Raw genomic sequence first — 115,343 nt, 5'->3', positions numbered from 1 at the left:
CCACGTCCAGCCCGTAGGTATCCTTCAGCAACTGGGCAATTTCGGCCAGGGTGGCGCCTTCGAAAATCAGCTTGTCCGTGCGCCAGGACGAATGCGCCTGTGCGTTCACCCGCTTCTTGTAAAAGGCTTTCGTTTCGGTATCGGCCATGAACATTTCACCCGGCTGCATCTCCAGGTGATTGTTTGAATTATTTGCCACCCGCATCTGAATACGGCCTTCATTCAGCACCACTTTGGTCTTTGTTTTTCGGGTATACACATTGAATCGTGTTCCCAGCACCTCAACGTTCATCTGAGTTGGTAAGTGGACCTGGAAACGCTGGTGATTTCGGGTGTGTACGACTTCGAAAAACGCTTCGCCTTCCACCCAGACTTCGCGGGGCTGATCGGCCTTCCAGTGCTCAAAATACCGCAGAGTCGTATTGCCGTTCATCGTTACAACCGACTGATCGGGCAGCACCACCCGGCGGGTCTGACCAAAATCGGTATGCAGGGAAATGGGCTGGGGAGTCGCAAATTGCCGGTAGAAGAACAGGGAGCCCGTAGCCAGCACAATCAGTCCGACCGCAGCCGCAGCCATCCAGCGCCAGGACGAACGTAACGGGCGAACAGGTGTCTCGGATGCGGTTTGTTTACGAGTCTGAATCCGGCTGAAAAGCCGCTGGGCCTGCTGCCGTTCGGGAGTGTCCAGGTGCAGCTCAGCAACATCGGCCAGATCGGTTTCCAGCAAGTGCTGCAACTGACGCTGACCGTCGGGGGTGGCCAGATACAGCAGAACCTGCCGGGCCTCATCCGGGGTGCATTCATTTCGTAAATACTTCTGTAGAAGTTGTGCGTCCATGCAGGCGGCTTAGGAAAAATACCATTGTTTCCTAAATAGATACACACTTGCCAACCCGTAGTATTACTGGACCCGGAAAAAATATTACGAAATCAAAAAGAAGAGAATAATAGGAAGAATGCCTTCCAGGTCTGCGTGTTTGCTCAGGTAGTCTTTCAGAAACTTCGTAGCCTGCGAAAACTGCACTTTAACGGTATTGATCGAAACCGACAACTGGCTGGCCACTTCTTCGTTGTTCATTCCATTAAAAACCCGCAACCGGAAAACTTTCGCGCGCTGCGGAGTCAGTTCCCGTATGCCCTGCTCCAGAATGGCCCCGTATTCCTGCAACTGGAAGGCGTCGCTGGTCGTGTCTTCGCCCAGACGCTCCTCCACCTCACTGGAGAGGTATTCCCAGATCGTCTGGTGCTGATCGCGAATCACGTTCAACACGTGATTCTTCATCGCAATGGACAGGAAATTCTTAATGGCGTACGATTCGTTGAGCGTTTCGCGGTGATCCCAGAGTTTGAGATAGATTTCCTGAACGGCATCTTCGGCCAGGTCCGGATTTTTCAGAAACTTGATGCCGATGGCATAGAGGTGTTTGTAGTAACGGTAAAAAACGTCCTCAAAAGCCCGCTCATCGCCCGCTTTTAACCGCAGGGCGATTTCCTTTTCAGCGTTCTGGCCCAACTGAATGGGTAATTTTCGAATCCGCATGAACTGGTGTTTGCAGGTTTTAAAATTAACAGAGATCAGTTACTTACAAGTAGCTAATGTATGCATTAAAATCGTACAATTCCAATAAAAAATTCTCCTAAAACCAACTAAGACCAGAAAAATTAGAATAGGTTATTTTTTGGTTAAATCAGGCACCACTTCTCAATCTTTGCCACCTGCAACAATAAGGTTGCCGTCAATAAGTAGTTGTACTAAACTTTAGCTCTTTGGTATAAAACCTGACATTAAACTGTCATTTGTCCCTAAACCGTCATGAGATTCTTTTCGGTACTTCTAACCCTACTTATCCTTTGCTCTGGCAGCGTTTTCCTCCATTCCCGCTACGGCTCAGCGGGTGAACCGCCTGGAGCAGAGAAGAAATTGCAAATCAGACAGGATGTTAAAACCGGAGCCCTATCGGTTTTCCGCGTCGGCGGCAAAACACCGATTCTGGTCCAAAACGCTAAACCGGATTTTCGCCCCTACATTCACCCTATCGCGGCTCCCGACGGCAAAGGCGTTCTAACCGAATACAGCCCCGGCCACCACAAACACCAGACGGGATTATACTGGGGATTTACGCGCGTTAACGGCCGGGATTATTTTCACCATCCGCAGGGCGATTACTGGCGTCGGGTATCGGCCAAAGTGATTCGAGCCACCGGAACGGAAGTAAAATGGCAGACGGTTTATGATCTGCTGGACGAAAAAGGCGCTACGGTTTTGACCGAAACCCAAAATTGGTCGATGCGTGAAAAAAACGGCAAGTTTCTGCTGGACCTGGAGTGGAAAGGCAAAGCCAACACCGACGTGACGATTGGTAAATACGACTACGGCGGTTTGTTTCTCCGGATGCCCTGGCGGGAAGGCATTAAGGGGGAAGTAATCAACGCGGCCCGGCAGCGCAACGAAAAAGCCGAAGGCCAGCGCGCCATGTGGGTGGATGTGGGTATGCAGGTAGAAGGCCGGAACGATCTGGCGCATATCGCCATTTTTGACCATCCCGAAAACAAAGGCTACCCGCAAACCTGGCGCGTCGATAACCAGCTCGGTATCGGCCCGGCCCGCGCCCGAACCGGCGACTGGAAAATTGAAAAAGGGGATACCGAAATCATTCGTCACCAGCTGGTGGTTTACACCGGCGATCTGAACGATGTGGAACTGACCAAAACCTGGAGCGAATTCAGCGGACAGAACTCGACTTCTTACCTCTGGGGGCTGGCCCAGAAAGAAGGACTGGAAGCCAAGTTTCTGACCCCGCAGGCGGCTATCGAGAGCATGACGCTGAAAGACGGGTATCAGGCCAACGTCTGGGCGTCGGAGCCAATGATTACGCAGCCGATGGCGTTTTGCTGGGATGATCGCGGGCGGCTCTGGGTGGCCGAAAACCGGGATTATGAATCGCGCGGCTACGGTTTTTCCAAAGCCGGCAACAGCCGGATTCTGATTCTGGAAGACACCAACCACGACGGCGTGGCCGACAGTCAGAAGGTGTTTCTGGACAGCATTCCGTTCCCGGCTGCGATGGCCGTTGGCTTCGACGGGTTGTTTCTGGGCGCTCCACCGAACCTGCTCTTTGTTCCGGATCGCAACGGCGACGACTGGGCGGATGTCAAAGACATAGAAGTCCGGCTGACGGGCTGGGGCATCCGTGACCGGCACGAAACCCTGAACAGTCTGCACTGGGGGCCTGACGGCTGGCTGTACGGTTTGCAGGGCTTTGCAACGCCCTCGAAAGTGCGGAAACCAGCCGGAAAAGGCAAACTTTACAAACACAACGACCCCTTTCCCGAAGATATTCTGGAAGGCGAGGGCACAGACATCAACGGGGGCGTCTGGCGGTATCACCCCATCAAAGACCGGTTTGAGGTGGTGGCCCACGGTTTCAGCAACCCCTGGGGCATTGACTACAACGCGAAGGGCCAGCTTGTAATGACGGCCTGCGTCATTCCGCACCTCTGGCACGTGATTCCGGGCGGTATTTACCACCGGCAGGGTGGTCAGCACTTCAATCCGTACGTTTACGACGATATTAAAACCATTACCGATCACAGCCACCGCTCGGCCCACGGCGGGGCACGGGTGTACCAGTCCGATGCCTTTCCCCAATCGGAACAGGGACGGCTTTTTATGGCGAATATTCACGAACACGCCGTGCTATCGGATATTCTGGAGCCAAAAGGTTCTGGCTACGTCGGGCACCACGGCGATGATTTTTTACAGGCCAACAACGCCCAGTGGGTTGGTTTCAGCATGGAAATCGGACCGGATGGCGGTCTTTACGTGCTCGACTGGCACGATGCCGACATCTGCGGCAAGGAAGTGCTGAACGGCGAAACAGGGCGGATTTTCCGGGTTATGCCGAAAACCTCGCTGGCCGAAAACTGGACCGGACGGTATTCGGACCTCAACAAAATGACCGATGCGCAACTGGTTAATCTGCAAACGTCAAAAAGCGACTGGCACGCCCGACGCGCCCGAATTATTCTGCAAAACCGGGCAGTCAAAGGCAAACTGGACGGACAGACCCACGCGCAACTTCGGCAATTGTTTGAAACAAATACCAATCCGGATTACCGGCTGCGGTCCATGTGGGCGCTGCACGTAACCGGCGGTTTTGATGGCAACGCCCTCGTGAAATCCCTGGACGACAAAGATCCGTACGTCCGCGCCTGGGCCGTTCAGTTGTTGTGCGAAGACCGTTCGGCTTCTTCGGCTGTGCAGGAAAAGTTTGTCAAAATGGCCCGCGAAGATCAGTCGCCGGTCGTGCGGCTGTATCTGGCATCGGCCCTGCAACGGGTGGACACCGAAACCGCCTGGAAACTGGCCGGAGAACTGATGCAGCACGGCGAGGACAAGGGCGATCATAACCTGCCGAAAATGATCTGGTACGGTTTTGAACCGCTTGTCAAGCAGAATCCCGAACGGGCATTAACACTAGCCGCCCGGTGCGAAATTCCGATGGTCGCCCGCTTCGCTGCCCGCCGAACCGTTGACGCCGACCAGATACCGGCCCTCATTACGGCCATCGGCCAATCGGCCAAAACACCCACCAGTCTGCTGGAAGGGATGCGCGATGGGTTGGACGGTCGCTCGGATCTGGCGACTCCGGCCAATTGGAAAGCGGTTTATACCAAACTGAAAGCCAACCCGAAAACCGCCCAGCTTGCGCAGCAGATTGCTCAACAATTTGGGGATACCGAAACCGCCCAACAGGCATTGGCAACGCTGAAAAATCCGAAAGCGCCCCTCGATCAGCGACAGAAAGCCCTGAAAGCCATTGCCAGTCGGCAACGGCCTGAACTGGTAAACGCCTTTCCGACCCTGCTGAACGACCCCAACTTACGCTCTGAAGCCATCCGGGCCATTGCCGGGTATGACAATGAATCCCTAGGCCAGTTGCTACTGACCCGCTACCCGAATTTCAGTCCGGCAGACAAATTGCAGGTGGTCCAAACGATGTCGTCGCGCCCGAAATACGGCTGGCAGTTGACACAGGCCCTGAAAACGGACAAGATTCCCAAACGCGATGTGCCCACCTATGCCGCCCGGCAACTGCTGCGGGTAGTTGGCAGCGGTTTTGTCGAAGTCTGGGGACCGATTGAACAGAACGGTATCGACGAAAAAGAATACGCCCGTTACCAGAAGATGCTTTCCAACCGGACCCTGTTATCGGCCAATACGACGAAGGGGCGGCTGGTTTTTCAACGTACCTGCGGCCCCTGCCACAAAATGTACGGTGAAGGCGGCAACATCGGGCCGGATATTACGGGTTCCAACCGGGCCAACCTGGATTACCTGCTGAGTAATATTCTGAACCCCAGCGGAGAAATTCAGGATGATTACAAAATGGTGGTCATTACAACCCGCAACGGGCGGACGTATACCGGTAATGTCGTCGGGGAAAACGAGCGTCAGGTGACGTTGCGCGTAGTCGGGCAGGACCCTGTGGTGCTGAACAAATCGGAGATTCAGTCACGCGAGGTGACGCCCAATTCCATGATGCCCACCGGCCTGCTCGATGGGTTGACGGAAAGCGAAATTGTTGATCTGGTGGCTTTCCTGCGCACCACCGAGCCGGTGAAACAGGCCAAAAAATAAGCCCGTTGGCACGGTTTCAGCGATTAGACGAAACCGTGCCAACGTTTCCGCTCCACTGCCGCCAGTCGGGCAGTTCGTCGCGGGTAATCACGTCTTTATCGGTGTAGACGGCTTTCAGGCTTTCGATGGGCTGTTTTTTGATGTAGTCTGCGCCCGTCCAGACCGAAAACCACGACCACCAGGCACCAAAATCCCGGATTTTAGCCGCGTCCGGCAGGTTTCCGGTTTCTGTCAAAGCCACCATCTTTTTGCCGTTGAACAACGTCTGCGCATTGCTCCAGTTACCGCTCAAACTGGCCGTCGGGTCGGTGTAGATGTCAAGCCCGACGATGTCCACGTATGGATCGCCGGGATACCAGTCGGGCTTCATGGAATCCGTACCGCCATACACCCAGATCAGGTTGTGCAACTGGTGGTGATTGGTCAGCCGGTTGTACAATAACCGCCAAAGCTCTTTGAACGGTCCGGCTCCTTTGGCCCCCCACCAGAACCAGCCGCCGGACGCTTCGTGCAGCGGTCGCCAGAGCACCGGCACATCAGCCGTCTGAAACTTTTTCAGTTCTCTGGCAATCACGTCTATGTCGCGGAGCAGCAGCTGATACCGTTCGCCCTGTTTATTGGCCAGTACGGCGGCCAGGTCGAAGGTGGTAGCCCGGGTGTAAAAACCGCTCCACCAGAGCTTATCGGGTTCTTCATCAATCAAATCCGTCGGCGCGTTCCAGTGCCAGAGCAGGCTGACGATGCCGCGCCCCTCCCCTTTCTTCGCCCAGGCAATGCAGGCTTCACTGGAGCGTAGGGGGATACCGCCACGTTGCACCCGGCTGGTTGAGTACTCCATCAGATCGAACGAGCCAATGGCGGGTTCTTTGCCGGTTTTTTCCAGAATGTATTCGACATCATCCTGCTGCCCCGAAAGCACTTTCGTTCCGTATTGATCGACCAGATACGAAAACAGCGCCCGGGTTGAAGCCGTGGCACGGGCATCCGAGAGCGTTTTAGCGGGTTTGGCGGGCAGCACAACGGTTGCGGGATTAAGTTGCAGGTAGTCAATGTGGAAATAACCCCATCCCCGGAAAATCGTAACGGTATTCTGCCCGTCACGCAGGCGGAACGTTCCCAGTTTGGCCGGGCTGAATCCGGAACCGGTCTGTTTGAGCGCACCACTCCCTTTTTCATCATTTATCTGAAAATCAACCCCTTTGTCACCCGTGGGCGAAGCGTAATGAACCGACAGTTCGTATAAACCGGCGGTGGCCTGGAACGTCAGCGTCAGTTTGTCGGTGGATTCGTCAAAACCCGTTACGTAGCCGGTCCCGGAAAATCCCGCAAGGCTGGTGGCCACGTCCACACCGGAAAATGCACCGGTTTCGGCTTCAATCTGAATGATGTTCGGGTCGGCTGGAGTTGGAACGGTTTTCGGTTTGGGTGCAGAGACGCAGCCTACCAAACCAATCAAAAGAACTGAAAGCAGCCGGTTCCGTACCTGGAATACGTCCAACCAGTTGTTCCGTAAAATAAGTACCATGAGAATGTATGGATACCAAAAGAGGCAAGTATTACCCTGCCTCCTTTGATCTTTATTCGTAGAATAACGTGGTTATTTAACCAGCACGATGTCGTCGAAATAGAACGTTTCGTCCTGTTTGTCCGGTCCCTGAATCCGGAAACCGACCTGACTTAACTTCTTGCCTGGCAACCAGAAATCAATGTCGGAAATCTTGAGCTTGAAGTAGTTCCAGACACCCGCTTTCACGTCGATTTTGTTTTTATCGTCGAAGTTACCAAAACCGGCTTTGCTGGCGTCGGTGGTCAGATACAGCGTGTAGTCCGCCGAAGCGCCCTTGATCCAGCCCGATACGTAGGTGTAATCTGCCGAATATGAAATGGCCGAGGTTGACCAGTTAGCAAAGGCGATCAGGTGCCAGTTGCCTTTCTGATAGGTTTTGCCCACCGAAGCCGTACCAGACTTGAATTCTTTCGTCGAAACGGCACCGGCATCGCCCCAGGAACCGTCCTGGAAACCCGTACCGTAAGCATCCGTGAAGATCTGATAGGATTTGTCGATGTTCACCAGTTCCTGCGTGGTGCGCAGCAAGCCCGTACCGTTGATAATGTCCAGCGTGGCACGGTTAGCCGTCGTTGCGGGCATTTTCACGACCAGTTTGCGTTTCTCCTTCGAAACCACCGTCGCCATGTCCGACGTGCCGGTCAGCTTCACCGAAACCACATCGTCCAGGTTGTTACCGGTAATGGTAATTTCGGAATCTTTTCGGAAGTTATAGTTGGAAACATTGGAAACCGTCGGATACGCCAGCACCCGGAACGGCACCGCCACCGCCCTTCCTGCGCTGTTCGTGAACGTGACGTTCTGCACGCCCCCAACCACATCGTCCGGCACCCGGAAAATCAGCGCCTGGTCGGTATTTAAAGTCGGCTGAAAACCGGCGGGCACGTTATCTTTCTCGAAAACGATGGTGCGCATATCGCCCAGGCCCGAACCCGTCAGGGTAATCACCGTTCCGGCGGCTGCCGAGTCCGGTGCAATGGTAGCGGCCACGGGGTTACCCGCTTCGTACTGTGGCCGGCCATCGGAATCTTCTTCGCAGGAAGTCATGACCAGACCGGTCAGCAGAACCGTGAATGACAAGCCCGCCAGTTGACGCAATGTATTGTATTTCATTGGATTACTTGATTTTTTCTTAAAAAGACCAGAGAAAGTAGACAAGAGATACAAGAATAGTTCCTGATGGTCTCCTGTCTCTTATCTCGCTTCTATCGTCTTAGTTATAATACGGAACCGGATCTTTGCCCAATTCAGGGTCCTGTACAATCTCACCCGCCGGAATCGGCAGATACATCTTGTCTTCGGTGAAGTTGGTGATGTACGTAGGATTGCCGACCGAACCCCGGTTTTGTTTCTGGATCATGGCTTTCGCTTTGGCAAAACCCTGACGCTGAATATCGTACCAGTAGTCACCTTCGAAAGCAAATTCCACCCGGCGTTCGTGCAGGATCTGATCCAGCGTCAGCGACGTCCGGGGAGCCAGACCGGCCCGCGCCCGAACGGCGTTCACGGCCTGAAGCGCCTTCGGATCGGTGGTTGAAGCCGCACCGCCCAGCGTAGCTTCGGCGTAAATCAGCAGAATATCGGCATAGCGCAGCAGGACCACGTTGTTGCCCGAGTTCTGGCCCAGCACCGCATCACCCCCGAAGCTCTTACCGGGACCGGCAAAGTACTTGGCGATGTTGGAGCGCGTCGGGCTCAGGCTACCACCGTCTTCGGTGGGTTGCAGCGTATCGTATTTAAAGCCGTTGGCCATGAACGCATTGTACTTGGGAGCGTTCACACGTTGCGGTTTCCACTCCGGTTTGGTCCAGCCGTGTTCCATCACCGACCACTTCCGGCGCAGATCGCCAAATTCGTATTCGTTCAGCAAATCCAGCGACGGAACGTACATTTCCCAGGCATCGGCTTCGGCAGTCCGCAGGGCGCTGGCTCCGCGATCCGGATTTTTGATGTTACCGGTTCCCCAGGGGTCCTGCGCCAGTTGGTGCTGAATCGAGAAAAGCGACTCCGGATTGTTGTTCATGCTCATTTTGGTGAACATACCGTTGTAATCTGCCACCAGACTGTACTTACCGGAATTGATCACTTCTTCCGCTTTCGCTTTGGCGTTCGCGTAGTCTTTGTTGTACAGGTACAATTTCGCCATCATACCTTTTGCCGAGTATTTCGTCAGCCGACCGGCAACATCCGACTCCGGCAGACCGGCTTCGGCCATTTGCAGTTCTTCCAGAGCAAACCGCATCACGTCTTTTTGCAGGTAGCGCGGAATGTTGAAGTTGCCCGACAAAGCCGTCTCACCCGGATCGGTAATAATCGGCGCGGCTCCCCAGGTACGGGCGATGTAGAAATAGACCGTTCCCCGGATAAAGTGGCATTCGGCAATGGCCGGATCCAGATAAGCGGCTCCACCACCATTGGCTTTCTTCTCCTCGAACGTTTTGATCATCACGTTGGCGTACCCGATGATCTTGTAAAACGCGCCCCAGGTTGCTCCAATCCGCTCGGAAGCCGACGAAACCGTAAAGTTCAGGTAATCGACATCGGTATAGGTAAACATGTTACCGGACATCACATCCCCGATGGCGTCCTGCGCCCGGCTTTCGTAGTTCCGCCAAGGCAAACCGCTGTATAGCGTACTGGTCGCGGCCCGGACTTCCTCCGCGTTGTTGTAATAGTTACCGGTTGTGGTGCCCGACAGCGAAGGCCGCTCAATGAAGTCTTCTTTGCAGGAAGACAGCATCATCGCCGAAATCGCCAGGGCATATATGGGTTTTAATTTCATGACTTTTGCTATTGAGTGATTTAGCGAATTAGTGATTGAGTGACAAGCGTATGAGAGATAAAACGGTGTATCACTCAATCGCTCAATCACTAATTCGCTCAATAATTTTAGAATTGAACATTAGCACCAATCGTAAACGTCCGCGGGTTCGGATAGTGGCCCATATCGACGTTCATGAGTTTAATACTGTTGTTGAACGAGCCAATTTCCGGGTCATAGCCTGAGTACTTCGTGAAGGTTTTCAGGTTCTGGATGGAGCCGTAAACCCGCAGGTTCGTCATTTTCACCTTGCTCAGAATGTTTCTCGGAATCCGGTAGCCCAGCGTGATGTTCTGAATCCGCCAGTACGAAGCGTCTTCTACGTAGCGATCCGACATGGCGGTGTTGTTCTTGTTGGTCGTTGTAAACCGGGGCAGCGCACCACCCGTATTGGTTTCGGTGTAGCGGTCGGTTACGGTCCGCATCTGGTTCGACCAGGCGTTGTTCAGACCTTCCAGTTGCCAGCGGAGGAAGTTATAGGCTTTTGCGCCCTGGCTTCCCTGCAAAAAGATCGAGAAATCGAAATCTTTATAATTCAGCGAGTTGGTCAGACCCCAGGTAAATTTCGGAAGCGGGCTACCGATAAACGTCAGGTCGTTGGCGTCCACTTTTCCGTCACCGTTGATATCCTTGTAGCGAATATCACCCAGCCAGGTTTCAGTTTCATTTACTTTATAGCCAAACTGCGGCAGACTCTGATCCAGTTCAGCCTGCGTCCGGAACAAACCGTCGGTGACCAGTCCCCAGAACGAACCCACCGGATTACCAGGTGTCGTGTGCGTAATCAGGTAGTTGTTGTAGTACACTTTCCCGTCGAGCGCCGAAGCTGCGCTGGCCGCCCGGTCGTAGGTGTTTTTGAAGTGCGTGAACACCAGGTTGGTTTTCCAGGTGAGATCACCTTTCTTGATGTTGGTCGTCGTGATACCAATATCCACCCCGGTATTGGTCATCTGACCGGCGTTGCCCAGCGGAGCTTTCAGGTCATCCCACTGATCGCCCACCCCGATCAGGTTCGGGCCGGTCAGGAAGATAATCATGTCGGACGTTACTTTCTTGTAGACGTCGATGGTTGCATCAATCCGTCCGTTCAGGAAGCCTAGGTCAACCCCGGCGTTGGCGGTTCGCACCGACTCCCATTTCAGGTTCGGGTTCGGAATACCGTTGATCATGTTGGACGAACCAAAGCCCACTGGACCGGAGAAGAACTGAACCGCACCCACATAAGCCGGGTTTGGCGCACCGCCCGGGAAGTTCTGGTTACCCACCGTTCCGTAACCAACCCGTAGTTTGGCAAAGTTCAGGACGTTGGCGACACTTCCTTTCATGAATTTCTCGTTGGAAATCGTCCAGCCCGCCGATACTCCCGGGAAATACCCCCAGCGGTTGTTCGGACCGAAGTTCGACGAACCATCGGCGCGGAAACTGGCCGAAACCGAATAGCGATCATCGTAGGTATAGTTGGCACGGGCAAACCAGGATTCCATTGCCCAATGGCCTTTTCCACCACTCAGGCCCCAGGTTGTCTGGTCGGAGCTACCGGTATTCAGGTCAAAAATGTTGGCCTGCAAATCCACTTTCGTACCCGAAATCGACTGATAATACGAAGTTTGCGCCTGGTGTCCTACCGTTGCCTGAATACCATGCTTACCCATGTATTTGTTATAGCTCAGGTAGTTGGTCAATGACCAGTAGTAGCTGTCTGAGCGCGAATCGATCAATTTGCTCCGGAACGACGTACCGCCCACATTACCGGATTTCTGGAATGCGGTGTTGTTATCCTGCCCGAGCGAATATGACAATTCATTGCGCAGCGACAGGTCTTTCATCAGTTGCAGTTCGGCATACAGGCTACCGAAGACGTTGTTCGAAGTTTTAGTATTGCCCCGGTACTGGCTGTTTCCGACCAGGTTGGAGTTGCTGTATTGCACCCCACCAACCGTCTGACCACCACCCCAGGAACCGTCCAGGTTTTTCACCGGAACCAGCGGACTCGTTACCGCCCCCCACCAGATGGTACCTTCGGCGGCATCGGCCAGCGATACGTTCTGAATACTGCGGGACACGTTGGCGCTCACCCCCACTTTGGCCCAGCTTTTCAACTGGTTGTCCAGGCTGAAGCGCGACGAATACCGTTTGAAGTTCGAGCCAAGCAGAATCCCCTTGTTATCGAAGTAGTTCAGCGACAGGTAATACGTCGTTTTATCTTTACCGCCCGAGAAGCTTAACTGGTGGTTGTTGATGGTTCCGCGCTGGAACATGGCGTCCTGCCAGTCGGTTCCACGGCCCAGCAGATCGGGGTTCTTGAACTCGTCGGCGACCGGGTTACCAATGATGGGCAGCACCTCGTTCTGATACCGGGCAAAATCCCGCAAATCCATCAGATCAAGCTTTCTGGCTACTTCCGAAACCCCGGTATACATTTCGTAATTGATCTTCCCTTCGCCCTGCTTTCCTTTTTTGGTGGTGACCAGAATCACCCCGTTGGCAGCCTGCGAACCGTAAATGGCCTGCGCCGAAGCATCTTTCAATACGTCGATGCTCTCAATATCGTTCGGGTTCAGCATGGCCATAACACTGTTACCGGTTTGGCCGTCGCCCCCACCCAGACCGGCATAACCCGTGCTGTTGGAGGTGTTACCACCGACGAAGGGAACCCCGTCAATCACGAACAGCGGGTCGTTGCTGTTGATGGACGTTACCCCGCGAACTTTCACGGAAACCCCGCCACCCGGCTGACCACCGTTGCTTGTTACCGTTACCCCGGCAGCTTTACCCTGTAGTAACTGGTCAACCCCGGCCGCCGGAATATCCTTCAATTCAGCCGCTTTAACCGTTGTGATCGAAGACGTTACGTCCGAACGCTTGGCCGTACCGTACCCAATAACGACCACCTCATCGAGTGACTGGTCATTAGAAACCAGCGTGATGGTCAGGTTTGTCTGGTTGCCCACCTGAACTTCCTGCGTTTTCATCCCGATAAACGAGATCACCAGCACATTATTTCCGTCAGGCATATTGATCGAAAACCGACCTTCGGCATCCGTTGTGGTGCCTTGCGTGGTGCCTTTAACAGACACCGTTGCACCCGGAAGCGTATTGCCTTTGTCGTCGGAAACCACCCCTTTCACCAGGGCGTTCACATCGGACTTTCCGACGTTCGCATTTTTCAGTGAAGCCATCACCACCGGGTTTTTTGCCGGAACCGTGACGGTATTGGCTCGGGTCTGCGCGTGGACAGCCGTCCAGTAGCCCAGCACCAAAACCCCCGAAAGCACATGTTTTATCATAGTTATTGAAAAAAAGGGACAAAAATTGGGCAGCTCTCTAGAAAACGAAGCCCGAGAGAGCCAGGTAAAAAATCAAGTTTTTATGAATATGTAAAATCTATAAGGAGTTGAGAGGCCCCATGTTGAAGCAACCGTTCAGGCAGACAAAGAGCTCAGTTCGGCATGACCTACAAGCGTTGATTAAGGGTTTAGAATATAATTTGTCAGACAGGAACGCGGGGCGGATTTTTAACCAGCTTCTGCATGGGGAGCGAAATCATGACCGACGTTCCTTTATCCGGTTCGCTCTGCCACATCACCTGCCCGCCCAGATACGCAATCCGCGATTTGATGTTGGCAATACCGTTGCCTTTCGACGAATCGGTTTCAAAATCACCGCCTTTTCCGTCGTCGTCCACGCTGATCAGAACGGTTTCATCATTTGTCATCATCTGCACCGTAATCGTTTCGGCTTCAGCGTGTTTAAGGGCATTATTCAACAACTCCTGAATCACCCGATAGATCATTACGGAAGCTTCGTCGCCCAGGTCCGGAACTTCGCCGTAGTGTTCGAGCGTCAGAGCGGTTTCGTTCACCAGATTCAGCTTCTGCACCAGATCTTCGAGCGCCGGGATCAAACCGAAAGTCGATAACGCGTACGGCCGTAAGTCACTCGAAATCAATCGGGTTTCGGTACAGGCTTCGTCCAGAAACTGGTTCAATGGCTCCTTCACCGACAGCGGTAACTGTTCCTGGTGCGCTTCCACAAACAGCTTGATTCGGGACAACTGAATGCCCAGGCCGTCGTGCAGATCCCGGGCAATCCGGCTCCGCTCACTTTCCTGCCCCTCAATCATGGCCTGCAACGATTTCAGTTCCAGGTCCCGAATCTGCTGTTGTGCAATTACCGTTTGTTGATGATTAATTAATTTCTGCTGCCGCCGTCCAAAGATCAGGGCAAAAACGCCTAATACACTGATTACCAAACCGCCCGCCAGCATCAGGTTCAGCATATGCTGATGACGGCTTTGCTCTTCCACCAGTTGTTTTTCAACCGCCAGCGTTTTCACCTGGCTGTCGAGTTCCTGTAAACGGATGCTCTTGGTCTGCTCCGAATAGTAGAACTGGTTTGTAAAATCCAGCGTCTTCAGGGCACTTTCATACGCCTTTTTGTAGTCTCCCTTATGCGAGTAACTATCGGCGGTATGCCGCGACAACTCCCGCATCATGGCCACATTTTTCTCGGCCTCCGCCAGTTGATAGCTTTTCCGGTAAGCCGCAATGGCCGCGTCCGAATGATCTCTAAATTGCTCGACCAAACCTAAATAGAAGTAATTCAGCGCGATCAGCCAGTTGATATCCAGTCGTTGCGCCATGCCCAGGCTCCGGCTCACAAAATACTGTGCTGAGTCCGGCTGTTTATTCCGCAAATACATATTAGCCAGCAGGTTCTGAGCGTAAGCCTGGGAATAATCCTGCTTATAGAGAACGCTCATCTGCTCGGTTTGGCGCAATTCGGTGATCAGGCTTTTCGGAATCGGATCTTTCTTCTGGGCCAGGTTCGCAAAGGCCAGCCGACACTCAATTATTTTGGGTCCGTTGTGGGTCCGTTTAAAGTACTGAAGCGCTTTGTTCAGGTATTTTTTGGCGTACGGCTGCATGAATACGTCCTGCGTATAATAGTCGCCAATTTTAATATGGATGTTGAAATACCCCAGCGAATCGCCCCGAAGGTGGTAGTACTTCATACCGTTAAAGTAGGCATCCAGCGTATACTTATTGTAACCATACTGCTGTTGATAAAGCCCCCCCAGATGCTCATACGCCTGGGCCAACTTTATATAGTCCTTGTCCTCTACCAACTGTCTGATCTGGGTTTTTACGCTGTCGATCGGTACGGATCCGGGACTGGCCTGCACCTTCGGCCATACGCTGCTCACGACCAGAAGCAGTATCAGGCTCAGGCATTCTTTTCGCAACAGCTTATACCGTAAAAACGACCTCATCAACGCTAGTAATCCCAAAAAATGAACCTTGTACGTAAAGTCTATAAAACCTATTGGAATGCGATTTTATTGTATCCCAAAACAACCAATTTATTAATCAATGCACTGCATTTCCATAGCCGTTTTGATCAGCAACGCCGTGTTGGGAACACTGAATTTCATGAGCAGGCTACTGCGGTGAAACTCAATGGCTTTGACGCTGACAAATAACTGAGCGGCCATCTGTTGCGTGGTCAGCCCCTGCGCAATGAGCGTCAGCACTTCCGACTCTCGGGGTGTCAGATTAGGCTTCACACCCGCACTCCCGCCCGGCTTCCGGCTTTTCGGTTCATCGTGCAGCAAGATATTCGTGACGGTTTCGTTGAAATACGGTTTTCCGTCATGAACCGTCCGGATGGCCTGCAACAACTCAACTTTGGTGGTATTTTTCAGTAAGTACCCCCGCGCACCTTTCTTCACAACCCGTTTAATCAGGCTGGCGTCGTCGTGCATCGTCAACGCAATAACTCTGGTGTTGGGGTATGTTCGGGTGATGTGTTCGCAAAGCGTTAGTCCGTCTTCAATCCGCGGAAACGAAATATCCAGTAAAACCACATCAATTGGCGTACCACTTAATTGTCCGACCACCGACGACACATCAAAACAGCGCTCCGTTACTTCAATTTCCGAAGAACCCGAAATAAGCGCTGCGATTCCTTCAACAAACACATTGTGGTCATCCGCAATTAATACTCGTATCATCAATTCGTTTCCTTATATCAGCAAGAGACGCTAAGGGAAAGCTATTTTAACCTGGCTGTCGAGTCGGCAGACAGTTCTCAAACCAACTCTCATTATCACTACAACACCAGAACGGTCTGTAAAATTTACCGATTCAGCTATCAATTTTACCCTCAACTAAATAGAATATTGTTTAGCAAAAATAGGACAAAGTAGGTAGCCCTTGAAATAGGGGAAACCCCGATTTTTGTAAATCTAGGGAAAACCCTAAGCCTGTAACGTCCCATTATTGGTAAATCGAATCTCGAAATCACCCTATATTTTCCCGTATCCTATGTGAACTGTATTCGTTACGACTTCCGGCTTATGGGTCGCTTCCTGCATCGGGCAGACCATTTATTCCGGCCATTTTTTACGGAATAATTGCGTTTATCCCCTTTTGCCTTCCCAAACGCTTCGTTGGGGATGCCAGCATCCAGGATAAAACGTCACAAACGGGCCGCCAGTCCCGCGTCCCATACGGAGAAAATGCCTCCAACCGTATCGTTACTCACCCAGATGCGTTATCTTTATAAACCCTAAATCGGATCATTCGTCCATTAGGCCCAAACCGTTGCCTTAACAATTTTAACTAATGATTTTGCGTAAACGCTTTCGAACACCACTGCTCTTTTCGGGCGTTATGACCCTTGCGGTTGTTTCCTGCATGAAAATGGGACCAACTGGTACATCCCGAACCGCAGCCAGCGCCCCGCTGGTTGTGAAGGAAGACCCCACCCAGGCCCGCACCCGGGCCAAGGAAATTCGGGACAATACCGTGGTCAAACTGGCCGACGGTCTGAAACTCGATTTATGGGCGTCGGATTCGCTGGCTCCCGATCCCGTTGCCATGTCCATCGACGATCAGGGCCGGGTGTATCTGACCCGCACCAACCGGCAGAAAAACTCTGAGTTTGACATTCGCGGCCACCGCAACTGGATGACGCCCTCCATCGGCCTGAAAACCGTGGAAGACCGGCGGGCGTTTCTGCGCAGCACGTTTGCCCCCGAAAAAAGTAAAGAAAATGAATGGCTGAAAGACCTCAACGGCGACGGTAGCCACGACTGGAAAGATTTAACCGTCGAGAAAGACGAAGTCTGGCGGCTGGAAGACACCTCCGGCGACGGTATTGCCGACCAGGCCACCCGCATCCTGAACGATTTCTTTGAAGAAGTTTCCGACGTGGCCGGTGGCCTGCTGATCCGGGCGGAAGATGCGTTTGTGGCCATTGCACCGGATATGTGGCGGCTCAAAGACACCAATGGTGACGGTATTCTGGACCAGAAAACGTCCATTAGCCACGGTTACGGTGTCCACATCGGCTTTGGCGGCCACGGTATGTCGAACCCGATTGAAGGACCTGACGGCAAGATTTACTGGAACATCGGCGACATTGGGGCCAACATTACCACGAAAGAGGGCGTCAACCACAATCGGTCCAACGAAGGCATTATTGCCCGCTCCAACCCCGACGGTTCCGATTTTGAAATCTTTGCGGGCGGACTGCGCAACACCCACGAGTTTGTCTTTGACGAATACGGCAACCTGATCAGCTCGGACAACGACGGCGACCACCCCGGCGAAAGCGAGCGGCTGGTACACGTTGTGGAAGGCTCCGACGCGGGCTGGCGCGCCAACTGGCAGTACGGTAAATACACCGATCCGAAGAACAACAGCTACAAGGTCTGGATGGACGAAAAGCTGTTCAAACCCCGCTGGGAAGGTCAGGCGGCTTACATCATTCCGCCAATTATGAACTTCCACAACGGCCCGACCGGCATGGTTTACAACCCCGGCACGGCTTTGGGCAAAGAGTGGAAAAACAAATTTTTCCTCGTTGAATTTGTCGGAAACCCGGCCCGTTCGCCCATCTGGTCATTTGGCCTGAAACCCAAAGGCGCTTCGTTTGTGCTGGATGGCGAGAAAAATATCCTGTCCGGTATTCTGCCCACCGGCATCCGGTTCGGTCCCGACGGTGCGCTGTACATTGCCGACTGGATCAACGGCTGGGACACCAAAAACTACGGCCGCGTCTGGAAACTCGACGTAACCGACGATAAAAACGACCTGAAAGAACTCCGTGCCGACACCAAGCGGCTGATGGCGCTGAATTACGGTTCGCAAACGGAAGATCAATTGTTCGCCTTGCTGTCGAACCCCGATATGCGTATCCGGCAAAAAGCACAGTTTGAGCTGGTGAAACGCGGAGCCAAAGGAGCCGCCGTTTTGCAGAAGGCCATTGCTCAAACCGGCAACCAACTGGCCCGGATTCACGGTATCTGGGGGATGGGGCAACTCGAACGGCAGGACAAATCCTACACGGCTTCGCTGCTGCCTCTGCTGAAAGATGCGGATTCGGAAATCATTGCCCAAACCGCTAAAGTGCTTGGCGATGCGGCTGCCCCGGAAGCCGGTCCGCTCCTGATTCCGTTGCTGACCAGCGAGAACCCGCGCGTGAAGTTCTTCGGCGCTCAGGCCCTCGGTCGCATCAAATACCAGGCTGCGGTCGAACCGTTGCTGAACCTGATCAAGGCCAACAACGACGAAGATGTCTACCTGCGTCATGCCGCCGTGCTGGCACTGTCGCGCATCGGGCAGGTGGAGCCGATGGTGGCGCTGGCCAATAACCCGAACAAATCGCTGCGGCTGGCGGCCGTACTGGTGCTGCGCCGACTCGCCAGCGACCGGATCAGCGTATTTTTGCAGGACAAAGACGAGTACATTGTTGCGGAAGCCGCCCGGGCCATCAACGACGATCTGTCGATCGAGAAAGTCCTGCCCGCCCTGGCTGCTACGCTGAAAGAAACCCGCTTTACGTCCGAACCACTGCTGCGACGGGCCATCAATGCCTGTCTGCGGGTGGGTGGCGACGAGCAATTGAACACGCTGGTTGCGTTTGCCCAGCGTAAAGATGTGACCAAGGAACTCCGCGCCGAAGCCCTGGCGACCCTCGGCACCTGGGCCAATCCGTCGGTGCTCGACCGGGTTGATGGCTGGTACCGGGGAGCGGTTGAACGCAATCCGGCGGTTGTGAAAGCGAAACTTCAGCCCCAGATTACTACCTTTTTGCAGGATTCGGACCCCGCCGTGTTGGTTGCAACGGCGCAGATGATGAGTAATCTGGGCTTTACGGATCAGGCCGAAAGTCTGGCCAAAATCATGGCAGAAAATTCTTCCGCCGATGTGCGGGCGGCCATGCTGACGGCTTTGCATCAATTGAAATACAAGGATATCGAAGCCGTAATCAAAAAAGGCATGAACGATTCGGATGCCGACGTTCGCACCACCGCCCTGGGTCTGGTGAGCGGCCTGAATCTGTCGGCGGAAACACTGGCGGAGGTATCAAAAGCGGTTTTTGATAAAGGAAGTGTCAAAGAACAACAGCAATTGCTGCGGGTTTTGGGTGGGATGCCCGTCGCGAAAACCGAGCCGATTCTGGCCGGACTGATTGACAAACTGGCCAGCAAGCAATTGTCGTCCAGCCTGACGCTGGAGTTGGGCGAAGCCGTTGATGCTACTAAATCCACTGCCCTGATTGCCAAACTGGCTCCGCTTCGCTCGACCGGAACCGGTATGGCCGAGTACCAGGACGCCCTTTTTGGCGGTAATGCGCAACTGGGTCGCCAGATTTTCAACACCAACTCCACGGCCCAGTGCGTCCGCTGCCATGCCATCAATGGACAGGGCGGTGCGGTTGGTCCGTCGCTGACCCGTATCGGTAACACCCTGACCCGGGAACAGATTCTTCAGGCACTCATCGAACCCAGCGCCCGGCTGGCCCCCGGTTTCGGGATGGTTTCGCTGACGCTGAAAGACGGGCAAACCGTCAGCGGAATCCTGGCCGAAGAAACGCAGCACGAGCTGATCCTGAAAACTTCCGAAGCCGAACCCCTGAAAGTACCGCTGTCGCGCATTGACAAACGCGAAAACCTACCGTCCAGCATGCCGCCGATGGGCTATATCCTGTCCAAACGCGAAATCCGGGATGTGGTAGAATTTCTGGCGAACCTGAAGTAATAAAAGGCGCTTAATAATCCCTATTTATCCATCGAATAGCCAGCCAATAATTCATTGGCTGGCTATTTTATTTGAGCCCCTCCTTCATGTTACCCGTTCCGTCGGATATTTAACAAAATATATAACTAATCCAATAACGATCTGTATATTTAGGACATAAGCCTAGTTTCAGGCTGTTCCATAATCCGTACTAACAGGTTGGGGGATAGCCTTGGTCAACCAAAAAACTTAACGTTATGCTCCAAAACTTTACGCTAACCCGGCAGTGGTATGTCTTTTTCCTGACCTGTTTTCTCCTTCAGGTTACCGCCACCTTTGCCCAACAGGTTCCGGTTTCCACGGGACGTTATCAGATCGACAATCACCTGAAATTAATTGTCTGTAATCAGCTTCCGGCTTTTCCCGCCGGGCAATCTTACCCGGTTCTGCGCCTTGACAAAGACTATACTTTTACGGAGCCGGTCAGCGCTTTTGAGATTGGGAAAGCCTATAAGGTCAGAAACAGCAGTGCCATTTTCACGCTGTATTTTACGGGTTTCCCGCTTATTGAAATCAAAACGCAGGGCAACCAGACCATCAGCAATGCCGACGACCGTACGAAAGGCGTCTTTAGCCTTGCCAACGGAAGCGAACCGCTTTTCACCTCCAACATGGGCATTCGGATTCGGGGAAATATTTCGCGCCGGTTTCCCAAAAAATCCTACAACATGGAGCTTTGGCAGGACCCAAACGGAGAGGAAGAACGCGAAGTTTCGCTGCTGAATATGCGGGAAGACAGCAAATGGTACCTGCTGGCCATGTATAACGAGCCCCTGCGACTCAACAACGCCACTTCGCACGCTATCTGGCTGGACATGCACAAGGTCTATTATGCCGCTCAGGAACCGAAGGCGAATTCGGCCATCCGGACCAAGTACTGCGATGTGTTTATCAACGGGGCCTACGCCGGGGTGTATCTGTTTACGGAGCCGATGGACCGCAAGCAGCTTCAACTCAAAAAGACGGAGGACGACGGTACGATTCGCGGTGAACTTTATAAGGCGGGTGGCTGGACCGGGGCCACGACCTTTACCGGTCTGCCTGATCCTCCAACCAATCCGGATGCCGAAGAATGGGCCAGCTGGGAGATGGATTATCCGGACCCTTACTGGAACAACCTGTACGATCTGCTGAAATTTCTGGTGAATTCGCCCGCCAATGAATTCAAGAACACAGTTTCCCAGAAATTACGCATGGACAATGTGATCGACTACTATATCTTCCTCAATCTGACCTACGCAACCGACAACACGGGAAATAACCAGTTTCTGGCGCGATACAAGCCCAATGAGCCTTACTTTTTCATTCCGTGGGACTTTGACGGCACATTCGGCTATACAACGAACTTCGACCGGGGGGAAGATACCCGGAGCATTATTGGCAACGGTCTTTTTAACCGCTTGTTTGCCCTCGATCCAGACGGTTTTAAAAGCAAAATGCGTAACCGCTGGTTTGCCCTGCGACGCAATCAGTTGTCCGTCAAAAACCTGAAAAACCAATTCGCAGCCAATTATAACCTGCTAACGACGGAAGGAGCCTACGGGCGCGAAAACCTGAAATGGAGCGGTACCGTCAACACCGGCGACTTTTCCATCGTCAATGCGTGGCTGGAAAACCGGTTGCGTTTTCTGGACGAATACTTTGCTCTTTTCCCGGAAAGCAACCCCCAGACCGAACTGGCTTACTTTCGCGGGGAAGCTACCGGTGGGGGAAAAAGCCTGAACTGGTCTACCCGCCGGGAAACGAATCTCAAACGGTTTGAGCTGGAATTCAGCCCGGATGGAACCACTTTCAGTTCGGTAACAACGGTTACCCCGACCGGCGACAATCAAAATGGGCAGGTTTACAATTTTGTTCACAACAACACCGCTGCGCTGGCCTTCTATCGTCTGAAACTCGTGACAAACGACGATCAGTTTACGTATACGTCGTACCTCCAGATGGGTGCCAATAACTGCGGGTCTGCACCGGCAGTGCCCCAGATCAGCGCCAGCCTGACAGACATTACGGAAGGGCAAACCGTCATTTTATCAGCCAGTGGATGCGCACAGACCGTGGTGTGGAGCAACGGCCAAACCGGTTTTTCGGTGCCGGTGAATCCCGAAGTCACGACGGTGTATACCGCCAGATGCCGCCAGAATGCCGGTTGTGAAAGTGCTCCGTCAGCGCCGGTGCAGGTCAACGTGTATCCGGAGGGTTCACTACCGGGTAGTTTTGAGGGTTACCTCGGCGGCCTTGACTGCACCTTGCTGCGCGGCTGGGCCTGGGATCGCAACAGACCCAACTCGCCCGTTCATGTCGAGATTCTGGATGGTCAGAAAGTCATTGCTACGGTCATTGCCGACGATTACCGTCAGGATTTGAAGGATGCGGGCAAAGGCAACGGCGCACACGGTTTTAATTTTTCGATTCCGGAGACGCTCAAAGACAATCTCGAACATTCCTTCGGTACCCGCATACGCGGAAGCAGTTATATCCTGAGAGACTCCCCCAGAAAGCTCAAATGCGCGGGTCCCATCGTAGCACCACCGGTCAACCAGCCGCCAGTTGCCCCCACGGTTTCGTCGCTCTCGGCTACGGTTAATACGGCTTTTTCGGCTACGCTTCCCGCCTTTACCGATCCGGAGAATCAACCGCTTACGTATGGCCTAACGGGTTTGCCCGCCGGTTTAACCTTTTCGGCCAGCACCCGCACCATCAGTGGCACACCCAGTGCAAAAGCCAATCTGAGCCTGCTGTATACCGCTACGGACGGGGCGAACGCAACCAGTGTGCCGGTTTCCCTGGTGATCAATGACACCTCTACCCCGGTCAATCAGCCGCCGGTAGCGCCCCCGGTTTCTGCCCTGTCGGCAACGGCCAACACGGCTTTTTCAGTTACCTTACCCGCTTTCACCGATCCGGAGAATCAGCCGTTGACCTACATCCTGTCGGGTTTACCCGCCGGTCTGAATTTTACGGCTTCCACCCGCCAGATTACCGGAACACCGTCAACAGCGGGTAACTACACCCTGACGTACGCGGCCAGCGACGGACTTAACAGCCGCTCGGTTGGTATTGCGCTGATGGTCGGTTCGTCAAACACGCCGGTAACGGGCGATTTTGAGGGTTTTCTGGATAAAGTGGAGTGTGGTTCGATTCGCGGATGGGTGTGGGACCGCCGGAAGCCCAACGAGCCGCTGACCGTTGAGTTCTTTGCCAATGGTGTGTCCATCGGAACAGCCAGAGCGGATATTTTTCGGCCGGACATTCTGGCTGCCGGTAAGGGCAACGGCTACCACGTCTATTATTTTCCAACTCCGGCGCAGGTAAAAACCGGCCAGACGTTCCAGATCAGCGCCAAAGTACAGGGTAGCACGTATACGTTAAAACAGGCCCCCAAACCGCTGACGTGCGATCCCAATGCCCGCTTAAGCGATTTATCGGGAACGGCTGGTAACGAAGACGAAGTGCTGATAACGCCCAATCCGAGCAGCGGAACGTTCGAGGTGCAGTTTTACACGGCTGCGCAAACCGTCAGTGAGGTATCCGTAGCCGATGAAGCCGGGCGGTTGTGGTACCAGAAAAAACGGGAAGGAATTGGGTATCAGCAGCAAAGGATCAGCCTGACCGGCGCCAGCGGTACGTATGTAGTGCGTGTTCGGCAGGGCAAACAAATTCGCACGAAGAAGATTCTGATTGTCAAATAAGGGACGATACCGATTCCGTTAAAAAAGAAGGGCCAATCACGGATTGGCCCTTCTTTTTTATTTGTTTTCCAGCATAACAGCCGGTTGAGCCGATGGAACCGCAACCCGGTCCGAGGCCGACGAAAACAGGTTATATTTCAGAATGCAGTAAATCGCGCGAAAACCATCCTTCCAGCCAATTTTTTTGCCTTCTTTATAGGTCCGGCCGTAGTAGGAAATACCGACTTCGTAGATGCGGATATCCGGAATGCGAGCGATTTTTGCCGTCACTTCGGGTTCAAATCCAAACCGTTTTTCCACCAGTCTGACGCCTTTGATAATATCGCTCCGGAACGCTTTGTAGCAGGTTTCCATGTCCGTCAGGTTCAGATCGGAAAGCATATTCGACAGCAGGGTCAGGAACGTGTTTCCGATGGTATGCCAGAAATACAGGACCCGGTGGGGCTGCCCCCCCATAAACCGGGAGCCGTAAACGACATCGGCCCGCCCCATCAGCATGGGTGCCAGAATATGCTGGTATTCAGCCGGGTCATACTCCAGATCCGCATCCTGAATGATGATATAATCGCCAGTAGCCCGCTGAATACCGGTGTGCAAAGCCGCACCTTTACCCTGATTTACTTCGTGTCTGGCATAATTCACGAGGATATCTGGCCGGTCCAGCCTAAAACGGTTAATGACATCTTCCGTGCGATCCGATGAGCAGTCATTCACCACGACCAGCTCGCGCGTCATCTGATCGGGCAGGTCAACATTGGCCACGCGATCGAGCAATACACGAATTGTTTTTTCTTCGTTGTAAGCCGGAATAATTATAGATAATTTCATGCTATTAGCAGACAAAAAGTAAATAGTATAGCCCCCACTCCAAGTAATTTAATCTCTCTTTCTACCAACTATTTATTAAGCGACATCTGCTTTTGTACCTGTAAAGAACTCCGAAATCCCTCTTCAATTCTGGTTCCCCGTAATTCTAAATCCGGGTAAAAAAACGGAGCGCAAAGCTTCCCTTCTTCCTCGTAACAATTTTGCTCCAACGGGCTCCCAACCGGATTTAACACCTCCAGACCACTTCGGGTGTGGCGCAGGGTAAAAAGCGATTCGTAAGCTCCTTTATCCCGGTAACTCAGTGGCTTCGGAATCAATGCGTACTGTTGAATGGGAAAGTGTTTGATTACCAGATAATAGACAACAAAAAACCCAATCAGGATGACGGATGCACTGCCCGCCAGCCGGTTGCACCATAGCGACAACATCCGCTCGCCCGCTGGCTCGGGCAGGATTGGCAACCAGGGAATAAGCGCTGTTAACCAGATAAATGCGTACCCAAACCGGAAGTCGGGTGCTGATAAGAACCAAAACAAAAAGCCTGCCAATGTTACCAGATAGGGCATTAACAAAACATTAAAGGCTACCCGGCGCTTGGGAGCAAGAAGGTGGCTCAGCATCACCAACGGCGATAGAACCGCCACAACCCAAATGGGCCGGTTGAAGAAATTACCCTGACGCTCCCACCACATCGGAACCCATTTCGCAAAGGACATTTTCAGGTAATTCACATTCATATACGCTTCGTGAATCCGGAATTTGGCCCAGAATTCGACATAATCCCGCTCGTGGTGCGTCCGTTCGATGGGAATTTTCCAGTCGAACGAAAACAGGTCGAGCCCCGGGAACGGATAAATCAGATACCCCGACAGGATAATATTCCGCAGCACCCAGGGAACGGCGAATGCCAGACCGATACTAAGCACCAGCGCCACGCGGGAAACCGTGAGGTAGGGTCTCACGGCCCAACCGATGGGAATCAGGGCCAGAACGATCGGAATGGTGGCCAGCTTAATGGTCACACAAAGCGCAATCAGCAGAACCATCACCACCAGTTGAAACCCAAAACCCGGTTTCTGATCCAGCCACATCAGCATCATCGTCATGGGCAAAAGCGTAGCGGGCAGGTCCGGCGTCGGCGAAAACACGTGGCGCGTCAGGTAATAAAGCACCAGCAGAAGCAGAAGCAACGACAGAACCGGATACTGGGTTTGTTTCCAGGACATTAGCCGCCAGCAGACGAGCAGAAAGATGGCTCCGTTGAGCGGATACAGCGTTTGTCCAACCAGATCGGTTAGCCCCCAGGCCGCCGACACGACAAAAAAACTGGAGTTGAACGCCAGCCGCCCGTGCAGGTTTCCCAACCCGGGAATAACCGGAAACCGCTCGTTCCAACGAATGGAAGGCAAGTGGTAAATGCCGCTATCGAAGTGGTCCGGACTCAGCGTGGAATACAGAACAATGGCCAGAAACAGAAGCCAGAAAACCGGAATCTGTTTTTGTTTCTCCCAGAATTGCCGAACGTAGGCTGTCATTCCGGATCGGTATAAACCGGCAATTACCAAAGCCCCCCCGAGCCATATGGCCGATAAATAAAAGTTGGTAGGCACAAAAAAGGAGGCAATTTGCAGCACCCCGACCAGCAGACTAAGACCGGCCAGAATTAATTCACTCCCGCGAACCGGACCCGTTTCGTCAATTAATTGGCAGGCAGTTAATACTTTATAAAGAAACAATCCATAGGCAAGACAGCTAACTAAAATGGCTCCCCATAAAAGAACTAGTATCATCGAAATGAAGCTTATTAACGCTACTCACGTGTAAATTTTAGCCCGCCATTACTCACTTCGGCTGATCGAGTAAGTAAAACTGACGCGATTCCCAGGCCTGTAAAGAGTAGTTAATTACAAGACGCAGTTATAAAATGATTGCTTATTGTTTAAACCAAATGGCCAAGAGACGTAAGCAATAAATTTGCCAGATGTATTAACTATAAATCAAGTTTACTTAGTATTTACCCGATAGACCGCTTCTGGTAACATATTTCAGGCCTAACTGGCCCCATAATAATAGGTTAACTCTGCGTAATGGAAAGTTGGTCTTGAAAAGAAAGCTAATGAAACCCAGCTTAAATCAATTTGTCAGGTGTATCGCTACAAAGGCAAATGCCCTCTCTACGCAGGTAGCAACAACCATAACACCATAATCAATTGACTTTTAGTATATACAGCAAAGCCTATGTTCAGCCGTTGAGTAACCGAACATAGGCTTTGGATAATTAAAACCGTAATTTTTCTGGAAACGTGGGTTATTTAGTACGTTTTGCGGTATCCGATTTTTTGTTTTTCGAACCAGCTCTCGACTCCTTTTTAAGATGCGGCACAAGTTGGGCCGCCAGCCGCCGGTATCCTTCGGCGTTGGGATGCAGACCGTCGGTAAAAAGTGACTCGTCGATTTTCCCGTCAGGCTTCAGAAAAACCGTGCCCGGCTGGGCAAATTTGATGTTGGTTTCCCCCGCCACCTGAGCCAGTTCTTCGTTGAGCGTCATCAGCCGCTGCTCTTCGTTCCGACGGGGCAGAATACCGATCAGCAGGATTTCGGCACCCGGTTGCCGCACCTGAACAGCCTGAATCAGATGCTTCAACCCGGCGGCAATTTCCGCGTTGGAATTCCACTGAAGGTTGTTGGTCCCAATCATCAGCACCACCTGGGCCGCCTGATAGCCGTCCAGTTCGCCGTGGTAAACCCGCCATAACGCATTTTCGATACGGTCCCAACCGTAACCGAGGTTTTGGACGCCCAGCGGTTCCAGCATCGTGTTCCAGGAGTCGGCACCTTGGGCGCGCGGGGCTTTGGGTTCGCCACCCCAGTAATGCGTAATCGAATTGCCGATGTAAACAATGCGGGGCGGATGGCTCTTCAGACGGGCCAGAATCTCGCGGTGACGGGTTTCCCAGTCATAAATCCGGGAGTCGCGGGATTGGGGCAGGGGTTTCATGGTTGAAAATTCACCGGACGGTTCGTTCAGAATGGTGCGCAGGGCGCGCTCGTAGGCATCGGCGTATTGCTGCATACCCAGATCGGAGGGGTGCGTACCGTCCACCATCGCGTCTGTATCGAGGTTGATCTGCGATTTTGGCAGCAGATACAACTGCCCGATGCCCTCCCCTTTCAGTTGCACAAACGCCTGCCGCATGATTTCGTTGACTTCGCTGTACGCTTTTTTCCGAACCGGGTTGATATCGCCATCCGTGTAACCCGCGTGTTCGACCAGCAGAATCGGCGTGGCCGGTCGTTTCTGCCGCAGCGTCCGGACCGATTCCAGAATACGGTTTTTCACTTCCTCTGCGGAGCGTTCGGGCGTCGTAATCAGATTAGGCAGACAATCCAGCACGTAGACTTTAGCGTCAATTTGCGGCAGTAGCTCGACGATTTCCTTTTCCAGCCGCCCGTTGCCGGAGAATGCCAGATTGATGAGCGGGCGATCCAGTTTACGACCTAAAATCGCCGTCCATGCCATACCGGGCCGCGACGCACAAGCTCCCTGCGCAATGGAAGTACCATAAACCACGATGGGTTTATCGGCCCGTACAGGCAGTGGAGTAACTGTGACACCCTTTGGCACCCCGATTTCGAGCCATTTCACCGAATTATAGAGCGGCAGATGCAAACGGTATTCGCGCCCTTTCTGATGGTACGGGTCGTCCGCTTGCAGGTTGGCAAACTGGTATTGAATCGTGTCGCCGAAGGTATACTTACCGTTGCACCACAGCCAGTTGCCGTCGCTATTTCCGGCGTAGAGATCGACCCCGCTAACCCCCGTCGCGGGCATATGCGGCATGGCCTGGTTCCCTTGCACGGCGTACCGAACCGTAATCCGTTCGGTGCTGGCCCGAAACCGGATCAGTAACCCGGCGGCATTGCGCGACAGATTCCAGACCACCTTCCGGACGTTGTTCTCGGCTTCAGCCGGTAAGCGGTCATAGGGACTTTGAATGGTTTTTCCGGTCCACGCCTGACCTTCAATCACCGAAGGTTCGGCATTGGCGGGATTCCACCACGTAAATTCGTCGGCAGTCTGGGCCGCAGCAAAGCCGCCAACCAGGCAGGTCAGCAGGCAAAGAAGAAAGATTTTTTTCATGAAAATCAGGTTCAGGAACAAGGGGCTGTCTACGCAGCCGGAAAACGCCTAAAAATACGCAGGATATGCGTAAAACCGTCAAATGCGTTTAGAATGAAAAATAGAACCCGGCTTTTGAGTCCAAAATCATTCAGAGCACAAACAAAATTTCACCCCGGCTTTACCGTTAAACTCCATATCTCAACCATTTTTTAGATTCACTTTTAAGCTATGTACATTATCCTTGGAGCTACGGGCCACGTAGGTTCGGCAGTAGCGAATGCGTTGCTGGAAAAAGGAGAACCGGTTACCATTATTACCCGGGATGCCCGGAAAGCGGATACCTGGAAGCAGAAAGGAGCGCACGGAGCCATAACCGATGTGCAGGATGTAGCACGTTTGCAAGCGGTTTTCCGCCAGGGCAAGCGGCTGTTCCTGCTCAATCCGCCGGCTCCGCCGTCTACGGATACAGCCGCCGAAGAACGCAAAAACATGCAGGCCATTCTAGCCGCGCTGGACGAATCCGGTCTGGAGAAGATTGTGGTTCAGTCCACCTACGGAGCGCAGCCGGGCGACCGGGTTGGCGATCTGGGCGTGTTGTACGAACTGGAGCAGGCATTAGCCCGCCAGCCCATCCCCACCAGCGTCATCCGTGGCGCTTATTACATGAGCAATTGGGAATATGCCCTGCACTCGGCCCGGGCGGAGGGCAAGGTATATGCATACTATCCGGCTGATTTTAAACTGCCAATGGTAGCCCCCAATGACATCGGCCAGGTGGCGGCCCGGCTGCTCACCGGGCCCGTCGATCAAACGGGTTTGCATTACGTCGAAGGGCCGGAACTCTACTCACCGGCGGATGTCGCTGCGGCTTTTTCGACGGCTTTACAGAAACCCGTTGAAGCCGTCGAAATTCCGCGCGACCAGTGGAAAAAGTCGTTAAAAGCGGTCGGATTCTCCGATGAAGCCGCCGAATCGATGGCGAACATGACCGCGGCAACGCTGGACACCCCTGAGTTCGCGGACAACCCGATTCGGGGAACAACCTCATTACAAAGCTACATTGCGGACTTGGTTAAAAATCAGCAAGATTAATCCGATTTAAGCTTGCTGACTACTTTTTGCAAAGCTCCAGAAATGATTGGGGCTTTTTGTTTGATACCGCATCCCAAACCGACTGAATCCGGTTCGCCGTTTTTTGCATCTTTTTCTTTCCGGCCTAGACAAAACCAAAGCGTTATACTCTTGCTGAATATAACGCTTTCGCAGAAGGGCAGCGGTTTGCCGGTTATGAAAAGAGACGCTTAGTGAACGAAGTGGAGAGCGATCACCAGCAGGTGAAGCAGCACGTTAACGGCAAAAAGCTTCAGGCAAAACCGTACAGACAAAAGACCCAGGTTAGAAACCAGTACCGCAAAGAACGATACAACGGCAAAGCCGGCGAAAAGGTCACTGTAACCGAAATCAAAATATTGGAAAATCAGCAAGGCAACCGGCGTCAGGATACAACCCTGGAGCATCAGCATCGCCCCCATCATCGTAAACCGGTAGTCGCCGGATTCAAGTAACGCAATCAGGTTATTATACCGGGTCGTCCAGCTATGGCTCAGGTTGTGTTCGGCAACGGGTTGGGCGGGAAAAGCAAGTTTCGTATTCATCGTCGTATTGATTAAAGATTATTGTCGTGTTGATAATTTGATGACACAAAGATTGCCGACAGAACCTGCCGAACCGATGACCGGCGTCAACCCGTCAGGTGATCTTAACGTCGCCAGCAACTGAGCATCATCAGTTCCCGATCTGATCAGGGTCATGGGAAAGCCCCGGACAAACCGGCAGCTTTACAGAAAATATCGACAGGATGGAAACACCAATCACTTACTTGGAACGACGCCAACTGGAACATTGTCACACCGAAAATCAGCGCTGGGCCGTCACGCTGACGAATCTTGAGCAGGAGATTAACCAGTTGCTTACGCTTTTGGAAGATGTGCTGGATCAGTATAATCACCAGAACCTACGCTACCGGGCCATTGATTATTACCGGGGGCTGAATCGGCTGAAAATTTGGTTTAACCGCCTGCGCACAGATGTGGTGTGCGAAAACGCGGGGTGTGCTTCCAGCAACCTGCTTCCGTGCGAAAAGCCCCGGTTCGGGCGTCACACGGTTATTCCATCCCAATTCGCCGACTTATCCGACGAATTTACCCGCACCAAAACCGGTTGCTATCAGTTTTTGTCAGGACTGGTGCAGCTGAATTTATTGTAACTGTTTTGCAAAATACCGTCAATCGGATGACCACAAAATGGGTTTGCCAGAGGGTATACCCGTTTTGTGGTCTATCTGGCGTCATCCGGCCCATTACCGTCAACGGCTAGGCATAAACGGACGGTTTTCCGTGCTGGTATTGGGAAGGTGTCACCCCCGTGTATTTTTTAAAGGCAATCGAAAAATGCTGCGAATGCTCGTAGCCAAGCTGGTCGGCCACCTCATCCACCGACAGGGGGCCGTGGCGCAGCAGTTGTCCGGCATGGTCCATCCGCAGTTTGCGCAGGTAATTGAAAACCGTAATATTGAACAGTTGCCTGAAGCCTTTTTTGACCTTGAACTCATTCAGCAGGCAATACCGGCTCAACTGCGCCAGCGAGTGTTCCGCCAGAAAGTTGGCTTCCAGGTAACGTTTTAGCTGGTGCAGTTTTTCAACTTCATCCACCGGCATGGTTTCAGCGCCCGGAACCGGCGTTCTGAATTGCTCGATTTCCAGCGCCACCAGCTCCAATACCCGCGACTGAATGAGCAGGTTGCGCATGGGCCCCATTGCCTTGCCATCTCGAATATCATGGATCAGGTGCTGCATCCGGGGCGTGATGGTCGAGGTGCCCGGAACGCCGGAAAAAGGCCGCCGGTGGCCAAAATCAGTCAGAACCTGTTCACTCCAGCGATCGGATGACCCAATGGCCGACGCAAAAAACGCTTTTTCCAGACTCACCAGCAGCATGGACATGGATTGCCCCCGCTTCAACCGGCTGAGGTGAGTGGCTTCGGGCGCATGCACCAGATTATGGGTACCGGGGCGCATGTTCAAGGCCGGGCGGATTCCCCTAAACTGCGTATCCATAGCCCCGCTGAGCATGAAATTGATGGAAACGCCTTCGGAGGGATTGACGTCGTGCAACTCAATGTCTTCGGCGGTTTCCCAGTGCATTTCCATAATCTGCATATGTGGAAATCCGATGTTTCTGATGACAATATTCCCGGCTTTACGGTGGTGAAAGCGCAGAAAACCGGCGGTCGGTGAAGCACCCGAATCCGGTATCTGATCAAATTCAAATAAGTCCGTTGTTTGTAAAACCGTGGCTGCCATGTACAATGTCGGTCTGAATGGTTGGGCGTAAAACAAAACTAGCGCAAGGCCGGGCCCCAATCAGTTGGATTGTTCTTCAACTGGCAGAAGGGACTTCTCAACTGCGAAACCGGGCGACTGAGTTGTTGTTAATCGACAGACCAGCCAACCCGTCGTTTTGCTTATTGGCGAATCCGGTCTGTGGTTTGCCGTGTTTTGATTCCTTTTCCCCGGTAATGCGCTTTTCGAAGTGGAATATGTCCACAACTTTTCTATTTTTACCCGATCTATTGTACTTCAACTCGTAGCTAGTATGTCTTTCCAGGCTTATCTTGACAATATTGAGAAGAAAACGGGGAAAAAACCGGAGGATTTCAAACAACTCGCCAGCCAAAAAGGGTTACTTAAACCGGGTACAAAAGCGGGTGAAATTGTAGCCTGGCTAAAAGAAGATTTTGATTTGGGACACGGCCACGCCATGTCCATTTACAAGCTTTTTAAAGACGACGGCCTGATTTAGATAATCAATCGGGAAACGGCGGGTTGTTGGTCGTTTGCTATTAACTTGTAGGCTGATCATGCCCTATTTATACTCCCTGACCATGACCATGAAAGGAAGTGAACTGGATTTATACCTGAGCCTGGGCTATTTCCGGATGCATCAGGATATTTTTACCTGCCGGTACCTGGTTTACGATAACACCATTTTACCCGTACACTGGCTGCGGTTCGACCTGGCAAACGTCGAGTTCGGGAGCAAGCAGCGGGCTTTGCTCCGGCGCAACGCAGCGTTTACGGTAGAGATCAAACCCTTCGCGCTGACCAGCGAAATCCGGGCGCTTTACAACCGGTATCGCAACGCGGTTGACTTCGAAGCCCCCGAATCCGTGGAGTTCTGGCTCATGAGCGGTTCGACCTATAACGCTTTTGACACGTATTCCGTCGAAGTCCGGGACGGAGATCATCTGATTGCCGTCGGTATTTTTGACCACGGAGCCGAAAGCATTGCCGGAATCATGAACTTCTATGATCCTGAATACCGTCGGTACAGCCTGGGTAAATTTCTGATGATGCAAAAAATCATCTACGCCCGGCAGCAGCACAAACTATACTATTATCCCGGCTACCTCGTCAGCAACTACCCCAAGTTTGACTATAAGCTGTTTCCGTGCGAAGAGGCCACCGAAGTGTTTGACGACAACACGGGTATGTGGCTGCCTTTTTCGTGGGAAACCGTCAACGCCCTGGCCGCCGATATCCTGGATAACGAGTAGAATCCACCCCGGTTTTATACCAGCCAACCGTTCAGGGTATACGCATCGTTCCAGAAATACCATTCCAGCCGACTCGACATCCGGAAAGCTTCCCGCATCATCTCCCGTTCAGCGGACCCGGCCTGTTCCGCAAACCGGTCGGTTAGTTCCAGCATCTGCGTCACCGACTGGTCAAAGGCATCGCCCGCGTACGTATCAATCCAGGCCCGGTATGGGTTGGCCTGAATAGCCCGCTGGTAAATAAACCGGCCCACTTCCCGATAAATCCAGAAACAGGGTAATACGGCAGCGGCCCCCACCGCAATGGATTGCAAGGAAGTGGTAGCCAGCAGGTAGTTGGTGTAGGCGAAGCAGGCAGGCATCTTGACGGTTTGCGGTTCAATAGCATACAGCGCAAAGTACGTTTCATGCAGCGCCCGTTCGACCAGAATGGCGTTCTGGGCAAACTGGGCAAATTGCAGCATGTCGTCGGGCTGAGTGCTGCGGGCGGCCAGTTGGCTCAGCGCCCGGCCAAAATCGACCAGATACAGCGCATCCTGTTGAATATAATACTGAAACGTGGGCGAAGGCAGGCTTCCCGCCGTTAGTTTCTTCACAAAACCGTGTTCTAAAATGGATTTGTAAATGGGTTGAATGTCCTGCCAGAGTTGTTCGGTAAATTGCATACTAATGAGTCCAGAAATCGTAAAAATGATGAACGGGGCCGTGTCCATGCCCCAGGCGATACTCCGCCCCTGTCCGAAGGGCCTGCGTCAGATAGGTTTTAGCTGCGGAGACGGCTTCCACGACGGACAAGCCTTTGGCCAGACCTGCCGCGATGGCCGACGACAGCGTGCAACCCGTGCCGTGTGAATTTTTGGTGTCAATCCGGGCGGTCGAAAACCAATGATGTTCGCTCGTTGCCAGATAGAGTAAATCGGCGCTGTCGTCCGTTATGAGGTGGCCGCCTTTTACCAAAACCGCACCGGCACCCAATCTTAACAGATCGACGGCGGCTTGTGGCATATCGGCCTGTAGCTCAACGGTCCGGCCCAGCAATACGCTGGTTTCGGGCAGGTTAGGCGTGATAAGCGTGGCAATAGGAAGCAGATAGGATTTAAGCGCATCGACGGCTTCGTCCTGCAAGAGTTTGTCGCCACTTTTGGCCACCATAACCGGATCAAGCACAATATTCGTGACGCCAAATTCGACCAGCGTTTTGGCAACCACCTCAATCACCTCGGGCGAATGCAGCATCCCGATTTTAACGGCATCAGTGCCGATGTCGCTCAGGACGGCTTTCAGTTGTTCTGCAATAAACGCGGGCGGCACCGGAAAAATACCGGTGACGGCTTTGGTATTCTGGGCCGTCAGCGCCGTCAGCACCGACATACCGTAACAGCCCAAAGCCGCAAACGTTTTCAAATCGGCCTGAATACCGGCCCCGCCCCCGCTGTCGGAACCGGCAATAGTGAGAGTACGTGCGTAGATTTTCATATCCTGGGTCAATTTTGAATGAGTGAATTTTGAATGAATCGCTTCGCAAGGGGTGATAATTGGCGAACCATTTACGCATTCAAACTCACTTATTCGCTCATTAATAAACTCAGTTCCCGGGCGGCCTCGTAAGGCGACGGGTGGCCGCAGATGGCCGAAACGACGGCGGCTCCCGTGGCCCCCGCCCGCATCACATCCCGGATGTTTCCGGCGTTGATGCCGCCGATGGCAAACGTGGGCAGGCGAGTCTGTCGGCAAATTTCTCGAAGCCCTTCCAGTCCCAGCAAACTGGAGGTGTCCTGTTTCGTCGCTGTCGGAAAAATGGCGGCCACTCCGAGATAATCAATATCGGCACCTTTAGCTTCCTGCAACTCCGTCAGGTTGTTTACCGAAAGGCCCAGAATTTTGTCCAGCCCGATCAGCTTCCGGACCAGGTGGTGCGGCATATCATCCTGCCCCACGTGTACCCCATCGGCATCGACGGCCAGCGCTACATCGACGCGGTCGTTGATGATCAGTCGGGCGCCGTACATCTGCGTAATCCGTTTCAGTTCTCCAGCCAGTTCCACGAAGGCGCGGGTTGATGCGGTTTTTTCCCGCAGCTGCACCCACCGGACCCCGGCCCGGCACGCTTCCTCCACGATGTATGGCACGGTATGACCCGCCCGACAACCCATGTCGGTGTCGGTCACCAGATACAATTCGCTCATGATTACGATAATTTCAACCGGGTTTCCAGATCCGATTGGGCCAGTTGATATAGACTATCAAGGAAGTTAAGCTGCAAACTACCGGGGGCCGCCTGTTTCTCAGCGGCCAGCTCTCCCGCGATTCCCATGACGGCCATCGCGTGGGTTGCAGCCCGAAAATAGTCGGAATTTATCGCAGCAAACGCGCCGGCCAAGGCCGTAGCAGTACAGCCCATGCCCGTTACTTTGGCCATCAGCGGATGACCGTTGGCAATGGTAGCGGTTTGGTCGTTCTGAATGATGTAATCCGTAGCACCACTGATCACCACCACGCAGCCCCAGGTCTGGCTCAGTCGTTTGGCGGCTTCCACGGCGGCATCGGACCCCACGGTGCTGTCAACTCCTTTGGTCTGGGCATCCAGACCAGCCAGCGCCAGTATTTCCGACGCATTACCCCGGATGATGTCGGGTGTTGCCAGCGTCAGAAGTTCCTGACTAACCCGGTTGCGGTAGGCCGTTGCACCCACCCCCACCGGATCGAAAACAACCGGTTTGCCCAGGTCTTTGGCCCGGCGCATCGCCAGTTTCATTCCGGCAACAAACGTGGCATCCAGCGTGCCGATGTTGACGACCAGGGCGCTGGAAATAGTGACAAAATCCTCGACTTCTTCGGGTGCATGAACCATCGCGGGCGACGCGCCCAGGGCCAGCAGCGCGTTGGCCGTGTTGTTCATGACCACAAAATTGGTGATGTTGTGAATCAGCGGAGCCTGCGCGCGAATGGTTGCGAGGTCAGTCCAGATCGATTGAGGTGATGGAAACATATTGCTGTCAATGAGTTAGGCTACAGCAACTTTGGAGGTAAGCAGATGGCTTCTCGGTAACTTTTCCCTACGGCAGTACAAACTGCATCAGGTGATAAGGGTATGCTCTCAGTCAGTCCGGTTCGGTCCTGACACCCCTAAAGTTGCCCGACAAAGGTAGAAGATTTCTTTATATTTTTTTGAAAACTACAATACCGTTATGCCCGCCAAAACCGAATGTATTGCTCATGGCCGTATTAACCGGCGTAGAGACGGCTTCTTTGAAAACAATGTTCAGACTTTCCGGAATGGCCGGATCACGCACCTCGGTATTGATCGTGGGCGGAATCACGTTGTCACGGATAGCCAGCAGACTAATCAGGGCTTCGATGGCCCCGGCGGCTCCCATCAAATGGCCCGTAATGGACTTGGTGGCGCTGATTCGCAGCCGGGTTTTCCGGTTGCCGGTCAATCGGGCCACGGCATTCATTTCCGACAGATCACCCACCGGCGTGGAGGTCGCGTGAGCGTTCAGATAATCCAGATCTTCCATGTTCAGCCGGGCTTCTGTCAGGGCAAGTTGCATGGCCTTCGTGGCGCCGACGCCCTCCGGATGCGTAGCCGTAATGTGGTATGCATCGGCGGTCATAGCCGCACCCACAATTTCCCCGTAGATGGTAGCGCCCCGGGCCTTGGCGTGTTCGTATTCTTCCAGCACCAGTGCGCCCGCTCCTTCGCCCATGACAAAACCGTCGCGCTCCACATCAAACGGACGGGAAGCCGTTTGCGGACTGGCATTCCGGGTCGACATGGCTTTCATGGAACAATAGCCGCCAAACGAAGACGGTGTAATGGCGGCATCGGAACCACCACTGACAATGATCTTTGCTTTGCCCAGTCGAATGTAATTGAAGGCATCCATCAGAGCCGAATTGGAACTCGCACAGGCCGAAACCGGCGTGTAATTGATCCCCATAAAACCGTGCCGGATGGAAATCAGACCGGATGCCAGATTGACCAGCACCTTCGGAACCAGAAACGGACTGAAGCGCGGCTGACCGTCGCCCCGGGCAAATTCGGTGGTTTGTTCTTCCAGAGTTTCCGTACCGCCCTGCCCTGAAGCCCAGATGACGCCCACATCGAAGGGGTCCATTGCGGCCAGATCAAACCCGGAATCCTGAATCGCCTGATCGGCGGCCACAAGAGCGTATTGCGTGTAGCGGTCGGCCCGCTTGATATCGGTACGGTTTAAGTACTGCGCCGGGTCATAACCGCCGATTTGGGCGGCAAATTGCGTGCGGTACCGGGAAGCGTCAAAACGGGTAATGGGAGCAAAAGCCGAACGGCCTTCCACGGCATTTTGCCAGAATGTGGGAATATCTTTACCGATGGGCGTAAACGCGCCCATTCCGGTAACAACAACGCGGTGTAACATAGGTAGACCAGTGAGTACGAAAATTGTCCGCAAAGAAAGCGACTTCCCCCTTAAAAAGATACCCACGGATTAAAGTCCGTGGGTACAATACATCTTCGCAATTAAACTGACGCCTGAACGACGGAGCCGTAAAGGCATTATTTTTTAACCCCCATCCGCGCGAGGTAAGCCGACATGGGTTCCAGGTCCATCTCTCTGCGACGCTGATCCAGATTGGCTTCATCTTCAACCGGATACACATCTTTTTTCCCCTGATTGTTGATGTGAATCTGCGTGCCGTAAATCTGTTTTTCCTTTTTCTGGACCTTCACCTGATCGGTCAGAAATGCCACACCGGCTTTGTCCAGTTCGCCTTTCTGCGCAGCCTCGGTCAACATCGGTAAATACTTTTCGTGAACTGCCCGGTCGGTGCTGTGCTGGATAATCAGAAAAGCCACCTGATCCAGCGGCTGCCCGACCACACTGCGGCCCGGATAACTGCCCACCTGATCGATCATTTTTTCGACTTCGGCCAGATGTGCTTTGTCCATGTCCTTGATTTTCTGGCGGGCATCCTGCGCTTCTTTGGCCCCCCAGCCGTATTGCCGCTCTACGGCGTCATAAGCCGCCCGTTCTTTCTGATCTTTTTCGTAAATCTGGGTCAGACGTTTCCGCACGTCGGCCAGATTGGCGGTATTTTTCGTGGCCTGCGCCCATCCACTTACTGTAATAACGCACAGGACAAGAAGAGAAAGGAATTTCGTTTTCATGATTACAAATGGACTTAATGAACTGGTCATCTGATAAAAACCCGTTTCGGTCCGCAAGGTTTAAAATTCAATAGCCCACCGAAGTATTGTCCGCCCGGGGGTCCGAAGCGCCCTCAAGCGTCCCGTCGGGCCGGAGCAGCACGCAGTCCATGCGCCCCAGCGAATTGGTGAGTTGTTCGAGCACATAGCCGCGCGACTGGAGCTTTTGGATGGTTTCGTCCGAAAAAGCGCCGTTTTCAAACGTGGTTTTGTCGGGCAGCCACTGGTGGTGAAACTTCAGCGCGTTGACCGACTGCTGCATCGTCATACCGTGATCCAGCACGTTCAGAATGGTCTGGTAAACCGACGTAATGATGGTCGAACCGCCGGGCGTCCCGACTACCATGTACAGTTTACCGTCCTGCTCTACGATGGTGGGCGTCATCGACGACAGCATCCGTTTACCCGGCGCAATGGCATTGGCCTGATTGCCAATCAACCCGAACATATTGGGCACTCCGGGTTTGATGCTGAAATCGTCCATTTCGTTGTTCATCAGGAAGCCCGCTCCATTCACGACAACCCGGCTGCCGTAACCGCCGTTCAGCGTAGTGGTGATCGATACGGCATTCCCGTCTTTATCGACCACCGAAAAATGCGTGGTTTCCAGGCTTTCGTAACCCGGTACATTGCCCCCTTTCACGTTCCGGCTGTCGGTGGCCCGGGCAAAATTAAAATCCGCCCAACGGGTTTGCAGGTAGTTTTTGTCGATCAACTGCGCCACCGGCACTTTCACAAAATCCGGGTCGCCCAGAAACTTGGCGCGGTCGGCATAGACGCGTCGCTCGGCTTCAATCATCACCTGCACCGTCGAATCGCTGTTCCAGCCCCACCGACGTAGCGGATATGGCTCCACCAGCTTCAACAACTGCAATAAGGCCACCCCCCCGCTGGACGTGGGCGGCATGGTAATGATTTTGTAGTTGCGGTAGGTGCCCACCAGCGGGTCGCGCCAGACGGCATGGTAATTTTTCAGATCATTTTCCGTGATAATACCGCCCCCGCGCTGCATTTCAGCGACCAGCAAACGAGCGGTTTCGCCTTCGTAAAAACCCGCCCGACCCTGCTGCTGAATCCGCCGTAGTGTCTGACCTAAATCTTTCTGAATCAGCAATTCGCCCGTTTTCCAGTCGGTTGTGTCGGGTTTCATAAAATACCGTTTATCCGGGTTCACCGACAGAAATGAACTTCGGGTCCGGTTAAGTCCCAGGGCTTCGCGTTCGGTCAGAGCAACGCCTTTTTCGGCCAGATCAATGGCGGGTTGCAGCACCTGCGCCCAGGTCAGCCGGCCAAACCGGCGGTGGGCTTCCACCATGCCGTCAACCGAACCCGGCACCCCGCTGGCCAGATGGCCGGTGATGCTCAGCCGTGGAATGACGTTCTGAGCCGAATCCAGGTACATATCTTTATGCGCTTTTTCGGGCGCTTTTTCCCGGTAATCGAGCGTGTAAGCCTGCCCGGTTTGGTCACGGTACACCATAAAACCGCCCCCACCGATGTTGCCCGCGCCCGGATACACCACCGCCAGCGCAAACTGCACCGCCACGGCGGCATCCACCGCGTTACCGCCTGCTTTCAGAATTTCAACGCCAACGCGCGACGCTTCCGGGTGCGCCGACGCGACCATACCGTTCTTGCCCAGGACGGCCTGACGATCCGAAAAATACGGCCCTGCCTTGCGGGCGACGGTTTGTTTTTTTTCGTTCTCGTACTGATAAACGCCGGAACTCTGCCGCACGCCCGGCGATTTCTGACCCGTCCGACAGGCTCCCAGCAGGGCCAGAAACAGGATTATTGCACAATGGATAGATCGAGTTACCTTTTTCATACGGGCTAATGTCGTAAACCACTAATCTACAAAAACAAACCAAACATCCGCCGAAACGACCTTCGCTTGCAAATCGTTTGGAATCTATCAAACGGCCTGATAACTTTAATAGGTCATAAAACACAATCACTTGAAATTTCTCAGACAGACCTACGAAAGCTTCCGGTTCGCGTGGCAGGCCCTGCGCTCGAACCTCCTCCGGACCACGCTCTCGCTGCTGGGCGTGACCATCGGTATTTTTGCGATCATTGCCGTATTTACAATTGTCGATTCGCTGGAACGGAATATCAAAGACAGTCTGGCGGGTATTGGCGACCGGGTGATGTATATCCAGAAATGGCCCTGGGGTTTTGGCGGGGGCGAGTACCAGTGGTGGAAGTATTTCCAGCGCCCGGAACCGTCGCTCACCGAATTTAAATTTCTGGAAGAACGCCTGGAAAACGCCGAAGCGGTGGTGGCTATGGATTTTCGGGGCCAAGTGACGGTTAAAAACGGCAACAACAGTCTTCAGTCCCTTATTCAGGGAACCTCGCTGGATTACAACAAAATCTCGAACGTTCCGGTCGAAAAGGGCCGGTATTTCTCTCAGCAGGAGATCGACGCGTCCCGCAACGTAGCCCTCATCGGTGCCGACGTGGCCGAAACCCTGTTTCCCGAACAGGACCCGGTTGGGAAAGAGTTTAAGCTAAACGGCCTGAAATACATCGTGATTGGTGTACAGGAACGCAAGGGCGAAAGTCTGGTCAACTTTGGCGGCAACCCCGACAAAAAATGCCTGATTCCCATTGGGGCTTTTGCCAAAATGTACCATTCGGTCTACCCCAGCATCGACATTGCGGTAAAAGGGCTTGAAACCGACGAAGGGCTGCTCGAAGCCGAAAGTGAAGTGCGGGGACTGTTGCGGGCGCGCCGGGGACTCAAACCGATGCAGGAGGACAATTTTGCGCTGAACCGCCCCGAAGCAGCCGCCCAGGCCATTTCGGGCCTTTTTGCGGTACTGACAATTGCCGGTTGGGTTATCGGGAGCTTCTCGATTCTGGTGGGTGGTTTTGGTATTGCCAACATCATGTTCGTGTCGGTTAAAGAACGCACCAACATCATCGGCATTCAGAAATCACTGGGGGCTAAAAACTACTCCATTCTGTTTCAATTTCTGTTTGAAGCGGTTTTTTTAAGTTTAATTGGTGGTGGCGTCGGCATTTTGCTTGTTTATTTGTTGTCATTTATAAAGCTGGGCAGTCTGGAGATTATTTTATCTCCCGCCAACATTATGCTGGGTCTGGGTGTATCTAGTATTATCGGTACGATTTCCGGTATATTGCCAGCCCTGGTAGCTGCCCGAATGGACCCCGTCATTGCCATCCGATCGAAGTAAGATGGCTTTGCGGATTATCTGGTAACGTGTTCCAAAACTGACAACGATTCATGAGACGGATTCTGTTTCTGCTGATTTTTCTGCTACTGATTTTTGGTGTTTTTTATTACCTGACGGTCTGGAGTTACAGCGACGGCGAACGCGCCGGTACCATTTCCAAATACAGCCGCCGGGGTTACGTTTTCAAAACCTGGGAAGGCGTTCTGAATGTCGGCGGTTTTTCGGGCGAAACGGGTTCGCTGACTCCTCAATATTTCGACTTCTCCGTGAAAGACGACTCGGTAGCGCGGCAGATTAACCAGGCCGTTAAAACCGGTCAGCGTGTGACGCTTCATTATGAGGAAAAACTGGTTAAACTGCCCTGGAACGGCGAAACCAAGTACTTTGTAACCGCCGTTGAGATTGTGGACCCGCAATACCAGTACGGTATGCCCGGTCAACGGTATTACCCGAACCAACCGGCTCCGCAAACGCCCCCCGCGCAACAATCCCTGCCCGCACCGGTTGATACGGTACCCGTACAAAGGGATACGTTATAAGGACGGGATAAGCCTTTGGCTACCAATGCTAAAAACCATTCATCCAAGCCGGACCTTTCCGGACGAACTGCTGAGCCAGTACCGTCAACAGGGCGATCCGCCCGCCGATGCGGTCATTGCATCCGTGGCCGATCAGTACGGGCGCGCGGGCGTAGGTTCGCTACTGCGCTGGCTGGGTAATACCGCTGAGTCAGATGGCTCGGCGCAACATCCGGCGGTCCAGGAATTTTTGCAAACGCACGCGTTACTTCCCAACTGGGCGGACTCACGGCAGATGGACATCGCCAGACAGTTTTTCCAGAAGCATCGGGTCAGCATCAGTTTGATTTTAGGATGTTATTCATTGCCGTATTGTTACGCCGGAGCCGACGGTGCCCGGGTACTCTGGTTTTCTGAACGCATTCGGAACGATACCCTGAAACGGCTGGAAGAAACCGGCGAATGGGTGTTTAGCATCATGAAAAAGCGGGATTGGGAAACCGGCAAGACCGTGTCCCGTACCCTGAAAGTCCGGCTGATGCATGCCGCCATCCGCTGGTTTACGCTACACGGCGGGCAGTGGAACAGAGATTGGGGTTACCCTGTCAATCAGGAGGATATGGCCGGTACGAATCTGGCGTTTTCGTATATTGTGCTGCGGGGCCTGCGCAAAGCCGGTGTTGCCATGACGGACGATGAAGAGGAAGCGTATCTGCACCACATCAACGTTACCGGTTATTTGCTGGGTGTTGCAGAAGAGCTGTTACCCCGCAACCGGCGCGAAGCCTTTCACCTCGACCGCGCCATTGCCCGGCGGCAATTCCGTTCGTCGGAACAGGGCCAGGGCCTCACCCGTTCGCTGCTGGAAACGTTTGAACGGCTCAGTCCTCCATCCGGACGGAACCTCCCGGCGGCCCAAATGCGTTTCTTCCTCGGTGATGAGGTAGCCGATTTGCTGGCAGTTCCCGCCGTACCGCTGGAAAAACGGCTGGTCGGGCTGGCCAACTCGCTGCCTATTTTCCCTAAATTATTGAATTACAATTCCTGATTAGCGCTGATAATCGCTGATTAGCTCTGTGTAATACCTATTCATCAGAGACTATCAGGGAGCATCAGAGGTAATCAGAAACTATCAGCATGAACATTTTACAACAGGAGCCGATTGCGGCTTTGGCAACGGCACCGGGCATTGGAGCCATTGCCGTACTCCGGGTTTCGGGCGAGCGGGCCATTGAGATTACCAACCGGCTTTTTCGGGGCAAGGACCTGACGCAACAGGCTTCGCATACCGCACATTTCGGCACCATTCGGGATCAGGCCAACACGGTTATCGACGAGGTGCTGGTCACTATTTTCCGCAGTCCCGCTTCGTTTACGAAAGAAGATGTGGTTGAGATTTCGTGCCACGGGTCAGAGTACGTGATCCGGCAGATTCTGCGTTTGTTGCTCAAAGAAGGCGTCCGAATGGCCCAGCCGGGTGAGTTTACACAGCGGGCGTTCCTGAACGGTCAGTTTGATCTGGTTCAGGCCGAAGCCGTGGCCGACCTGATTGCCGCCGACTCCGAAGCCACGCACCGGGCCGCGCTGACGCAGCTCCGGGGTGGTTTTTCCCGGCAACTGAAAGCCCTCCGCCAGCAACTCATCGAGTTTGCCGCCCTGATTGAACTGGAACTGGATTTCGGAGAAGAAGACGTGGAGTTTGCCCAGCGCGACGATCTGCGCCAGCTTGTCTGGTCCATTCAGCGGGTATTACGACCTTTGATTGAATCGTTTTCGGTTGGTAACGCGATCAAGAACGGGGTTGCCACGGTGCTGGCCGGAAAGCCTAACGCCGGTAAATCAACGCTGCTGAATGCGCTGCTAAATGAAGAAAAAGCCATTGTTTCGGATATTCCCGGCACTACCCGCGATGTGATCGAAGACGAACTGTTTATCGACGGCATTCGGTTTCGGCTGATTGATACCGCCGGACTTCGCGAAGCCACCGACGCCATCGAAGCCATTGGCGTTGAACGCACCCGCCAGCAACTTGATAAAGCCGCCATCATTGTCTATCTCTTCGATGCCGCCGAAACCCCACTTACTGAACTGGAAGAAGTACGGGCGGAATTGCAGCAACGGAGCGTTCCTTACCTACTGATCGCCAACAAGATGGACAAATTATCTGAGGAACAGCTGGCGCAGTGGCAGCTTCAGTTTGGCAACGAACTGGTGGCTATTCAGGCGAATACCGGCAACAATCTGGATCAAATGACCCGACGGCTTACCGATTTTGTCCGGTCGAATGCCGTTCCGGGCAGTACTGTGGTTACGAACCTGCGCCATTACGAACACCTGACGCAGACGGATGCGGCCCTGGCCCGCGTTCTCGACGGTCTGGATGCCGGATCGACCCAGGACTGGCTCGCCATCGACCTGCGCGACGCCCTCCGCCATCTGGGTGAGTTGACGGGCGAGATCACAACGGACGATCTGCTGGCTACGATTTTCAGTAAGTTCTGTATCGGAAAGTAACCGCGCTCAACAACGTTTTTGCATCACTTCCCTATACTGCGTATATCTGTTTAGCGACTTTTTAGTCGCTAAACAGACAAGATTCATTACTTTATTTTCACCCAGGGCATTTTAGCCTTCATCCAGGTCAGGACTTCTACCGGAATGTCGGAGCAGAGATAATCGCAGCCCAAGGCCACCCCCAATTGGAAATCCTGGACGGTATGCCCCGGCCAGCAACTGACCAGAAGGCCAGCCGCCTGCGCATCCTTCACGTTTTTACGGCTCGTTCCACTCAGGTTACAGCCAATGCGTTTCACCCCCAAATCCAGGGTTTCCTGCACGACGTCCTTGGTTAACGGGGATGACGTGATAAACAGCAGATCGACTTCAGGATACTTGGCTTTCAGGTATTGTAGCGGGCGCTTGTCGAACGAAGTCAACAAATAGGTAGACCCATTGGGTCTTTTTGACATCACGGCTTTGTACAACTGATCGCAGTATTTTTCGAGCAACTCCTGTGGATATGCTTTGGGCGTTGTTTTCATTTCAAACTCCAGGTAAACACCCGGTTTATCCGCAAAATAAGCCAGCAAATCATCCAGGAAGAGCAGCGGATTGCCTTTCTTCGTTTTCACTTTGCGCAAGTCAGCCGCGTTCATTTCTTCCACAATTCCCTGGCTTGTCGTCATCCGGTCCAGAGAGGCATCGTGCGAAATGACCAATTGCCCATCTTTACTGATTCGAATATCGGTTTCAAATCCACGCAGGCCCTTTTCGTAACTATTCCGAAAAGCCTGAAGGGTGTTTTCATCCTGTTCATGGGCTCCTCCCCGATGGGCAAAAAGTTGTACGGCTTTATCTTGCGCGTATACGTTTTGAAGGGGAACGCCGAGTGTAAAGCATAAAAGGCAACCTAAAAAAAATGATAAAAAGCGACAGGTACGGTTTTGAGCCATTGTAGTATTTTTAAGGTAAGGGAATGCGTCAAAAGTAAAAAAATCTCAGCACTCTCCATACGATTCGCAGCGTTGACGCCCCTGGCACTACCTGTCGGATTCTTTGTTTTACCGTCCTTTGAGGGTATAGTGAACGGTTGCCACCGGCTGCAACGGCTTCCGGCCATAGCCCGGTGTGTAGATGTCCTGGCCCATCAGTTCGGGCTTGCCGCCCACAAAAGAGTTGAACTGCATACCCAGGTCAACGGCTAAACGCTGCGTGATGCTGGTTCGAACCCCGCCCGCAAACCCGGCACTCAACAGGTAGTTATCCTGCTGCGCTTCCCTTTCCAGGGCCGGACAAGGGGCCATCAGGCAATTTAGGACCGTGGTATTTTTACCGGCCTGTTTAACATAGCCATTGGTTATATGAAAGCCAAGAAAAAGCCGAAACCGGTCGGATGGGTTAAAAAAGGCCCGTGCTCCCAGCCGAAGGTATGCTCCACGCGTTGTGCCTTCCCAATAAAAATCCTGAAATCTATTCCCATTTGAAGAAGACGTGGGAAATGTATAACCGCCCTGCGCAAAAAATTCATGATGCGGACTTTTTGTCCAGGTCGCACTCAGTTCAAGGGTGCGATTGAGCAATGGGACGGCATTAAGCCCGATTTGCGTCGTGGGGCTTTGCGCCAGTAAAGCGTTGCTCCACAGAACGAAACCGACCAGCAGCGTAGAGATAGTCTTCATACTTGCATTGGGATGAAATTTTCTTTCACTAAATTTAGTTTTTATTTCTACACCTGCAAGGGTTCTTTCTAACGCCCCACGGGTAGGAATAATCAGTAGACCTTGTGCAGTGAATCAAGGTTGGAACAGAATGGAAGAATACGAACTATATACTTTACCGAACGGCATTCGGATTGTTCATAAACAAGTACCGCATACCCAAATTGCTCATTGCGGCATCATGCTCGACATCGGCAGCCGCGACGAATTACCCCAGCAGGAGGGTCTGGCCCACTTCTGGGAGCACATGGCCTTCAAGGGTACTAAAAAGCGCAAGTCCTTTCACATCATCAACCGGCTCGAAACCGTAGGCGGTGAACTGAACGCATATACCACCAAGGAGAAAGTCTGTTTTCACGCGTCGGTGCTGGGTCTGCATTTCGAAAAAGCCACCGAGCTACTGGCCGACATTGCCTTTCATTCCGTTTTCCCCGAAAAGCAGATTGAAAAGGAACGGAGCGTGATTCTGGAGGAAATGGCGATGTATTACGACTCGCCCGAAGACGCTTTGCAGGACGATTTTGACCAGGTGGTTTTCAGGAATCACCCGCTGGGTGGCAACATCCTCGGTCGGCCCGAAACCGTCCGGTCGTTTACGCGCGACCAGCTTCAGGAATTCATTGGTGAGAATCTGGATACTGAGCGGGTTGTGTTTGCGTCGGTCAGCAACCTGCCGTTCAGCAAGGTCAGGAAGATTGCGGCCAAATACCTCAGCGACATTCCACACCGCACCTCGGAACGGAAACGGATTGCACCCGGCCAGTACGAACCCCAGCGTGTAACGGTCGAACGGCCCATCACGCAGGCGCAGTGTGCCATTGGTCGCCCGTCTTACGCCCTACCCGATCCGCGTCGGCTGCCGTTTTTCATGCTGGTTAACCTGCTCGGCGGCCCGGGTATGAACTCCCGGCTGAACATGAACCTGCGCGAAAAATACGGTCTGGTGTATTCCATCGAAGCCAGCTACACGCCTTTTCTGGATACCGGTTTTCTGGGAATTTATTTCGGTACCGACCAGAAACACCTCGACCGAAGCAGCACGCTCATTAACCGCGAACTGAAAGCCCTGCGCGAAAAACCGCTGACGAAACTGCAATTGCACAACACCAAAGAGCAGTTGATGGGACAACTCGCGATGTCGGAGGAAAGCAACCAGAGCCTGATGCTCACGATGGCCAAAAGCATTCTGGATACGGGTAAACTGGATTCCCTGAACGAAATTTTCAGCGAGATCCGCCAGGTCGAAGCCGGTTTGCTACAGGACCTGGCCAATGAGATGTTTGACGAAAGCCGCCTGAGCTACCTGACCTTCCTGCCGGAGCCGGATGAGGATAAATGACGCCCACGTCCCGGCTTTACCGTCCATCGCGAAAAGTAAGACAAAATAGGATCGCGGTATTCCCGTTAACAGTTTAATCGTACCTTTACAAAAACCACCGGCTTTCGTTTCATCGCCTAAAGCCCCGCAAACCGGCATGGATTTTTTGCCACCCGACATTTCTGCCTACGCTGACGCGCACACTTCGCCCGAAAGCGAGTTGCTGCGCCAGCTCAATCGAAACACCTACGCCCGCGTGCTGTACCCCCGGATGTTGTCGGGCCATATGCAGGGGCGCTTGCTGTCGATGTACGCCCGGATGCTCCGCCCCCGCCGGATTCTCGAAATTGGCACCTTTACGGGCTATTCTGCCCTTTGTCTGGCCGAAGGGCTGGCCGATGACGGTGTTCTGATTACCATCGAAAAAGACGATGAGCTGGAGTCCTTTGCGCGCTCCTACTGGAATCAGTCGCCGGTTGGGCACCTGATTGACCTGCGTATTGGCCATGCCGTTGAGCTTGTTCCGACGCTGGACGGACCGTTCGATCTGGTGTTTATTGACGCCGACAAAGAAAACTACAGCCTGTACTACGACCTGGTTTTTGACAAAGTGCGAACCGGTGGCATTATTTTAGCGGATAATGTGCTGTGGAGCGGGAAGGTGGTAAAACCGGTTGGCAACGGCCGGACGGCGGCCCATCGCCGGGCCGACAAAGACACACAGCATGTCCTTGATTTCAACCGCAAAGTAAACGAAGATCCCCGCGTCGAGCAGGTTCTGCTGCCGGTTCGGGATGGGTTAATGATGATTTACAAAAAATAACAACGTATGAAAAAAAGCCTGCTGACTTTCTCTCTACTCCTGTTCCTGACCCACGTTTTTGTTCTTCCCGGCAACGCCCAGAATCCCGTTAACGTTCCGCCTTCCATCCGGTTTGCGGACCTGACCGTCCGGTTTGACGACGGTGCACGGCGCATCATCCAGCGGGACATTACCTCGCTGGTGCAGTCGAACCGGAAATACTGGGAGGCCAAGCTCGACCGGGTCGTGCTTTATTTTCCGTTGATTGAGTCTATTCTCCTGGAGGAAGAAGTACCGGTTGACCTGAAATACCTGGCCGTTCAGGAAAGTTCGCTGACGCCCGATGCGGTGTCGGCTTCGACAGCAGTAGGCTACTGGCAGTTTAAGAAAGAAACCGCCACCGACCACGGACTGCGGGTGGATGATGAAGTAGACGAGCGCAAAAGCATTGTCGCTTCAACCCGTGGAGCTGCCCGGTATTTTAAACGCAACAACGCGGTGTACAACAACTGGGTATCGTCGCTCTACTCCTACTACCTCGGTACCACCGGCATCAGCAAACTGGTTCCGGCAGATTGGGCCTACGCCAAAGAAGTCACGCTGAACGAGAAAACCGACCGGTATATCCTGCGTTTTTTCGCCCATAAAATAGCCCTCGAAAACGTTTTACCGAACTATCGTACGACCAATGCCTTCGCGCTGGTGGAATACCCCAACGGCAGCGGCAAAAAGGTTTCGCAACTGTCGGCAGAACTGAATATCGACGAAACCGAAATCCGCAAGTATAACCGCTGGATTCTGGGCAACAACATTCCAGACGACCGGGAGTACGTGCTGGCCATTCCGGCATCGGGCGATCAGGCCGTGGCTTTACGTCGGCAGGTACAGCGAACCAAATCGCAGCCGGTAAGCCAACCCCGTGCGACCGCAGCCGCAGCGCCCAAATATGATACAGGTTTTCCGATTCTGCGAAAGGTCAATTATACCAAGGGAAAACCGGATGTGGTTCTATACGAAATCAACGGTTTGCCGGGAATTCAGGCCCTACAGGGCGACAACGTCTCCACCCTGGCCCGCAAATCCCGGGTCAGCGTCTCGAGCTTCATGCGGTACAACGACATGACCGACCGTTCGCCCATCACGACGAATGAAGTATATTATCTGGCCAAAAAAATGCGAAAAGCGACGGTGCCCCACCATACCGTTCAGGCGGGCGAAACCTCCTGGAGCATTTCGCAGATGTACGGTATCCGGTTGAAAAAACTCCTGCGTTACAACCGCATCGACCGTTCGGAGCGCCTGCAGGTAGGCCGGGTGATGTGGCTGCGCGAACGTCGCCCTGGCAACAAGCCCGTCGAAATTATTAAAACGCCGACCACACCTGCCCCTGCCTCGCAGCCTATTGCGTCGCAACCCGGTACCGAACCGAACGATTCGAATCGCCCGGCCAACACAATTCCCCGCAATGCGTCGGAACGGAAATTATACACCCCGAAGCTGGTAGAATCGAAAGATGCACCGGCTTCGAGCGAATCACGGGTAGCAAGCTCACCCTCCAGAAGCACGCCCGCGAGTCGGCCCGCTGAAAAACCGGCCAGCACACCCACCAGACCGGTAGAAGAAGAGGCCGAACCGGTTAGCAATCCGAAAATGACAATGCAAAGCTCCGGTTCTACCCAACGGGTTGTGATTGTTCGCCCGGAAAACGGGAGTTCTTCCAGTTCTGACTGGGAACCGACCCCCATGCGGTCAACCAACCCGGCTCCGAGCAGCCGCCCTGCGGAACGCAAACCCGTCGAAACGGCTCCGGTAATGGCGAAACGCCCGACCACGCAACCTTCCGAAGACGTTTCTGCACCGGCAACCCGTTCAACACCGGCCCCTAAAACCAACTCGCCCGCCCGGACCACAAGCTCTTCACGGTCGATGACGCACAAGGTGGAACCGGGACAAACGTACTATAGCATTTCACGGCTTTATGGAGTGACAGTCGATGAGCTGCTTGCCTGGAATAACCTGACGCAGAACGACAAGCTGGCGGTGGGTCAATCGCTGGTCATTAAAGGAGAAGGTGACGCGTTTAAAACCCCGGCAGCTACGGGCACGAGCACGTCCAAAGATCCACTGGTAAGTGAAGAAATCATTTACCATACCGTGCAGAAAGGCGAAACGTTATACCGCATTTCGAAACAGTACGGGGTTGCCGTTGAACAGATTCAGAACTGGAACCAGCTACCGAGTGGCGGTGTTACCGTAGGTCAACAATTGAAAATAATTAAGAAATAAGCACGGCCAACAACTGATGATACTCATTGATAACACCTGCATCAGCGATGATGTAGCCGAAAAGTTTTTTGTTTGCAACCTGGATAAATGCAAGGGCGCCTGTTGCGTAGAAGGCGATCTGGGCGCTCCGCTGGAAGATTCGGAACTCGAAATTCTGGACCAGATTTATCCGCAGGTAAAACCGTATTTGCTGCCCGAAGGTATAAAAGCCATTGAAGAACAGGGCTTGTATGAGTCTGACGGCGACGGTGGTTTCGTTACGACAACTATCAACGGACGCGAATGTGTTTTCGCCAATTACGACGAGCGCGGTATTCTGAAATGCGGTATTGAGCAGGCGTATAAGGACGGAAAAATCGATTTCAAAAAGCCGATTTCGTGCCACCTTTATCCGATTCGCATCACCAAATACGATCACTTCCACGCGCTTAATTACGACCGCTGGCCCATTTGCAGCCCGGCCTGTGACTTTGGTAAAGAACTCGGCGTTGAGGTCTATAAATTTCTGAAAGAGCCGCTCATCCGGATGTATGGACCGAAATGGTATGATGAGCTGGTACACGAAATTGAAGACAAATAACCGATCTGTCGGCGGCAGGTATGGAACAGCGCGATTATTTCGAGGATGTCTATGATGTGGTGCGGCTCATACCACCGGGCCGCGTCACAACCTATGGTGCCATTGCCCGCTATTTAAGCCTGCGGGCGGGCGCCCGGATGGTAGGTTGGGCGATGAATGCCGCTCACGGGCGGGATGTACCGGCCCACCGCGTGGTCAACCGCATTGGTGTTTTATCCGGAAAGCATTTTTTTGGAAGCCCGACGGCCATGCAGGACCTTTTGGCCGCCGAGGGTGTTCGGGTCACAGATGACCGGATCGAACAGTTTGACAAGGTACTCTGGGACCCCACCACCGAATTACAGTAATCAACCTTCAAAGCTGCGACCAGCGAACGCTGGGCACTTCCAGAAAACAGGCCTGCATGCTGATGACGAGGTGGTTGTAATCGTCCATCAGATTGGGCTTTTGCAGATAACCATTGGCGCCCAGGCTGTAAGCTTCCTGCACCAGATCCTCCTCAATGGAGGTCGATAGCATCACGGTGGGAATATGCTTGAGCAGGGGGTTACCTTTAATGGCTTGCAACACTTCGATGCCGCTCATCCGGTGCATATTAACATCCAGAATAATCAGACCGCAGGAAGCAATTTTTTCTTGGGCGTCTTCACTTTCCGTCAGGCTCTTCATCAACTTTTCACCATCTTCATATTGGAGAATCTGGTGTTTAGCGCCCACATTCTGAAAAGCCCGGTGAATAAAATGACGATCATCTTCGTCATCATCTACGATAATGACACAGATTTTACGCTGTAGGGAAGGAGATCTCAGTAGCCCGGCTGACTGTGGCATTTGTGTTGAAGTAAGTTCAAGATACGGTAACAGTAATGAGATAGGTGGCAGCAAAATTCTGCCGGGTGGTGTTTTTAGTAAAGCAGAACGACCCTCATTTCTATCAGGATCAGGCTCCTAACCCTCCCGGAAGGAATGAACAGTTTTTTCCATTTTGATTACAACGTTCATCTCGTATTAAAAATACAACTAATTCGAGCAATTCACAAATTTTCCAGATAACGCCGACCACCCAGATACCGCATCTGACGGCTGATCTGGCGGGTTCGTTTTTCAATATAAGCCGACGGTTTTTTGATGGAAAATAAGCGGGGATTGGGCAGTACGGCGGCAATCCGGGCGGCTTCGGTACGGGTGAGCGTTTTGGCCGAATGACCATAATACCGGCGTGAAGCGGCTTCCACTCCAAACGTTAACGGTCCTGTTTCGGCCACATTCAGGTATACTTCCAGAATCCGTTCCTTGCCCCAGATGAGTTCGATTAAAAAGGTAAAATATACTTCCAGTCCTTTGCGCAGGTAACTCCGGCCGTTCCACAGAAAAACGTTTTTGGCCACTTGCTGGGAGATGGTGCTGGCACCACGCAGACGTTTTCGCGTTTTGTTTTCCTTAATGGCATCCTGGATTTCATCGAAATCAAACCCCCAGTGCTCCGGAAAAGCCTGATCTTCCGACGCGACAACCGCCAGTGCCGCTTCTTTGGAAATCTCTTCGTACGGCGTCCAGTCTTTATACAATTTACTGTCCTGACCATCGGCTTTCGCTTCCAATTTCCGCGCAATCATGAGGGGCGTTATCGAAACCGGCAGGTACTTCAGCAGGGCAACCCAACCAAATGAAATGAGAAAGGCTAAAACAACCAGTTTAGCCAGCAGCCGACCCACCCACACCAGCCACGGACGATGACGAACGGGAGAGCCAACCCGCGGGGAACGTCCCGACGGGGGGGAGGCAGGCTGGGGTGCAGACGAACGTAAACGATTAACCGGACGGGAAGTGCTCATCAAACGTAAAAATAAAGAAGAGTGATGAGTTATGAATGAAGAAGTAAGAGTTATTGTTTGACCCGTCAGTACGTTTCGCCTTTACTTTATTCCTCATCACTCTCAACCATAAACAGTTCCGCGGCTACGCGGTCGGCGAAGAGCTTGCCGGCTTCGGTTAATGTTAGTAAATGGTTTTCGAGGGAAAGCCAGCCCTGTTGGTACAGATTCTGAAGTTCGGTCCGCTGAAGAACCTGAAAATCACTTCCGGCCAGGCGCGAAAGTTCCCGCAGGTCGCAGCCCCACTTGGTGCGCAGGCCCGTCAACAGATAGTCGTTCACCTGATCAGCCCGCGACAACGGCTCGACGGTTCCGGGTACGTCGCCTTTTTCAATCGCCCGAATGTATTGGATGTTGTGGGCGATGTTATACTGACGGCTTACACCATTGAACGAATGGGCACTGGGTCCAATGCCGAGATAAGGCCGCCGTTTCCAGTAACTGCTGTTATGCCGGGCTTCACAACCCGGCTGGGCAAAATTCGAAATTTCGTACTGCTCGTAACCGTTCTCCCGCAGCGTTTGCACCAGCATAGTAAACTGTTCAGCGGCAAATTCATCCTCTGCGGCCTGTAAACGCCCTTTTTTATGCCAGTTGCCAAATACCGTGCCCGGTTCAATCGTCAGGCAATAGGCCGAAATATGCGGTACTTTTAACGATACGGCTTTCGCCAGATCGGTTTGCCAGATGCCGTGCGTGTCGGCCGGAACCCCGTAAATCAGGTCAATGGTCAGATTGGTAAAACCGGCTTCCTGCGCCAGTTGCACACAACTCCCGGCTTCTGTTGCGGAATGGGCCCGGTTCATCAGCCGGAGGTGCGGTTCGTGAAACGACTGAATACCGATGCTCAGCCGGTTGACGTATTTCCGGAAAAGCCGTAGCTGACGCAGCGGGTCCGATACCGGCCCGATCAGATCATCCGGGTTAGCTTCGAGCGTAATTTCCGCATCTGGTGCCACGGTATACTGGCGATGAATGGTTTCGAAAAGAATCTCTAATTCGGTTTCCGTCAGCAGCGAGGGTGTTCCGCCACCGAGGTAAATGGTTTCCAGACGACGGGTTGGCAGGTAATCCTTTTGCAAGTCAATTTCCCGGCAAAGCGCATCCACTAAAGCGGTTTTTTGCTTCAAATTGGTACTGAAATGAAAGTCGCAGTAATGGCAGGCTTGCTTACAGAAAGGAATATGGATATACAGGTGCATCGGCAAAATTACAAATCCTGACGCAATCCAGTTCCCGACGATCTCAAACGCAGCGTGGTACGGCTTTAAAGCGTCTTTTCCAGCACGATCGTGGTAGGGCTGCTGGCGCTTGTGACGGTGCCGATGATGTCGAAACCGTGCCGGATGTTCAGGATCAGCATATCGCGCCACTGGTTGCGGGTGTGCGTCCGGATGGCCCGGTACCCATTGGCTTTACACCAGTCGTGCTGTTGCCGCATCAGTTCACCCGCAATACCCTGACGCCGGTAATCGGGACTGACGCACCCCAGCCAGCTATAAAAATGACCGGGTTTACGCTGGTAGCCCATTTTATAACCCACCACGGCCTGGTCGTCCAGCGCCACGAGGGTGAGCATCTGCCGGTCTTTGGCTTCTTCAAACTCCTGAAAAAGCTCCCCCGGGGTCTGCCCCACAAATACACGTTGATGTAATGAAATAATAGCCCGCAGCAGGGATTCGGGCGGAAGGTCAAAGTAAATTTCGTAGCGGATTGGCATCCCACAAAATTGGCAGAAATCCGGTTTGTTACCCAAACAAAGGGTCAGAAAAGGGAAAAGGGCTTATTTTTCAGGGCACTTTTTGCAGTGCTTACCCTTCTTTTTCCACTTTTTACAGCATTTTTTGAACACGCATTCCGTCTCACCCATAAAGGAGTTCAGATCAAACTCTTTAGGGGTTTCGGCTAAAAAAGAAAATTCAAACGATTTTTCGGCTAATTCATTCATGGCGCTTTCAACAGAACGCACCAAAAGTAGTACTTATTTAGAATAATTACAAATATTATTAAACAACGGCTTCACTATCTTAACAAAATCATTTAACGTTTACGTGATGGATGGTATTAAAACGCTTGACCGGTTTCGCCCCTATGCTCCTTTTCTGCTCCGGCTGGCGTTCGGGTACCAGTTGCTCGACGCGGCTGGGCATACGGCCCTTCACCCCGCTGAAGGTATTCCGGGGTATGCCGACTGGTTAAAAAGTCTAGGTTTTCCGTTTCCGGTCCTCAGCGCAACCCTGTCAGCCTACACGGAATTTGTTGGGGCGCTGCTGATGATCGCCGGACTCTGGACGCGTCCGGCGGCTTTCCTGCTGATGATTAACTTTCTGTTTGCGGTCCTGATGGGTCATCTGGCCATTCAGGATACGTACAAAAACACGTTTCCCGCGCTCAACCTTTTCGCGATGAGCGTATTTCTCCTGCTGAACGGTCCGGGAAAACCGTCGTTTGATGAAGGGTTCCGGACCGACAAGCGAGCAGACGGCCCAGTTTAACACCGTCCGTTAAAATTCAAACTCTCCAGTCAGGTAGAGCTTCACCTGGCCGGAAATTTCCACCCGGTCATTCACCAGCTTACAACGCAGATAACCGCCCCTTTTGGAAACCTGGCGGGCCGTCATTTCGGTTTTTCCGAGCCGCTCGGCCCAATAGGGAATCAGCGTCGTATGGGCAGAACCTGTTACCGGATCTTCGTCAATGCCGGATTGGGGGCCAAAAAACCGGGAAACAAAGTCAATGGAGTCACTGCCAGGAGCCGTCACGATAAGGCCCCGGGCCGGAATGGTTGCCATTTCCCGGAAATCGGGTTTTAACTCCCGTACCTGCTGCTCGTTTTCAAAAACAATCAGGTAGTCGGTTTTTCCTTTCAGCACTTCCACTGGCTTGATACCGCCCAGACTGGTTTCCAGCGCAGGCGGGTGAATGGCAATGTGGGTTGTATCAGCCGGAAAATCCAGAATCAGCCAATCGTTATCACGGCACACTTTCAGCACCCCGCTACGGGAGTCGAAGGTAATAACGTCGCCAGGCGTTGTTTTTTCCAGATGAAACACGACATAGGCCGACGCCAGCGTGGCATGACCGCAGAGATCGACCTCCACGGTGGGCGTAAACCAGCGAATGTGATAAGCGCCGTTTTCTGGATCAATGGGTACATAAAAAGCCGTTTCGGCCAGGTTATTTTCAGCCGCAATGGCCTGCATGGTTTCGTCGGGCAACCACTCGCTTAAGGGACAAACAGCGGCCGGATTACCGCAAAAAACCTGATTGGTAAACGCATCCAGTTGATAAAGTCGAAAAGGCATAGTGAGTCTGGGTTTTCAGCGGATTGCTGATGCAATGGACAGTTGATTTTCTAATTCCCTTAGTTGAGCCGGGGTGAATTCGGTTAGCGACGGTATTTTCAGCGTGGCCAGCTCGAATTTGGAATCGTTGAATTCATAGTCTGCCGGAACTGAAACCGTCAGCATCCCGGCCGCGTGAGCCGATTTCAGGCCGTTGCCGGAATCTTCAAATGCCACACAGGCGCGCGGTTCAACGCCCAGTTTATGGGCCGTGCCCAAGTACACATCCGGATGAGGCTTGTTGCGTTTTTCCAGCGTCGCCGAATGCCAGATGGTAAAATAATCCCGAATCTGCAAACGGTCAATCACCGCTTCGATCAACTGCATGGGCGAGGCTGAGGCAATTGCCATCGGAATGCCCTGCTGCTGAAACAGATCCAGAATTTCCGGAACGCCCGGCATGGGCTGCGCCTGAGCCTGAATCCGTTCGTGAACCCGGTCAATAATTTCGTCGCCTATCTCCTCTATGCTGCGGTTGTGCCAGGGATGCCTTTCGTACCAATACCGCACCACGACGTCGGTTGGTAAACCCGTGGTCCGTTTGCACATCTCATCGTCCATTTCCAGCCCAACCGTACGAAACACTTCAATTTCTATTTCCCGCCAGTGCGGTTCGGAATCGACCAGCAGGCCGTCCATGTCAAATATTGCTGCCTGAATCATTGCTTTTAGGGTATTCGGTTATCAGTTAACTGATGGGCACCGGATTGTGTTGTTACCAAAAACTGAAAACCGCAAACTACTAGATTAGATTTCCGCTTGTCGAAAGGGTTTAATATCGATTCGCTCCCACACCTTACCGGTTATATATACTTCCGTCTGTAGCCAGTTGTTTAGTTGCTCTTCCGAATCAAAATCCAGCAGCATCATGGAACCAATCATTTTACCGGCGGCATCCAGCAAAGCCCCGCCCAGGATGAAATGACCGGCGGTTTTAAGCTGGCGAGCGCCATCAAGGTGTTGAGTCCGAACCGCCAGACGCCGGTTCAGCGCCTGTTCGTCCGTATAATCGTAAGCGTGAAGAACGTACTGCATAATTATACCAATACTACAAAAAATACCATCGAAGCTTGCTGAATCCAGATTTGTTTTTATCCAAATCTAAGCCTTTTCCTTTATTGTGGCTAATTTCAGGATTTAAAACGCACTTCTCCTATTCATCAATGAAACAACTATTTACTGGATTGGTTTGCCTGATGGCCATTCGGGCAACAGCCCAGACGCCAGCCAGCACCCCATCCCCACTCACCGTAGAAAAAATAATGCAGGACCCTAAGGGCTGGATCGGGACCTCGCCATCCGATATTTTCTGGTCGGAAGACTCAAAAACTCTTTATTTCAACTGGAATCCCGCCCGGGCCAAAAGCGATTCGCTGTATAAAATTGCGCTGATGGGCGACCGGAAACCCGTAAAGGTCATGCCCGCTGAACGGCGGAATCTGCCGCTTGCAACGGGTAGTGTATACAACCGGAGCCGAACCCTGAAACTGTACGAAAAAGAAGGCGATCTGTTTCTGCTGGACTGCAAACCGACGAAAAACGGAACCCCACCCCCCCACCGGCTTACCAATACCGTGGAGCGCGAAAGCAGTCCGGCGTTCAGCGGTGACGAGAAAAAAATAATTTTCACCCGTGCCAATAATTTATTTACCGTAACCCTGGCCACGGGCGAAATCACACAGATAACCTATTTCGACGCGACGCCCAAAAAACCGGAAACCAAACCTAATTCGCAGGAAGCCTGGCTGAAACGCGACCAACTGGCGTTGTTTGATGTGCTGCGGGAGCGCAAAGCCAAAAAAGACGAAGGTGAGAAAATTACCAAAACCGGGCAGTTCAAACGACCGAAGCAGTTTCATACCGAAGGCCGTCAGGTACTTAACCAGAAGCTCAGTCCCGACGAGCGGTTTGTTACATTCTCGCTGGTGAAATCGGCGCAGGGAGCCAAAACCGCCATTGTCCCCAATTATGTAACCGAATCGGGCTTTACGGAAGACCTACCCGCCCGGACCAAAGTGGGTGCCCCCACCGCCAGTTCGGAGCTGTATGTCTACGATATTCAGGGCGACACGATTCAGGCGGTCTCAATCAAAGGAATTCCGGGTATTTCTGACCTGCCGGATTACGCCAGAACCGGCCCCACGCCCGTGCCCGATAGCAGCATGCGACGCGGCCCTTCGGCGGGCGCAACCGGGGCGGATACGACCGGAAAAACAAAAAAAACGACGGAGCGCAACGTCGCCATCAGTACGCCAATCTGGTCGGAAGACGGTAAACACGCCGTTGTGATCATTCGGGCATCCGACAACAAAGACCGCTGGATTATGCGGCTCGATCCGGCTACGCGCCAGTTGAAACTCCTGGACCGGCAGCGCGATGAAGCCTGGATTGGCGGATACGGGGCGTCCACGTCCACAACCGGTTTTCTGGCCGATAACCAGACGCTCTACTTTCTGTCCGAAGCCGACGGTTATTCGCACCTCTACACTGTCAATGTGGTTACCGGGGAGAAGAAACAGTTAACAAATGGGAAATTCGAAGTTCAGCAGGTACAACTATCGAACGACAAAAAGTTCTTTTACCTGACAACGAACGAGGTTCACCCCGGCGAACAGCACTTTTACCGCATGGCCGTCAACGGCGGAGAACGCACCCAACTCACCACGATGACCGGAGCCAACGACGTAACGCTCTCGCCCGACGAAACCAAACTGGCCATTCGGTATTCGTACAGCAACAAGCCGTGGGAGTTGTTTTTGATGGATCAAAAACCCGCGGCAAAAGATCGGCGGAAGGCCGCAGACGCCCCGAAACCGCTTCAGCTCACCCATTCCCTGACGCCCGAATTTCAGGCGTATCCCTGGCGCGAGCCGGCGCTGGTAACCATTCCGGCCCGCGACGGGCAGACCATTTACGGACGGCTTTACAAACCCGCCAAACCCAACGGAAAAGCCGTGCTGTTTGTACACGGGGCGGGTTATTTGCAAAACGCTCACAAGTGGTGGAGTCAGTACTTCCGCGAATATATGTTCCATAACCTGCTGGCCGACAAGGGCTACACCGTTCTGGATATCGACTACCGGGCCAGCGCGGGCTACGGGCGCGCTTGGCGGACGGGCATTTACCGGCATATGGGCGGCAAGGACCTGACCGACAACATCGATGCAGCCCAGTGGCTGGTCAAAACGCAGGGCGTTGATGCCAAACGAATTGGTCTTTACGGCGGTTCCTACGGCGGCTTTATCACGCTGATGGCGATGTTTACGACACCCGACGTGTTTGCGGCCGGGGCAGCCCTGCGGCCCGTTACCGATTGGGCGGCTTACAACCACGGATACACCGCTAACATCCTGAACGAACCGTATAGCGATACGCTGGCCTACCGCCGGAGTTCACCCATTTATTTTGCCAACGGTCTGAAGGGCCATCTGCTGATTTGCCACGGCATGGTTGATGTGAACGTGCATTATCAGGACGTGGTGCGCCTGACGCAGCGGCTTATCGAATTACGGAAAGAAAACTGGGAGGTAGCTTCCTATCCGGTTGAAGATCATGCCTTTGTAGAGCCTACCAGCTGGATGGACGAATACAAGCGCATTCTCAAATTATTCGAAGAACGGCTTTAACAGACACGAACTAAGCCTTTTTCTGCGTTGTTATCAAAATAGGCGTCCTTTTTCGGGAAACGCTGGCTACGCTTTCTATCTATACGCAACCTATATAAATGGCACTTAATCGCAAGGAGTTTCTGCTATCACTCCTCCTATCCACTACGGTCTTTCTGTCCGGTTGTAAAAACGAAAACGGCAAAGACCCGGACCCCGAGCCAGATGCCTACTTAGTGAGCAGTTCGGAGATTCGGTCACTCACCAACGATCAATTGGTGGCTCAGGTCGGGCGGCAGCTTCCGGCTTCGATTCAGGCGTTGATCTCGAAAGCCCTGGTTCACGACGTGAAGGTTTACAAGCTGGTTTATAACACCACCCTACCCGACGGAACAGCCACAAAAGCGTCGGGAGCCCTCATTGTTCCGCAAACCACTACTGCTGTTCCAATGCTCAGTCAGCAGCACGCTACCATTCAGGATGATGCCGATGCCCCTTCGAACTTCGGCCCGAACAGTGATGCGGCTTTTGGTGGTACGCTGTTTGCCTCTATGGGATTTATTCTGGCTTGCCCGGATTACATCGGCTACGGGGAAACGAAAAATCTGCCGCATCTCTACGAACACCGCGAGAGTCTGGCGACGACATCGCTGGATATGCTCCGGGCGGCCAGGGAGTTTATCAGGAAAAATTCGATCAAATGGGATGAGCGGCTGTTCCTGACCGGCTATTCCGAAGGCGGTTTTGCGACGATGTCGTTGCAGAAAAAAATCGAGGAAGAATTCCCGTCCGAATTCAAGCTGGTTGCTTCCAGCATGGGCGCGGGTGCCTACCACAAATCGGCATTTATGAAGTACATTATAAACGAGAAAACGCACGGTATTGCCAGCTATAACCAGTTGTACCTGTGGACGCTGCTCACCTACAACAACGTGTATAAGCTGAACCGGCCGATGAGTTATTATCTGAAAGAACCGTATGCCACCCAGGTAACACAGAACGGTATTAATACCGACATCCAGATGAGCATCAGCGATGCCTTCACCGACAGCTTTAAAAAGGCCATCAACGACGGCACGGATACCGGTTTTCTGAACGCGGTTAAAGACAACGATGTATATGACTGGAAGCCCAAAACACCGACGACGCTGTATCATGGCACGGCCGACAACCTCGTGTTTTACTTTAATTCGGAAGATGCCGAAAAGGCCATGAAGGCCCGGGGCGCTACCAACGTGAAGCTCGAGCCCCTGAAAGGAAGGGATCATTATACCGGCGTAGCGGATTACCTACTGGGTACGTTCTTTACGCTCACAAATCTTAAATAATCAGTAGTTTAACGGATTATTCAGCTAAAAACCTTCCCGATCCGGGAAGGTTTTTATGTTTTTGCCCAACATTTCCCGGGCCACGCTGGTTATTTATAACAGACTATAAATCATACCAACAAACGTCATGAAAAAATTATGGATAGCTGCATTGCTGACCGTATTCGGGTTAACAGCCAATGCACAAACGGTAAAACAGGAAGCAAAGGAAAGCGCACATCATGCAGGCCAGGCCGTTGATAAAGCCGCTGACAATGTAGCACACGAAGCTCGTGAGACGAAGCAGGAAGCGAAACAGAAAGCGAAAAAAGCGGGCAGGAAAATAGACAATGCTGCCGATAATGCGGGCGATGAAATCCGTGAAACGTCGAAAGAAACCAAGCAAAAAGCGCGGGATGCGAAGAAAAACGCTGGCAAAAAATTAGAAAAAGCCGGCGAAAAATTGCAGGACAACTAAGCTGTAGGTCGGAAACGGTATTACAAGGCTGAACGGTTTAAATGGCTAGGTTAAGTGGCTTTCTGAATAAGAACCCTGAACAATCCTGACCATTTAAACCGTTTGGCTTTTTTATTTGCCCGTCATCTTCTTGATGAAAGCCGTTTCGGCCGGAATGTAGGGCTGCCCGTTTTCCCGGAAAATATCGTGGAACCAGACCGGCGGTTCGGCCGTATACTGCTTCTGCCACGAATCCCAGGGGAAAATCGTGTTTGACTTCCCGGAAACAAAACCCCAGTTCATCATTCCCACTTTTTCGGCTTTAGCAATCGGCAGGCTCCCTTCAAAGGTGCTGCCCGCCGGACGAGCCATGTATTCCGTACAAATCAGGGGCCGTCCGAATTTCTTAAGTTCCGTAATTCGTTTTTGAAATTCGGCGGGCGGACCGTAGTTATGGAAGGTAATCACGTCGGAGTTCTGCACCAGAAAACGGTTCATGTCATCCATTTTTTCCAAAGACGACCAGTCGCCTTTCCAGGGAGCCGCCGTGATGGGCTGCGTTGGGTTTGCTTCCCGCGCCCAGCCAAAACCGGCTTTCACCAGTTCAGCGCCCAATTGCGCTTTGTTCGGCAGTTCAGTTTTGATGCTGCCGTTGCGGCCGTAGCTGTTGGCATTGTCGTTGTCCGGTTCGTTGACGATGTCCCAGGCCAGAATCCGGTCATCGGTTCTAAACGAACTCACAATGTCTTTGACGTAACTCCGTAGGCTTTCCCACTGGCTTTTATCGCTCAGAATGGCGGCTCCCGGCCCCTGCACCCAACCGGAATTATGGCGGCCCAGCACCGGTTCGTGCTGTTTGCCCGGCTTCGGCTGTGGGTCCCAGCACGAATCGAACAACACCAGCATGGGCTTGATCTTGTGGTTGGCACACAGCGTCAGAAACGCGTCAATCCGTTTTTTAAAACCCGCAGCGTCCTGCCGCCACACCATATCGTGCAGAAACACCCGCATGGTGTTCATTCCCAGACTCTCGGCGTAGCCCAACTCTTTGTCGATGGTTTTCGGATCGAAGCTTTCAGCCTGCCACATTTCGAGTTGATTGATGGCGGTGGCGGGCATATAGTTACTCCCCACCAGCCAGGGTTGGCGGTTGTACCAATCGTTCGCTTTCTGCGCGGTCCACTGCTGCGCCATCGTCTGGAGCGACACCAGCGCCAGCAAAACAACAGTGGCAATTTTTATTCTAAATCCAATTCTGTTTTTCATACGGCAATAAATCTGGCTGCCAGCGGCTTATGAAGCCACTGGCAACTCTCTGTTGTTATTTAACCGAAAACCGGTATTCAGTGGTCGTTTTGTAGGTTTCGCCGGGTTTCAGCACCACGCTTGGGAAGTTGGCGTGATTGGGAGAATCGGGAAAATGCTGCGTCTCCAGACAGAAAGCGTTGCGTTTTTCGTACGCCTTACCGGATTTGCCCGTTGCTTTTCCGTCCAGGAAATTCCCACCGTAGAACTGCACACCCGGCTCCGTGGTCAGTACGTCCATCGAGATACCGGTCTTGGGCGACGTTGCCGTAGCAATTAAACGCGGTTGGGCAGTTTGTCCGCCATTCAGAACGAGGTTGTGGTCGAAACCGCCCCCGTTTTTAATCTGCGGGTGATCCACATCCTGGCGCTCGCCGATGGCAACGGGTTTGCGCAGATCGAACGGTGTTCCCTCCACCGGAGCCAGTTCGCCCGTCGGAATCAGCGTGGCGTCAACCGGCGTGTAGCGGTCGGCATTGATCTGAATCAGGTGGTCGGCTACCGAGCCCGAACCTTCGCCGTTCAGGTTGAAATAAGCGTGGTTGGTCAGATTGACGACGGTATTTTTGTCGGTCGTGGCCTGGTACTCAATCCGGATACCGTTGTCGTCGGTCAGCGTATAGGTTACATCGACCGTTAGGGTACCGGGGTAACCCTCTTCCCCATCCTGTGAAACGTAGTGCAGTTTCAGAGCATTATTGCCCACGGGCGTAGCGTCCCACATTCTGGCGTTAAAGCCTTTCTTGCCACCGTGCAGCGAGTTAGGACCGTTGTTGATTGGCAGCTTGTACGTTTTACCGTCGAGCGTAAACTGCCCTTTTGCAATCCGGTTGCCATACCGTCCGACGAGCGTGCCAAAGAACGATTCCTTTGCCAGATAATCGTCGATGCTGCTGTGTCCCAGCGTGACATCCACCATGTTACCGTCTTTATCGGGCACCAGAATACTGACCATCCGACCGCCGTAGTTGGTAATGGCGACTTTCATGCCTTTGGCGTTGGTCAAAACATACAGATCATTTTGTTTGCCATCAATTTCTTTCTGAAAACGCGAACGTTCGGGCAGACCGCTGGCTGAATCGGCGGCTGCTGTGCTTGTACTATCCGACATGGTTGAAGATTCTTGGTTCTTTTGGGAGTTATTACAGCCGACCAGCATGCCCAGCAGGACGGCGGAAAGAAGGAGTTGTTTCATAAAGAATGTAAAGGTGTTGGGTATAATTTCACTGACGACGGATTCCTTCGTACGGATTGAACAGCCGACTGCCAAATATCAAACTTATTTTGTAAAAACTACAATCCTAATTCTTTCGGATTAACCCCGGTATCGTTGGCCGACATCCGAAAAATGGCCAGTATTTCTTCGTAGCTGAACAACCGTCCGCTGATGTAGTCCTGTTCCTCGGGGTCGGCAAAACCTTGTTTTTCGTGCAAATCCCGGATATTGGCGTAAACCGTTATTAACACATCCTGGAAAAATTCCTTGAATTGCGGGTCCGTCATAAGGTTGAAAATAAAAGGTTAACGGGTTTAAAGAACGCAAAGTCTTCTGATCGTCTGAATTAACCAACGGTTTTTAATCATTTATTCAGTGGCCGTTCACCCATACTATCGTCTGAAGCATTAAAACCGTTAGTAGCTCTCTCTTTTCAATGATTCCTTTTGTATCTTTGATGGTATGAGCAATCGAGTTTCTGTTCTGCTTTTCGGTATTACGCGTGAGATTGTCGGCTCGCCGGCCCTTACGCTCGACCTACCCCAAACCGGTCAGGTAGGCGATCTATTATTCCATTTAAAAGAGCAATATCCCGCCCTGAACGGCCTTCGCTCGCTGCTGGTGGCTGTCAACGGTGAATACGCCGAAACGGACCAGGCCCTGCGCCCCAACGACGAAATTGCCCTCATCCCGCCCGTCAGCGGAGGATAACATGAGTGAAGAATTAAGAGTTATGAGTGAAGAATTTTTATGGTGCCTCCCTCCAGCAGGTGCCCTTCATAACTCTTAACTCATCACTCTTAACTCTTCATTCCTTTATGGTTTCGATTACGACTGATCCGATTGATATGAATGCGGCTTACCAGTACGTTGCTACAGATGCGGCTGGGGCCATCACGTTTTTCTTTGGTACCGTTCGCGACAACACCAAAGACCGCCCCGTCGAACGGCTGGAATACGAAGCCTACGACCGGATGGCGCTGGCCAAAATGCAGGAAATTGCCGACGAAGCCTGCCAGCGGTGGGATGTTCGGAAGTACGCGATTATTCACCGGAAAGGCAACCTGGCCATCGGCGAAATGGCTGTCCTGATTGCCGTTGCTACCCCGCACCGGGCCGACGCCTTCGATGCCTGCCGCTACATCATCGACACCCTGAAACAACAGGTTCCAATCTGGAAAAAAGAGATTTTTGAAGATGGCCAGGTCTGGGTGGACGCGCACCCCTGATCCCGCCTTTAGAAATCAAATTCTACGTGGGTTTTCGGGCGCCGGTCCCGGCTGATTTCGCGCGGCCTAATGGCATACTTCGCCATAATCGGGTAATGGTCGGAATATTTAACCTCGCGGTAGGTAATATAATTGAGCGGTTCCAGGAAGCGGGCGTTGTAAAACTGGTTGTCGATGCGAAGGAAACCCGGGGCTTTGTTGAAACTAAAACCAAACCCGCGGCCCGCATCTTCAAAGGCATTCCGCAGAATCCGGCGCAGTTTCCCGTAACTAAAGCTATACGGCGTATCGTTAAAGTCACCGCAAATAATGACGGGGTGCGGGCTGTTCCGGTAGTATTCCTCCACCCGGTTAATCTGATTCCGGCGCAGCGTCAGGCCCTGCCGAAGCTGGCGTAACACCCCCTGCGTATTTCGTTTGACCCGGCTCCGTTGCTCCTCATCCAGCATACCACCCACCCGAATTCCCATCGACTGCAAATGGAGGCTGATTACCCGGACGGTGTCGGTATTTACTTTCACATCGGCCCAGACAAGGCCGTTGAAATGATCAAAAATTTCTTCCCCGCGTTTCACAATAGGATGCCTTGAAAACAGCGCAACTCCAATAAACTTCCCCGGTTCTTTTTCCATTCCTTTCCGGTCGGGAGGGTGAAGAATGGCGTAGTATGGATAACCGGCCCGTTCCAGCCGCCGGATTGTTCGAAAGACAAACGAATTGTCGTCGTTATAAAATTCCTGAAAACACTTCACATCCGACGGTTCTTTCAGCACCCAGTCGATCATGGCGTTGGCGTCGTCGGGGTGTTGGGTATCCACTACATCGTATCGATTGAACCCCATTACATTGTAACTCATGACCTGAAGCGTCGGCCACTTTTCGCTGTTATCATTAGGCTGATTGTACGTAAATGTGCGTCGCCAGAACGGAATTCCGATCAACAGAGTCAGGACGGGAAGCAGCGCCCGCCAGGGTTTTACCAGCAGCCAGAACAGAATAAAGAACAGATTAAAAGCCCACGCGATCGGTAATGAAATCATGAAAATACCGCCTATCCAATGTCCGATCGGGACTTCGTAAAGGAGATAATAAACCAGAAGTGTATACAGAAACAACAACAAGTTTAACGACCAGAACAACGACGAAAAAAACGACGAAACCAGTACGCCAAGCCTAAGCGAAAATTTCATACGACGAGTAAAATGGGTGCGGGTCAGGCAAACCGACTTTAATTCAGTAACGTAAGGAGAAGGGCGAATGCGTACAAAGTTACGAACGTTTGTTTGGAAAATAGCCCGTTCAATCAGTCCGAAAAATTGTTAAGTTCCGATTATCAATTTGATTGGGAAACAATTCATAAAATGTTTATCTTTGCAACACTTATCAGCATTTATGCATGGCAGGGAGTTTTCAACTCCCTTTTTTGTTAATTTATGGATGTAAAGGCGAAAGTTAACGAACTGTTACAGCCGTATCTGAACGAAGATCAGTATTTTGTCGTTGATATTCAGGTATCCCCTTCCCGTATTCGTGCCAAAATAACCGTTCTGCTGGATAGCGATACCGGAATTACGATTGAAGAATGCGCAAGGATCAGCCGGAAGTTGGGTAACCAACTGGAAGAGCTTGAAATTTTTGACGGACAGCCCTTTACCCTGGAAGTCTCATCGCCGGGAGTCGACGAACCGCTGGTTTTGAGACGTCAATACCTGAAAAATGTGGGTCGCGAAATTGAAGTGTTACTGAACGACGGTCAGACGCGCAAAGGAAAGTTGGAAAGCGTTGGCGAAGAAGCGATTATTATTACCGAAAAGCCGCTAAAAAAACCAAAGAAAAACGATCCGCCAATTGAACCAACGGAAATACCGTTTGCTGAAATTAAAAAGAGCACAATACAAATTTCATTTAAATAAGCGTGTCGGTTTCAATGTAGCGTTTTCAGTTAGTAGTTTCTGTTTGTTCTGACTGGAAGCCCGCTACTGAAAACTATACCTAAAAACCGAAAATTGCAATGATGGATAGCGGAATACTCATTGAGTCGTTTGCAGAGTTTGCACGGTCAAAAAACATTGACCGCCCGACCATGATCAAAATTCTGGAAGATGTATTCCGGACAATGATTCGCAAAAAATACGGCACGGACGAAAACTTTGATGTCATCATCAATGCCGAAAGTGGTGACCTCGAAATGTGGCGCACCCGCGAGATTGTCGATGACGATTCGGAAGACATCTGGGATTATGACAAAATCCCGCTGTCAGAAGCCCGTAAAATTCAGGCTGACTTTGAAGTCGGTGAAGAAGTTGCCGAAGAAGTTAAATTAGAGGATTTTGGCCGGCGGGTGGTTCAAACGGCCCGGCAAACGCTGATTCAGAAGATCAAGGATCTGGAAAAAGAGATCCTGTACGATAAATATAAAAATCAGGTGGGCGATTTGCTGAATGCAGAAGTCTATCAATTGCTTAAAAATGAAGTAATTTTGCTCGACAGCGAAGGCAATGAAATCAGCCTTCCGAAAGGTGAGCAAATTCCGAAAGACCGGTATCGGAAAGGCGAAACGACCAAAGCCGTCGTCCACCGCGTTGAAATGATCAACGGTACGCCCAAGATCATTCTGTCGCGTACGTCGCCGGTCTTTTTAGAGCGCCTGTTTGAAAACGAAATTCCGGAGATTTACGACGGCCTGATTTCCATTCGCCGGATCGTCCGCGAACCGGGTGAGCGGGCTAAAGTGGCCGTTGAATCCTATGACGACCGGATCGACCCGGTTGGTGCCTGCGTCGGGATGAAAGGATCGCGAATCCACAGCATCGTCCGGGAACTGGGCAACGAAAACATTGACGTTATCAATTATACCGATAACTTCGAGCTGTTAATCAGCCGGGCCTTAAGTCCGGCCAAAATTAGTTCCATGCAAATTGACCGCGACGCCAAACGCGTGTCGGTTTTTCTGAAACCCGATCAGGTTTCACTGGCCATCGGAAAAGGTGGACAGAACATCAAACTGGCCGGACGGCTGGTGGGCATGGAGATCGATGTATTCCGCGATGTCGAAGGCCAGGAAGACGATGAAGACGTTGATTTGTCAGAATTCAGCGATGAAATCGATACCTGGATGATCGACGAACTACGTCGGGTGGGTCTGGACACCGCCAAAAGTGTGCTGGCCCGTTCGAAAGAAGAACTCGTCCGGATGACCGATCTGGAAGAGGATACAATTGAAGAGATCCTGGGGATTTTACGCCAGGAATTTGAGTAATAATGAGGAAGGATTAGTGATGGATGATGAATTAAGTTTGTCCATTCATCGTTCATCATATATAGTTCATCATTAAAAGTGCTGTTTTTCATTCTAAACCATTTGTATGGCAGAAGATAAATCCATGCGCCTTAGCCAAGTGGCAAAAATACTCGGAGTAGGTTCGTCTACTGTGGTGAGTCGTCTTTCTGCCAAAGGGATTAAGGTTGATAGTAACCCTAACGGCAAGATTTCCAATGAGCAGGTGGAAATCTTGGCAAAAGAATTCGGTAATACAGAACTATTGAATGGTGGGGCGGCCCGCAAGCCGGCTCCTGAACCCGTTATGCCCGAACCAAAACGTCGGGATGACGATGATTTGCCACAATATTTCCGCAGTGAGCCCCCCCGGCCTTCTCAGCAGCCGGCATCACCGCCACCGGCGCCCACTCCGGTTGTTCCAAAACCCGCGCCCGTACAGGAAACGCCAGTTGTGCCAGAACCACAACCCGTTGCTCCGCAACCCGCGCCGGTTGTTGCAGAAAAACCCGTAACACCCGAGCCGAAACCTGAACCCAAGCCCGTGACGCCATCACCCGCGCCCGAGCCAGTCGAAGCTCGTCAGCAGCCCGAACCGGCTGAACCACGCGAAACGCCGGCGGCAAAACCCGAACCGGTTGCTCCGCCAATGGCTGAGAAAAAACCGGAACCGGTTGCCCAACCAGCACCACCAACACCGGTTACGCCAGCGCCACCGGTAGAAACACCACAGGCTGTAACTCCACCACCGGCTCCGGCTCCCCAGTCAGACCAGCCAGAATCTAAGGAAACAGCCGGATCTGATCTGTCGAGCCCCCGTTTGCCTGGACTAACGGTATTGGGCAAAATTGATCTGGAACGTAAGCCATCACCGCGGCCCAATGATTCGAACCCGCGACACCAGCACGCCAATCGGGGTGATGGAAACCGGCATAACGGTCCGCGGCCAGACGGCCCCCGGCCCGAAGGTTCACGCCCGGATAACCGACAAGGTCAGTCTCCGAACCGCAATGACGGTTCACGCGACCGGCGACCGGATCGGCCCGGAAGTCAGGGTCAGGAGAACCGTCCGGACCGTAACCGTCCACAGGACAACCGTGGGCAGCAACAGCCGCAGCCCCGTCCGGTTGAACCTCGTCCAACCCCTCCAGCTCCAGTTCCCGCACCCCGTGCGGAACAGCCGGAGACAGAACCCGATGTTCCTATTGAAACCATCCGTGGCCGAGGGGAACAACTGCGTGGACTTACGGTTTTAGGTACCATTGAATTACCGTCTGAGCGCTCTAAAAAGCAAACCGGTCCGGTCGCATCAACCGATGATCGCGATAAGAAACGGAAACGCAAGCGGCTCCGTCGTGATCCCGTCAGCGGTGCTACTCCCGCAGGAGGAGCCGCCCAACCCCAACAGGGCCAGGGTGCTCCGCGAAACCGGGATGCGAATCGTAACCAACCCGGTCAGGGACAGAATACAGGCCAAGGACAGGGTCAGGCTGCTAAACCTGCTAATACGGGTGGCGCACAAGCCAAAGGAAAAACAGGCGGACGGAATACACGCGACCGCCGGGATGAGCCGACTGAACGCGAAGTAAAAGATTCGATCCGCGCTACACAGGCCCGGATGACCGGTAACAAACCGAACCGTGGGGCCGACCGTCGCCGGGATCGTCGTATGGAACGGGCCGAACGGGAACGCGAGCGTCTTGACCAGGAAAACGAAGAAGCAAAAATCCTGAAAGTAACCGAATTCGTATCGGCAAACGATCTGGCTTCGCTGATGAGTGTTTCGGTCAACGATGTAATTGCTACCTGTATGAGTCTGGGGATGTTTGTATCCATCAACCAGCGGCTCGATGCAGAAGCTATTACGGTAATTGCCGACGAGTTCGACTATGAAGTACAGTTTGTATCGGCTGAAGAAGAAATCGAATCCAGCCTGGTAGAAGAACCTGATGATGAGGCAGATCTACAGCCCCGCGCTCCGATTGTAACCATCATGGGTCACGTTGACCACGGTAAAACGTCTTTGCTCGACTACATTCGCCGGACGCGCGTTGCAGCCGGGGAAGCTGGTGGGATTACGCAGCACATTGGTGCTTACAGCGTAAAAACAGACGACGACCGGATGATTACCTTCCTCGATACGCCGGGTCACGAAGCCTTTACGGCCATGCGGGCACGGGGTGCGAAGGTTACTGACGTGGTTATTATCGTGATTGCTGCCGACGATAGCGTCATGCCGCAAACCCGCGAAGCCATTAACCACGCGCAGGTAGCTGGTGTTCCGATTGTGTTTGCATTCAGCAAGGTTGATAAACCGGGTGCCAATACCGATAAAATCCGGGAAGAACTCTCCCAAATGAATATGCTCGTGGAAGAATGGGGCGGTAAATACCAAACCCAGGAAATTTCCTCGAAATCAGGTCTGGGTATTTCGGAATTGCTGGAGAAAGTCCTGCTCGAAGCCGAACTGCTCGAACTGAAAGCGAATCCGAACAAACGGGCTACTGGTAACGTCATTGAAGCGGAGCTGGACAAAGGTCGGGGTTACGTAACGACCATGCTTGTACAGAATGGTACGCTTCGCCAGGGTGATATTATCCTGGTTGGTGCCCACTTTGGTCGTATCCGCGCCATGACAGGTGATACAGGACAACGTCTGAAAGAAGCCGGTCCTTCAACGCCGGTTCAGATTCTGGGTCTACCCGGAGCACCGCAGGCCGGTGATAAGTTCAACGTCATGGAAACGGAGCGTGAAGCCCGCGAAATTGCAAACAAACGGGAGCAATTGCTGCGTGAGCAGAACATGCGGACTCGTAAGCACATTACACTGGAAGAAATCGGTCGCCGGAAAGCCATCGGTAACTTCAAGGAACTGAACGTTATTGTGAAAGGTGACGTGGACGGTTCGGTGGAAGCGCTCTCCGATTCGTTGCTGCAACTGTCGACGGAAGAAGTACAGGTGAACATCATCCACAAAGCCGTTGGCCAGATTTCTGAGTCGGATATTCTGCTGGCGTCGGCGTCGGATGCGATTATCGTCGGCTTCCAGGTACGGCCTTCCGTTGGCGCTCGCCGTCTGGCCGAACAGGAGCAAATCGAAATCCGTCTGTACTCCATCATCTACGATGCCATCAACGAAGTCCGCGATGCCATGGAAGGTCTGTTGGCACCCACAACCGAAGAGGTTATTGTTGGTAACATCGAGGTTCGGGACGTGTTCAAGATCAGCCGCGTCGGAACGGTCGCCGGTTGTATGGTCACGGATGGTATCATCCGCCGGAACAACAAAGTCCGGGTGGTTCGCGACTTCATCGTGGTGCATACCGGCGAAATCAGCGCCCTGAAACGGTTTAAAGACGATGTCAACGAGGTCCGTACCAATTACGAATGTGGTTTAAGTATCAAGAACTTCAACGACATTCAGGTGGGCGATACCATCGAAAGCTTCGAATTTAAAGAAGTAAAACGTACGTTATAAGTTACTGATTAGTAAGCCGAAAAAGCCTTTACCGCGTCTTGCGGTAAAGGCTTTTTCAATATATTGAGTTTATGAAAATTATCACCATTTCAGATCTCCACGGGCGTGCTGACTGGCTCCGCATCAACGTTGATCAGTACGACAGGGTTATTTTTCTGGGTGATTACACGGACAGTTATGAACTGAGTGACAAGACTATTCTTGAAAATCTGCAACAAATTATCGCGATAAAAGAGAAGTATCCTGATAAAGTTGTCCTGTTGATTGGGAATCATGACGCGCAGTATCTTCATTTCCCCCATTACCGTTGTTCGGGATTTCGGCCCTCTCAGCAACCTGCCTTGACCCATTTATTTACCATGAAGCAATCGCTGTTCCAAATTGCCCATCAGGAAGGAGCTTATCTGTTCACACACGCAGGCGTGTCCAACCGTTGGTTATCGCATTTGCCGAAAGCCGGTTTACGCTTGAACCTGGACCTTGATCCACAGGACCTGAGCCAGTTGGCTCCAGTAATGAATAGGATGCACCAGGACCGGATGCTACGCACAGCGTTATTTGATGTGAGTTACCTGCGGGGCGGTTCCGACGAAGCCGGGGGGCCGGTCTGGGCCGACAAACGGGAAACGTCAACGGATTACCTGCCCGGTTTGCATCAGGTGGTAGGGCACACACCCGTGCCGGAATTTGTGACCATTGGCGACGAAAACGGTTCTATTACCTATACGGATGTTTTGCAAACGCAGGAAGCTTTTTATACGCTTGAAATAAAAGGAGCGTAAAATAGGCTTTTGTCTATTTATTCACCGAAATCCAGCTCATCTGTATTGTTCGTATGCTATTCTTGCTAAATTCGTTACAGCCCGAACAACATTAATTTGTTTGGCCGTTATAAAAGAAAATAATCGTTCCAGCGAACCGTTTGATGAGTTTCCTATATCCTTCTTTTCTGTTTGGGCTACTGGCTGTCTCTGTCCCTGTTGCCATCCATTTATTTAATTTTCGCCGGACGCGCCGGGTGTTTTTCACCAACGTCGCGCTGCTGAAAACCGTCCAGACCGAAACCAAATCGTTCCGGCGGCTAAAGCATTACCTGATTCTGCTGTTCCGGTCGTTGTTTATTATCTGCCTGGTGCTGGCCTTTGCCCAACCGTTTATCCCCAGCAAAAGCCGGTTAGGTCTGTCGCGAACGGGCCTGACGAGTCTGTACCTCGACAACTCGTACAGCATGCAGAATGAACTGAACGAGAAGCGGTATCTCGACATCGCCACCAGCAAGCTGGATCAACTCCTGGGACTTTTCCGCAACGCCACTTCGCTGCAACTGGTTACTAACGACTTCAGCAGTCAGGAGCAAACCGTTGGAACGGCCGATGCACTCCGCGACCGCGTTACCACCATCCGGTTTGCGCACACACCCCGCACGCTGGCGGATGTATACCGTCGGCAACTGAACCTGCTGGCCACCAATAACCCCAGCGGTCCGAACCAGTTGTTCTGGTTTTCGGATTTCCAGAAAAGCACCGTCGGCGACCTGTCCCGGCTGAAAATCGACACCACCAACCGGCTTTTTCTGGTCCCTCTGGAAACCCAGCCTACCAAAAATGTTTTCGTGGATTCCGTCTGGCTCAGTACCCCGTTTATCCGCGAATTGCAAAACAACACGCTCAACGTTCGGGTCCGGAACAGTGGCGAGGAGTCGGTACGGAACCTGCCCATTAAATTGTTTATCGATCAGACCCAGGTTTCGACGGCTTCGGTAACGCTGCCGGGTAAGGGAGCCGCTACCGCCAGTCTGAATTTCAATGTGACCCAGAAAGGATTCCGGCGCGGACGCATTACGTTTGAGGATTACCCGATTACCTTCGATAACGAGTACCATTTCGTCATTCAGGCATCACCGTCCATCCGGGTTCTTCACCTCTATGACCAGAAAACCGAGGCCAATTACGTTGAAAACGTTTACGGTAATGACAGTTTGTTTGTTCGGCAGAGCTTTAGCGCCCAGAATGTGGACGTAGGCCAGTTCAAAACCGCCGATTTAGTGGTTCTGGAAGGACTCAATCAGGTTGGTGGAACCCTGCGCAGTGAACTCGAACGGTTTGTTCGTCAGGGCGGCAGTCTGGTCGTGATTCCGCCAACCACCCCAAACGCCACTGCCTGGTCGTCGTTTCTGGCAAGTCTGGGGGCAGGTGGTTTGCAGACCCAGACTCCTCCCCTGCCTCCTTCCCAACCGCTATCGGCACCGAACCGCCAGAATCCGTTCTTCCGGGATATTTTTGAACGCACCAACCAGCAGGGGATCGAAAACCTGCCAAACGCCGTGCCGGTCTGGCAGTGGCGGGTTGTGGGCGAACGGCTGCTGACGCTCCGCAATGGCACACCTTTCCTGACGCAATCCCGGGCGGGCGGATCGGCGGGTGGTCAGGTGTATATTTTTGCCAGTCCTTTGAATACCGAATACGGAAACATTGCCCAACACGCGCTGTTTGTGCCTATCATGTACAAAATTGCGGCTTTAAGCGTACGGCCCCAACGCACGGCTTACTCGTTCGATGAGAACACCATTGATATTACGGTCAGTGATGCCTCCCCCAACGCCGTCTATAAATTGAAGCGCGACAAACTGGAGATTATTCCTGTACAACGCGTGAACGGCACACAACTGATTATGGAACTCCCCAAAAGCAACCAGTTGAACGACGGCCAGCAACTGGCTTCGGGGTATTATGAATTGCAACTGAACGGTAAAACGGAGAAGCTGCTGGCGTTTAACCACGGCAACCGGGAGTCGCAGATGGACTTTTACAAACCCGACGAGCTCCGGCGCATCTTTACCGGCCAACCCAATGTACAGATTTTTGACAGCATTCAGGACGACGATTTCGTGGACGAACTGCGTCAGCAAAACCTCGGCACCAACCTGTGGAAATATTTTGTGATTGCCGCCCTGGTTTTCCTGCTGGCTGAAGTAGTCGTCATTCGGTTGATGAGAGGATAACGAACTCCTTACTGCCGTAAGGATTCCCGCTTTCGCTCCCAGATCACAAAATCAAACGCCACCGCGTGCCGGTCGTCGGCGGGGTGATGATGCCGGCTGATTTCCTGCCATTCCGCTTTGTCAAACTCCGGAAACCGGGTATCTCCTTCGAAGGCTGCTTTCACTTCCGTGAGGTACAGCCGGTCTACGATTGGAAGGGCCTGCCGGTAGATTTCAGCTCCGCCGATCACGAATATTTCGGTAACGGCCGTTTTCCGGGCTTCTGACAACGCTTTTTCCAACGAATCAACAGCTACAACGCCGTCGGGTTGATAATCAGGGTTGCGGGTAATGACGATATTCAGGCGGTTTGGCAACGGTTTTCCCAGCGACTCGAACGTTTTTCGGCCCATCAGCACCGGGTGTCCGGACGTCGTTTGTTTGAAGTATCTGAAGTCGTCAGGCAAGTGCCACACCAACTCATTTTCCTGCCCGATAACCCCGTTTTCGGCAACAGCGGCAATTAAACTAAGTAACATTCGTTCAGATTTTATTCCCCCGAAAATATTCCTCAATAGTCATTTTCCGTTTACCCTCGGCCTGCAATTCCTCCACTGACAACCAGCCATCTTCGGCCTTGACGAGCAGTGTCTTTTTTTCATCCGAATACGCTTCACCGGGTTCCGCCGAAAAAGGTGACTGATCAGTCGTCGAGACCGCATAAATCTTGTATATCTTCCCGTTGATTTTCGTCCAGGCTGTTGGATAAGGTGACATACCCCGCACAAAATCACGAACCGCTTCAGCCGACTGGAACCAGTTGATTTCGCAGGTTTCGCGGTGAATTTTCGGCGCCATTTTGAGGTCTTCAACGGCGGGCTGCGGAATGCGCGGATACGTCCCGGACTCAATTGCCCGAACGGTTTTCAGTACCAACCCGGCTCCCCGCTCCATCAGTCGGTCGTGGAGCGTTCCGGCGGTATCCTGCGTATAAATCGGTTCGGTTTCCTGAAAAATCATCTGACCGGTATCAATTTCCTTTTCAATGAAAAACGTCGTCACACCGGTTTCTTTTTCGCCGTTGATGATGGCCCAGTTGATCGGGGCCGCTCCCCGATACTGCGGAAGCAACGAAGCGTGCAGGTTGAAGGTGCCGATTCGGGGCATGGCCCAAACCACTTCCGGCAGCATCCGAAATGCAACAACCACCTGTAAATCTGCCTGATAGCTCTGCAACTGCTCCAGAAATACCGGATCACGCAGTTTCTCTGGTTGTAATACCGGGACACCGGCAGCCACAGCCGCCCGTTTCACAGGCGATTCGGTCAGTTGCTGCCCGCGTCCGGCGGGTCGATCGGGAGCCGTCACAACAGCCACAACCTGGCAGCCGTCGTCCAGCAGTTTACGCAGGCTGGCAACCGCAAAATCCGGCGTACCCATGAATATGATGCGCAAAGAATTACTTCTCAAAACCGTAACTAGTTATTTGCTCGAATTGCTGATTGGAGCGTTGGGAGAATCCCACGGAATTGTTATTTTTGTTCTCCTGAGTTCCACTATGAGTAGTCGAACAGTTATCCATACGATTCCGCAGAAAGGTTCCTGACGCTTCCTACAAAGAAACAAGATTTTGTATGGAGAACGGTCAGCGAACCGTTCTTTTCTTTTTTTGTAGCCATTCGAACACAAGCAGCTACATCAGGAACCGTAGGCACTAAAGGATAATGAAACCAAAGGCAAAAGAATTTATAGAGTAATGTAACATGGGTAAAATTTCGTATTACACCGAAGAAGGACTTTCGAGGCTGAAAGCCGAATTGAATGAGCTCAAAACTAAAGGCCGGAGTGATATTGCCCGCCAAATAGCTGAAGCACGCGATAAAGGTGACCTGAGCGAAAACGCCGAGTACGATGCAGCAAAAGACGCACAGGGTTTGCTGGAGATGAAGATTTCGAAGATGGAAGAAATCGTCTCGAACGCCCGTTTGCTGGATGAATCCGCCATTGACACTTCCCAGGTATCGGTTTTATCGACTGTAAAGATTAAAAACCGGAAAAATGGTGCGACCATGACCTACACGCTGGTATCGGAAGAAGAAGCCGATCTGAAACTGGGTAAAATCTCCGTAGGTTCTCCCATCGGCAAGGGGTTACTGGGTAAAAAAGTAGGCGACACCACCGAAATCAAGGTCCCGGCCGGTACGCTGGAATTCGAAGTACTCGAAATCGGACGTTAATTTTAATGGCCAATGAATAATGAACCAGGCAGCTACTCGGGTAGTATCGCTACTTTTACTGTTCATTATTCATTGGTCATTCATTAAATCCTATGGCTTCCATCTTCTCCCGCATTGTCAACGGTGAAATTCCGGCTCATAAAATTGCCGAAACCGACGGCTACCTGGCTTTCCTAGACGTATTTCCCGTTGTTAAAGGTCATACCCTGGTTATTCCGAAACAGGAAATCGATTACCTGTTTGATCTGGACGACGAACTGTATGCCGGGCTGATGAAATTTGCCAAACAGATTGCTCCCGCGATCGAAAAAGCCGTTCCCTGCAAACGGATCGGTGTATCGGTTATTGGCCTGGAAGTGCCGCACGCCCACGTCCACCTGATTCCGCTGAACAGCATGGCGGACATGAATTTCAATAACAAGCTCAAAATGAGCCAGGATGAACTGGCCGAAGTAGCCGCTCACATCCGGAGCTTCCTCTAAGCGTTGGGTCTGGTGTTTTATTTCAGAACCGCTTTCAACGCATTCGTCGCCGAAACCGGCGACGTTTTTTCGTATAAAACCGTATAAACCATCTCCACAATCGGCATCGAAACACCGTAGTGCTGATTGATTTCGTGAATGCTTTTCACGGCATAATAGCCTTCCGCAATCATATTCATTTCCATTTGCGCCGACTGTACGCTGTAACCGCGCCCGATCAGGTGGCCAAACGTCCGGTTGCGGCTGAATGGCGAATAAGCCGTCACCAGCAAATCACCCAGATAGGCCGACGCGCTCAGATCGCGCTGCATCGGATAAACCGTATCCACAAACCGCCGGATTTCCTGCATGGCATTGGACACCAGAACCGCCTGAAAATTATCGCCGTAACCTAAACCGTGTGTAATACCGCAGGCCAGTGCAATGATATTTTTCATGACGGCGCAGTACTCTACCCCGTAAATATCATCGAGCGGAGAGGTCTGAACGAAACGGCCATTGAATAATTGGGCCACTTCCGAAGCAAATGCCATATTTTGTGAGGCCATGGTCAGATACGACTGTTTTTCGAGCGCAACTTCCTCGGCATGGCAGGGTCCGGCAATGACGGCAATCCGGCTGGCGGGCACCTCAAAATTCTGTTCGGCCCAATCGGTGACCAGTTGGTTTTTTTCAGGAATCATGCCTTTAATGGCCGAAATAACACTCTTTCCGGCCAGATGTGCGGGTTTTACTCCCTGTAAGGCATCACTGACAAAAGCCGCCGGAACCGCCAGAATAATGTGGTCACTGGCGCTCAGGGCTTCCTTAATTTTCGTGCAAACCCGTACTTTCCGGGGACTGATCTGAACATCGCTCAGGTAGCTTGGGTTGTGGTGAAACTTCTTGATGTGGTCGGCGTCCTGCTGGCTTCGCAACCACCAGCGAATATGGTTATTTCCTTCCGATAGGATTTTAATAATCGCGGTAGCCCAACTGCCACCACCCACAACGGTTATCCGAGCGGCTTGATTCATAGGTGTTTTAATTGAGAAGATAGAAACGACACTAGAAAGAAAAACTTCGACTCGCCAATCGGTGCGTCTTTTATCGCTGGACTATCCTCTTTAGTCTTTCAGTAAAGGTCCGCAAAATACAAAAAACGCCCGCACCTCTCAATCGGGCAGGCGTTTTCGCTTTCTCAACCTAATCGTTCAATTATATTTATTCAGCCGTTTTTTCCGGTTTTTTCTCTTTGTTAGGATCACGCTTAATCACCAGATCACCGTCTTTTAAACGTTTTGATACCGCAATGAATGGTCCTGAAACGACTTCTTCACCGGCTTTCAGCCCCGATTTGATCTCAATGTTGTCAAAATCACTAATACCGGTTTTGACTTGCCGCTGAACAACTTTGTCATTCTGGCGAACAAACACAATCTCTTTTACTTCCTCCTTTTTGGTAGAAGCCTGATTGCCCGCTTTATTCTCATCATTATTGTTGTCGTCATTCGGGCTACGGTTCATGGCTTCCTGAGCGGCACCCCGGGTCGTAACGGCGGCAATCGGAACTGCCAGAACACCCGGTCGCCGGTCGGTGATTACCTCGACCGAGGCCGTCATGCCCGGCTTCAGCGGATACGTCCGCTTGGTCCGCTGCGCCAGCAAATCTTTGTATGAGCTGTTCAGGACTTTGATCCGCACTTCGAACTCGGTCACGGCGTCAGTCGAAAGGCTTGAGGAAGCCCCGCTGCCTGTTCCGGTGCCCGCCAGCCCATTAGCGGTATTGGCTATTTCGGTAACAACTCCTTTGAACTTGCGGCCCGTCGTCGAGTAGGCATCAACATCAATATCAGCCGTGTCGCCCATACTGACGCGTACAATGTCATTTTCGTTGACATTCACCCGCACTTCCATGTTGTTCAGGTTGGCAATCCGGAGCATTTCCGTACCCGCCATCTGCGACGTTCCGACCACGCGTTCGCCCAACTCAACGTTCAGTTTGGAAACCGTACCGTTTACCGGCGCGTAGATGGTTGTTTTGCGCAGGTTTTCGGTAGCGTCCCGCAAACCGGCTTCGGCTCCGGCGACGTTAAATTCAGCTGCCTTGATGTTAGCCTGAACAGACTCGATTTCCTGCCGGGCCACATTATAATCCGCTTCGATTTGCTCAAAGTCAGCCGCAGAAATCACTTTATCGGCCAGCAGTTTTTTATTTCGCTCATACGTGGCTTTGGCACGGATTAACCGGGCCTGAGCCTGAGCCGCCAGGGCTTTGGTTTGCTGATACTGGGCACGGCTGGAATTGACCGTTGCCTGGGCGCGGGCCAGCAGCGACTCGTAGTTATCCGGACGAATCTTCAGCAGCAACTGCCCTTTTTTAACGGAGTCACCTTCGGCGATGTACAGGGCAATGATTTCCCCGGATACGTCCGGACTGATTTTCACTTCCACTTCCGGCTGAACCCGACCCGAAGCACTGACCCGCTCAATAATGTCAACCTTTTTGACTGCGGTAAAATCAACTTCGGTTGGTTTTTCTTTACCAATCAGTCCAGCTTGCTTGGCAGCTACCAACCCACCAATCAACAGGATCACAATACCGCCTAAAATCCACCAGATGCGGTTTGACTTACGTTTCATACACGAATAGCGAAGAATGAATAATGAACATCACCGAAAAACCGGTATGAATTGACAGACACTTCTTATTTCATGTTTGCGCCTGTGTATTATTCATTCGGGACTACCCGTGCGGTTCATTATTCGCTAAAAAGATAATGGTTTATTTTGGTAAAAATCAAGAATTTTTGTTCTAAAAATATAATCAAATTTCGCTTGTACCAAGTTGGCACGCGCTGTATCCAGATTATTTTTAGCAATATTATAGTCAACAGAGTTCAGCGCCCCGGCATTAAACCGGCTCTCAGCGGCCTGGAAAGCTTTTTCGAGCGACTCCACCTGAATCTGCGTAGCGCGGTAACGATTGGCTCCGGCGAGCATACTCGTATATGCTGTTTCGATATTCTGGCGCAACGTCAGCCGGGCATTATCGGCACTAATTTCGGACGTTTTCTGGGTAATGATGGCCGATGTAATCTGATTCCGGTTCTGGAACCGGTTGAAAAGGGGAATCTGCAATTGAATGGAAGCGCCCCGGTTCAGGTTATTTTTCAACTGTTGACTAAACGTGTATGGTACGGCCCGTAGCGTGGTTGGTGCAAGGGTGTACACATCATATTGGGTGCCTCCAATCGTGACATACTCGCCTGTTCGCTTTTCTGCGCTCTCGCCCTGCGTGATGTTTAATGCCCCCAGACTGGAATAAAGGGTGGTTAAACCTCCATTCAGTGATAACGTTGGATAAAGCCTTGCCTTAGCCACCTGTACGCCCATGGCATCGGCTTTTACCTGCAAATCGGCGGCTTTTACATCCGGCATAACCTGCAAGGCCGCTTCATACACCTGCTGCGCGCTTACCGGATAGGCTTCCACCGTAGGGTCCGGGAGTTCGTAACGTTCCACCTCAATCGTACCGGGAGACGGTGAACCATTGGTCGTTGCCGACAAGTTCATCGCTTGTAAAAGCGCCAGCTTGGCTAAATCCAGATTATTCTGAGCATTTACAATGGCCAGTTCATCATTGGCAAGCTGGGCCCGTATCGTATAAAGTTCAGCTTCGGCCAGCGTTCCGGCAGTAACTAATTTGCCTGTCCGCTCCAACTGATTACGCGATGTTTCGGCCTGCCGCTGGGCAATCGCTAACTGCTCTTCGTACGTCAGTACGTTCAGGTAATTTTGCACCACCGTGAGTGCTACGGTATTCTGATTAGCCAGTAAGTTCTGCTGAGCCGCCTGTAAACCATAACTAGTTTGCTTAACGGCATTCTGCAATGCAAAACCGTTAAACAAAATCATGCTGGCAGACGCCTGAATATTGTTCGAGTTGATTTTCTGATCAACGAAACTGTTCGTTGTTGGGTTGACGGTATAACCCGCATTAAATGCCTGGGATGCAAATACATTCGCTGTCGGATAGCGATTTAATTTAGCCTGCCGGAGCTGTAGTTCGCTACCCTGCACATTCAACTGCCCCTGCCGAACCTGTAAATTGTTTTGCAGGGCAATATCGATACACTGCCGCAGCGAAAACCGGTTTGAGGCCGGAGCCGCTGATGTTGTGACCTGCCCATTCGAGGTTTGGGCCACGGATAAGTTAACGCTAAGTCCCAGTAGCGATGCCAGGATCGTCAATCTAAACCGGTTCACCGGGCGTTTGTTGGTAGTAAATCGCTTCATGGTTGTTCAATGTTACAAAGTATCTTGCGTACTCTTTACTTATTTTAGATAAACGGTGAAAATGCAAACGAACGTGGTTTTAAACGGGGATATTCTGCGGGAAGAAGCCGTCTGGCTCTTGCCCAGCAACCGGGCCTTCCAGTACGGCGACGGATTGTTTGAGACCATCCGTTACGAACCCCACGAAGTCCGGTTCTGGCCCGACCATTACGACCGGCTTACCCGTGGTATGGCTGCGCTTTCACTCCACGCCCCTCCCCGGTTCGACCGGAATCTCCTCCTCAGTCAGATCAACGACCTCCTGAAAGCCAATCAACTCCTTGATCAGCCTTCCCGCATTAAACTTCAAGTCTGGCGCCAGCCCGGCGGCCTTTATACACCCACCAGCTTCCAGACACAATACCTGATTACGGCCCGATCCGGCTCTGCCTTCGCGCTGACGGAAAAAGCCAGCGTCGGTTTTTATGATGCGTTTCGGCTGTCGCCTTCGCCGGTTTCGGCCTATAAAACGCTGAGCGCCTTACCGTACGTGCTGGCCGGTATTGCCAAACAACAGCAACAGGCGGATGACATGATTCTGCTGGATACTCACGGCAACCTGGCCGAGTGCATTGCCTCCAACCTGTTCTGGCTCCTGGGCAACCAGCTTTTTACACCTTCCCTCGACAGCGGCTGCATTGACGGAATTTTGCGTCGGCAGCTCCTCCGCCGGGCTCCGCAACACGGTTTCACCGTTCACGAAGGGCTTTTCAAACCGGATGCCCTGGACCGGGCCGATGCGGTATTTTGTACCAATATCGCCGGTATTCAATGGATTAGGCAAATCGGCAACACGGTTTTTGATGAAAAGCCGGTAGACCGAATCAGCCCCCTGTTCGCGGCCCTGTAGCGTACGGTTTTATTTGCTTTCCAACGACACAGGGAAAGATTCGAGCCAGCCGTCTTTCAGCCGCAAAATCCGGTTACCGTATTCAGCATTAACTTCCGAGTGCGTTACCTGCACGATGGTCACACCATCTTCCTTGTTTAATTTTTTAAACAGGTCCATAATTTCCTTTGCCTGATCGGAATGCAGGTTACCGGTGGGTTCGTCGGCAAAAATCACCTTCGGTTGCGAAGCCACGGCGCGGGCAATGCCAACCAGTTGCTGCTGACCGCCCGAGAGTTGGGTCGGGAAGAGGTCTTTTTTAGCTACCATATTAAAGCGGTCGAGCAATTCGGCCACACGGCTTTTCCGCTCCGACGACGACATGCCTTTGTAAAGCAGGGGCGTTTCGATGTTTTCGTACACCGTCAGTTCGTCGATCAGGTGATAGGCCTGAAACACAAACCCGATATAGTTACGGTGTAATTCGGTACGACGTTTCTCCGACAGTTTCTGCACCGGCTGGTCAAAGAACAGGTACTCGCCTTCCGACGGCTCCTCGAGCATACCCAGAATGTGAAGCAGCGTGGATTTTCCCGACCCCGACGGCCCCATGATGGAGACAAATTCACCTTCGCTGATGTCGAGGGAGATGTTGCGCAGCACGTACGTCTTACCGAAACCGGCCGGGTAGTACTTGGAAACGTTATGTAGTGAAATCATACTTTGATATAGTTGAATCTATTTAGACAATCTTACTTATTCGTTTCGTAAACTATCGGCCGGATTCGAGAGCGCGGCCCGGTAGGTTCGAAAACCGATGGTTAATCCGCCGAGGCCCAGCAACAGGCCGATGCAGCCCCCCAGCGTTTCAAAACCGATCGAAACGTGGTAAGCAAAATTAATCAGAAACGCCATTCCGGCCAGATACCCCAGCGGCAGGGCGATCCCGCCCGCAATGAGCAGTAATTTAACAAAATCCCAGGATAGCAGCCAGATGATTTGCCGAACTTCCGCGCCCATCACCTTCCGAATGCCGACCTCCTTGACGCGGGTTTCGGTCGTGTAGGTAACCATCCCCAATAATCCCAGACAGGCGATGGAAAAGGCCAGCGCCGTCAGCAATCCCATGAAATTAACATCGTCTTCGTGACTGTGCCGTTTGTAGAGAAAATCCCGGTACCATTCGCCCGTAAACGGCTGGTGCGGATTCAGGTGTTTCCATACACCTTGTACTTTCGCCAGCGTCGCTTCCGGAGCACCGTCGGCAATCCGGACATTGACGTATCGGAACTGCTTCGGCTGATAACTCAGGATCAGCGGCTTGATGGCCCAGCTGAAGGTGGTAAACTGGAAATTTTTTACGACACCGGCGATTTGGACTTCTGTGCTGTCATTCAACCAGAGCGTCTGACCCACCATTTCCCGCGGATTTCCCATTCGGAAGGCTTTAACGGCTTCTTCATTGACCAGGACAAACCGGCCCGGCGAACCTTCCCCGGCGGTATCGGTCGTCATCTCCGGCGAATTCTGACCAGCCAGCAAGGTAAGATCCATGTTGGCGATAAAATGCTGATCAACGGCCGTAATAAAAACCGCCGTCGAATCGCCCCCGGTTTTTTGCCGGCGAACCTTTCTATACTCTCCGCCGTGACTACCAAACAGCTCCGATGTTGCCGATACGCGTTCCACACCCGGTATGCGGTTCAATTCATTCGCCAGCCGCTGGTAAGGAACCGTGTTCAGGGGAATATTTAAAATACCTTCGCTCCGAAAACCGTAGTCCGCCGTCGCCATGTAATTTTGTTGCCGCGCCACCGACAACAGCGCAATCATGGCGATCAGGGCAATCGTAAACTGGGCCACAATCAGTGATTTACGCAGGGTAATGCCTTTGAAAACCTTCAAACCGGTCTGGCTCCGCAATACCTGCGCGGGTCGAAAACCGGACAATACATGCGCCGGAACAAATCCCGCCAGCAAACCGGTTACTATACTGAATCCGACAAAAACCGCCCAGAGCGTCGGATTCAGTTCCACGCCCCCGATCAGCCACTGTTGCACAAACGGCATCGGTTCGATCAGCCTCAGGAGCAGGTAGGCAACGCCCAACGCGAACACCGACAATATCACCGACTCAGCCATAAACTGGCTCATTAATTGCCAGCGGACAGCCCCGGAAACTTTTCGAATGCCCACCTCGCGGGCACGGCTCAGCGACCGGGCCAATGTCAGATTGACATAATTGAAAACCGCCAGCAATAAGGTTATTAACCCAACTGCCATCTCGGTCGCCAGTTTGCCCCAGGTTGGCTCCCAGGTGCTCATTTGCAGCTCTTCGAAAGCGGGAGAAAGAGTTGCCAGGGATTGAGGCCGAAACGTGTAACTTTTTTCGGTTTTCCACTGAATTCCTTTTGTATTTCTAGCGGTAATGGTCGGCAGTGCTTTTTCCAATGCTTCAACAGACGCGCCTTCCTTTAGCCGAACGTAGGTATATCCGGCCTTATATTGTTTCCAGTCGGTCTGCTCCCTTTTCTGGTTTTCGGTAGAACGCGTCGACATGGATACCACCAAACCGAACTCCAAATGGGACCGGGTTGGCAACGGTTGAAAGACCCCCGTAACCGTGATGGCACCTAGCTCTTGGTGGTGAATGACTTTTCCGATGGGGTTCGACAGGCCAAAAAATTTCTCGGCGGTCTGGGGTGTCAACACCGCCGTTCGTGGCGCTATGGCAGGCTGTCCACTGGCTAGTTTATAACCCAAAACCGTAAAAAACGCCGGGTCAACGGCGCAGTATGTATCGACAAGTTTTTTTCCATCCACCGTCAATTCGGCATAGTCACGAATCACCTGGGTCGTTTGCTCCACAAAACCGTATTCCCGCTTCAGGACGTCGGCCAGGGGCATCGGCGTGGAGGCAAAAGCCACCATCTGGTTGTCACTGCTGGTAACATCAGTCAAAACCCGGTACGTCCGGTCCGAATGCGGGTGAAAATTGCCGTAATCGAACGCGCCCTTGATGTCGATCAACGCCAGTAGACATACCATCATCCCTGACGCCAGCCCCACGACATTGATAAAGGAAAACAGCCGGTGTTTCCAGAGATTTCGGAACGCAATGACGAGGTAACTGTAGAACATGCGACAATCTGATAAACGGAACGTCTAGCCTGGCTCAAGGCTTATGCCAGAAAAACAAAGAGCTGATAATTAACAGAATAAGCACATCAAAAACAAAAGAGTGTCCGGTGACGGACACTCTTTTGTTCACAAACGGACAAGGGGTAAGAGTCAGGAGTTAAGAATGAAGAGTTATGAGTTAGACGAACTCTCCTATAGTTCGGTTTTGAGCGGTTTGTCGCCGTACGTCAGCAAATGGCTCATCCGGATGGTGTATTCTGGATTGGGATTCAGGACTTTCACGCGAATCGTGTGTTTTCCCTTCGGCAACTGGTATTTCCAGAACAATTCGTGCCGACGCGCAATGAAGCTTACCGGTAATTTGGCGGTTTCCACCAGCTTCCCGTCTACATGAAGCTCGGCATTAAAGACATAGGACGTATTCGACGGTCCACCCGGGGCCGGCGATTTCGCCGATGCGTGGCCCATCAGCACGAAGCCAATCCCGTCGAAATCAACGGTGTATTCATCCGTTAGCTCCTTGTGAATATTTTTCTTCTCAATCGGGAAATGGCCGGTAAAGGACTGCTCCAGCCGAACGGCTTTCGGCGTCTGAACCGCAATCGTGATGTTGTCGCCCGACACCTGACCGCCATTTTTCCGGATTACCTCCAGCGCGTGCTTTAATCCCATATGGTAGACATCGTTCAGCGACATGGTTGTGTACTTGAAATCAATGTCCTCGGCTTCGGTCAGGCCCATTTTCCAGTAAGCCGGTATTTTGTCGTAGCCCATCATGGTGCCCAGAATACCACCCGCCGAAGACGGGTTGCAGTCGGAGTCCTGTCCGCAGCGCGTACTGATTTCCATCGTTTTCGTAAAATCGCCACCGCCGTACAGCAACCCGATGACAATGTAAGCCGCATTGATTTTTGCATCAATGTTGAACGGAACGTGCACACCATCCGGACAGCCTACTTCATCCGACCATTTGCGCTGCGTTTCAAACCAGGTCTGCTTCCAGTCGTTCGGATATTTGGCGTGCCATTTGATCACATCCGCAATACACTGGTAAAATGTGCTTTGCGCCGGAATCGTTTTTAAGGCTTCTTTTACCACATAATTGATGTCCGTCGAGACAAAGGCCAGCGAATACATCGCCCCCACATAAACCCCACCGTACCAGCCATCGCCGTAGTTCATGATGTGGCCGATACCGTCGCCCAGTTGAGCCGCCGTGTTGGGCATACCGGGAGCCATCAGCCCCGAAAAGTCGGCTTCAATCTGGAAATCAATATCATCGGCGTGCGGATTGTTGAGCCAGTGTCCGGATTCGGGTGCCTTGATGCCGTTCAGGATATTATAACGCCCGGCCTGATTGGCGTGCCAGAGCATGTATTCGGCATTGGCGTAGGCTTTCGCGTGGGCGTCCGTCGGTGCATCAAGACCCGACTTTTCAAATACATCCACAAACGTCAGGTCCATGTACAAATCATCGTACAGACCGGGGTTGTTGATCATGGTGTGTTTGATATACCCGTCGTACCACGGAATTTTCTGGTAATCATTGATCATCGTGCCGGGATAACGAAACTCCGTCGGACCGCCGAACGTACAGCCAATGACCTGTCCGGCCCAGCCGCCTTTGATTTTGTTTTGCAAAGCAGCTTTCGACATCGTGACGGCTTTGGGGGTCACTGCGGGTTTCGGTCGCTGAAAAGCAGCAAGGACGGTCAGGCTCAGGGCTAAAAAAAAGACTTTTTTCATTGGAGGCATCAGGTTAATTTACCAGTTAGGATTCTGCGTTAAATTGGGGTTTAGCTCCCGCTCCCGTTGCGGAACGGGCCACAGATAATCACGGTCTTTGTTGAACACTTTCACAAAAGCGGGCAGGGAAATTGTTACCAGCTCCCCGGCGGGGTTGGTGTAGGTCATGCCGTATAAAATGCCCGGCACCACGGTTTCGGCGATTCGCCAGCGCCGGATGTCAAAATACCGCAGCCCTTCAAACGCGAGTTCGACCTGGCGTTCGTTCCGGACCAGTTTTCGCATTTCGGCCTGCGAACCCAGCGTGGTAACGGCGGGCATTTTTACATCCGGGCGGCTCCGCACCTGATTAATAGCCGCCAGTACGCTCTGATCCAGCTCGTTGGCTTCAATTTTCGCTTCGGCATAAATCAGCAGAATCTCGGCATAACGCATCAGAATCAGATTGATACCGCTGTTGTTGGGCTGCACCATATCGTCTTTGTTAAGGTACTTCCGGGTGTTGAAGCCCGTACCCGTCGAATTTTCCGAATTACCGATGGCGTCACCCGTGCCGCTGCCCGGTCGGGAGTCGTAAAGTTTGCCGTTCGGAAGTTCGGAGCCCAGGACGTAGATGGAATACCGAAGCCGGGGGTCGCGGTTGGCGTACGGGTTTTTCGGATCAAAACCGCTGGTAGGGTCGGTAATTTCCTTGCCATTGGCCATCCGGTAGGCATCGACGGCCTGCTTGGTCGGCACAAAGCTGTTGACCTGCGGAAAGACGCTGTTTGGCGTTGTCAGGCTGAAAATATTGTTGGACTGAATATCCTTGACGTGCTGTTTGTCAAAAATCACCTCCTGATTGTTCTCGGCGGCATACGTGAACAGATTTTCGTAAGACGGATACAAGCTGTACACGTTCAGATCCATCACCTGTTTGGCCGCAGCAGCCGCTTCCTTAAACCGTCCGGCATAGAGCAGCGCACGGGCGTTAAAGGCTAAAGCCGCTCCTTTCGTGACCCGCCCTTTTTCGGTGGGGGCCGTGGGCAGCAAAGCCGCAGCTTCCGTCAGTTCCTTGCTGATAAAATCCCAGACCTGAGCAACGGGCGTCCGGGTGATCTGACGGCTTTCTTCCACCGTCATGGGGGCCGTAACGAGCGGCACATCGCCGTACAGAATCGCCAGTTTGATGTAAAAATACGCCCGCAGGGTTCTGACTTCACCCTTCAGCCGGTCGATCAGCGCCGTGTTCGACGTGGTTATCCGGTCGACGTTCGCCAGAAAAGCATTGGCCGCCTGAATGCCTTTGTAAGCATCGTTCCATTCGTTCAGGATTTTGCCGTACGTCGCATCATAAGCGCCTTTCTCAATAACGGATTCTTCCCGCCACATCAGCGTCACATGGCCAATGTCGGACATGGCATCCCAGTTGGTAAAATTGGCGGCACTTTCCAGATACGTATAGACGGCATTGGCTGCCAGCGTCGCATCTTTCTCCGTTTTCCAGAAAATTTCGGACGAAACCCGGTCGTTCGGAATCGTCTCCAGCAGGTCGGGGCTGCAACCCAGCAACAGCGCAGGGGCCACCACGGCCAACACTATATTTTTTAGAGTTTTCATCGGTTTAGCTTTGAGCGTGAACAGGATACCTAGAATTGCACATTAAGACCCAGCGTAGACACGGCCGTTTGCGGGTATTGCTCCGTACGTCCGCCCGGAATGGTTTCGGGGTCCACGTTCCATTCGTTCAGGGCCGCAAACGTCAGCAGGTTCGTGGTGGCGATGTAGACGCTGGCCCGGCCAATTCCTATTCGCTGCGTCAGCGTCGATGGAATCTGGTACATAAGCTGGATGTTTTTCAGGCGCAGGTACGAACCGTTCATCAGGTCGCGGTCGGCCATCACAAAATTCCGCAGGTCGTATTTCAGCGGACGGGGAAAGCGTGCATTCAGGTTTTCCGGGGTCCAGTAGTTATCGGTAATCAGCTTGTGCGTAAAACCGCCCCAGATTCCCATCTCAATAATGGCCCCGCCAATGCGGGCTTTGTGCCCCGCCGTTCCCTGCCAGAGCATACTCAGCGAAAAGCTTTTGTAAGAAAAGTTGAGATTGGAGCCGAAGGTATAAATCGGGAAGCTCTGGCCCAGATAGGTCATGTCGGCGGGGTCAACTTTCCCGTCGTTGTTCAGGTCCAGAAACTTCACATCGCCCGGCATCACCCCGGTTCGCATGGTGGGGTAATTCTGGATTTCTTCCTGCGTCTGGAACAGACCGGCGGTGCGGTATCCCCAGAACGAATTGATCGGCCGCCCTTCTGTGGTGATGTAGCGCGTTTCATTGCCGCCCGTAATGTACGGCCCCGTTCCGGCCAGATTAACCACGTTGTTATGGTTGATCGTAAAGTTCAGGTTGGCGTCAAAACCGACCGGGCCGAATTTGTTGTGTGCCCCGACCGTAAATTCCCAGCCTTTGTTATCAACGCGCCCGGCGTTTTGAGGGGCAGGCAGCAGACCGAGCGTGCCCGGAACCGGCAGGGTCAGCAGAATGTCGTCGGTTTGTTTGTTGTAATAATCGACGCTCAGCGAAAACCGGTTGTTCAGAAACTGCGCATCAATCCCGACATTGGATTGCGTCGTCGTCTCCCACGTAAGTCCCTGATTGGCAATGCGGGTCTGCTGGAACGTCTGCGCCGGAAGGCCGTTGAACGAATAAACGCCCAGGCTCAGGGTGGCCAGACCGCTGTACAGATCGACCGCCTGATTACCGGTTTTGCCCCACGAACCCCGCAGTTTCAGCTCACCGACATACTGCGCCAGATCGCCCCAGAATTTTTCTTCGGAAATCCGCCAGCCTGCCGATACCGATGGGAAAAAGCTATAGCGGTTATCGCCCAGAAACCGGGAAGAACCGTCGTAGCGGGCGTTGGCTTCAAACAGGTATTTGTCCTGATATGCGTAGTTGACCCGCCCGAAATACGAACGCAGGCCCCAGGTGTATTCTGCCCCGCCGTTGTTTTTGGTGGCATCGTTGGTACCGGACCCAATCGACTTAAGATCGTTACTATAAAAGCCCTGCCGATACGCACTCAGCGAACGACCCCGGTTTGAAATCTGCGAATAACCGGCCAGCACATTGACGGTGTGAGCCCCGAAGCTGGTGTTGTAATTCAGGAGGTTGTTGATCGTATACTCCCGAACGTCGTTGCGGCTTTCGGTCATGCTGTTGAGCGGAACGCTTTTCCGGACCACCGACGGGTTGAAATAATCGTGCACTTCGTAGCTATTGGCGTAACTTTTTCCGGTCGTCAGCGTAATCCGGGCGCCGATCTGGGTGGTAAACTTCAGCCCTTTCAGGATTTGCCATTCTCCCTTGAAATTTCCAAACAGGTATTCATCCAGCGTCCGGGCCGTACCGGCTAACTCCGCCGACACGAGCGGATTATAGCCGTCGGAACTGATGCCGTATGTACCGTCGGGGTAGCGCGGAACCGTCCACTGCGAGGTTTGCAGCATTTTGTTAAACACGTCACCTTCGTTGATGGGCGACAGGATGTTGTTTGAACGGTAATTAACATCCGTCCCGAATTTCAGTTTCGGCGAAAGCTGGTAATCCGTGTTCAGGCGGATTTCGCCGATCTTCGAATCGGAGTTGGGGATAATCCCTTTTTGCCCCTGATACCGCACACTCAGCAACGCCCGGATACTTTCCGTACCACCGCTGACGGACAGCGAGTGATTCATCTGGGGGGCCGTCCGCAGCACTTCGTCGTACCAGACGTTGGGCAGCGGGTATTTCAGCCGGTCGGTGGCATTCAGGTATTCCTGGATATACGCATCCGTGAAAACTCCCGGCCCGCCGGTCGAGTTCGTCCAGGCCACCTGTTGCAGTTTCAGGTAGTCGCCCAGTTCCATGTGCACCGGATTGTTGTTCGACTTTTGCAGCGCGTAATAGCCGTTGTAGGAAATGGCCACCTTGCCCGCAGCCGCCCGTTTGGTGGTCAGCAGCACCACCCCGTTGGCCGCCCGCGAACCGTAGATAGCCGTCGACGAAGCGTCTTTCAGGACCGATACACTTTCAATATCCAGCGGATTGATATCGGCCAGTCGCTGCTCAATACCGTCCACAATCACCAGCGGCTCGTTGGCACCCAGCGTTGTAATGCCCCGAATCCGCATCACCATGTTGGTTTTGCCGGGACCGGCACCCTGGTCCAGCACTGTCAGGCCCGGAATCTGGCCCTGCAAAGCCTGCTGCACGTTGGAGGTGGTTCGCTTGATGATATCAGCACCCTTGACGGCCCCCACGGCCCCGGTCAGCGACTCCTTCTTGATGGTTGAATACCCCACCACAACGACTTCGCTGAGGGCTTTTTCGTCGGGTGCCAACTGGATATTGACCGTCGTGCGGCTGCCAACGGCCACCTCCTGAGAGAGATAACCGACAAACGAAAACACCAGTGTGGCACCGGTATCCGGAACTTCCAGCCGGTAGGCTCCATCGGCATCGGTATTCGTGCCGCGGGTCGTTCCTTTCAACACCACACTCACACCGGGAATGGGTTCTCCTTTGTCACCCGTTACCCGGCCCGACACCTGAATGACAGTGAACAGTTTTTTTGATACGGAATGATGAACGGGTGAACCCGCCCCCAGGCCGGAGTCAGGCAAAATAATTGACTAATTAGCCCAATTCCCGGCAGGAAAAGCAAGCTTCTGAATCGTTGAGATGATTTCATTGTTGTAAAAAGTAAGGGTTTTCATGGATGTTCAGGAATTGTAAAGACGTACGGTATACCCTACCGGTGAGCGGCTCAATTGTCGGAAAAAGCAAATACGAACACGGCTTCATGCAGCCGGTTATGGGTTGCTCAATGAACAGGGCTGGACGGTTAGCGGGCGATAATCAGCAGGCTTAATCCTGCGACGTAGCAAAGAAGCATGACGTTCAGGATGCGGTAGGTACTCTTTGGCGCGTTGCGAAACTCCCGCCAGACGTAAATTCCCCAGAGGGCAGCCACGACAGTTGCGCCCTGACCCAGACCGTACGAAATGGCCGGACCGGCCTGATCGGAGGCAATGATGCTGAAGGCAAACCCGATGCACCAGATCATACCACCCAGAACGCCCATCAGGTGATTGCGCAATCCGCCCCGAAAATAATCTGCGTAGCTGACGGGTTTCCCCACAAAAGGCCGTAGCATCAGCAGGGTGTTAAACAACAGGTTGCTGACCAGCACACCGACGGAAAAGAAGACAACCGCCGTATAGGGGCTGAGTTTGCCCGGTTCGGGGCGGTTGAAATCCGGAAACATCGACTGAGCGACGTATTTATAAAACAAACCCATCAGGCAGCCGCTGACAATTGCCAGCACCAGACCCTTGGTGGATACGCCCGTTGAACGGCCTACACTTTTCCGGTATGCATTGGCATTCAGAAGGATAGCGAGCACAATCAAGGCCACTCCACCGAAGAGAATGGCCGCGTTGCCAACGGGAGCGTCCAGGTAATTGACTACTACACCAATCACCAGCGCCAGTCCGATCCCGACCGGAAAAGCCACCGCCATCCCCGCAATGGCCGTAGCCGCGCCCAGCAGAATATTGGCCGCGTTGAACACAATACCGCCCAGCACGGCCAGAAACAGATTTGATTGATCGGCCTGGGCAACGTCGGCCAGAAAAGACCGTCCGCCCGTACCACTACTGCCGAGCGTAAACGCCGTCAGCAGGGCCAGAATGCAAATTCCCAGGACGTAATCCCAGTAAAACAGCTCGAAGCGCCAGTGGCCCGCGGCCAGTTTCTGCGTATTGGCCCACGAGCCCCAGCAGAGCATGGTAACGACGCAGAACAGAACGGCCAAGGTGTACGTTGGAATGATGAACATACGGGTTCAGGAGGTTAAGGGTTAGGAATTTAGGCATTATTGGAATAGGAAATTCGGATTGATCAGTGGCAGGCTGTTCACCTCCCGGCGGTATGGCATGGAAGCCTGCGCGCCCATTCGGGTCACACAAATCGAAGCGGCTTTGCAGGCAAATGCTACGGCTTCTTCAAGCGGTTGATTTTCGGCCAGCGCCACGGTCAGCGCCCCGTTGAAACAATCTCCAGCCGCCGTTGTATCGACCGCCGTGACGGGCGGGGCCGGAATAACCGCCGAAACGGTATCGGTGTGCAGATAAGCCCCTTTGCCCCCCAGAGTAATGATCACGTTCGGCACACCTTTCGCCCGGATGGCGCGGGCCGCCTGTTCTGCCGTCGCCAAATCCGTGACCCGAATACCGGTCAGGAGTTCGGCTTCGGTTTCGTTGGGCGTAATCAGGTACAGGCAGCCAAAAAGATCCGTAGCGAAAGGCTGGGCCGGAGCCGGGTTCAGAATAACGCGGACACCCTTCTCAAAGCTCCGCCGAATGACGTAATCAACGGTGGGCAGCGGTATTTCCAGTTGCAACAGCACCAGATCGGTCGGGCTCAGATCATTCAGGATCAACTCCACATCTTCGGGCTTCAGACGGCTATTGGAGCCCGGCGCAACGGTAATACAATTCTCACCTTTGGCATCCACGTTAATCAGGGCTACACCAGAAGGATATTCCGGGTCCGTTGTGATGTATTTGGGGTTGATTTTTTCGCGCTGGAACTGCTGAATGGCCTGTTTGCCAAATACGTCGTTGCCTACCTTAGCCGCCAGGGCTACCTGTCCGCCCAACCGGGCAGCCGCAACGGCCTGGTTTGCGCCTTTGCCGCCGGGATTCATCAAAAACTTTCCGCCGATAACCGTTTCGCCCGGAGCGGGTAATTTTTCGGCTTTCACCACCATGTCGGTATTGGAACTGCCAACAACACAGATTAAAGAGGGAGGAGTCATCGGATCGAAATTAACTGTTGTGACAGATCAAAAATATCTGGAATAAATTATGTTACTATTCCACTTTTTTATTGATTTAGTTAAAGCTATCCAGTATATCTCTTCGCAAAACTTTATTATAAGCTATCCTATCGCACTTTTTTAAATTCTGTTTAGCTATCTCTATGAATCCCGTTGAAGTTTTGCATCCGCTGATTCAGTCACTCACCAAATCCGAGAAACGGTATTTTCGCCTGCTCGTCGCCATGCAGCAGGGAGATAAAGCCTACCTGCGCCTGTTTGATTGTCTGGAACGTCATGAATTGTTTACCGAAGAACTGAAACAGGAGCTAAAATTGCTCTTTCCGGGCGCTAGTCTGGAACCGGCCCGTAAACACCTCTACCGGGTGCTGATGAAAAGTCTCCGGCAGTTTGAATCCGATAAATCCATTGATGAGAGGCTTATGAATCTGATTCAGGACAGCCTGATTTTGTTTAACCGGGGCCTGATCAACGCCAGTTTCGAACAGCTCGAAAAAGCAAAAACGCTGGCCCTGGAACACGAAAAATTTCTGTTCTACATTCAGGCGGCCCGGCAGGAACTGCAATTCATTATTCCGCAGCAGTTTGTGGGGTGGGACGAATCCAGACTTATTGAAAAGCAGGAGAAGATCAGGGAATTGCTGGAACATGAGCTGACGGTTCAGCAACATGCGGCCCTATACGAAGTGTTGCTTCTGCGGTATTGGAAAAACGGGGTGGTGCGGAGTTTGCAGGAAAGTGTCCGGCTGAATGACCTGTTGCTGGAAGAACACCAGGTTCTGAACAGCCAGCGGCTGGAATCGTTCGCGTCGAAACAACTGCACCTGCATTTTCAGTCGGCTTATTTTCTGATGACGGACAACCCCGAGGGCAGCCTGCGGGTTCTGTACGAATTAGACAAGTTGTTTCAGTCGCACGTCCACCTCTGGTCTGATCGACCGGTTTACTACCTTCATTTGTTGAACGGTATTCTGCAAACCCTGCGTGCCACGGAGCAATACGATAAAATGAATTACTTTCTGGAACGCCTACAGTGCGTCTCCACCCCCTCGGAGAGTCTAGCCCTGACGGCCCGGTATCAGGTGCTGGAACACCGTTTGCATAACGCGGTCAATCTCGGTCAATCGCAACAGGCCCGGCAGGTGTTTATGGAGCAATGTGATGCCATCAGTCGCGATTTCCCCAAACTTTCCCTCCAGATTCAGGTGCAGCTCTGGCTAACGATTGCGCGCATTTATTATAATCTGGGCGATTATTCGCAGGCTCTTTCGTACATCAACCACATTCTGAACCAGCCAACCCGCTCGCTGAGCCGAATCCTGTACATCAGTTGCCGGTTGATGAATCTGCTGATTCACGTGGCGCTGGATAACCGCGATTATATCTATTACGAAATCCGGTCAATCGAGCGAAAACTTAAGAAGGAAAAATTGGGATACCGCACGGAGCAATTTGTGCTGACGCTGCTGAAGAACTGGCTTAAAAACAGGCCGTTGAAGGCGTTTTATGAAGAGTCCCTTCAACTCCTGGAAGACCCCTTCGAAAAGCAGTTAATCCTGGAACTGGGCCTCAAAGACTGGTTTACTTCAATAATTAAGAATTAAGAGTGATGAGTTAAGAGTTAAGAAGTATCGTATTTAGATTCTTAACTCATCACTCTTAACTCATTACTCCTCTATCGGTTGACGTATACGCTGCCGCTACCGGCGGAGATGCGGACGGGTACTCCACCCCCGTTCAGACGGCCCCGAACGCGGTCTTTCTCAACGGTACCGTCAAATTTACTCAGGGGAATGTCAACCCGGTTGCCCGACAGATCGAGGTCGATGCCCTGATCGAGCGGCATTTTGACATGAACGCTGCCCGGACCACCCGAAAGCCGTACGTATTCGCCCAGCTTCGTGATTTCGACATCCATACCGCCCCCGCTGGTGCTGGCTTCGACACTGCCCGAAATACCCGACAACCGAACCGACCCGCCGGACGTTCCGGCCATAAGCTCCCCTTTCACACCGTCGCCTTTGATGCTGCCGCCACTGGTGCGGGCGTTGATCCGGCCACTCAGGTTGGACAGGTCAACACTGCCGCCCGAGGTCCGTAAATCCAGATTACCGTCGGAATCTTTGGCGTGAATGGAACCGCCACTGGTGGCCAGATCGATGTCTTTGCGGCACCGCTCGAGGTGGATGCTGCCGCCCGATGTACGCCCTTTAACGAGCCCTTCAACGGCGGTCAGGTGCAGGCTTCCTCCGCTGGTCGCAAAATTCTGACTTCCAACCAGGTTGCTGATCCGGATGCTGCCCCCGCTGGTGTGCAGGTCAGTAGCAAAATTCTTCGGTGTGTATACTTTAAAGGCAATGCTGAGCGAGCGTTTCCAGTCCCGGCCTTCGTTCCGTTTGCGTTTGGCGGTGGCAACAACGGTATTGTTTTCAACGGCCATTTTGATGTCATACTCTTTCAGCCGTTCCTCTATTTCCTCTCTGGAGAGCTTGTTGTCCGGCCAGTTGTTACCCCGCACATACATTTCCACTTTTACACCACTTGACTGGTTGCCTTCCACGGAAATGCTCCCGCCGGAGGTTTCAACCCGCACGGTATTAAGATTACCGGAGAAATTTTTGGTATCGTAGGGCGTTTCGTCTCGATTCTGGGCGAAGCTAGTCACGGTTAAGGAAAGGGCACCGAGAACGGTTAAGAGGAAAGATGAACGTTTCATACCGTATTGTGTTTTCTGTTTTTCAAAAGATGCAGCAACGGATACAGAAGTTGCACGCACCCCGCCTATCTGGTTACAAAGAATATACCAGCAAAGTCAATACGCTATCTATCAAGGCATTACAAAAGAATACATTTTGTAAATTGTCCGGGATCGGACGGCGGAGCGTACACTTTAGGACAAATACGGATCAGATATACCCGGCAACCCGGTATGCGATGTACCCGACCACTTCGTGAATAAACCAATAGGAATCGAAAAGAGCCTGTTCGGAAGGAAACAGCAGATGATTGGGGGCAAATTCGCGCTGGCCGCTGATAAAGGTCGCCGGGTAAGGTATCACCGCAAGCTGTTGCTTCTCGAAACACCCGATGGCCCGGCGCATGTGCCAGGCCGACGTGATCAGCACGTATTCGTAGTCTTTAAAAGTTTTCTGGAGAATAGGAGCCGAAAACCGGGCATTCTCGTAGGTATTCCGCGAACGGTTTTCCAGCACAATATCCTGCGCCGGAACGCCCGCAGTCAGGAGAAATTGCCGTGAAAGCTGCCCTTCGTCGCCCACGTCCCGCCTGATAATTCCACCAATACCGCCACTGATCAGAATCTTCTGAATCTGACCGGACTTATACAGCAACAACGCCTGAGCCACCCGGTCGCCCTGGCTTCCCAAATGGATGGCGGGCCGGACTCTGGGATTCACATTGGCCAGTCCGCCCGTCAGCACAACCCCCACACGGGGCCGGGTGGACGCGGGCAAAACCGCAGGCGGCACTTCCCACCAGATCAATAATTCATTGGTAATAAAACCGTTACCAGCAACCATCAGCACAATAAAAGCCGTAATCAGAGCCTTTCGCTGACGGGCACGGTTTTTGGAAATAAGTGCAAACAACAGGGCGACAGTCAGCAGCCCCACGGGCATGAACAGGAAGGTAAGCGTTTTTGAAAGAAAGTAAAACATCGTGTATGCGAAGGCCACCGCCCCAATCGTTATAAGTAGTAACTTTGTATGTCCAACTTCGGTCAACCAACCGCTTTATTCATGAATCGACGATTCAGTTTTACGGCTCTTCTGCTGTTGCTTTCGACCTCCCTCCTGCTGGCCCAATCGCCCGGAGGTCATCTGGTGACGGCTCACATTAAAGGACTGGCCAATAAAACCGCTTACCTGGCCCACTTTTACGGCGCCACGCAGTTTACGCCCCTAGATACCGCTACGGCCGATGCCGAAGGCCGTCTGGTGTTCGACGGAGCCAAAGAACTGCCCGGTGGTCTGTACATGATTGTGGTCAATGCCAAACCCGTGCTGCAACTCGTGATTGGCGAACAGCGGTTTTCGATTGAAGCCGATACCGTCAACGCCATTGAATCGATGAAGGTAACCGGCTCGCGGGAAAACGAAATTTTTTACGGTTATCAGAAATTCATGAGCAAAAAGTACGGAGAAATCGGTGCTTTGCAAAAACAGGGCGGTTCGGCCGCGCAACTGGCCGCACTCAAAAAAGAAATAGAAGCATACCGCAAAGATTTTCTGGCGAAAAACGCCAATACACTAACGGTGAAGTTGTTCCGAGCCGCCGAAGAGCCCGAAATACCGGAAGCGCCCAGGCTCGCCAACGGCCGTCCGGATTCCAACTGGGTGTTTAATTATTACCGAAATCACTACTGGGACGGTTTTGATTTTTCGGACGAGCGGCTGCGACGAACCCCGTTTCTGCAAAACAAAATTGATCGTTACCTGAAAGAACTGACGGTGCAGACCGTTGATTCGCTCATTCCGGCGGCTGATTATCTGGTCAATAAAGCCAAAGCGAACAAGGACATGCTACAGTATACGATCTGGTACATTACGAACCAGTACGAAGAGCAGAAAAAAGTGCTGAATACCGACGGGTTGTTCATCCACATGGCCGAAAAATACTGGCTGACCGGTGTGATGCCCCTGAGTGATACGTCCACGCTCACTAGTATGCGCGAACGCGTGGCGATCCTGAAGCCGCTGCTGGCCGGAAAAATCCTGCCCAATGTGCGTTTGCAGGATACACTCGGACGCTGGCGGCCCCTGCATGATGTGAAGGCCGAATATACTGTTACCTTTTTCTACGACCCCGAGTGTGGCCACTGCCGGGAGTCGGCTCCGGGGCTCAGGAAGTTCTATGAGCAAAACAAGGCCAAAGGTGTGCAGGTCTATGCAGTAGCGATTGGCAAAACGGAGGCCCAGTGGAAGAAATTTATCCACGAATTTAAACTGCAAAACCTGCTGAACGTGTTCGGCCCGAGCGCGCCCGTCGATTACAAAAAGAAATACGACGTGTATTCGACCCCGACGGTTTATGTGCTCGACAGAGACAAAAGAATCCTGGCCCGGCGCCTGCCGGTTGAAGATCTGGAGGGTTATTTTAACTTCCTGCAACAGCAGAAGCTGAAAAAGGCGGCCCCGGCCAAAGACGCCAAGGCAAGTGTAAAGGGGAAATAACCAGCGGGTTACAGATTGATTTAAAAAGGAAGGATTAGATGTCCTTCCTTTTGTTTTTTGGATATGAGGGAAGGCAAAACGGTTTTTTCGTTTGCCGGTATGCCAAACAGATAGTGGCTGAAGAGAAAGCTTATTTCATCTTGGTCCGTTTGACGAGATAACCCGTTAGAATCTGGTCAAAACCCTGAGCAATGTCGGCTTCGATGAAATCAATCCGGTACTGGCCGCAGCGCAGTTTCAGTTCGTGGTAAAAACTCTTGACCGCCTGCTGGTAATTGCCCCGCACCTGATTAGGTTGCACCTTCACTTTTTCGCCCGTTTCCAGATCAATGAATTCGTAGGGGCGTTCGTCAAACGCAAAATCTTCTTCCGTCTTTTTGTCCGTCACGTGGAAGATCAGCACTTCGTGGAGGTTGTGGCGCAGGTGTTGCAGAGCCGAAAACAGGTGATCGACCTCGGACACATTCTCAAACATATCGCTGAAAATAACCACCAGTGAACGTTTGTTGATTTTTTCGGCCAGTTGGTGAATCACCTCAGCCGCCGAGGTTCTCCGCAGGGGCGCGGGCTGTTGCAGCAGACTATTCAGTTGCTGAAAAATTTTATGGACGTGTGAGGGCGTTGATTTGGTCTGCGTCTGAAGATCAATATTTTCGGCAAAGGTGGTCAGGCTGACGGCATCCTTCTGACGTTGCAGCAAATAAGCAATGCTGGCAGCCGCCAGAATACTGAACGTGATTTTGCCGTACCCCGGCTCCGGATAGTACATCGTCGACGAGGTATCGAGCAGCAGGTGACAACGCAGGTTGGTTTCTTCTTCGAACCGTTTGACAAACAACCGCTCGGTTTTGGCGTATACCTTCCAGTCAATATACCGGGTACTTTCGCCGGTATTGTAGAGCCGGTGTTCGGCAAACTCGACCGAAAAACCGTGAAACGGAGACTTGTGCAAACCGGTGATAAAGCCTTCTACCAACTGCCGGGCCAGAAACTCGACATTACCGTACTCCCGGACCTTGAGTAAATCTATTTGCGCTGCCATAGTCTGAAAATAAAGATCGCGGCCGGATCATCCAACGGGTTCATTTTGTTGACTGGTAACCGGAACTACAATCGGCCTCGTGTCTGAAAGGCGTCCGGTGCAACTTACAAAATGTTTCCGAGATCCAGTCGCGATACAAAAACGTATTCCGCGCTTTAAATGTTGTCGGCGGGCAGAACTACCTCAGGGTCCGTCGGAGCGAGTGCGACGACAGCCGGCAGGCTCATGGTCCGTTTTTGGCCCACGACCCGAACGGCCACGTTGGCAATGCCGGTGCTAACCATTCCGATGGTTTTGGCCGCTCTGTACGTCAGATCGATAATACGGCCTTTGCGGTGGGGGCCCCGGTCGTTAATGCGGACGACCACGGACTGATTGTTTTCTAAATTGGTCACTTCGACCAGGGTATTCATAGGAAGGGAAGGGTGCGCGGCCGTTAGTTGGTCACTGAGATAGCGTTCTCCGCTGGTGGTTTTCTTCCCATGTAAGCGTTTTGAGTAGAAAGAAGCCTTTCCTTTCTGTATGAGACTCGAATGAGCCTCAGTCGGTTTCATTTTCATGCTGGTAAACATCAGCATGATCGTTACGATGATACTCATACAGTTTGGGGTTTGGTGAAAACAAAAAGAGGCTGAGCGTCAGACACATCCGCCCCACCTCTTCCTGGAATATGATCATTCCTTATTTACAAAGATAACAGCAACAGCTTAAGAAGCAATATGTTTCCCTTGTTTAATACCGTCTCCTGCCAAAACCGTACCGATTAGGCCGTACGCTATGAAAATTAATTTCAGGCAAAGTTTTTGCTAGTTATACTAATCCGACTATTTTAGCGTTTAAATCACCCAAACCACCAGAGATTGTGGAAGAAAAAGAGAAAGAAAAAATCTTTTCCAAGCGTGTCAGGGCCGGAAAACGCACGTACTTTTTTGATGTAAAGTCCACCCGCGCGAACGACTACTATCTGACAATTACCGAAAGCCGTCGGCATCCGCAGGGTGACGGTTTTATTTATGAGAAGCACAAAATGTTTCTTTATAAAGAAGACTTTGACAAATTTTCGGACGCCCTACACGACACAATCCAGTACATTAAAACGGAATTGATGCCCGACTTCGACTTTTCTCAGTACACCGCCAAGGATGAACTGGAAGACGTTGGTGGTAGTGATCTCAAGTGGGACTAATTGGCTGAATTCTTCACCAGTAGTTTGCCTCTGACGCCGGAGGCTTTTTTGTTTTTGCCCCTGAATATCCGAACTTTGCGGAATAATTGCGAATGAGTGAATGAGTGTCTGGATGAATAGTTTCGCCACCTATTTATTCACTCATTCACTCATTTATTCATCGCACCGGCGACCCGGTCAAAATTAACGATTCATGAGTTTACAATGCGGTATTGTTGGACTGCCTAACGTTGGGAAGTCTACGCTGTTTAATGCCATTTCGAGCGGGAAAGCCGAGGCTGCCAATTACCCGTTCTGTACCATAGATCCCAACGTCGGAGTGGTGACCGTTCCCGACGAACGGCTCGATACCCTGGAAAGCCTGGTGAAGCCCCAGAAAGTGGTACCCACCATCATCGAGTTTGTCGATATCGCCGGACTCGTGAAAGGAGCCAGTCAGGGACAGGGCCTGGGCAATAAGTTTCTGGCCAACATCCGGGAAGTGGATGCCATTGTGCACGTCGTTCGCTGTTTTGAAGACGACAACATTGTGCACGTGGAAGGGCGCGTTGATCCGCTGTTCGACAAGGAAATTATCGACGCCGAGCTGCAACTGAAAGACCTCGAATCGGTGGATCGTAAACTCCAGCGTACCGAGAAAGCCGCCCGCGCCAGTGGCGACGCCAAAGCAAAAGCCGAGCTGGAAACCCTGCTGAAATACAAAAAAGCGCTGGAATCGGGCCAGAACGCCCGGTCTGTGGATGCGACGCCCGAAGAAAGCCAGGCTGCCGTCGGTGAGCTTCAGTTACTGACCATCAAACCGGTTATTTACGTTGCCAACGTGGATGAAAAATCGCTGCCCGACGGCAATCAGTATTCCGACCGACTGAAAGAAATGGCGAAAGCCGAAGGTGCGGAAGTGGTGGTGGTGTGTGCGGCCATCGAAGCCCAGATTGCCGAGATGGAAGACCCCGACGAACGTCTGTTGTTTCTGGAGGAATACGGTTTGCAGGAATCCGGTCTGGACCGGCTCATCAAAGCATCGTACCGGCTGCTGAACCTGATTACCTACTTCACGGCGGGGGTTAAGGAAGTTCGGGCCTGGACGATTCAGCGCGGCTGGAAAGCTCCGCAGGCTGCGGGCGTGATTCACTCCGATTTTGAGAAACATTTCATCCGGGCGCAGGTTATCAAAATCCCGGATTTTGTGCAGTATAAATCGCAGGCCGCCGTCCGGGAAGCCGGAAAACTGTCGGTTGAGGGGAAGGAATACGTGGTCGAGGATGGCGACGTGATGGAATTTTTACACAGCGCATAACAAAAGCGGGCTTCGGCCCGCTTTTTTATTTCACCGATTCGGGCCAGACCATAACGGTATTACGGTTTTTCCGCCGGATTCCTTCTGCAAGGTCCCTTCGATCCGAAATGCGCGGTGAACTGCTGGACTTGCTGCTGAACTAAGTTATTTCCGCTTGTTGTAACCAAGCCGGCGGTAAGCCACTAACTGATCGGCCCGCGCGGCTGGCGGACGGTGATAGACAAAGACTTCGTAATCGTTCTCGGTCTCCGAATAATTGCCTTCAACCAGCGTCTCGTTGGCCGTGAGGTTCATGCCGGAGCGGGCTACGGGGGGCGGTATTCCTTTCACGGAGTAGTTATAGTTGTAAACGCCCTGCTTCAACGGTATTTCGGCCTGATAGGCCCGCAAGTCCGGCACATACGTCATGCGGTTGAGATCATCCAGCCGCCAGAAATTGAAGGCACTGTTCACAAATACTTCGGCGTTGGCCAGTTCGTCCATCCGCAACGTAAAAACCGTCGTGATGTAATCGGCCTGGGTAGCGCCGATATGGGTTTCCAGAATATCGATGACATACTGCCCGTTAAAATCATCGGTCTGCACGTAAGCCCCTACACTGCGTACGCCATCGGGGTTGATAAAAGCCGTGTTACGGTCGTCCCGCCGTTCGATCTGCTGAATATAATTTCCGCGCGACAACACCGTCCGGGTGTCGAAATACCGGTACTCATTGCCGCCGGGAAAAGTGTTTTTCAAGTCAAAAAGCCTGTATTCCAGAATATTATCAAACGCCCGCACGTTCGTGGGTCGCAGGCCGGTGATCACACGATCGTCGCGGTAATTCTGCCGAATAACGATTTTCAGGTCTTCCTGCGGGGAAATAAGCGGATAGCCCCGGTAGCTGATTTCAAAATTGATCTGCTGATCGGTAAACCGTTGCTGCGGATCGTTGGCAAACTGCACCGTAGCCGCCAGCCCCACACGGTTGATGTAGGTTACAAACCGTCGGCTGAAATAAATCTCTCGCGGATTGCGCTCGTTATAAACCACTAGTACGTAATTGCCCGGCAATTTCATCTTCGGCACCGGAAACCGGTAGTGATAATACGGTATTTTGGTGTTCTGCGAAATCTGGTAATCCTGAATCGGATAATCGTTGTATTCGTACGTAAACTCAATATCGCTCAGGATGGACTGCTGCCAGTCGGCATTGCAATGCACGAATTTAGCCCGGAAGGGACGGTAATTGGCCGTCAGATCGTCAAACTCCAGCATAAGCTGCGTGTTGGTAGCCTGATCGATAACGGGTGGGTTGAGAGTTTGCGCCGGGTCGGTCGGGTCGCTGCCCATGACGGGATACAGCAGCACGGTTTTGATCGTATTCTCAAAAATACGATCTTCCGTAGGCAACTTCTGGGCAGAAACCCGTACCAGCGTCAGGACGTTAAACAATAGAAAAAAAGGAAAGAATGGCTTCATACGGATAGATTCTCATGAGTATGAACGAAATTTGGGCGTCAGAGTTATACAAAACCAGATTACTGTTTTGAGAAAGCACGATATAAATTCCGAATCGCTCGTCTCTTATAACCCCAAAGAATGGGTGCGGTTCCTGATTAACTTTCCAAAAGCCGACACCGTTCGTAAACTGTTGCCGTACCTGGGACTTATGGCGGTTTATGCGTTCCTGGTAGCGATTCTAATTCTCGAAGTGTTTGGACTGAAAGACAATTCGGATCTGAGACAAATTTCGCTGATGCACTCGCTGCTGGGATTTGTGATCTCGATGTTGCTGGTTTTCCGGACCAATACGGCCTACGACCGCTGGTGGGAAGGCCGTCGGCAGTGGGGGGCGCTGGTGAACAACAGCCGGAATCTGGCCCTGAAACTGGAACCCTTGCTGGACAAGATGGCGACGGAGGAGCGGGATTTTTTCCGGACAATGATTCCGAATTTCGCCTATGCGATGAAAAACCACCTGCGTACGGGTTTCATAGAACAAGAATTTACCGAGTCCGCGCTGTTTCACCTCACGGACCTGGATCGTGATGGTCACATTCCGGCACAGATTTCGGCGGCTATTACCCGCAAAGTATATGAACTTCAGCGCCGGGGAATCATCTTACCGGAACATCTGCTTTTTCTCAATGCGGAATTGCTTAGTTTCATGGATATCTGCGGAGCCTGCGAACGGATTCATAGAACGCCCATCCCTTATTCCTACAGCTCTTTTCTGAAAAAATTCATTTTCATTTATTGCATTACGCTGCCGCTGGGCTACGTTTTCAACCTGCACTACCTCGTCATTCCGTTTGCCGTTTTTGTTTCTTACGTGCTGGCGAGTCTGGAAGTCATTGCGGAGGAAATTGAAGATCCGTTCGGCACCGACGCCAACGATCTGCCAGCCGAAACGATTTGCAGAAATATTAAGCTATCGGTTCAGCAACTGATGCCCGTGGCCGCATCGGCCTCCCCAACGCTTTCCGGACGGTCGTGAGTCACCGTTTCCGACCGGAATCGCCGGGGAGTCGATAAGCTGTATTTTTGAGACTTAGGCCAGCTTTTTTTCCAGTTCTTCGGCTTCCAGCATGACTTCTTCCCACTGCTCCTGAACGGTATCAAGCTGGGTTTTGAGTCGTTGGTAATCCGTGGTTTTGGCCTGGAGTTTCTTCCCATCAGATACCACCGCCGGGGTCGCCAGTTCGGCTTCCAGCTGCTTTTTCTGTTGTTCCAGATTTGCAATTTTCTGCTCGAACTCATTGGCCTGCTGCGTCGCTTTCTTCAAAGCCCGTTGCAGTTCCTTGCGCTCATCGTCGCTGGCGGACGATTTGGGACTCGGCGGGGTTGACTTCGCCACCGAGGGCGCTGCGGCTTTGCCGTCCGATCCCTTCGACTTGCGTTCTTCCATCCACCACTCGTATTCCTCATACGTGCCGGGATATTCCTTCACCTGCTCGTCTTCGATGTACCAGATTTTGTTGGCAATCCGCGAAACGAAATACCGGTCGTGGGAAACAATCACATACGTACCTTCGTACTGCTCCAGCGCCTGAATCAGAATATTTACCGACTGCATATCCAGGTGGTTGGTCGGCTCATCAAGCAACAGGAAGTTGGCCTGCGACAGCAGCACCTTTGCCAGTGCTACCCGCGATTTTTCGCCCCCGGACAGCACCTTGATTTTCTTGAACACATCATCGCCCGTAAACAGAAAACAGCCCAAAACCGTCCGTAATTCGGCTTCCGACTTAGTGGGGTTGGCCGATTTGAGTTCTTCCAGCATGTTGTCGTCTACGTTCAGCGACTCCAGCTGGTGCTGGGCGTAGAAGCTGAATGAGACGTTATGGCCGAGCCGCCGTTCGCCTTTGGTAGTCGGTTCGGTACCGGCAATGATGCGCAGCAAGGTCGATTTCCCTTTCCCGTTGGCCCCAATCAGCGCCACGTGATCTCCGCGTTCCAGGCGGGCGGTGCTGTGGGTCAGAATTTTTTTATCGCCATACGATTTGCTCACATCGTCGAGGTGCAGAATATGCCGACCGGGCTGGGTCGAGAAGTTAAACCGAAAATTAACGCGGGCATTTTCGTCAATCACCGCATCCACCAGTTCCATTTTTTCCAGCATTTTCACCCGGCTCTGCGCCTGCTTCGCCTTGGTTGCCTTGGCCTTAAACCGTTCGATAAACCGTTCAGTCTGCCGGATTTTGGCTTGCTGGTTTTCGTAAGCCCCCTGCTGAATTTCGTTGCGCAGGGCTTTTTCCTCGATGTAGTACGAATAATTTCCGGCGTAGAAGTTCAGTTTGGCACCCGAAACTTCCACAATGCTGTCCACCACATTGTCCAGGAATTCGCGGTCGTGCGAAACCACAATGACGGCGCCTTCGTAGTTTTGAATATATTTTTCAACCCACTGAATAGACGGTAAGTCAAGGTGGTTGGTCGGCTCATCAAGCATCAGCAGCGACGGCTTTTGGAGCAGCAGTTTCGCCAGCATGACGCGCATCCGCCAGCCCCCAGAAAACTGCCGAAGTGGTTTGTGCAGGTCGTCGGTCGTAAATCCCAACCCTTCCAGAATCTCTTCCGCCTTTGATTGGATGGTATAACCGTCCAAAGCCGCAAACTCGTCCTGCGCCCGGGCCAGTTTATCCACGAGTGCATCGCGATAATCGACTTCCATTTCGTGCAGAAGCGAATCGATCTGCTTTTGCAGGTGGTTCTGGCGCTCAAAAGCCTGCATGGCCACCGACAGAATCGAGTCATCGGTCTGGTAGGAAAGCAAATCCTGGTTCAGAAAGCCGATGGTCACGTCGCCCGCTTTGGAGATAACCCCGCCATCGAGTTGGTATTCGCCAATAATCAGCCGCAGCAAGGTTGATTTTCCGGTTCCGTTGAGGCCAATAAGACCAATTTTCTGACCGGGTTTGATGTGCATCGACGCATTTTCGTAGAGCGCCCGGCTTCCGAGATAATAAGACAGGTTTGTAATCGAAATCATGCTGCAAATTTACGCAATTTTACCGCGTTTGCTTGCATGGTTTATGAATAACCCGTTATATTTGCACCCACAAAAATGGCAATTGCTCATTTTGCCTCCTTAGCTCAGCTGGTAGAGCGACGCATTCGTAATGCGTAGGTCGCAGGTTCGAATCCCGTAGGAGGCTCATTTTTTGAATCAGGGTTAATCAGTTTTCGAGCGTAAAACCTCAAAATCAACTGATTAACCCTTTTTTGTTTACTGTTCTTTATCCTTAATAGTGAGGTTTTGTAAAGCAAGCTCGTCCCCTCTTCCGTCCCCTTTCTCATTTTTTATTCGTAACTTGGTGATGACCAAACCAGGTAAATAATGAAAACCATTACCGACAAGGGCGTAAAGTTCTTGTTAAAGGATGCCCGTTCGGACCGTCCTACGCTGATTTATCTTGTTTTTCGCTACGACAATGGTCGGTTTAAAACATCGACCGGCCAGACTATTATCCCCTATCTCTGGGATAGCGATAAGCAGCGCGCCCGGACGGATATAAAAAACAAGCAGGAGCGGCAAACCAATGAAACGATCAACGCTCACCTGGAACGTCAGCGCTCGGCCCTGCTTAAAGTTCTTAACTCGCTGCAACTGGCTCAGATTCCTTTCAACAACGAAACAATCAAGCAGCACCTGGATAATGCCTTAGAACGGACGAAAAAGACAAAGATTGAAACAGCGAAAGTAGAAACGCTGCCAAATTACATCGAACGCTTTGTGCAGGAAGCCCAATCCGGCAAACGGCTTAATTCCAAAAGTGTCCGATATGCCAAATACACGCTGGACGGCTACATGAAGTTAAAGCGTATTCTAGAGCGCTACCAGCTTGAAACGGGCAACGGCGTTACATTTGATTCCTTCACCCTGGACTACTACCACCACTTTAAGCTCTGGTTAACGGGCCGGGGATTAACGTTAAACTACGTAGGTACCCTTCTTAAGGATTTAAAGGTGATGCTCAAGCAGTCTCACGCTGATGGCATGCATAGCAATACAGTTTATCAGCATAGAGACTTTAAAAAGCTGGTAGAAGACGTCGATAACGTTTACTTATCCGATGAGGAACTGACCCGGCTATTCACCCTTGATTTATCCCATAATGCCCGGCTTGACCGGATTCGGGATCTGTTTTTGATCGGTGCGTATACAGGTCTTAGGTTCTCCGACTTTTCGGAGCTTCGGCCGGAAAACATAACTCACAATGGGCGCATTCTGACCCGTAAGACGCTCAAAACTTCCGAACGGGTTTCGATTCCTCTAAACCCGAATGTCCTGGCCATTCTGGCTAAATACGAGGGTGTGCCACCACAGACGATCAGTAATCAGAAGATGAATGATTACGTCAAAGAACTATGCCAGCGTGCCGGTTTGACGGAAAGGATTGAAGTGAGCCGGACCAAAGGAGGATTGAAGCAAACGCGCTACCTGGAGAAGTGGGAGTTGGTAACAACCCATACAGCCCGGCGGTCGTTTGCTACCAATGCCTTTCTGGCTAAAGTACCAACGGTTTCGATTATGAAGATTACCGGACACAAATCGGAGGCTGTATTCCTACGGTACATCAAAATTTCTTCAGAGCAGAACGCATTATTGATGCTTGAACATCCGCATTTTGCTGGGACACTATAGTTGAAGTTATAAAGTACTCTAAAACAACTTTAAAAATGACAGAAGCCCAAATTACAACTGAGGATAACTCTTTGCTCTCGTCTTTGGATAAGAATATTCATATTTGTTTTATGCGCTTGAACGGTATTCTTAAAATTTGCAATGGATGTATAAATGGTAGAGTAGCCGGCAGACAATCAGACTTTTACTTTCATCAATCCATATTTAAAGGATTATCTATTGCTATTGACAGAGTGATTCAAATTGGAGTGGATGCATTTGAATGCAAAGCATTACAAAATGAAATACGAAGTACATTTATGAACCTAAAAAGAGATGGGCATGACGATTTTTATTATGTTCAAATCAAAGATGTTTTAAATAATATAAATAACTGCATTTCAGAGATAGAGAAGTATTTAGCTAACCAAGAAGAGCTTGATAAATTTATAGAAACCTGCGATGACAGAATGACTGAAGAAGATGTAAGGGTTGCTTCTGGGACACTTGAAAAACTTACGAGTAGATACTCTAATAATCTGTTAAATAAAGCTAAATACTTAGAAGCTGCAATTAAGTCTGTTATTCCTCCTTCCAGCATTCATAAGGTTTTATCAAATAATGAACATGCTGCTCTACCACCTTCGCAAGATTTAAGTATCGAAACGCCAGATGAAAAGTCTATAGATCTAAATGTCAAAATTTTAATTGCTTATCAAAGCGGTATCCTAACAGGTGACTTTCATAAATTACCAATTGAAAAGCAGTACACAATTCTATCACTTTTATTTGACAAGAGTAAAACGAATATCAAAAATGCATTAACAGCTCTACAAAGAAATGCAAATTCAGACAAGAACCCCCTTAAGCTTACAAAGATAGTCGAGAAAGCAAATGACATAATTATTCGGGAGGAATTAGGTTTACCACTAATAAAGAATGGTAAGGAATGAAAAAGTTGTAGTCACTACATACCCACTACAATAATAAGGAGCCGTCAAATTTGCACTGTACAAAAACATAAACAGGCATGTACGGCACAGTCACTCAAATTCAAGTCACGCCCGATCAGTTAACCGAATTGATCCGCGGGGCAGTTCGTCAGGAGTTGGCCAACTACACACCACCGGCTCCAGAAGAATTAAACCTTCCTGACCTTCTTACGCGTCGGCAGGCTGCTGAAAAACTGCAGGTCTCACTGACCACCCTCCACGATTGGGCGAAAGATACCGACGACAGACCCGCCGTCCTGATTCCGCTCAAGATCAATGGGCGTGTCCGCTACCGTCGAACTGACGTATTAGCTGCTCTTAAAGAATCGCGTCGGTTTAAGGCCGCAAAAGCTGAGTAGGCCAATTCCCTACCACTAATCCTATTCGGCACTCTTTACTAGCGGCACCGATGAGCTACATCGATTACATCAACCGTTTCTGGCAATGCGAGATTGAGCGTGTTATCGCCCCAAGCGACGCAAAGTTGTACTTCTATTTACTACATACCTGCAACGCGCTTCGGTGGAAACAACCTTTCGGGCATTCGGATAGGCATCTCAGCCTGGCGCTGGGTATGGCGGTCAACACGGTTCGCGAATCGAAAAACCGGCTCAAGCAACTGGGACTACTGGACTTTCGCACACCCGATAAGGGTTCCAAAGGAATCGAAGGACAAACTAAATTCTGGTTTCCACCAACCGTATCAAATTCTGATACAGTTGCCGCTAGTCAACCAGCAATAACCGCCGTAAAACCTGGCAACATTCCTCATCAAACTGTTCAAACTGTATCAACTATTGACACGGTTCCTGATACAGTTTCTGATACGGTTGCTGACACGGTTTCTGATACGGTTCCTGCTACCAACTTAAGACTAGATAAAGAGAAGAATGATTCTTCTGCCGCCAGGGCGGCTCGTCTTTCTTCAAAAGCAGTTGGAGCCACAAAAGAAAGTGCTGATTCAGGTAACGGAGAGAAGGCCTACACGCTCACCCATCAGATCCGGCAAACGATTGAGGAAAGCTTTCCAGGTTACTACTGGGACGCCAAGGATGGAACCCATGCCAAGAAACTAGGGGTAAAACTGCGGGCAGCGGTCAAAGCCCATCTAGACCGGGACCCTACGGATTCGGAAAGCATTGATGCACTCAAACGAATGCTGAAAGAATCAGCTAAACTGACCGATTACTACCGGTTTAAAGACGTGTGCACCTTTAACGAGAAGTTCAATCAGATTATCGTCCAAATTAAAGACAAGCATGCTGCCATTACCAGTCCTGAGCCAGCCCGGCGATCAATACTCGAAATCAAATGACAAAGCTCACTCAACTCCCTAACGGCGCTTATCGCCACTACTTCCCTATACCCCAGCTCTACCAGGATTCGAATGAAGTCTGGATGTATCTGGCCTCGGCTTATTTAAGCAACCCTAAAAGCCGACTCCGGACCGCCCTGCACGTGGATGTGACCTTTCAAAACCCTCCTACAACCGGGGCTCTACCCGCCGACGAAGATCAGGAAGAGGAAGAATTGAAACGTGAACTGCTAACCCTGCAACAGCTGCTCCCATGAAATCACTACCCCAGTTACCCCAGGACGAGACTACTGAACGGGCCGTGGTGGCCGCCCTGCTGGCCATGCCCAAGCTGTTTAATGATTACTGGGCCATCCTCTTGCAGGGGGAAGTATTCACTCACGAAGGCTACCGGCTGGTGGTTCAAACCATGCATACACTCTATGTCAGCGGCCAAAAGGTCCGCCTAGCCAGCATTTTAAAGGCCCTCAAACAGTCGGGTAACTTTAAAAGGCTGGCCCAATCCGGGATTGAACTGGAGGGGCTGGACGTGGAAGGGCAGGTGCTCGAAAGCCAGCAGGACTGTTATCACCTCAGGGAGCTGTGGATCAAACGCGAATCCATCCTGGGCGCTCAGAGCATTTTGACGGCGGCTTACTCGGGGGGTGAGTCGGTTGATGTGCTCTCGACGAAAGCCAACCAGCTGGCCGATCAGATTGGCTCAGGCATGAATATCAGCCGGGAGAAGTCTACCAAACACTATATTGCCTCGGCCCTTAAACGGATTGAAGCCGCCATGAAAAAGCCCAATGGTACTCCCGGGGTGGATACGGGCTTAAAAAAGCTCAACAACCACTTCGGCGGCTGGCAAAACGGCATCATCCTGATCGCGGGCCGGCCTGGCATGGGCAAAACCATCGTGGGCCTGTTTGCCGCCCTATCCGCGGCCCGGGCGGGAACACCGGTGGGGTACATCAGTCTGGAGGTCGATGCCGAAGAGCTGTTGATCCGGGCCTTTGCCGAAGGGATGATGATTCCCTACGAAGACATTCTCAATGGCAAGATCACCCAACAGCAGTTTGGTCAGATTCATAAGCTGGCAGGGGAAATGGAGCAGCTACCCATTCACTTCTACGATGAGGAGCCCCGCGACATTGAAGACGTCCGCAATTTGCTCATCGACTGGCGCCGGCGGCACCGCATTGAGCTGGCCATCATCGACTACGTGCAACTGATTGAAGACCGCACCCAGCGGGGTGAATACGAAGTGGCCAGCCAGGTCAGCAAAAAGCTCAAGAAGGTCCAGCGTCGGCTTAAAATTCCAATCATCGAACTCTCGCAGCTTAACCGGGAGAATGAGAAGAAAGAAGATAAACGGCCGCAAATCTCGGGACTGCGCTCAACGGGTCAGCTGGAACAGGACGCCAGTGTGGTAATTCTGCTCTACCGGGATGATTACTACAAGCTGCAACAGGCGCAGGAACGCGGTGAAGAGGTCGTGCTGGATTATCAACTGGAACTGATTGTCTGTAAGAACCGCAATGGCCGGGTAGGCACCGCTTACATCTACGTGGATGCGGCCACCAACCGGCTGGTGGATTACCGCAATCAATTAGACCTGGGACAACAACCCGAGGGCTCATTTCAATACCAACCCGTAGAAAAAGCCGACTTTTAATCCCCTTCATTAAGCCATGTCCTTAATTGATCTTAAACTCATTCATGAGCTATACCTAGAAGCCGCTGATAGCCACAACCGGCTGCTGGAATGTTGTTACAACTGGAACGACAGCATTCAGGAACTGGACAGCAATGCCCTGGCTACCCTGGTCATTACCCACACCCAGGCCAAGAACCTCGACCGGGGCCTGTATGTCTTGCATCAAATCTGCACTGACTTTGCTGCCGGGCACCTGGAGCGCTATGAGCAAAAACATCGGGAACTGTTTGGTCCTGATTCAGCAAGGGCCTACGATCCCTTTGAGGAACTGGAAGCGGACTTTATTGGTGATTCCCCCTACGATCTGCCGCCCACCATTGAGCAGTACGGCCCGCTGGTCAAGCTGGCTTCGCAGTTCTCTCAAATCAAGCAAATGAAACGTGAGGGTATTGAGGGCAAGTTTAAGCCTGCTCCCCAGTACCTGAAAATCACCAATGATCAGGGCGAAATCATCCATGTGCCGCAGGCGTATGTCCCTGCGCCCATCTGGCTGCGCCACGAGTATGAGCGCGACATTGAAGAGATTCAGGTGGAGTACTGTCTGGATCACTACAACCAGTTTTACGCCAAGGTCGTTGAACTCATCCGATCCTACCGGCTGACGGGCGACTACCAGACCTGCGCCCGGGAGATTCTGGCACTGTATAAAGCCTGCTGATTTAAGCCCGTTTCATTCTAAAGTAGAATAAAATAGAATAAAAAAGCACCCTATTTCCACCGAAGCACAATGCCATTTAACCCGGGAAAAGAAAAGACTGGCGGCCGCAAAGTAGGTACGCCTAACCGAACCACCAGCACCATCAAAGAGCGGATTGCCCAACTGGTCGATGAGAAGTTTGATAGCATCATAGACGACCTGGAAAAGCTCGATCCTCAGGAACGGGTTACCGTCTACTTAAGGCTGCTGGAATACGTCATACCCAAACAGCGGGAAACCAGAATTGACCTATCGACGCTGAGTGATGAAGAGATTGATACAATTCTGGAGAAAGCGTTAACCAAAATGGAAGAGAATGAAAACGAATCGGAATAACCTTGCCAAACGCGAGCTGCTGGCCCGGCTACTCTCAGGCGACCGCTCGGTCAAACAAGTGCTCACGGGCCTGCCTCCACAGCCCTGGGACCCACAACACTTAACGGACGAGCAGATCCATAAGATTCTCTACCGTCATCGGGATCAGATCGGTCTGAGCGAGGAGCAGAAGCAGCGTTGTTTTACCCCGGAGCCTTATCCGTATTATTGTACGTCGTCAGCAGAAAGTGGACAACTTAAGTTGGAAAGGGAAGAGAGGCTTTAAGCGCTTTGTGCTTGCTGACAAATATAATTTTTCCGCC

Annotated in this window: 96 protein-coding genes, 1 tRNA gene and 1 riboswitch (1 of these 98 running past the window's edge); of the genes, 45 read left to right on the top strand and 52 right to left on the bottom strand. The window is 52.1% G+C overall.

Features of this window, described 5'->3' with window-relative positions:
* Together LX87_RS16230 and LX87_RS16225 are read right to left on the bottom strand one after the other, a co-directional pair.
* Window positions 1-841, bottom strand: partial view of a FecR domain-containing protein gene (locus tag LX87_RS16230; protein ID WP_111629324.1) — the 5' portion only. Its footprint begins 140 nt before the window's first position; 841 of the gene's 981 nt are visible here — the first part of the coding sequence; its start codon is at window positions 839-841; its stop codon lies off the left edge, out of view.
* An 84-nt stretch (window positions 842-925) separates the two neighbouring features.
* Window positions 926-1,543, bottom strand: coding sequence for an RNA polymerase sigma-70 factor (locus tag LX87_RS16225; protein WP_111629323.1), 618 nt, complete (start codon window positions 1,541-1,543; stop codon window positions 926-928).
* A gap of 273 nt (window positions 1,544-1,816) precedes the next feature.
* Between LX87_RS16225 and LX87_RS16220 the strand changes: the two genes are divergently transcribed.
* Window positions 1,817-5,644 carry a PVC-type heme-binding CxxCH protein gene (locus LX87_RS16220; protein ID WP_111629322.1) on the top strand — a complete coding sequence of 1,276 codons (3,828 nt, stop codon included), beginning with the start codon at window positions 1,817-1,819 and terminating at the stop codon, window positions 5,642-5,644.
* A 16-nt stretch (window positions 5,645-5,660) separates the two neighbouring features.
* Here LX87_RS16220 and LX87_RS16215 read toward each other — a convergent pair whose 3' ends face one another.
* From LX87_RS16215 to LX87_RS16190, 6 genes are all read right to left on the bottom strand, one after another.
* A complete protein-coding gene (locus tag LX87_RS16215; protein WP_111629321.1) occupies window positions 5,661-7,169 on the bottom strand; it encodes a glycosyl hydrolase in 1,509 nt (502 codons plus the stop codon).
* A 72-nt stretch (window positions 7,170-7,241) separates the two neighbouring features.
* Complete coding sequence (locus tag LX87_RS16210) at window positions 7,242-8,324, bottom strand: IPT/TIG domain-containing protein (RefSeq protein WP_111629320.1); 1,083 nt, start codon at window positions 8,322-8,324, stop codon at window positions 7,242-7,244.
* Window positions 8,325-8,424: 100 nt separating this feature from the next.
* Window positions 8,425-9,993 (bottom strand): RagB/SusD family nutrient uptake outer membrane protein, encoded by a 1,569-nt coding sequence (locus tag LX87_RS16205; protein ID WP_111629319.1) that lies wholly within the window; start codon window positions 9,991-9,993, stop codon window positions 8,425-8,427.
* A gap of 107 nt (window positions 9,994-10,100) precedes the next feature.
* Window positions 10,101-13,319, bottom strand: coding sequence for a SusC/RagA family TonB-linked outer membrane protein (locus tag LX87_RS16200; RefSeq protein ID WP_111629318.1), 3,219 nt, complete (start codon window positions 13,317-13,319; stop codon window positions 10,101-10,103).
* Between the two features lie 203 nt (window positions 13,320-13,522).
* Window positions 13,523-15,304, bottom strand: coding sequence for an ATP-binding protein (locus LX87_RS16195; RefSeq protein ID WP_111629317.1), 1,782 nt, complete (start codon window positions 15,302-15,304; stop codon window positions 13,523-13,525).
* Window positions 15,305-15,397: 93 nt separating this feature from the next.
* Window positions 15,398-16,045, bottom strand: coding sequence for a response regulator transcription factor (locus LX87_RS16190; protein WP_111629316.1), 648 nt, complete (start codon window positions 16,043-16,045; stop codon window positions 15,398-15,400).
* Window positions 16,046-16,658: 613 nt separating this feature from the next.
* On the opposite strand from LX87_RS16190, the gene LX87_RS16185 reads away from it, so the two are divergent.
* Window positions 16,659-20,081: a DUF7133 domain-containing protein gene (locus LX87_RS16185; RefSeq protein WP_111629315.1), complete on the top strand. Its 3,423-nt coding sequence runs from the start codon at window positions 16,659-16,661 to the stop codon at window positions 20,079-20,081.
* Between the two features lie 236 nt (window positions 20,082-20,317).
* Window positions 20,318-23,809 carry a CotH kinase family protein gene (locus tag LX87_RS16180; protein WP_111629314.1) on the top strand — a complete coding sequence of 1,164 codons (3,492 nt, stop codon included), beginning with the start codon at window positions 20,318-20,320 and terminating at the stop codon, window positions 23,807-23,809.
* Window positions 23,810-23,866: 57 nt separating this feature from the next.
* On the opposite strand, the gene LX87_RS16175 is transcribed toward LX87_RS16180, so the two are convergent.
* From LX87_RS16175 to LX87_RS16165, 3 genes are all read right to left on the bottom strand, one after another.
* Window positions 23,867-24,637: a glycosyltransferase family 2 protein gene (locus LX87_RS16175; RefSeq protein ID WP_111629313.1), complete on the bottom strand. Its 771-nt coding sequence runs from the start codon at window positions 24,635-24,637 to the stop codon at window positions 23,867-23,869.
* 68 nt (window positions 24,638-24,705) lie between these two features.
* A complete protein-coding gene (locus LX87_RS16170; protein ID WP_146624491.1) occupies window positions 24,706-26,427 on the bottom strand; it encodes an LIC_10190 family membrane protein in 1,722 nt (573 codons plus the stop codon).
* A gap of 518 nt (window positions 26,428-26,945) precedes the next feature.
* On the bottom strand, window positions 26,946-28,778 hold the full coding sequence (locus LX87_RS16165; RefSeq protein ID WP_111629311.1) for an SGNH/GDSL hydrolase family protein: 1,833 nt from the start codon (window positions 28,776-28,778) through the stop codon (window positions 26,946-26,948).
* Between the two features lie 210 nt (window positions 28,779-28,988).
* Between LX87_RS16165 and LX87_RS16160 the strand changes: the two genes are divergently transcribed.
* Window positions 28,989-29,852 (top strand): NmrA family NAD(P)-binding protein, encoded by an 864-nt coding sequence (locus tag LX87_RS16160; RefSeq protein ID WP_111629310.1) that lies wholly within the window; start codon window positions 28,989-28,991, stop codon window positions 29,850-29,852.
* Between the two features lie 209 nt (window positions 29,853-30,061).
* Here the strand turns inward: LX87_RS16160 and LX87_RS16155 are convergent, their stop codons facing one another.
* Window positions 30,062-30,415, bottom strand: a complete 354-nt coding sequence (locus LX87_RS16155) for a hypothetical protein (RefSeq protein ID WP_111629309.1) — start codon at window positions 30,413-30,415, stop codon at window positions 30,062-30,064.
* 224 nt (window positions 30,416-30,639) lie between these two features.
* Between LX87_RS16155 and LX87_RS16150 the strand changes: the two genes are divergently transcribed.
* Window positions 30,640-31,026, top strand: a complete 387-nt coding sequence (locus LX87_RS16150; protein ID WP_170139376.1) for a hypothetical protein — start codon at window positions 30,640-30,642, stop codon at window positions 31,024-31,026.
* A 106-nt stretch (window positions 31,027-31,132) separates the two neighbouring features.
* Here LX87_RS16150 and LX87_RS16145 read toward each other — a convergent pair whose 3' ends face one another.
* Window positions 31,133-32,122, bottom strand: a complete 990-nt coding sequence (locus LX87_RS16145; protein ID WP_111629307.1) for a helix-turn-helix transcriptional regulator — start codon at window positions 32,120-32,122, stop codon at window positions 31,133-31,135.
* A 229-nt stretch (window positions 32,123-32,351) separates the two neighbouring features.
* Between LX87_RS16145 and LX87_RS16140 the strand changes: the two genes are divergently transcribed.
* Window positions 32,352-32,621: a DUF4287 domain-containing protein gene (locus LX87_RS16140; protein WP_229310693.1), complete on the top strand. Its 270-nt coding sequence runs from the start codon at window positions 32,352-32,354 to the stop codon at window positions 32,619-32,621.
* A gap of 88 nt (window positions 32,622-32,709) precedes the next feature.
* Entirely contained in the window at window positions 32,710-33,375 is a 666-nt protein-coding gene (locus LX87_RS16135; RefSeq protein ID WP_111629862.1) for a GNAT family N-acetyltransferase, read from the top strand.
* A gap of 14 nt (window positions 33,376-33,389) precedes the next feature.
* Here the strand turns inward: LX87_RS16135 and tenA are convergent, their stop codons facing one another.
* The 7 genes from tenA to ggt form a co-directional block, all read right to left on the bottom strand.
* On the bottom strand, window positions 33,390-34,040 hold the full coding sequence (gene tenA, locus LX87_RS16130; protein WP_111629305.1) for a thiaminase II: 651 nt from the start codon (window positions 34,038-34,040) through the stop codon (window positions 33,390-33,392).
* Between the two features lies 1 nt (window position 34,041).
* Complete coding sequence (gene thiD / locus LX87_RS16125) at window positions 34,042-34,851, bottom strand: bifunctional hydroxymethylpyrimidine kinase/phosphomethylpyrimidine kinase (protein WP_111629304.1); 810 nt, start codon at window positions 34,849-34,851, stop codon at window positions 34,042-34,044.
* Window positions 34,852-34,940: 89 nt separating this feature from the next.
* Complete coding sequence (gene thiE / locus LX87_RS16120; RefSeq protein ID WP_111629303.1) at window positions 34,941-35,561, bottom strand: thiamine phosphate synthase; 621 nt, start codon at window positions 35,559-35,561, stop codon at window positions 34,941-34,943.
* A 2-nt stretch (window positions 35,562-35,563) separates the two neighbouring features.
* Window positions 35,564-36,364, bottom strand: a complete 801-nt coding sequence (gene thiM / locus LX87_RS16115; protein WP_111629302.1) for a hydroxyethylthiazole kinase — start codon at window positions 36,362-36,364, stop codon at window positions 35,564-35,566.
* Between the two features lie 47 nt (window positions 36,365-36,411).
* A riboswitch (TPP riboswitch) is annotated at window positions 36,412-36,513 on the bottom strand.
* Between the two features lie 20 nt (window positions 36,514-36,533).
* Complete coding sequence (gene fabF, locus LX87_RS16110) at window positions 36,534-37,778, bottom strand: beta-ketoacyl-ACP synthase II (RefSeq protein ID WP_111629301.1); 1,245 nt, start codon at window positions 37,776-37,778, stop codon at window positions 36,534-36,536.
* Between the two features lie 137 nt (window positions 37,779-37,915).
* Window positions 37,916-38,527, bottom strand: coding sequence for a DUF6624 domain-containing protein (locus tag LX87_RS16105; protein ID WP_146624490.1), 612 nt, complete (start codon window positions 38,525-38,527; stop codon window positions 37,916-37,918).
* A gap of 67 nt (window positions 38,528-38,594) precedes the next feature.
* The gene (ggt, locus tag LX87_RS16100) at window positions 38,595-40,394 is read right to left on the bottom strand and encodes a gamma-glutamyltransferase (protein WP_111629299.1); all 1,800 of its coding nucleotides are present in this window, start codon (window positions 40,392-40,394) and stop codon (window positions 38,595-38,597) included.
* 130 nt (window positions 40,395-40,524) lie between these two features.
* On the opposite strand from ggt, the gene LX87_RS16095 reads away from it, so the two are divergent.
* The 4 genes from LX87_RS16095 to mnmE all read left to right on the top strand — a co-directional run bounded on the left by LX87_RS16095 (window position 40,525) and on the right by mnmE (window position 44,801).
* On the top strand, window positions 40,525-41,769 hold the full coding sequence (locus LX87_RS16095) for an ABC transporter permease (protein ID WP_111629298.1): 1,245 nt from the start codon (window positions 40,525-40,527) through the stop codon (window positions 41,767-41,769).
* Window positions 41,770-41,819: 50 nt separating this feature from the next.
* The gene (locus tag LX87_RS16090; RefSeq protein ID WP_111629297.1) at window positions 41,820-42,308 is read left to right on the top strand and encodes a DUF8785 domain-containing protein; all 489 of its coding nucleotides are present in this window, start codon (window positions 41,820-41,822) and stop codon (window positions 42,306-42,308) included.
* Between the two features lie 25 nt (window positions 42,309-42,333).
* Window positions 42,334-43,335, top strand: a complete 1,002-nt coding sequence (locus LX87_RS16085) for an oxygenase MpaB family protein (protein ID WP_111629296.1) — start codon at window positions 42,334-42,336, stop codon at window positions 43,333-43,335.
* A gap of 89 nt (window positions 43,336-43,424) precedes the next feature.
* Entirely contained in the window at window positions 43,425-44,801 is a 1,377-nt protein-coding gene (gene mnmE / locus LX87_RS16080; RefSeq protein WP_111629295.1) for a tRNA uridine-5-carboxymethylaminomethyl(34) synthesis GTPase MnmE, read from the top strand.
* 86 nt (window positions 44,802-44,887) lie between these two features.
* Here mnmE and LX87_RS16075 read toward each other — a convergent pair whose 3' ends face one another.
* A complete protein-coding gene (locus LX87_RS16075) occupies window positions 44,888-45,739 on the bottom strand; it encodes a glycerophosphodiester phosphodiesterase (RefSeq protein ID WP_111629294.1) in 852 nt (283 codons plus the stop codon).
* A 108-nt stretch (window positions 45,740-45,847) separates the two neighbouring features.
* Window positions 45,848-46,465: a hypothetical protein gene (locus LX87_RS16070; RefSeq protein WP_111629293.1), complete on the bottom strand. Its 618-nt coding sequence runs from the start codon at window positions 46,463-46,465 to the stop codon at window positions 45,848-45,850.
* A gap of 130 nt (window positions 46,466-46,595) precedes the next feature.
* Here LX87_RS16070 and LX87_RS16065 point away from each other — a divergent pair, with 130 nt between their 5' ends.
* The 5 genes from LX87_RS16065 (at window position 46,596) to LX87_RS16045 (ending at window position 51,837) form a co-directional block, all read left to right on the top strand.
* The gene (locus tag LX87_RS16065; RefSeq protein ID WP_111629292.1) at window positions 46,596-47,843 is read left to right on the top strand and encodes a M16 family metallopeptidase; all 1,248 of its coding nucleotides are present in this window, start codon (window positions 46,596-46,598) and stop codon (window positions 47,841-47,843) included.
* A 136-nt stretch (window positions 47,844-47,979) separates the two neighbouring features.
* Entirely contained in the window at window positions 47,980-48,645 is a 666-nt protein-coding gene (locus LX87_RS16060) for an O-methyltransferase (RefSeq protein WP_111629291.1), read from the top strand.
* A gap of 6 nt (window positions 48,646-48,651) precedes the next feature.
* On the top strand, window positions 48,652-50,910 hold the full coding sequence (locus LX87_RS16055; RefSeq protein ID WP_111629290.1) for a LysM peptidoglycan-binding domain-containing protein: 2,259 nt from the start codon (window positions 48,652-48,654) through the stop codon (window positions 50,908-50,910).
* A gap of 16 nt (window positions 50,911-50,926) precedes the next feature.
* A complete protein-coding gene (locus LX87_RS16050; RefSeq protein ID WP_111629289.1) occupies window positions 50,927-51,490 on the top strand; it encodes a DUF3109 family protein in 564 nt (187 codons plus the stop codon).
* Between the two features lie 20 nt (window positions 51,491-51,510).
* Window positions 51,511-51,837, top strand: coding sequence for an MGMT family protein (locus LX87_RS16045; RefSeq protein WP_111629288.1), 327 nt, complete (start codon window positions 51,511-51,513; stop codon window positions 51,835-51,837).
* Window positions 51,838-51,844: 7 nt separating this feature from the next.
* On the opposite strand, the gene LX87_RS16040 is transcribed toward LX87_RS16045, so the two are convergent.
* From LX87_RS16040 to LX87_RS16025, 4 genes are all read right to left on the bottom strand, one after another.
* Entirely contained in the window at window positions 51,845-52,321 is a 477-nt protein-coding gene (locus LX87_RS16040) for a response regulator (RefSeq protein WP_111629287.1), read from the bottom strand.
* 203 nt (window positions 52,322-52,524) lie between these two features.
* Complete coding sequence (mtgA, locus tag LX87_RS16035; protein WP_111629286.1) at window positions 52,525-53,325, bottom strand: monofunctional biosynthetic peptidoglycan transglycosylase; 801 nt, start codon at window positions 53,323-53,325, stop codon at window positions 52,525-52,527.
* Between the two features lie 86 nt (window positions 53,326-53,411).
* Window positions 53,412-54,566: a radical SAM family heme chaperone HemW gene (gene hemW / locus LX87_RS16030; protein WP_111629285.1), complete on the bottom strand. Its 1,155-nt coding sequence runs from the start codon at window positions 54,564-54,566 to the stop codon at window positions 53,412-53,414.
* Between the two features lie 65 nt (window positions 54,567-54,631).
* Window positions 54,632-55,084: a GNAT family N-acetyltransferase gene (locus tag LX87_RS16025; RefSeq protein WP_111629284.1), complete on the bottom strand. Its 453-nt coding sequence runs from the start codon at window positions 55,082-55,084 to the stop codon at window positions 54,632-54,634.
* A gap of 334 nt (window positions 55,085-55,418) precedes the next feature.
* Here LX87_RS16025 and LX87_RS16020 point away from each other — a divergent pair, with 334 nt between their 5' ends.
* A complete protein-coding gene (locus tag LX87_RS16020; RefSeq protein WP_111629283.1) occupies window positions 55,419-55,859 on the top strand; it encodes a DoxX family protein in 441 nt (146 codons plus the stop codon).
* Window positions 55,860-55,868: 9 nt separating this feature from the next.
* Here LX87_RS16020 and LX87_RS16015 read toward each other — a convergent pair whose 3' ends face one another.
* From LX87_RS16015 to LX87_RS16005, 3 genes are all read right to left on the bottom strand, one after another.
* On the bottom strand, window positions 55,869-56,669 hold the full coding sequence (locus LX87_RS16015; RefSeq protein WP_111629282.1) for a PhzF family protein: 801 nt from the start codon (window positions 56,667-56,669) through the stop codon (window positions 55,869-55,871).
* Window positions 56,670-56,684: 15 nt separating this feature from the next.
* Window positions 56,685-57,371, bottom strand: a complete 687-nt coding sequence (hxpB, locus tag LX87_RS16010) for a hexitol phosphatase HxpB (protein ID WP_111629281.1) — start codon at window positions 57,369-57,371, stop codon at window positions 56,685-56,687.
* Between the two features lie 84 nt (window positions 57,372-57,455).
* The gene (locus LX87_RS16005; protein WP_111629280.1) at window positions 57,456-57,743 is read right to left on the bottom strand and encodes a YciI family protein; all 288 of its coding nucleotides are present in this window, start codon (window positions 57,741-57,743) and stop codon (window positions 57,456-57,458) included.
* A gap of 128 nt (window positions 57,744-57,871) precedes the next feature.
* On the opposite strand from LX87_RS16005, the gene LX87_RS16000 reads away from it, so the two are divergent.
* The 3 genes from LX87_RS16000 to LX87_RS15990 all read left to right on the top strand — a co-directional run bounded on the left by LX87_RS16000 (window position 57,872) and on the right by LX87_RS15990 (window position 62,098).
* Window positions 57,872-60,334 (top strand): alpha/beta hydrolase family protein, encoded by a 2,463-nt coding sequence (locus LX87_RS16000; RefSeq protein WP_111629279.1) that lies wholly within the window; start codon window positions 57,872-57,874, stop codon window positions 60,332-60,334.
* A 98-nt stretch (window positions 60,335-60,432) separates the two neighbouring features.
* Window positions 60,433-61,641 carry an alpha/beta hydrolase family protein gene (locus LX87_RS15995; protein ID WP_111629278.1) on the top strand — a complete coding sequence of 403 codons (1,209 nt, stop codon included), beginning with the start codon at window positions 60,433-60,435 and terminating at the stop codon, window positions 61,639-61,641.
* A 127-nt stretch (window positions 61,642-61,768) separates the two neighbouring features.
* Complete coding sequence (locus LX87_RS15990; protein ID WP_111629277.1) at window positions 61,769-62,098, top strand: hypothetical protein; 330 nt, start codon at window positions 61,769-61,771, stop codon at window positions 62,096-62,098.
* 111 nt (window positions 62,099-62,209) lie between these two features.
* Here LX87_RS15990 and LX87_RS15985 read toward each other — a convergent pair whose 3' ends face one another.
* From LX87_RS15985 to LX87_RS15975, 3 genes are all read right to left on the bottom strand, one after another.
* Window positions 62,210-63,343, bottom strand: a complete 1,134-nt coding sequence (locus tag LX87_RS15985; RefSeq protein WP_111629276.1) for an endo-1,4-beta-xylanase — start codon at window positions 63,341-63,343, stop codon at window positions 62,210-62,212.
* 55 nt (window positions 63,344-63,398) lie between these two features.
* Window positions 63,399-64,577, bottom strand: coding sequence for an aldose epimerase family protein (locus tag LX87_RS15980; protein WP_111629275.1), 1,179 nt, complete (start codon window positions 64,575-64,577; stop codon window positions 63,399-63,401).
* 98 nt (window positions 64,578-64,675) lie between these two features.
* A complete protein-coding gene (locus LX87_RS15975; RefSeq protein WP_111629274.1) occupies window positions 64,676-64,885 on the bottom strand; it encodes a hypothetical protein in 210 nt (69 codons plus the stop codon).
* Window positions 64,886-65,060: 175 nt separating this feature from the next.
* Here LX87_RS15975 and moaD point away from each other — a divergent pair, with 175 nt between their 5' ends.
* Together moaD and LX87_RS15965 are read left to right on the top strand one after the other, a co-directional pair.
* Entirely contained in the window at window positions 65,061-65,309 is a 249-nt protein-coding gene (moaD, locus tag LX87_RS15970; RefSeq protein WP_111629273.1) for a molybdopterin converting factor subunit 1, read from the top strand.
* A 107-nt stretch (window positions 65,310-65,416) separates the two neighbouring features.
* Window positions 65,417-65,827: a molybdenum cofactor biosynthesis protein MoaE gene (locus LX87_RS15965; protein WP_111629272.1), complete on the top strand. Its 411-nt coding sequence runs from the start codon at window positions 65,417-65,419 to the stop codon at window positions 65,825-65,827.
* An 8-nt stretch (window positions 65,828-65,835) separates the two neighbouring features.
* Here the strand turns inward: LX87_RS15965 and LX87_RS15960 are convergent, their stop codons facing one another.
* Window positions 65,836-67,017: an endonuclease/exonuclease/phosphatase family protein gene (locus LX87_RS15960; protein ID WP_111629271.1), complete on the bottom strand. Its 1,182-nt coding sequence runs from the start codon at window positions 67,015-67,017 to the stop codon at window positions 65,836-65,838.
* A 243-nt stretch (window positions 67,018-67,260) separates the two neighbouring features.
* On the opposite strand from LX87_RS15960, the gene rimP reads away from it, so the two are divergent.
* Both rimP and nusA read left to right on the top strand, forming a co-directional pair.
* Window positions 67,261-67,740, top strand: a complete 480-nt coding sequence (rimP, locus tag LX87_RS15955; protein WP_111629270.1) for a ribosome maturation factor RimP — start codon at window positions 67,261-67,263, stop codon at window positions 67,738-67,740.
* A gap of 101 nt (window positions 67,741-67,841) precedes the next feature.
* Window positions 67,842-69,086 carry a transcription termination factor NusA gene (gene nusA, locus LX87_RS15950; protein ID WP_111629861.1) on the top strand — a complete coding sequence of 415 codons (1,245 nt, stop codon included), beginning with the start codon at window positions 67,842-67,844 and terminating at the stop codon, window positions 69,084-69,086.
* A 323-nt stretch (window positions 69,087-69,409) separates the two neighbouring features.
* Here the strand turns inward: nusA and LX87_RS29375 are convergent, their stop codons facing one another.
* Window positions 69,410-69,730, bottom strand: a complete 321-nt coding sequence (locus tag LX87_RS29375; protein ID WP_374755134.1) for a hypothetical protein — start codon at window positions 69,728-69,730, stop codon at window positions 69,410-69,412.
* Between the two features lie 23 nt (window positions 69,731-69,753).
* Between LX87_RS29375 and infB the strand changes: the two genes are divergently transcribed.
* From infB to LX87_RS15935, 3 genes are all read left to right on the top strand, one after another.
* Window positions 69,754-72,582, top strand: coding sequence for a translation initiation factor IF-2 (gene infB, locus LX87_RS15945; RefSeq protein ID WP_374755133.1), 2,829 nt, complete (start codon window positions 69,754-69,756; stop codon window positions 72,580-72,582).
* 71 nt (window positions 72,583-72,653) lie between these two features.
* Entirely contained in the window at window positions 72,654-73,364 is a 711-nt protein-coding gene (locus LX87_RS15940; protein WP_111629268.1) for a metallophosphoesterase, read from the top strand.
* A gap of 143 nt (window positions 73,365-73,507) precedes the next feature.
* A complete protein-coding gene (locus LX87_RS15935; protein WP_111629267.1) occupies window positions 73,508-75,583 on the top strand; it encodes a BatA domain-containing protein in 2,076 nt (691 codons plus the stop codon).
* 8 nt (window positions 75,584-75,591) lie between these two features.
* Here LX87_RS15935 and LX87_RS15930 read toward each other — a convergent pair whose 3' ends face one another.
* Window positions 75,592-76,101 (bottom strand): dihydrofolate reductase, encoded by a 510-nt coding sequence (locus LX87_RS15930; RefSeq protein ID WP_111629266.1) that lies wholly within the window; start codon window positions 76,099-76,101, stop codon window positions 75,592-75,594.
* A 4-nt stretch (window positions 76,102-76,105) separates the two neighbouring features.
* Window positions 76,106-77,017, bottom strand: a complete 912-nt coding sequence (gene fmt / locus LX87_RS15925; protein ID WP_262511081.1) for a methionyl-tRNA formyltransferase — start codon at window positions 77,015-77,017, stop codon at window positions 76,106-76,108.
* Between the two features lie 308 nt (window positions 77,018-77,325).
* Here fmt and greA point away from each other — a divergent pair, with 308 nt between their 5' ends.
* Both greA and LX87_RS15915 read left to right on the top strand, forming a co-directional pair.
* Window positions 77,326-77,799: a transcription elongation factor GreA gene (gene greA / locus LX87_RS15920; RefSeq protein ID WP_111629264.1), complete on the top strand. Its 474-nt coding sequence runs from the start codon at window positions 77,326-77,328 to the stop codon at window positions 77,797-77,799.
* A 92-nt stretch (window positions 77,800-77,891) separates the two neighbouring features.
* Window positions 77,892-78,281 (top strand): HIT family protein, encoded by a 390-nt coding sequence (locus tag LX87_RS15915; protein ID WP_111629263.1) that lies wholly within the window; start codon window positions 77,892-77,894, stop codon window positions 78,279-78,281.
* 17 nt (window positions 78,282-78,298) lie between these two features.
* Here LX87_RS15915 and LX87_RS15910 read toward each other — a convergent pair whose 3' ends face one another.
* The 3 genes from LX87_RS15910 to LX87_RS15900 all read right to left on the bottom strand — a co-directional run bounded on the left by LX87_RS15910 (window position 78,299) and on the right by LX87_RS15900 (window position 82,559).
* Window positions 78,299-79,297, bottom strand: coding sequence for an NAD(P)H-dependent glycerol-3-phosphate dehydrogenase (locus tag LX87_RS15910; RefSeq protein ID WP_111629262.1), 999 nt, complete (start codon window positions 79,295-79,297; stop codon window positions 78,299-78,301).
* A gap of 187 nt (window positions 79,298-79,484) precedes the next feature.
* Entirely contained in the window at window positions 79,485-80,903 is a 1,419-nt protein-coding gene (locus tag LX87_RS15905) for an efflux RND transporter periplasmic adaptor subunit (protein WP_111629261.1), read from the bottom strand.
* Window positions 80,904-81,029: 126 nt separating this feature from the next.
* Complete coding sequence (locus tag LX87_RS15900) at window positions 81,030-82,559, bottom strand: TolC family protein (RefSeq protein ID WP_111629260.1); 1,530 nt, start codon at window positions 82,557-82,559, stop codon at window positions 81,030-81,032.
* Window positions 82,560-82,620: 61 nt separating this feature from the next.
* On the opposite strand from LX87_RS15900, the gene LX87_RS15895 reads away from it, so the two are divergent.
* Window positions 82,621-83,448, top strand: coding sequence for an aminotransferase class IV (locus LX87_RS15895; protein WP_111629259.1), 828 nt, complete (start codon window positions 82,621-82,623; stop codon window positions 83,446-83,448).
* 9 nt (window positions 83,449-83,457) lie between these two features.
* Here the strand turns inward: LX87_RS15895 and LX87_RS15890 are convergent, their stop codons facing one another.
* The 7 genes from LX87_RS15890 to rbsK form a co-directional block, all read right to left on the bottom strand.
* Window positions 83,458-84,147, bottom strand: a complete 690-nt coding sequence (locus LX87_RS15890; protein WP_111629258.1) for an ABC transporter ATP-binding protein — start codon at window positions 84,145-84,147, stop codon at window positions 83,458-83,460.
* A 36-nt stretch (window positions 84,148-84,183) separates the two neighbouring features.
* Entirely contained in the window at window positions 84,184-86,568 is a 2,385-nt protein-coding gene (locus LX87_RS15885; RefSeq protein WP_111629257.1) for an ABC transporter permease, read from the bottom strand.
* Between the two features lie 192 nt (window positions 86,569-86,760).
* Window positions 86,761-88,314, bottom strand: a complete 1,554-nt coding sequence (locus LX87_RS15880) for an ADP-ribosylglycohydrolase family protein (RefSeq protein WP_111629256.1) — start codon at window positions 88,312-88,314, stop codon at window positions 86,761-86,763.
* Window positions 88,315-88,332: 18 nt separating this feature from the next.
* Window positions 88,333-89,913 carry a RagB/SusD family nutrient uptake outer membrane protein gene (locus LX87_RS15875; protein WP_111629255.1) on the bottom strand — a complete coding sequence of 527 codons (1,581 nt, stop codon included), beginning with the start codon at window positions 89,911-89,913 and terminating at the stop codon, window positions 88,333-88,335.
* A 29-nt stretch (window positions 89,914-89,942) separates the two neighbouring features.
* Complete coding sequence (locus tag LX87_RS15870; protein WP_170139375.1) at window positions 89,943-92,957, bottom strand: SusC/RagA family TonB-linked outer membrane protein; 3,015 nt, start codon at window positions 92,955-92,957, stop codon at window positions 89,943-89,945.
* 221 nt (window positions 92,958-93,178) lie between these two features.
* Window positions 93,179-94,174, bottom strand: coding sequence for a GRP family sugar transporter (locus LX87_RS15865; protein WP_111629253.1), 996 nt, complete (start codon window positions 94,172-94,174; stop codon window positions 93,179-93,181).
* Window positions 94,175-94,210: 36 nt separating this feature from the next.
* Window positions 94,211-95,155 carry a ribokinase gene (rbsK, locus tag LX87_RS15860; protein WP_111629252.1) on the bottom strand — a complete coding sequence of 315 codons (945 nt, stop codon included), beginning with the start codon at window positions 95,153-95,155 and terminating at the stop codon, window positions 94,211-94,213.
* Between the two features lie 164 nt (window positions 95,156-95,319).
* Between rbsK and LX87_RS15855 the strand changes: the two genes are divergently transcribed.
* Complete coding sequence (locus tag LX87_RS15855) at window positions 95,320-96,780, top strand: hypothetical protein (RefSeq protein ID WP_111629251.1); 1,461 nt, start codon at window positions 95,320-95,322, stop codon at window positions 96,778-96,780.
* Between the two features lie 71 nt (window positions 96,781-96,851).
* Here LX87_RS15855 and LX87_RS15850 read toward each other — a convergent pair whose 3' ends face one another.
* Window positions 96,852-97,892: a DUF4097 family beta strand repeat-containing protein gene (locus tag LX87_RS15850; protein ID WP_111629250.1), complete on the bottom strand. Its 1,041-nt coding sequence runs from the start codon at window positions 97,890-97,892 to the stop codon at window positions 96,852-96,854.
* Window positions 97,893-98,082: 190 nt separating this feature from the next.
* A complete protein-coding gene (locus LX87_RS15845) occupies window positions 98,083-98,853 on the bottom strand; it encodes a YdcF family protein (protein ID WP_111629249.1) in 771 nt (256 codons plus the stop codon).
* An 81-nt stretch (window positions 98,854-98,934) separates the two neighbouring features.
* Between LX87_RS15845 and LX87_RS15840 the strand changes: the two genes are divergently transcribed.
* Entirely contained in the window at window positions 98,935-100,368 is a 1,434-nt protein-coding gene (locus LX87_RS15840; RefSeq protein ID WP_111629248.1) for a TlpA family protein disulfide reductase, read from the top strand.
* Window positions 100,369-100,498: 130 nt separating this feature from the next.
* On the opposite strand, the gene LX87_RS15835 is transcribed toward LX87_RS15840, so the two are convergent.
* Window positions 100,499-101,410, bottom strand: a complete 912-nt coding sequence (locus LX87_RS15835) for a DUF58 domain-containing protein (RefSeq protein ID WP_111629247.1) — start codon at window positions 101,408-101,410, stop codon at window positions 100,499-100,501.
* 155 nt (window positions 101,411-101,565) lie between these two features.
* Window positions 101,566-102,009: a septal ring lytic transglycosylase RlpA family protein gene (locus LX87_RS15830; protein ID WP_111629246.1), complete on the bottom strand. Its 444-nt coding sequence runs from the start codon at window positions 102,007-102,009 to the stop codon at window positions 101,566-101,568.
* A gap of 263 nt (window positions 102,010-102,272) precedes the next feature.
* On the opposite strand from LX87_RS15830, the gene LX87_RS15825 reads away from it, so the two are divergent.
* Both LX87_RS15825 and ychF read left to right on the top strand, forming a co-directional pair.
* Entirely contained in the window at window positions 102,273-102,596 is a 324-nt protein-coding gene (locus LX87_RS15825) for a DUF3276 family protein (protein WP_111629245.1), read from the top strand.
* 193 nt (window positions 102,597-102,789) lie between these two features.
* A complete protein-coding gene (gene ychF, locus LX87_RS15820) occupies window positions 102,790-103,893 on the top strand; it encodes a redox-regulated ATPase YchF (protein WP_111629244.1) in 1,104 nt (367 codons plus the stop codon).
* 144 nt (window positions 103,894-104,037) lie between these two features.
* On the opposite strand, the gene LX87_RS15815 is transcribed toward ychF, so the two are convergent.
* The gene (locus tag LX87_RS15815) at window positions 104,038-105,354 is read right to left on the bottom strand and encodes a type IX secretion system plug protein (RefSeq protein ID WP_111629243.1); all 1,317 of its coding nucleotides are present in this window, start codon (window positions 105,352-105,354) and stop codon (window positions 104,038-104,040) included.
* A 67-nt stretch (window positions 105,355-105,421) separates the two neighbouring features.
* Here LX87_RS15815 and LX87_RS15810 point away from each other — a divergent pair, with 67 nt between their 5' ends.
* Entirely contained in the window at window positions 105,422-106,372 is a 951-nt protein-coding gene (locus tag LX87_RS15810; protein ID WP_229310692.1) for a bestrophin family protein, read from the top strand.
* A gap of 54 nt (window positions 106,373-106,426) precedes the next feature.
* Here LX87_RS15810 and LX87_RS15805 read toward each other — a convergent pair whose 3' ends face one another.
* Window positions 106,427-108,367 (bottom strand): ABC-F family ATP-binding cassette domain-containing protein, encoded by a 1,941-nt coding sequence (locus tag LX87_RS15805; protein ID WP_111629242.1) that lies wholly within the window; start codon window positions 108,365-108,367, stop codon window positions 106,427-106,429.
* Between the two features lie 93 nt (window positions 108,368-108,460).
* Here LX87_RS15805 and LX87_RS15800 point away from each other — a divergent pair.
* From LX87_RS15800 to LX87_RS15755, 10 genes are all read left to right on the top strand, one after another.
* A tRNA-Thr gene (locus LX87_RS15800) sits at window positions 108,461-108,533 on the top strand.
* Window positions 108,534-108,715: 182 nt separating this feature from the next.
* Window positions 108,716-110,023 (top strand): site-specific integrase, encoded by a 1,308-nt coding sequence (locus tag LX87_RS15795; RefSeq protein WP_111629241.1) that lies wholly within the window; start codon window positions 108,716-108,718, stop codon window positions 110,021-110,023.
* A gap of 35 nt (window positions 110,024-110,058) precedes the next feature.
* Window positions 110,059-110,955 carry a hypothetical protein gene (locus LX87_RS15790; protein ID WP_111629240.1) on the top strand — a complete coding sequence of 299 codons (897 nt, stop codon included), beginning with the start codon at window positions 110,059-110,061 and terminating at the stop codon, window positions 110,953-110,955.
* Between the two features lie 77 nt (window positions 110,956-111,032).
* Window positions 111,033-111,353, top strand: a complete 321-nt coding sequence (locus LX87_RS15785) for a helix-turn-helix domain-containing protein (RefSeq protein ID WP_111629239.1) — start codon at window positions 111,033-111,035, stop codon at window positions 111,351-111,353.
* A gap of 50 nt (window positions 111,354-111,403) precedes the next feature.
* Window positions 111,404-112,309, top strand: a complete 906-nt coding sequence (locus LX87_RS15780; RefSeq protein ID WP_111629238.1) for a hypothetical protein — start codon at window positions 111,404-111,406, stop codon at window positions 112,307-112,309.
* Window positions 112,306-112,566, top strand: coding sequence for a hypothetical protein (locus tag LX87_RS15775; RefSeq protein WP_111629237.1), 261 nt, complete (start codon window positions 112,306-112,308; stop codon window positions 112,564-112,566). The genes LX87_RS15780 and LX87_RS15775 overlap by 4 nt, the downstream gene beginning before the upstream one ends.
* Window positions 112,563-113,966, top strand: a complete 1,404-nt coding sequence (locus tag LX87_RS15770) for a replicative DNA helicase (RefSeq protein WP_111629236.1) — start codon at window positions 112,563-112,565, stop codon at window positions 113,964-113,966. Before LX87_RS15775 ends, LX87_RS15770 begins: the two co-directional genes overlap by 4 nt.
* 16 nt (window positions 113,967-113,982) lie before the next feature.
* A complete protein-coding gene (locus tag LX87_RS15765) occupies window positions 113,983-114,666 on the top strand; it encodes a hypothetical protein (RefSeq protein ID WP_111629235.1) in 684 nt (227 codons plus the stop codon).
* A 69-nt stretch (window positions 114,667-114,735) separates the two neighbouring features.
* Window positions 114,736-115,041, top strand: coding sequence for a hypothetical protein (locus LX87_RS15760; RefSeq protein ID WP_111629234.1), 306 nt, complete (start codon window positions 114,736-114,738; stop codon window positions 115,039-115,041).
* Window positions 115,022-115,306: a hypothetical protein gene (locus tag LX87_RS15755; RefSeq protein WP_111629233.1), complete on the top strand. Its 285-nt coding sequence runs from the start codon at window positions 115,022-115,024 to the stop codon at window positions 115,304-115,306. The genes LX87_RS15760 and LX87_RS15755 overlap by 20 nt, the downstream gene beginning before the upstream one ends.
* Window positions 115,307-115,343 lie beyond the last annotated feature (37 nt).

Origin of the sequence: Larkinella arboricola, assembly GCF_003259745.1 — a bacterium.
Classification (GTDB): domain Bacteria; phylum Bacteroidota; class Bacteroidia; order Cytophagales; family Spirosomataceae; genus Larkinella; species Larkinella arboricola.
This window is presented reverse-complemented; position numbering and strand designations above follow the sequence as displayed.

What these genes read in the sequence shown, in the direction of transcription:
- LX87_RS16225 (WP_111629323.1), bottom strand. Translation starts at nt 1,543, where the DNA reads ATGCGGATTCGAAAATTACCCATTCAGTTGGGCCAGAACGCTGAAAAG.
- LX87_RS16220 (WP_111629322.1), top strand. Translation starts at nt 1,817, where the DNA reads ATGAGATTCTTTTCGGTACTTCTAACCCTACTTATCCTTTGCTCTGGC.
- LX87_RS16215 (WP_111629321.1), bottom strand. Translation starts at nt 7,169, where the DNA reads ATGGTACTTATTTTACGGAACAACTGGTTGGACGTATTCCAGGTACGG.
- LX87_RS16210 (WP_111629320.1), bottom strand. Translation starts at nt 8,324, where the DNA reads ATGAAATACAATACATTGCGTCAACTGGCGGGCTTGTCATTCACGGTT.
- LX87_RS16205 (WP_111629319.1), bottom strand. Translation starts at nt 9,993, where the DNA reads ATGAAATTAAAACCCATATATGCCCTGGCGATTTCGGCGATGATGCTG.
- LX87_RS16200 (WP_111629318.1), bottom strand. Translation starts at nt 13,319, where the DNA reads ATGATAAAACATGTGCTTTCGGGGGTTTTGGTGCTGGGCTACTGGACG.
- LX87_RS16195 (WP_111629317.1), bottom strand. Translation starts at nt 15,304, where the DNA reads ATGAGGTCGTTTTTACGGTATAAGCTGTTGCGAAAAGAATGCCTGAGC.
- LX87_RS16190 (WP_111629316.1), bottom strand. Translation starts at nt 16,045, where the DNA reads ATGATACGAGTATTAATTGCGGATGACCACAATGTGTTTGTTGAAGGA.
- LX87_RS16185 (WP_111629315.1), top strand. Translation starts at nt 16,659, where the DNA reads ATGATTTTGCGTAAACGCTTTCGAACACCACTGCTCTTTTCGGGCGTT.
- LX87_RS16180 (WP_111629314.1), top strand. Translation starts at nt 20,318, where the DNA reads ATGCTCCAAAACTTTACGCTAACCCGGCAGTGGTATGTCTTTTTCCTG.
- LX87_RS16175 (WP_111629313.1), bottom strand. Translation starts at nt 24,637, where the DNA reads ATGAAATTATCTATAATTATTCCGGCTTACAACGAAGAAAAAACAATT.
- LX87_RS16170 (WP_146624491.1), bottom strand. Translation starts at nt 26,427, where the DNA reads ATGATACTAGTTCTTTTATGGGGAGCCATTTTAGTTAGCTGTCTTGCC.
- LX87_RS16165 (WP_111629311.1), bottom strand. Translation starts at nt 28,778, where the DNA reads ATGAAAAAAATCTTTCTTCTTTGCCTGCTGACCTGCCTGGTTGGCGGC.
- LX87_RS16160 (WP_111629310.1), top strand. Translation starts at nt 28,989, where the DNA reads ATGTACATTATCCTTGGAGCTACGGGCCACGTAGGTTCGGCAGTAGCG.
- LX87_RS16155 (WP_111629309.1), bottom strand. Translation starts at nt 30,415, where the DNA reads ATGAATACGAAACTTGCTTTTCCCGCCCAACCCGTTGCCGAACACAAC.
- LX87_RS16145 (WP_111629307.1), bottom strand. Translation starts at nt 32,122, where the DNA reads ATGGCAGCCACGGTTTTACAAACAACGGACTTATTTGAATTTGATCAG.
- LX87_RS16135 (WP_111629862.1), top strand. Translation starts at nt 32,710, where the DNA reads ATGAAAGGAAGTGAACTGGATTTATACCTGAGCCTGGGCTATTTCCGG.
- tenA (WP_111629305.1), bottom strand. Translation starts at nt 34,040, where the DNA reads ATGCAATTTACCGAACAACTCTGGCAGGACATTCAACCCATTTACAAA.
- thiD (WP_111629304.1), bottom strand. Translation starts at nt 34,851, where the DNA reads ATGAAAATCTACGCACGTACTCTCACTATTGCCGGTTCCGACAGCGGG.
- thiE (WP_111629303.1), bottom strand. Translation starts at nt 35,561, where the DNA reads ATGAGCGAATTGTATCTGGTGACCGACACCGACATGGGTTGTCGGGCG.
- thiM (WP_111629302.1), bottom strand. Translation starts at nt 36,364, where the DNA reads ATGTTTCCATCACCTCAATCGATCTGGACTGACCTCGCAACCATTCGC.
- fabF (WP_111629301.1), bottom strand. Translation starts at nt 37,778, where the DNA reads ATGTTACACCGCGTTGTTGTTACCGGAATGGGCGCGTTTACGCCCATC.
- LX87_RS16105 (WP_146624490.1), bottom strand. Translation starts at nt 38,527, where the DNA reads ATGAAAACGAAATTCCTTTCTCTTCTTGTCCTGTGCGTTATTACAGTA.
- ggt (WP_111629299.1), bottom strand. Translation starts at nt 40,394, where the DNA reads ATGAAAAAGGTAACTCGATCTATCCATTGTGCAATAATCCTGTTTCTG.
- LX87_RS16090 (WP_111629297.1), top strand. Translation starts at nt 41,820, where the DNA reads ATGAGACGGATTCTGTTTCTGCTGATTTTTCTGCTACTGATTTTTGGT.
- LX87_RS16085 (WP_111629296.1), top strand. Translation starts at nt 42,334, where the DNA reads ATGCTAAAAACCATTCATCCAAGCCGGACCTTTCCGGACGAACTGCTG.
- mnmE (WP_111629295.1), top strand. Translation starts at nt 43,425, where the DNA reads ATGAACATTTTACAACAGGAGCCGATTGCGGCTTTGGCAACGGCACCG.
- LX87_RS16075 (WP_111629294.1), bottom strand. Translation starts at nt 45,739, where the DNA reads ATGGCTCAAAACCGTACCTGTCGCTTTTTATCATTTTTTTTAGGTTGC.
- LX87_RS16070 (WP_111629293.1), bottom strand. Translation starts at nt 46,465, where the DNA reads ATGAAGACTATCTCTACGCTGCTGGTCGGTTTCGTTCTGTGGAGCAAC.
- LX87_RS16065 (WP_111629292.1), top strand. Translation starts at nt 46,596, where the DNA reads ATGGAAGAATACGAACTATATACTTTACCGAACGGCATTCGGATTGTT.
- LX87_RS16060 (WP_111629291.1), top strand. Translation starts at nt 47,980, where the DNA reads ATGGATTTTTTGCCACCCGACATTTCTGCCTACGCTGACGCGCACACT.
- LX87_RS16055 (WP_111629290.1), top strand. Translation starts at nt 48,652, where the DNA reads ATGAAAAAAAGCCTGCTGACTTTCTCTCTACTCCTGTTCCTGACCCAC.
- LX87_RS16050 (WP_111629289.1), top strand. Translation starts at nt 50,927, where the DNA reads ATGATACTCATTGATAACACCTGCATCAGCGATGATGTAGCCGAAAAG.
- LX87_RS16045 (WP_111629288.1), top strand. Translation starts at nt 51,511, where the DNA reads ATGGAACAGCGCGATTATTTCGAGGATGTCTATGATGTGGTGCGGCTC.
- LX87_RS16040 (WP_111629287.1), bottom strand. Translation starts at nt 52,321, where the DNA reads ATGCCACAGTCAGCCGGGCTACTGAGATCTCCTTCCCTACAGCGTAAA.
- mtgA (WP_111629286.1), bottom strand. Translation starts at nt 53,325, where the DNA reads ATGAGCACTTCCCGTCCGGTTAATCGTTTACGTTCGTCTGCACCCCAG.
- hemW (WP_111629285.1), bottom strand. Translation starts at nt 54,566, where the DNA reads ATGCACCTGTATATCCATATTCCTTTCTGTAAGCAAGCCTGCCATTAC.
- LX87_RS16025 (WP_111629284.1), bottom strand. Translation starts at nt 55,084, where the DNA reads ATGCCAATCCGCTACGAAATTTACTTTGACCTTCCGCCCGAATCCCTG.
- LX87_RS16020 (WP_111629283.1), top strand. Translation starts at nt 55,419, where the DNA reads ATGGATGGTATTAAAACGCTTGACCGGTTTCGCCCCTATGCTCCTTTT.
- LX87_RS16015 (WP_111629282.1), bottom strand. Translation starts at nt 56,669, where the DNA reads ATGCCTTTTCGACTTTATCAACTGGATGCGTTTACCAATCAGGTTTTT.
- hxpB (WP_111629281.1), bottom strand. Translation starts at nt 57,371, where the DNA reads ATGATTCAGGCAGCAATATTTGACATGGACGGCCTGCTGGTCGATTCC.
- LX87_RS16005 (WP_111629280.1), bottom strand. Translation starts at nt 57,743, where the DNA reads ATGCAGTACGTTCTTCACGCTTACGATTATACGGACGAACAGGCGCTG.
- LX87_RS16000 (WP_111629279.1), top strand. Translation starts at nt 57,872, where the DNA reads ATGAAACAACTATTTACTGGATTGGTTTGCCTGATGGCCATTCGGGCA.
- LX87_RS15995 (WP_111629278.1), top strand. Translation starts at nt 60,433, where the DNA reads ATGGCACTTAATCGCAAGGAGTTTCTGCTATCACTCCTCCTATCCACT.
- LX87_RS15990 (WP_111629277.1), top strand. Translation starts at nt 61,769, where the DNA reads ATGAAAAAATTATGGATAGCTGCATTGCTGACCGTATTCGGGTTAACA.
- LX87_RS15985 (WP_111629276.1), bottom strand. Translation starts at nt 63,343, where the DNA reads ATGAAAAACAGAATTGGATTTAGAATAAAAATTGCCACTGTTGTTTTG.
- LX87_RS15980 (WP_111629275.1), bottom strand. Translation starts at nt 64,577, where the DNA reads ATGAAACAACTCCTTCTTTCCGCCGTCCTGCTGGGCATGCTGGTCGGC.
- LX87_RS15975 (WP_111629274.1), bottom strand. Translation starts at nt 64,885, where the DNA reads ATGACGGACCCGCAATTCAAGGAATTTTTCCAGGATGTGTTAATAACG.
- moaD (WP_111629273.1), top strand. Translation starts at nt 65,061, where the DNA reads ATGAGCAATCGAGTTTCTGTTCTGCTTTTCGGTATTACGCGTGAGATT.
- LX87_RS15965 (WP_111629272.1), top strand. Translation starts at nt 65,417, where the DNA reads ATGGTTTCGATTACGACTGATCCGATTGATATGAATGCGGCTTACCAG.
- LX87_RS15960 (WP_111629271.1), bottom strand. Translation starts at nt 67,017, where the DNA reads ATGAAATTTTCGCTTAGGCTTGGCGTACTGGTTTCGTCGTTTTTTTCG.
- rimP (WP_111629270.1), top strand. Translation starts at nt 67,261, where the DNA reads ATGGATGTAAAGGCGAAAGTTAACGAACTGTTACAGCCGTATCTGAAC.
- nusA (WP_111629861.1), top strand. Translation starts at nt 67,842, where the DNA reads ATGGATAGCGGAATACTCATTGAGTCGTTTGCAGAGTTTGCACGGTCA.
- infB (WP_374755133.1), top strand. Translation starts at nt 69,754, where the DNA reads ATGGCTGAGAAAAAACCGGAACCGGTTGCCCAACCAGCACCACCAACA.
- LX87_RS15940 (WP_111629268.1), top strand. Translation starts at nt 72,654, where the DNA reads ATGAAAATTATCACCATTTCAGATCTCCACGGGCGTGCTGACTGGCTC.
- LX87_RS15935 (WP_111629267.1), top strand. Translation starts at nt 73,508, where the DNA reads ATGAGTTTCCTATATCCTTCTTTTCTGTTTGGGCTACTGGCTGTCTCT.
- LX87_RS15930 (WP_111629266.1), bottom strand. Translation starts at nt 76,101, where the DNA reads ATGTTACTTAGTTTAATTGCCGCTGTTGCCGAAAACGGGGTTATCGGG.
- greA (WP_111629264.1), top strand. Translation starts at nt 77,326, where the DNA reads ATGGGTAAAATTTCGTATTACACCGAAGAAGGACTTTCGAGGCTGAAA.
- LX87_RS15915 (WP_111629263.1), top strand. Translation starts at nt 77,892, where the DNA reads ATGGCTTCCATCTTCTCCCGCATTGTCAACGGTGAAATTCCGGCTCAT.
- LX87_RS15910 (WP_111629262.1), bottom strand. Translation starts at nt 79,297, where the DNA reads ATGAATCAAGCCGCTCGGATAACCGTTGTGGGTGGTGGCAGTTGGGCT.
- LX87_RS15905 (WP_111629261.1), bottom strand. Translation starts at nt 80,903, where the DNA reads ATGAAACGTAAGTCAAACCGCATCTGGTGGATTTTAGGCGGTATTGTG.
- LX87_RS15900 (WP_111629260.1), bottom strand. Translation starts at nt 82,559, where the DNA reads ATGAAGCGATTTACTACCAACAAACGCCCGGTGAACCGGTTTAGATTG.
- LX87_RS15895 (WP_111629259.1), top strand. Translation starts at nt 82,621, where the DNA reads ATGCAAACGAACGTGGTTTTAAACGGGGATATTCTGCGGGAAGAAGCC.
- LX87_RS15890 (WP_111629258.1), bottom strand. Translation starts at nt 84,147, where the DNA reads ATGATTTCACTACATAACGTTTCCAAGTACTACCCGGCCGGTTTCGGT.
- LX87_RS15885 (WP_111629257.1), bottom strand. Translation starts at nt 86,568, where the DNA reads ATGTTCTACAGTTACCTCGTCATTGCGTTCCGAAATCTCTGGAAACAC.
- LX87_RS15880 (WP_111629256.1), bottom strand. Translation starts at nt 88,314, where the DNA reads ATGAAAAAAGTCTTTTTTTTAGCCCTGAGCCTGACCGTCCTTGCTGCT.
- LX87_RS15875 (WP_111629255.1), bottom strand. Translation starts at nt 89,913, where the DNA reads ATGAAAACTCTAAAAAATATAGTGTTGGCCGTGGTGGCCCCTGCGCTG.
- LX87_RS15865 (WP_111629253.1), bottom strand. Translation starts at nt 94,174, where the DNA reads ATGTTCATCATTCCAACGTACACCTTGGCCGTTCTGTTCTGCGTCGTT.
- rbsK (WP_111629252.1), bottom strand. Translation starts at nt 95,155, where the DNA reads ATGACTCCTCCCTCTTTAATCTGTGTTGTTGGCAGTTCCAATACCGAC.
- LX87_RS15855 (WP_111629251.1), top strand. Translation starts at nt 95,320, where the DNA reads ATGAATCCCGTTGAAGTTTTGCATCCGCTGATTCAGTCACTCACCAAA.
- LX87_RS15850 (WP_111629250.1), bottom strand. Translation starts at nt 97,892, where the DNA reads ATGAAACGTTCATCTTTCCTCTTAACCGTTCTCGGTGCCCTTTCCTTA.
- LX87_RS15845 (WP_111629249.1), bottom strand. Translation starts at nt 98,853, where the DNA reads ATGTTTTACTTTCTTTCAAAAACGCTTACCTTCCTGTTCATGCCCGTG.
- LX87_RS15840 (WP_111629248.1), top strand. Translation starts at nt 98,935, where the DNA reads ATGAATCGACGATTCAGTTTTACGGCTCTTCTGCTGTTGCTTTCGACC.
- LX87_RS15835 (WP_111629247.1), bottom strand. Translation starts at nt 101,410, where the DNA reads ATGGCAGCGCAAATAGATTTACTCAAGGTCCGGGAGTACGGTAATGTC.
- LX87_RS15830 (WP_111629246.1), bottom strand. Translation starts at nt 102,009, where the DNA reads ATGAGTATCATCGTAACGATCATGCTGATGTTTACCAGCATGAAAATG.
- ychF (WP_111629244.1), top strand. Translation starts at nt 102,790, where the DNA reads ATGAGTTTACAATGCGGTATTGTTGGACTGCCTAACGTTGGGAAGTCT.
- LX87_RS15815 (WP_111629243.1), bottom strand. Translation starts at nt 105,354, where the DNA reads ATGAAGCCATTCTTTCCTTTTTTTCTATTGTTTAACGTCCTGACGCTG.
- LX87_RS15805 (WP_111629242.1), bottom strand. Translation starts at nt 108,367, where the DNA reads ATGATTTCGATTACAAACCTGTCTTATTATCTCGGAAGCCGGGCGCTC.
- LX87_RS15795 (WP_111629241.1), top strand. Translation starts at nt 108,716, where the DNA reads ATGAAAACCATTACCGACAAGGGCGTAAAGTTCTTGTTAAAGGATGCC.
- LX87_RS15790 (WP_111629240.1), top strand. Translation starts at nt 110,059, where the DNA reads ATGACAGAAGCCCAAATTACAACTGAGGATAACTCTTTGCTCTCGTCT.
- LX87_RS15785 (WP_111629239.1), top strand. Translation starts at nt 111,033, where the DNA reads ATGTACGGCACAGTCACTCAAATTCAAGTCACGCCCGATCAGTTAACC.
- LX87_RS15780 (WP_111629238.1), top strand. Translation starts at nt 111,404, where the DNA reads ATGAGCTACATCGATTACATCAACCGTTTCTGGCAATGCGAGATTGAG.
- LX87_RS15775 (WP_111629237.1), top strand. Translation starts at nt 112,306, where the DNA reads ATGACAAAGCTCACTCAACTCCCTAACGGCGCTTATCGCCACTACTTC.
- LX87_RS15770 (WP_111629236.1), top strand. Translation starts at nt 112,563, where the DNA reads ATGAAATCACTACCCCAGTTACCCCAGGACGAGACTACTGAACGGGCC.
- LX87_RS15765 (WP_111629235.1), top strand. Translation starts at nt 113,983, where the DNA reads ATGTCCTTAATTGATCTTAAACTCATTCATGAGCTATACCTAGAAGCC.
- LX87_RS15760 (WP_111629234.1), top strand. Translation starts at nt 114,736, where the DNA reads ATGCCATTTAACCCGGGAAAAGAAAAGACTGGCGGCCGCAAAGTAGGT.
- LX87_RS15755 (WP_111629233.1), top strand. Translation starts at nt 115,022, where the DNA reads ATGAAAACGAATCGGAATAACCTTGCCAAACGCGAGCTGCTGGCCCGG.